Source organism: Streptomyces sp. NPDC058464, assembly GCF_042721035.1.
GTDB lineage: Bacteria > Actinomycetota > Actinomycetes > Streptomycetales > Streptomycetaceae > Streptomyces.
Genome location: NZ_JBHXMA010000013.1, coordinates 111,699 through 222,530, shown reverse-complemented (window position 1 = coordinate 222,530; position 110,832 = coordinate 111,699). Strand labels below are relative to the sequence as shown.

The window sequence follows — 110,832 nt, the reverse complement described above, 5'->3', positions numbered from 1 at the left end:
ACTGCCAGGTGCTGGTGGTGCCCTGCCCCTCCTGACCGGCCGCCTGGTGGCCGCCGAGCACGAAGGTCTCGGTGCCGGGCCCGGCACCCCGGTGCAGGAACCGCGGGTTGGTCAGCGTGAGCCGGGTGCCCACGGCCCCGTTCAGCGCGGCGAGCCGGCGCGGATAGCGCAGGTTCTTCACCACCCACCCGGAGGACGCGGCCTGCCGCAGTGACGCCGTGATGGCCTGCGGCCCGAACCGCTCCTCGATCGCCAGCCGCGGCGCGAGCCCCTCCGTCTGCAGCGCGGGATCCTCGCGGACGCCCTTGTTGCGGGCGGCGGCCCGGGACAGCAGCTGGAAGGCGAGGTCGCGGACGGCCTGGCCGTCGCCGACCGTCTCCACCAACTGCCAGTCCCGCAGCGCCTGTCCGACCGACGGCCGGGGCACGAGCGTGGCCAGGTCGCCGATGCCCTCGGCGGTGACGGCGTGCTCGGGCCGCGTGGCCTGCGCCCGCCGCCGGTCGCCCACCGCGTCCTGCCGCCGCTTGCCCTCCTCGTCGAGGGTGAACTCGGTGGGGGTGACGAGCCGTACGTCCTGCTCGTCCAGGTGCAGCCCGGCCAGCTGCCTCGGCTCGGGCGCGTCCTGGCCGGGGGAGCCGGGGGTGAGGGCGCGGCCGAGCTTGCGCTGCCGGGAGGTCATGGTGACGTCGACGTCGAGGCGCAGGGCCGCCCCGAAGGTGCTCGCCTTCTCGGAGCCGTTGGTGAGGACGTCCGTGCGGGTGGTGGGGCCGGCCTGGTTGCGGCGGGTGCCGGAGCTGTGCCGCTCGTAGCGGGCCGAGCCGGTGAGGATGCCGGGGACGATCCTGGCCTGTGCGAGCGCGAGACCGCCGATCGAGCGCGAACTGCCGCGTCCGCTCTGCGCGTTGCCGGTGACACCGGAGTGGCTGCGGACCAGCCAGTCGTCGGTGTCGCCGAGGTAGCCGGTCTCGCGGAGCTGCCCTCGGACGCGGAGCTGCACGTCGTGGGAGTGCAGGGTGGTCTTGCGGCGCAGCCGCACCCGGATGCCGGTGGTGGTCAGCTGGTCCTTGTTGACCCGCAGGTTGGTCTCGGACAGGGCGGCCATCAGCTCGCGGTGGTTGCGCCGCTGGAGTGCGGCCTCCTCCTTGCTCGGCGTCGAGGCCACCGCGTCCGTACCGAAGGCGGGCAGGTAGCCGGCCAGCCGGGGATCGGTCGCGAACAGCTCCTGTACGGCCCGCACCATGGGTTTGGTGTCGAGCTGGCTGAGGGTGACGCTGGAGCCCATGGCGCCGAAGGGGAGGTGCCGCTCGACGTCGGTCTCGTCGCCGTTCTCGTCGATCCGCTTCGGCTTCTCGATGAACCCCTTGGCGTCTTTGTCTTTCTTATCTTTCTTGTCTTTCTTGTCCCCATCCGCCTCGGTACTCGGCGGCAGCGGCAGCCCGAGCGACCGCGCCTCGTCGGCGCGCAGGCTCATCCACACCCGCATCGAGTGCCGGGCGACCCGCGTCCCGGGGCGCAGGACCATCTCGGCCGAGCGCGGCCCGGTGCCCTCCGCCGTCAACCGGACGGTCGCGAGGTAGAGCACCTTGTCGCCGCGGACCTCCGCGCCCTGGCGGCTGGTCACGGTCTGCTCGGCCACCGTGAACCGCGCCTTGCGGGCCGCCGCGACCGGCATGGCCGTGCCCCGCAGCACGGCGGCGTTGCCGACCGCGCCGACGCCGATGGCCGGGCCCAGACCGCCGGTGACGGCACGTCCTTTGCCCGCGCTCTCGGTGACCGTGTGCTGGGTCTGCTGGTGGGTGCGCAGCTGGGTGCCGCCGGTGCCCCAGGCGGGGGACATGCCGGTGATCTCGGCGTGCAGGCGGTAGCTGCCCACGGTGCTGCCGTCCTTGGCCGCCAGGTCCTCGCCGGTGACGCCGTCGCGCAGCAGCCGGGGCATGTCCTCCAGGACGGTCGCCGTGGAGGTGGCCTCGTAGAGGCGGCTGCGGCCGGGGGCTCCGGGTGCGGTGAGCGAGGGGTGCAGGACGGAGGCGACCGTGTCGAAGAGCCCGCCGCCGCCCTGGTGCGGGGCGGCGGTGTCGGTGACGGCGACCGGGGCCAGGGAGTCGGCGAGCGAGACGCGCCGGGCGGTCTCCGGCTGGACGGGCTGCGGAGCGGCGGGCGCCGCGGTCCCGGCCGGGACGAGGTGTTCGGTGGGCACGCGCTGGGTGAGGGTGCCCGAGCCGTGGAAGGTCTGCGCGTGCTGTGCCGCGTGCTGGGCACCCTGCTTCTTGACCCGTACTCCGTACCGCACCTTGCGGGGCGCCTCGACCGAGCCCTTCTCACTGCGCAGCACGCGCGGTTCGGCCACGTTGCGCTGGCTGCGGGACTCCCGTGAGGACTGCCAGGGCTGCGCGTTCAGCAGGCCGGCGCCGCCCAGCCACAGCCCCGGTACGACGGGCGCGAGCCCGAAGGCCATGCCGCCGACGCCCTTGCTCGACCCGCCGCTCGCGGTGGTCGCGACGGTGGTGGCGGTGTTGTGCTGGACGTCGACCTTGGTGTCCTTGCCCTCGGCGTCGTCCAACGCGGCGAGCGGCGCCCCGTCCGGGTCGGGCACGGTGTCGGCGAGCAGGTCCTTGGGGTGGAAGACCGGCGGCCGGTCGTCGGGGGCGCGGGAGACGGTGACGGTGACGTCGTACGACTCCTTGCCCTTCGTGCCCTGGACCGTGAAGGCGCGGCCCTGCCCGTAGAACGACTCGGGGCGGCCGGCGAGCTCGGCGGCGATGTCGGCGACCGTGCCGTCGCCGTGCCCGACGACGGCGGCCACCGCGTTCCGTACGAACTCGTGCCCGGTCAGCCCGTACGCCGTGGACAGCCCGGCGGCCTGGAAGTCCATCAGGTACGGCGGCAGCACCAGGCCGGGAGCGGTGTGTTCCTCCGTGATGGGGGCGATGGGGGCCACCGGAGCCACCGGCCGGTTCCGTACCGCCGGCGGCCGCGCGACGCCCTTCCCCTTCACGCTCTCCTTCGCGCTCCCCTTCACGTTCCCCTTCGCACCCCGCAGCGCCTGCGCGGTGGCCGCGTTCCCCGCGGCGCCCTGGAGGGCGAGCAGCGCGTGCTCCGTGGGCCCGACCGGTCTCACGGAGTCGACGGGACCGGCGGTGACCGGTGTCCGGGAGGCCTCGGAAGAGGCGTCTTTTCCGCTGTCGCCTGCCTGTCGCTGCGTCCGCACGGAATCAACGTATGAGCGGCCGGGACAGCCGGAACGCCTTCCGCCGACTCCCGCCGCACTTGTCACTTCCGCCTCGGCGTGCGGTCAACTCTCGTACACCCGTGGGTCGTTCAACCGCCAGGGAGGGCTACGACACCCTCGGGAAGCGGGCCTGGAGCGTCCAGATCGCCGGGTTGTCGGCCAGCTCCTCGTGCAGGTCGGTGAGGTCGGCGATCAGGTCGTGCAGGAAGTCCCGCGCCTCCCGGCGCAGTTCGGTGTGGGAGAAGGTGAGGGGCGGCTCCTCGGCCGGCATCCAGTCCGCCTCGATGTCCACCCAGCCGAAGCGGCGCTCGAAGAGCATGCGGTCGGTGGACTCGGTGAAGTCGAGTTCCGCGTGCTGGGGCCGGGCGGCCCGCGACCCCGCCGGATCCCGGTCCAGCCGCTCCACGATGTCGCACAGCGCCCAGGCGAAGTCGAGCACCGGCACCCATCCCCAGGCTGTGGACAGTTCCCGGTCCGCCTTGGTGTCCGCGAGGTAGACGTCCCCGCAGAACAGGTCGTGACGCAGGGTGTGGACGTCCACTCGCCGGTAGTCCGTCTGGGGAGGGTCCGGGAAGCGGTTGGAGAGGGCGTAGCCGATGTCGAGCACGTGCCGATGGTGTCACGGCGTCCTACGATCACGAGCGTGCCCCGGTCCCCGCTCCTCCTCCCGTCCGCCCTGCTCTGCCTCGCGCTGGCCGCGTGCGACGGCGGAGTCCACGGCACCCCGGGCGGCGCGGGCGTCCGCGACCCGTACTTCCCGAAGGCGGGCAACGGCGGCTACGACGTCGGCCACTACGGCCTCACCCTCGCCTACGACCCGGACGGCGGCCGCCTCACCGGCACCGCCGTCATCACCGCCCGCGCCACCCAGGACCTCACCGCCTTCGACCTCGACCTGCAGGGCCTGCACGTCGACGACGTCACCGTCGAGGGCAGGCAGGCCCGCTGGAACCGCGCCGGCCAGGAGCTGACCGTCCGCCCGCACGACGACCTGGCCGAGGGCGAGACCTTCAGCACGACCGTGCGCTACTCGGGCCGCCCGCAGCAGCTCACCGACCCCGACGGCTCCGAGGAGGGCTGGCTGCGCACCGCCGACGGCGCGCTCGGCCTCGGCGAACCCGTCGGCTCGATGGCCTGGTTCCCCGGCAACGACCACCCCTCCGACAAGGCGTCGTACGACATCACGGTCACCGTTCCGAAGGGCCTCCAGGCCGTCTCCAACGGGGAGCTGACGAGCGAGACGACGAAGAACGGCCGTACGACCTTCGCCTGGCACAGCGCCGAGCCGATGGCGAGCTATGTCGCCACGGTCGCCGTCGGCCGCTACACGATCACCCGCTCCACCCTGCCCGACGGCCTCCCGGTGTACACGGCCGTCGACCCCACCCAGGTGGAGGCGAGCCGGGCGGTGCTGGCGAAGCTCCCCGAGATCATGGACTGGGAGCAGTACAACTTCGGCCCCTACCCCTTCTCCTCCACCGGCGCGATCGTCGACCGCCCCGAGGATTTCGGGTACGCCCTGGAGACCCAGACCCGGCCCGTCTTCCCCGGCGCCCCGGACACCGACACCCTCGTCCACGAACTGGCCCACCAGTGGTACGGCGACTCCGTCACCCCGAGGACCTGGCGGGACATGTGGCTCAACGAGGGGTTCGCGACCTACGCCGAGTGGCTGTGGGCCGAGGACCACGGCGGGCGCACCGCCCAGGAGACCTTCGACAGGCTCTACGCGGGCTCCGGGGACAGCGACCTGTGGGCGTTCCCGCCCGCCGGGCCGTCGAGCGCCGCGCACATCTCCGACCGGCCGGTCTACGACCGCGGTGCGATGGTCCTCCAGAAGATCCGCCAGAAGGTCGGCGACGACACCTTCTACGACATCATCCAGGGCTGGGCGGCCGCCCACCGCCACGGCAACGCGGACACCGCCGAGTTCACGGCGTACGTCGAGAAGACGGCGCCGGGGAAGGACTTCGCCACCATCTGGAAGGACTGGCTGTACGGCGACGGCAAGCCGTCCCGGCCCTAGACGGCCGCCGTACCCAACTCCTTGCGCAGCACGGCACACGGCCGACCGCGTTCCAGATCCGGGCGATGGCCGATCACCTCATACCCGAGGGAGGTCCAGAAGGCGAGCCCCTTCGGGTTGCTCTCCAGCACGGCGAGCCGCACGGCGTCCCGCCCGGCCGTCCGGAACCGTCCCTCGACGCTCTCCGCGATCCGCCGCCCGTACCCCTTGCCGTGCGCCCCCGCGTCCACCATCAGCAGCCCGATCCATGGATCCGGGTCGGCCGGATCAGGGTGCCGGCCCAGCGTGACGACCACCCCGACCAGCTGCCCCTCGGCCCGCGCGAGCAGCACCTCCGCATCCGGATGCGCCAACTCGTCCGCCAACGCGGCAGCCACCTGCTCCGGCCGGACGTCGTCCGGGTCCGGGAAGTCGCCGCTGAGGGCGTGGAACTCCCGGTTGGAGGCGTACAGGGCGGTGAGCTCGGTGAGGACCGGGGCCGGGATGTCGTGGTCGGGGGTGAGGGGGACGGGGGCGAGGATCATGCGGGCAACCTATCCGGCCCTCGTCGGCGCAGGACTGTCACTGCCCCGAGGGCTGGTAGCGGGGCAGGCCGTCCGTCGCGATGGTCCAGTCGCCGATGGTGACGTCCTAGGCCCGGCGCCACGACGGCGAGAGCCGAACGCAGGGCTTCAGGGGTCTCTTCGGGGCGTGGGATCAGTGCGTCCCCGGGGCCGCTCTCAGCAGTCATGGTGCTTTCCGGACGCTCTGATCAGGGCTCAAGCGGAAGTGGGGGCTGCTCTGCCGCTGGTCCCAGATAGGTGTACTCGGTGGACCGCGCGATGCCCATGGAGTCCAGCTGCTGCCGGAACCGGACCCGGAAGTGGACGTTGTCGCCGAGACCGGGACGCATGCGCAGCAGTTCGTCAGGTTCCTCGAAGCGCACGTCGTAGGCGGGGGCGTTCTTGGCCGTACCCGTCTTGACCTTCACCAGGCCGCTTTCCCGTAGTTCGGTGATGCGACCGGAGATGGTGATCTCCTGGTCGCGATCCCTGGTCTCCCGCAACCGTTTCACGTAGCTCCTGCCCTGCTCGGTCAGGCGGGCGCGGCGCAGGCTGCCGTCAGCGCCGTACCAGGTCACGCCCAGATCCAGCGCGTACCTGCTCAAAGCTCGGGACACCGTTTCGACCGCGTCGAAGAGCTTCGCCCACTCGCGGATGTCGCGTTGCGACTCAAGCGCGTCGAGCAGTGTGGTGAGGGTCCCGAGGCCCGTGGAAGCAGCGGACGTGGGGGGCGTCGCGAGAGCGTCTCCAGGGGCTGACTCGGCTGGCGTGATGACGGGGCGGGCGTGTACGACAGTGCTGCCTGCCGAGATGCCCGTGAGTTCCAGCTGTACCGGCGTGCCTGCGGCGGCGGAGACCAGGTGCTCCATGGGTTCGAGCAGTGCGTCGCCCCACTGGAAGCGGAGAGCACCGCCGTCCGCGTCCGGCCCGGTCAGCCGCAGCTGGAGTTCCTCTTCGAGCAGAGCGTCCGGTGCGTACTCACGTGCTGCCGCCAGTCGGCTCGCTCTGTGTTCTGCTTCGATCTCCTCGTCGTCCCGTTCCTCAGTTCCCAACGAGTTCAGGAGGCGGGCAGCACGTTGGGCTTCGGCAGGATCGTCTCCCTGGAGCGCGCGCCTGCGCTCACGCCAGCTGTCGCCGGTCACAGTCGCACCTCCAGATAGCCGCGTGCCGGAGTGGCACTTTCCTCGGATGGCGAGCGGTCGTCCGTGCCGGGCAACCTGCAGCGCTGCCACCAGTCGTCCCACACACCTCGTTGTGTGAAGTATGTCCGTTCGTCCGGTGTGAAGCGTTCCGGCTCGAAAATGCGGGCAACGGGCTGGTACCCGATGCGAAGCGGTGAGACGCCGAACTTCTGCCGCATCCTGGATCTGCTCTGGAAAGCCGTGGTCAGCCACTTGGAGCCCGGCTTCCCGCGTACGGTGCGCTCGGCCCGTGTGTCAATCAGGACGGTCACGTCAATGTTCGCGGGATCGGCTTTGGCGCTGACGAAGCTGCCGCCCAGCCACAGGCTGTGGATAAGAGGAATGCCGTTGAGGGCAGTGGCGTAGGTGTCCTCCAGTGTGAGGAACGGGTCGAGGTACTTGTGCAGGCCGTCCCACAGTTCTGTGCGGGTCGCGGATTCCTCGAACTCGGGGGCGCTGACCAGCATGGACTCCGCCTCGTCGAAGGAGACGGAGTACCGGCCCAGAGGGAGAAATCCGTTCGCGGTGAATGAGGGCTGCACGAGAGGTCCTGTCCGAGGAATGGGTGATTCATCCTGTCTGGTCGGCTCGCGGAATGCGGTAGGGCGCCGGCCAGGCGGCCTCCGGGAGATCGGTTCGGCAGTCGCGGCAGAGTCCGGGTGCCGGGGAGCGGAAGCCTCGGTCGCAGCTGTCGCAGTTGTGGATCCGGGTGGGTGCGGCCGGTGGCGGAGCCGGTGCGCGGAAAGGCGGTGGCGCGGGCAGTCGGTCCGTCAGGCGGTGGGCCAGGAGGGCGGCGGGCCTGTGGAGCGGTTCGGTCGGCAGGTCCGCGGTCAGGGCGTGCCGTACGGCGCTGGGAGCCGCGTCGCGTTCCAGCCAGGCGGCGACTCCGGGGGCCAGATGGTCGGCCTCGGCGGCCGACAGCAGCAGCCGTGAGTCGTGGCGGCGGAGGTCCGCGAGCAGGGCCAGGGCCTTCTGGAGGAGCGCGGGGGAGGGGCAGGCCGGGCGCGGCACGGGCGGGAGCGCCTTGCGGGCGGGCTTCTCCGGTGGCTTCGGTCGTGCCGCGGCTTCGGGCCGGCGGGCGCGGCTGCTGTGGCCGGGCCGGTTGCAGAAGACCGTGCGGGTGATGATGCGGCCGTCGGGCAGGCGTACGCGTTCGCGGCGCAGGTACCCGACCGCCTCCAGCTCCCGCAGCGCGGCCGCGATACGGGTCCTGCCCTCCTTCAGGCGCTCCGCCAGCGTCTTGATGTCGACCCGGGCGCCGGTCGGAAGCGACTGGATGTGCACGCCGATCCCGACCGCGAGTCCCGACAGGTCGGGGTGCTGGGCGAGGTCGTTGCCGACGACTGTGAAGTGCGAGGTGTGGCGGGTGTTCTCGTGAATGAGCCCACCGCCGGACCCCCGGTTCGGGTGCTTCTTGGCGGCAACACGGGGCTTGGCGCACGAGGGCGCGCTAGGGTTTTCGGTATCCATCGGGAAGGGTTTTGCTTCCTTGGTGGTCAGGCCCTCGCACTGGGATTGCCGTCCCGGCGGGGGCCGAAGTCTTTCTGCGGTTGTTGCGCTGAGCGTAGGGCACGCAACCCTCCCCAAATCCAGCCCACTTGGGCATATTCACTCGCGGGAGTGACTCTGCGCGACGGGCGGGAGGGGTGGGGCTTGGTGGGGTTCTTTCTCCCCGTTTCGTTCCTTTGGTGGTGACGTCCCTCGCGACCGAAGCCCGCGCTTCCGGGCTACGGCGACACCCCGATCTCCGCCCACACCGTCTTGCGCGGCGACAGCCCCGGTGCCACGCCCCACTTGTCGGCGAGCGCCGCCACGAGGACCAGGCCCCGGCCCGACTCGGCGTCCGCTGCGAGCGGGAGGGTGTGCGGCAGGCGGTCACCGCGGGTGTCCGTGACCTCGATCCGCAACGTGTCTCCCACGACGTAGAGGAGAAGGCCGAAGTCGCGTCCCGACACCCGCCCGTGCGTCGCCGCGTTCGCCGCCAGCTCGGCCACGATCTGCCTGGCCGGATCCAACGGCAGGCCCCAGGCGCGCAGTTGTTCGGCGGCCAGCAGACGGGCCAGGCGGGCGCCACACGGCGTGGGTGAGAACCGCAGGCTCATGTTGCGGACGGGGGTGGAGATTTCATCGTTCACGTCACTCAGCGTGGCCGGGCGTGCATACCGTGAACAGTGACGAAGTCCTTGCGTACGGTGACTGTCCGGCGCTTGTCCGGTGCTGTCCTGGCTGTCGGGAGCGTTCGTACGGGTAGGGGCGGGGGCGCGGGTTCGGGCGTACGGCACGAAGGGGCGTGGGATGAGCATGGACGGCGGCGAGGTGACCGAGCCGGGCTGGGAGGTCGACCCGGACGACGACTGGGGCGTGGCGGTCATCGCGACGGTGGGGCGGCAGCTGAAGCTGCGGCGGGAGGCGGTGGGGATGCGGGCCGCCGAGTTCGGGGAGGCGGTCGGCTACGGGGAGGACATGGTCTACAAGGTGGAGGGCGGGAAGCGGATTCCTCGCCAGGAGTACCTGAATCGGGCGGACGAGATCCTCGACGCGGGTGGGCTGATCTCGGCGACCTGGGAGGACGTGAAGAGGGTCCGGTATCCGAAGAAGGTGCGGGAGCTTGCCAAGTTGGAGGGGCAGGCGGTGGAGATCGGGGTGTATGTGTGCAGCAGCATCAGTGGGCTGTTACAGACCGCAGAGCATGCGCGTGCGCTGATCGAGGCGGCACAACCGCCGTACTCGTCGGATGACGTGGAGCGCATGGTGACGGCTCGCCTGGCTCGGCGGGCGGTCTTGGAACGGCGGGACCCGTCTCCGTCGCTTCATTTCGTGCTGGAAGAGACCGTGTTGCGCCGACCGGTCGGAGGCACAATGGTCCAACGGCAGCAGCTCGAACACCTGCTGGAGGTGGGGCGGTTGCGTAACGTCACACTTCAGGTCATGCCGACAGTCACCGATGCCCACCCGGGAGTGGACGGCAAGATCGAGCTGTTGAAATTCCCGGACGGTACTGCCGTTGGGCGTTCCGACGGTGCGTTCAGCGGACGGCCCACCACCGATCCACGGCAGCTTCGCATCCTTGAGCTGCGGTATGGCGCCATCCGGGCGCAGGCGCTCTCACCACGTGAGTCGTCGGCCTTCATCGAGCAACTGCTGGGAGAAACATGATCCGCAAGGCCTCCGTCGACCTGACGTGGTTCAAGAGCAGCTACAGCGACGGTACTGACGGCGAGTCCTGCGTCGAAGTCGCCCTCGCCTGGTTCAAGAGCAGCTACAGCGGCGGCAACAGTGGCGAGTCCTGCCTCGAAATAGCCCCCACCCCCACCACCATCCACATCCGCGACTCCAAGTACACGCCCGCCACCCCCAGCCCTCAGCTCGCCCTGGCCCCCTTTGCCTGGGCGGCCTTCGTGCCGTTCGCGTCGGCGCACTGAGCGAAAACCAGGAGCCCCCGGCGTCACGCCAGGGGCTCCCGCGCAGCGCAGCGTTTGTCAGACGTTGACGCCGAAGTCCTGGGCGATGCCGACGAGGCCGGACGCGTAGCCCTGGCCCACCGCGCGGAACTTCCACTCCGCGCCGTTGCGGTACAGCTCGCCGAAGACCATCGCCGTCTCCGTCGCCGCGTCCTCGGAGAGGTCGTAGCGGGCGATCTCGGCGCCGCCGGCCTGGTTGACGATGCGGATGTAGGCGTTGCGGACCTGGCCGAAGTTCTGCGAGCGGGTCTCCGCGTCGTAGATCGAGACCGGGAAGACGATCTTGTCGATGTCGGCGGGGAGGCCCGCCAGGTTGACGTTGATCGCCTCGTCGTCGCCGGCGCCCTCGCCGGTGCGGTTGTCGCCGGTGTGGACGATGGTCTGGTCCGGCGTCTGCTTGTTGTTGAAGAAGACGAAGTGGGCGTCGGAGTAGACCTTGCCCTGGGTGTTGACCGCGATCGCCGAGGCGTCGAGGTCGAAGTCCGTGCCGGTGGTGGTGCGGACGTCCCAGCCGAGGCCCACGGTGACGGCGGTCAGGCCCGGAGCCTCCTTGGTGAGCGAGACGTTGCCACCCTTGGAGAGGCTTACAGCCATGGTCGGGAGTCCTTTCCCTCGTTTCGCGTACGACCGTGCGGTGCGTACGGGCTTGAAGCTACAGCTACCCGTATGAACGCCACGAGGGGTACCGAAGGTTCCACCACGCTTTACTTTCTTTACCAAACGGGTGATGAACGATATTCACGTGACGTGTGCCGGTCAGCCGCGCGACCATAGGGGGCATGTCCGGTCCTTACGTCATCCGCGGCTCCGTCTCGCTCCCCGAGGCCGAGCTCCACTGGCGTTTCTCGCGGTCGTCCGGGCCGGGAGGGCAGCACGTCAACACCAGTGACTCGCAGGTGGAGCTCCGCTTCGACCTCGCGAACACCGAGGCGCTGCCGCCGGTGTGGAAGGAGCGGGCGCTGGAGCGGCTGGCGGGGCGGCTCGTCGACGGCGTGATCGTCGTACGGTCGTCCGAGCACCGTTCGCAGTGGCGCAATCGCGAGACCGCCGCCGTACGCCTCGCCGCGCTTCTCGCGGAGGCCACCGCGCCGCCGCCCAAGCCGCGCCGCCCGACGCGCATCCCGCGCGGGATCAACGAACGCCGACTGCGGGAGAAGAAGCAGCGCTCGGACACCAAGCGGGGGCGGACCGGCCGCGACTGGTCGTAACGCCGTCCCTGCGGTCTTCCGGTCGGTCCTCCTGTCGGTGTACGCAGTCGAGAACGAGGATCTGTTCGTGGCACTCGGCGACGAGGCCACCGGGCTTGCCCATGGGCCGCTCGCTGGCGCAATCCGGACCTGCGACGGCGGATGAGACGCCGGATGCCTCGCCTGCACATCTGAGCTGCTGAAATCCTGCCAGCTGGCTGGTTCGTGGCGCCATCGCGACGACTGGCCGGAGAACCGGACGGGCATCAGGCGGATCACCGTCACTTCAGTCACGGCCCCGGCGATCGTCGTCGGCCGTTCGCAGTCGCGGTCGGACGAGGGTTCCGGACCGGTCGGCCGGGACTTCGCTGCGCCACCCGGCGGATCCGCGGGGTGAAGGCAAAACGCTTACGGGCTTCATTCAATGTGGCTACTATCTGCCACCAGTCGCCGGACTTTGGCGATTTTTTCCTCATGGATGCACCGAACGGTGGGGGGAGTGTCCCTAAGGTGACCGGATTTGGCAGGTTTGGGGGTAGACGGGCCGGAAGTGCGGCCGTCGAGAACCAGCCATCGGACGCTGTGCCGGCGTCAGCTGACCTTCTCTCACAGCCGGTCGGGTCGGGCGGCAGCCCCGGTCGACTGCCCCTGCGTACCGTTCTGATCATCCTCGTGGTCGTACCGAGCCTCGCGCTCGCGCCCCTGTGGGGCCTGAGCACGTACCAGCTGGCCACTCGCTGGCAGGCGGAGAAGACCCAGAGCGACCTGGCCGCCTCGTTGGGCCGGCCGTCGTCCGTCCTCTTCCAGTCCCTCGACGAGGAGCGGCGGCTCACCGCGGAGATGCAGGCCGACCCCGGCACCACCGTCCGCGGCAAGCTGGCCGCCGCGCGCGCGGCGACCGACAAGGCGGTGACCGGCTTCCGCCCGGCGGCGGACCAGAGCACCTCGCACGGGCAGCAGGGACTCGGTACGGCCCTGTCCGGCACCGTGCGCGATCTCGACCGGCTCGCCGCGCAGCGCAAGGCGGTGGACGCCGGGTCGGCCGGCCAGAAGGCGGCGTTCGACTACTACAGCGGCACCATCGACTCGCTGGTCGACGTCTTCACCGCGCTCGGCCGCCGGAGCAACGCCGGTGCGGCCCTGCTGGCGAACACCCTGGTCGACCTCTACAGCGCCATCGACCGGATCGGGCGCGAGGACGCCCTGCTCGGCCGCGACTGGCAGACCGGGCATCTGAAGGTCAATGAGTACGACGTGTTCGTCGATGCCGTCGGCACTCAGGAGTACCTGCTCCAGCGGGTCGCCCTCGGCCTCACCGGTGCCGAACTCGACGCGTACAAGAAGGCGACGTCCACCAAGTCGTGGGAAACCCAGCACAGCCTGGAGGAGCAGGTCATCGTCGCCGGCCCCCACCACTCGCAGGGTGAGCTGGAGCTCGGCCGGATCCACACCCAATGGCGCACCTCGCTGGACGCCAACCGCCCGCGGCTGCTGAATCTGGTCCAGGTCCGGGTCGCGCACCTCGACAAGGTCTCCGCCGACGACGTCAGCCGGCTCCAGTGGACCCTGGTCGTCGTCAGCGCCGTCGGCCTGCTCGCCGTGGTCCTGGTCATCCTCACCAGCTGGCGTCTCACCGTCCTCCTGCGCCGGCGCATCTACGCCCTGCGCGAGGAAGCCGTGGAACTCCAGCAGCGGCTGCCCGACGTGGTGTCCCGGCTGGAGCGCGGCGAGAACGTCGACGTGGACCGCGAGGTCGGGCTGGTCGAACCCACCCCCGACGAGCTCGGCGAGCTCGGGCGGGCCCTGAACGCGGCCAGCCGCAGCGCCGTGGCCACCGCGGTGCGCCAGGCCGAACAGCACCGCGGCTTCGAGCGGCTGCTCCAGCGGATCGCCCGGCGCACCCAGATCCTCATCGGCCTCCAGCTGCGCAAGCTGGACGAGCTGGAGCGCACGCACGAGGATCCCGAGGTGCTGGAGGGCCTGTTCGACCTGGACCACCTCACCGCCCGGCTGCGCCGCTACGAGGAGAACCTGGTCATCCTCGGCGGCGGCCAGCCGCAGCGCCGCTGGCGCAAGCCGGTCCGGCTGCTCGACGTGCTGCGTGCCGCGCAGGGCGAGGTGCAGGACTACCGCCGGATCTCGATCGACGTCGACGGCGAGCCCTGGGTGTCCGAGCGGGCGGTGGGAACGCTGGTGCACATCCTGGCGGAGCTGATGGAGAACGCCGCCGCCTTCTCCAAGCCGCCGACGCCGGTCGAGGTGCGGGCCGCGCGGGTCGGCCGGGGCGTCGCGGTCGAGATCGAGGACCGCGGCCTGGGCATGGAGCCCGAGGACTACGCCGCCGCCAACGCCCTGATGGAGGCGCCGCCGCAGCTCGACGTGATGACCCAGGCCGACGACGTACGGCTCGGCCTGTACGTGGTCGCCCGGCTGTCGGCGGGCCTGGGCCTGCGGGTGGAGCTGCGGCCGTCCGCCTTCGGCGGTACCCGGGTCGTCGTGCTGCTGCCGCACCAGGTGGTGGTGGACCAGCCCGCCACGGAGCCCCAGCCGGTCGCGCTCCCCCCGGAGGGGCTGCCGCACATGCCCGGTCCCCGGACGCACCCGCACGACGCCGGTGCCGGTCCGCGGGCGCCGTACGAGGGCGGGCGGTTGCCCACCCGCGCCAAGGGACACGCGATGGCGAACGTCACCGCCTCCGGTCTCCGGTCGGCGGACGAGGACGAGGCATCCCCGTCCGTGCCATCCGTGCCGTCCGTGCCGTCCGCGGCGCGGCCGCTGCCCCAGCGGGTCCGCCAGGCCAGCCTGGCGCCCGAACTCCAGATCCAGGCGGAACTGGCGGGGCTGGAGGAACCCGACGAGGCGGATCTCTGGGCGTTCCCCGACCGGCCCGGCCGGTCCGGGGCCACGATCGGCGCGTTCCAGCGGCAGTCCCGGCAGTCCCGGCAGTCCCGGCAGTCCCGGCAGTCCCGGCAGTCCCGGCTGGCCCGGGGCGGGGGCGACCCGGACGACTCGGACGACGGCACCGGCGACAGCGGCGGTGGCGTCACCGGCTACGGCATCGGCCGCAGCAACGGCCATGGCTACGGCTACGGCTACGGCGACGACTACAACAGCAGCGGTGACGGCAGCGGTGACGGTACCGGCTCCGGCGAAGGCAGCGGCGAAGGCAGCGGTGAAGGGCCCGCCTCGTCCGACCGGACCGGCTCTCCTAGGACGGATGATCGAGAATGACGCAGCGTACGACGGCCACCGACGTGGATCTGGACTGGCTTCTGGACGGCCTGGTCGAGCAGGTCACGGGCACTCGGCACGCCATCGTGCTGTCGGACGACGGCCTGGTGATGAGCCGTTCGCGGACCATCGACCGCTCGGACGCCGAGCGGCTCGCCGCGATCGCCACCGGCCAGCAGAGCCTCGCCCGCGGGGCCGGGCAGCTCTTCGGCGGCGGCCCGGTGCACCAGGTCATCGTCGAGATGGCCGACCTGTGGCTGTTCGTGATCTCCGCGGGCCGCGGCACCCACCTGGCGGTGACCGCCTCCCAGGAGGTCGACGCCGAGCTGATGAGCGTCGCGATGCACACCCTGGTCCAGCAGGTCGGCCAGCGGCTGGGCACCGACGCGCGTACTCCGCCGTCCGATGACGCGGGGAGAGCCGGATGAAGCACTGGACTGAGGGGTTCGACGACGATGACGCCGACGAGCAACTGGTCCGTCCCTACACGATCACCAGCGGGCGCACCACCCCCGAGCGGGCGGATCTGACGCTGATCACCCTGGTGACGACGCTGCCCGAGGTCACCACGCAGGCGGCGCTCGCGGTGCGCAGGATGCAGCCGGAGCACCGGACGATCCTCGGGCTCTGCCGGGAGTCCAAGGCCGTGGTGGAAGTCGCCGCCAAGCTGGGCCTCCCGGTGTCGTTGACCAAGATCCTCATCGGCGATCTGGTCGACGCCAGTTACCTGTGGGCCCGTTCGCCGCAGCCGTTCACCCGGGCCGGCGGCCTTCCCGACATGAACATCCTCGAGGCGGTGAGAGATGGACTACGCAAGAAGCTCTGACCACACGGCGGGCCTTACGGACACCGCTCCCCTGACGGCTCCCCTGACGGCTCCTCTGGCGGCTCCCCTGGCGGTGAAGATCCTGATCGCCGGCGGGTTCGGCGTCGGGAAGACGACCCTGGTCGGCGCGGTGAGCGAGGTCGCCCCGCTGCACACCGAGGAGTACCTGACCCGGGCCAGCGTCGGCGTGGACGACCTGGAGGGGGTGAACGGCAAGTTCACCACCACCGTCGCGCTGGACTTCGGGCGGATCACCATCAGCGACGACCTCGTGGTCTACCTGTTCGGCACCCCCGGCCAGGAGCGGTTCTGGTTCATGTGGAACGACCTGGTCAACGGGGCGATGGGCGCGGTGGTCCTGGTCGACACCCGGCGACTGGAGGTGAGCTTCGCCTCGATCGACTTCTTCGAGAGCCGCGGCATCCCCTTCGTCGTCGGCGTCAACTGCTTCCACGGGATACGCGACCGGACCGCGGAGGAGATCCGCGCGGCACTCGCCCTCGACCCCCAGGTACCGCTGGTGCTCTGCGACGCCCGTGACCGTGGGGACGGCCGCGACGTGCTGCTGGCGCTCGTCGACCACTTGATGGCCGGCCGGCCCGCCACGTCCGTGTAGGCACCTCAGCCTGTCCTCCGACCGGTTCGCCGGCCGCGTGCCGACGCCGTGACGAAAGGCCGTCAGAATGCCGGCCGCGCGGTCTCCGTCGGCGATCAGGCACGGCCGGGCGACCCCCGCCGATGGACCTACGCGAATGCGGAGTGTCGCCGTCGGATTTGCGGTGGTTATTTTTCGAGGGGGAGCGCAGAAGGCATCCGCGTGCTCCGGAACGGCCGTTCAGTAACGGCCGTTCAGTAACGCCCGCGGAATTTCCGAAACGGACCGTGCGGTTTCATCCCAGCTGTCGGTAGCGCCCCCGGAAATACATCAGCGGGCCGCCTTCCGCGCTCGGCAGTTCGGCGGTGAGGACGCGGCCGATGACGAGGGTGTGGTCGCCGGCCGGCACCCGCTGTTCGGTGCGGCACTCCAGCGTCGCGAGGGCGCCGCCGACCAGCGGGGCGCCGCTGGCCTCGCCCCGGGCGTACGGGATGTCCTCGAAGAGCAGGCGGTCGCTGATGCGGCCCTTCATCGCGAAGCGGCCGGCGATGTGGCGCTGGCTCTCGGTGAGCACGGAGACCGCCCAGCGCGGCTGCTCGTCGAGCAGGTCGTCCATCCGGGAGCCCTCACGCAGGCTGACCAGCACCAACGGCGGGTCGAGCGACACCGACATGAACGCGGTGGCGGTCATGCCGACGTCCTCGCCGGCCGGCGCCAGCGGGTCGTCCGGGTCCAGCGGCGGCTCCTGCGCGGTCACCAGGACCACGCCGGCGGCCAGCCGGGACAGCGCGGCCTTGAACGCATCGTTGCTCACCCCCACAGCATGCCCGGTGGCTTCTGCGGCGGCGGGGGAGGGAGTCTTCAGCACGCCGGAAACGCTAGTGTCGGACCCGGCGCCACCGCATCGGCCTTCGGCCCGAGCCGAGTCCTAGGACCAAGGGCGGGTGAAAGGCCGTAACGTGCATCATGTGCGCACGCCCACAAAGGCTGTGTTCAGTAAGCACACAGGTAAAACGCAGAAACTCCACTCAATTGTTCACGTTCTCCTGTGACTTGAGTCACAAGGGGGGTGAATTGTTGACCCTGTGTACCGAGTGGGCAGCGCGCTGTGATTCAGTGGCGGGGAAAAGTAGCGCCGAAGCAGACCCTTGATTCGCTGCGAGGTCTCGGGGGGAGGGCGAGCATGGAGACCGAGTCGGAGCCCTACGTCCGTCTTGCGTCCCTGCGACAGCTGCACCAGGTCATGGCCGACATGAACACGGCCCGCAGCCTGGCGGACACACTGCAGACCGTCGCCGACGGCGTGATCACCGCTCTCGGTTACGAGATGGCCTGCGTCAACCTGGTACGCCCCGCCGAGGGCGACCTGGTCGTCGCCGCCTTCTCCGGCAACTCCGCCGCCGAGGCCCTGATCACAGGCCGCGTCGGCTCCCGGGAGTCCTGGGACCGGCGGCTGAACATGGGCGAGAAGTGGGGCGACCTCGTCTTCATACCGCACACCGAGGGCTGGGTCCTCGACGACGACGACGTCCCGCAGTGGTACACCGACGGCCCCGCGCCCCGCTTCGAGGACGAGTGGCACCCCTCGGACCGGCTCTTCGCCCCGATGTACACGCCCGGCATATCGGGCAGCTCCTGCGGCGAGCTCCTCGGCGTGATCTCCGTCGACCGCCCGCGCAACGGCCGGCACCCGGGCGCCTGGGGCCGCGAGGCCCTGCAGATGTACGCCTTCCAGGCCGCGATCGCGATCAGCAACGCCCGGCTGCGCGCCAACATGCAGCGCGCCCTGGTCCGCCTGGAGCGCGAGCAGCAGGCCCTGCGCGCCAGCGAGGAGAGCTTCCGGCAGGCCTTCGAGTACGCCCCCTCCGGCATGGCGATAGCCGAGATGGGCGGCGACCAGCACGGCCGAATACTGCGCACCAACGACGCCCTCTGCCGCCTCCTGGGCCGTCCCGCCTCCGCGATGCGCCGCTACTCCTTCTCCGACCTGGTCCACCCCGAGGACATCGGCACCCTGCTCCGCACCTCGGCGGAGGGCGGCCGCGCGGAACTCCGCCTCGGCCGCCGCGACGGCACCTACGTCTGGGTCTCGCTCCGCAACTCCGTCGTCGCCGACGCCGCCGACGGCCCCCGCTTCCTCCTCACCCACGTCGAGGACATAGAGGAACGCAAGCGCCGCGAGCTCCAGCTCGCCCACCGCGCCTCCCACGACTCCCTCACCGGCCTCCCGAACTCGGCGGAGCTGCGCTCCCGCCTCTCCTCCCGGCTCTGCCGGCGCGCCGACACCGGCGCCGGCCTGGAATCCCTGGACGCGGCGTACGGCCACCCCGCCTACGACGCCAACGGCCACGGCTTCGACTTCGCGGGCGTCACGCCGTCCTACGAGGGCTACGACCACCACGTGCACACCGTCGCCCCCGAGGAGGGCCGCGACGACGGCGCCAAGGGGCTCGCGGTGCTCTTCTGCGACCTCGACGGCTTCAAGTCCATCAACGACCGGTTCGGGCACAACGCGGGCGACGCGGTCCTCATCGAGGTCGCCCGGCGCCTCGGCAGGGCCGTGCGCGACGGCGACACGGTGGCCCGCCTCGGCGGCGACGAGTTCGTGATCCTCGCCGACGGGCTCGGCAAGGCCGACGCCCAGGACCTCGCCGTACGCCTGCGCAACGAGATCATCCAGCCGATCCGCGCCGAGGGCCGGGCCGTGCGGGTGGGCGCCAGCTTCGGCATCGGATGGGCGCACTGCGGCATGACGGCGGACGAAGTCCTGAAATCCGCCGACGAGCGGATGTACGTAGAGAAACGATCTCGTCCCAAAGCACATCGCCGTGCCGGATGATCCCCAGGTCATCGCGCGGATGCGATCCGAGTCACCCGTTTGGCTCAGCCGGACCGGGTAGGCTCGACACTCAATACCTGTATTGCATCCGCCCGCACCTGTTGAGGAGTACCAAGGGATGACGCCCGGCAACAACGGCGCGAGCACGCCCGAGGACGACGACCCGTTCGGCTACCTGTACGCCGACGGTCAGGCCAGAGGGGCCCAGCCGCCGTCCGGCTCCGGTGGCTACGGCTACCCGAACTCCGTCAGCAGGGTGCGCTCGGTCGGCGAGCGCACGTACGGCGGCCCGCAGCAGGCACCGCAGACGCAGCAGTACGGCGGCCAGACCATCCCGCAGCAGCAGCCCGGCGGCGGCTACGGCCAGCAGCCGAACGCGGCCTACCAGGCCCCGGAGACCTTCCCGGGCGGCGCCCCGACCACCCGCCAGGCCCCCCAGAACCCCGGCCGCGGCCGGGGCCCGAACACCAAGGGCCTCCTCATCGGCGCCGTCGCGGTCGTCGCCGCCGTGGTCATCGGCATCAGCATCGCGATGTTGAACGGCAACGGCGACGACAACAAGGCGAGCGGCGACGCCTCCCCTTCCACGTCCGCGTCCCAGAGCGCCTCGCCGTCCCCGTCGAGCACCAGCTCGGCGTCGGCCACGGGCGACATCGATCCGATCGATGCCAAGGCCCTCCGTCTGGACGGCAGCGCGAGCCTGGCCTCGGACGTCAAGGGCGCCAAGGCCGAGGGCGGCATCTACGTCACGAACCTGAACCAGACCGGCGCCGGCGTCACCTGGACGGTCGACGGCATCCCGGCGGACGGCCTCTACACCGTCTTCGCGCACTACAGCGCGGTACAGGACGGGAGTATGACGCTCACGATCAACGGCAAGGCGTTCGGCAGCAAGTTCAGCCTGGACAACTACACGCACCAGAGCGACCCGACCAAAGCCTGGACGACCAGCTACGCGTGGCCGACCCTCACCAAGGGCACCAACACGATCTCCCTGTCCTGCCAGAGCGGCGACAGCTGCGACGTCCTGCTGGACCAGCTCTGGGTGCAGCAGGGCAAGCACACGAACAAGGGCTAGGCGGCCGTCGTCCCGCCGGTCACCGTGACCTGGCCGAGCAGCTTCTCGTAGGCCGCCCGGTCGAACTCGCCTGCCGCCGGAGCTCGTACCGTTGCCGCCGACAGGGCTGCCGCGCGGGACAGGCGGTCCGGCCAGGGGAGCTGTTCGACGAGGGCGGAGAGCAGGCCGGCCACCGCCGAGTCGCCGGCGCCCGTGGGGTTCCCGTGTTCCCGCGCAGGGAGGACCGCGCGCCAGCGGCCCTCCGGGGTGAGTGCCAGCAGGCCCTGCGCGCCGAGTGAGGCGACCACCGTACGTGCGCCGCGGCGGCGGGCGTCCTGGGTGGCGCGGAACGGGTCGTGGGAGCCGGTCAGTTCGGCCAGTTCGTCGGCGTTCGGCTTGAGCAGGTCCGGGCGGGCCGCGACCCCGCGCCGCAGCGGCTCCCCGCTGGTGTCGAGCAGGACGGGGACGCCGGCGGCCCGCGCCGTCTTTATCAGCCCCGCGTACGCGCCCACCGGCACCCCCGGCGGCAGGCTCCCGCACAGCGCCACCGCCGAGGCTCCGGGCAGCAGTTCCTCGTAGTGGTCGAGGAAGGCACCCCACTCGGCAGGGGCTATCTGCGGGCCCGGCTCGTTCAACTGGGTCGTGTCACCCGTCAGTTCGTCCACGACGGCGATGGTGCGGCGGGTCGGCCCGGCGACCGGGAGCAGCGCGTCCCGGACACCGGGGACATCCGCGAGGCGTTCCCGTACCGCCCGTCCGGTGGCCCCGCCCGCGAAACCCGTCACAGTCGCCTCGTGGCCGAGCGCGGCCAGCACCCGGGCCACGTTCACGCCCTTGCCGCCCGGCCGTTCCGTCACGTCCGAGACGCGGTGCGAGGTGTGCGGGCGCAGGGCGCCGACCCGGTAGGTGATGTCCAGGGCGGTGTTCAGCGTGACCGTGAGGATCACCGGGCGACCTCCCTCGCATGTGTCGTGCCCGTGCCGTCGGTCGGGGGGCCTCGATCATGCCAAAGAGACGGCGACCGGCCTAGGGTCGCCGTCTCTCAACAGGGGGAGGGATCAGGACAGTTCGGGTACGACCACCCAAGTGCCCCGCCGCATCACGCCCTTCAGCGTGAAGTCCGCGTCCAGGACGAGCAGGTCGGCGTCCTTGCCGGGCTCCAGGGAGCCGACGCGGTCGTAGAGGCCCAGCAGGCGGGCCGGGTTGGCGGACAGGGCGGCGACGGCGTGCTCGACGGGCAGCCCGTCGACCGTGACCGCCCGCCGCAGCGCGCGGTCCAGCGTCAGCGTGGACCCGGCGATCGCGCCGGTGTCCGCGAGCCGGGCGACTCCGTCGGTGACGTCCACTTCCAGCGGGCCCAGCAGATAGCGGCCGTCGCCGAAGCCCGCCGCGTCCATGGCGTCCGTGATGAAGGCCACCCGGTCCGGGCCGGCGTGATGGAACGCCAACTGGAGCGCGGCGGGGTGCAGATGGGTGCCGTCGTTGATGAGCTCGACCGTCACCCGCTCGTCCTCCAGGAGGGCGGCGATCGGGCCGGGGGCGCGGTGGCCGATCTGCGGCATGGCGTTGTAGAGGTGGGTGGCGACCGTGGCGCCCGCGTCGATCGCCTCGACCGTCTGCTCGTAGGTCGCGTCCGTGTGGCCGACGGCGGCGATCACGCCGTGCTCCGCGAGGAGCCGTACCGACTCGATGCCGCCGGGGAGTTCGGTGGCGAGGGTGACCATCTTCGCGTGCCCGCGCGCCGCGTCGACCAGCTTGCGGACCTCCGCCGGGTCCGGGTCCCGCAGCAGCGCCTCGGAGTGGGCGCCCTTGCGGCACGGGGAGATGAAGGGGCCCTCGAAGTGGATGCCGGCGATCTCGCCCTGCTCGGCGAGCTCGGAGAGGAGACCGGCCTGGCGGGCGAGGACGTCCATGTCGTCGGTGACGGTGGACGCGACGAGGGTGGTGGTGCCGTGCAGGCGGTGCGTGCGGACACCGGCGAGGATCTCGTCCGCCGTACCGGAGCTGAAGGAGGCTCCGCCGCCGCCGTGGTTGTGCAGGTCGACGAAGCCGGGGAGGAGCCAGTGGCCGGTGAGGTCGATGACCTGGGCGTTCTCGGCGGCTTCGGCGGCGATTTTCGTGCCGTCGACGACCAGGTGTCCCTTGTCGACCACTCCGGTCGGGAGGACTGTTCGGGCACCGGAGAGGATCAGTCCGTGGTCTGCGGGCTGCGGGTCCGTGGGGGCTGGTCGCGCCCGCGCGGCGGTAGCCGCAAATCGGACACTGCCCCGCGCCCCTGAAGGGGCGCTGTCGTGCGGCTCGGTCGCAGCCATCAGGGGGTTACCTCCGGAGTAGTGGTCGTAGTCAACAGGTCCTGGGCGAGCAGGCCCGCCCCCAAACAACCGGCCGTGTCTCCCAGCTCGGCCGGGACGATCGCCGGCAGTTTCTGGAACGTCACCCGGCGCTCCACCGCCTCCCGCAGCGGCTCGAAGAGAACGCTCCCCGCCTCCGCGAGGCCGCCGCCGATGATCAGGACCCGCGGGTCCAGCAGGGTGAGGGCCGTGACCAGGCCGTCGGCCAGTGCGGCCACCGCCTCCCCCCACACCCGGACGGCGTTCGGGTCGCCGGACGTGACCGCCTTGGCGCAGTCCGCCGCGTCCGCGTCCGGGTCGCCGCCGGCCTTCGCCCAGGCCTCGCTCACCGCGGCCGCCGACGCGTACCGCTCCAGACAGCCGCGCTGCCCGCACGGACAGGGGGCACCCTGCGGTCGTACGACGATGTGGCCGATCTCGCCCGCGAAGCCGTGCGCGCCCGATTCCACCCGGCCGTCCAGGCCGAAGCCGCCCGCGATGCCGGTGCCGAGAGCCACGAAGAAGAAGCGGTCCGCGCCCCGGCCCGCGCCGAGCCGGCCCTCTGCCAGGGCGCCGGTGCGTACGTCGTGGCCGAGGGCGGCCGGGATGCCGAGGCGGTCGGCGAGGAGGGCGCGCAGCGGGACGTCGCGCCAGCCGAGGTTGGCCGCGTAGACCGCGAGGCCGGCCTCCTCGTCCACTATCCCCGGGACGGCGAGACCGGCCGCCGACGCCGGCTCGCCGAGGTGCCGCTCGCCGTACGCCCGCAGCTCGGCGGCGAAGTCGAGGATGGCGGTGACGACTGCTTCGGGGCCGCGGTTCCTGCCGGTCGCGCGGCGGTCCTGGTGGAGCAGCTCGCCGTCCGGGCCGACCAGCGCGGCCTTCATTCCGGTGCCGCCCACGTCCAGGGCGATGACATGTCTCACGGGAACAGTGTGGCCCGCCGACCCGCAAGAGGTCTAGTCCACTTGCGTGGTGTAGACCTTATTCGTCAGACATATTGAACGGCGAGACAGTTGGACAGGGGCAGTAGACGTGCGGCGGCGTAGGGCAGGAATGATCGCGGTGGTGTCCGCAACGGGCATGACGGCGGTTCTCGGTGGGTGCGGGACGACGGGATCCTCGGACGTCACCCTCAGACTCGTCGCCGCCGACTACGGGGACTCGGCCGCCAACAGCTCCCAGAAGTACTGGGACAAGCTGGTCAAGGCCTACGAGGCCCAGCACTCCGGCGTGAAGGTCGACGTCACCGTCTACTCGTGGAAGGACGTCGACCGCAAGGTCAAGGACATGGTCGCCGCCGACAAGGCCCCCGACCTGGCGCAGATCGGCTCGTACGCCGACTACGCGGCCGCCGGCAAGCTGTACGAGGCAGGTGACCTGCTCTCCATCCCGGTCCAGGCCGACTTCCCGTCCCAGCTCGCCGAGGCGGGCCAGTGGAACCACGCGCAGTACGGCATGCCCTTTGCCGCATCTACGCGCGTCCTCTTCTACAACAAGACCCTCTTCTCCCAGGCCGGCATCACCACCCCGCCCACCACCTGGGACGAGCTCGCGGCCGACGCGAAGGCGCTCGAGGCGGACGGCGTGAAGTACCCGTACGCGCTGCCGCTCGGCCCCGAGGAGGCGCAGGCGGAGACCATGCAGTGGCTGCTCAGCGGCGGCAGCGGCTACACCGACGACACCGGCACGTACACGATCGACTCCTCGGAGAACGTCGACACCCTCACCTGGCTCAAGGACGAGCTGGTCGGCAAGGGCCTGACCGGCCCGGTGGCCCCGGCCGAGCTGAACCGCGCGACCGCGTTCGCCGCCTTCGCCGACGGCCAGGTCGGCATGCTCAACGGCCACCCCACGCTGATCAAGCAGGCCGAGAAGAAGGGCGTGAAGTTCGGCACGGTCCCGATGCCCGCCCGCGCCGGCCAGAGCACCAGCACCGCGTCCATGGGCGTGGCCGACTGGATGGCGGCGTTCAAGCAGAACGGCCACGCCGAGCAGGTCGGCGACTTCCTCGACTACGTCTACAGCGAGAAGAACGTCCTCGCCTTCTCCCGCGAGTACGGCCTGCTGCCCGTCACCACGTCCGCGTCCCAGACGATGACGGACTCCACGCAGGCCGAGGACAAGCAGTTGCGCCCCTTCCTGGAGCAGCTGCCCACGTCGGAGCTCTACCCCGCGGGCAAGACCTCCTGGGCCGCCATCAGCGCCGACATCAAGAAGCAGATCGGTACGGCGGTGAGCCCGGCCGGCAACCCGACCGGTGTCCTCACCCGGCTCCAGGCCGAGGCGGCGAAGGCGGACAGCCGTACGGCGGCGGCGACCGGCTGAGCGCTACGGTTCTCGTCATGGACCGGCACGAACTGGGCGCGCGCGAGCAGGCCGTCCTCGCCCTCGAACGCCGGGGCTTTCCGAGCCCCGGCGCGAAGGAACGAGCGATACGCGAGGAACTGGACCTGGCTCCGGTGCGCTACTACCAGCTCCTGAACGCCCTGCTGGACGACGAGCGGGCACTGGCTCACGACCCGGTGACCGTGAACAGGTTGCGGCGGGTACGGGAGGCACGCCGCTCGGAACGCTGACTCCGTCTGCGGGCCGGTGGGGGCTGGTCGCGCCCACGCGGCGGAGCCGCATATCGACTCGGCCCCGCGCCCCTGAGGGGGCGCTGCCGCTGACGGAGTGGTCGGATACTGTCGGTTGCATGGGAACCCACATCACGGAACCCCTCCCGACGCCGCGCACCCAGGCCGGGCGCGACGGCCTCGCCGCCCTCCTCGCGCACCCCGGCTCCGCCCTCGTCGGACTCGACTTCGACGGCACGCTCGCGCCGATCGTCGCCGATCCCGAGCAGGCCCGCGCCCACCCGGACGCCGTACCGGTGCTGGCCGCGCTCGCCCCGAAGGTGGCCGCCGTCGCCGTCGTCACCGGGCGCCCGGCCGAGGTGGCCGTCCGGTACGGCGGCTTCGCCGGGGTGCCCGGCCTGGAACACCTCGTCGTCCTCGGCCACTACGGCGCCGAACGCTGGGACGCGGCCACCGGCGAGATCACCGCACCGCCCCCGCACCCCGGCATCGCCGCCGTCCGCGCCGAACTCCCGGCCGTCCTCGAACGTGCCGGAGCCTCGCAGGGCACCTGGATCGAGGAGAAGGGCCGGGCGATCGCGGTCCACACCCGCCGCGCCGCCGACCCACAGGCCACCTTCGAGACCCTCCGTGCCCCCCTCACCGACCTGGCCACCCAGCACGCCCTGATCGTCGAACCGGGCCGCCTGGTCCTGGAACTCCGCCCCCCGGGCATGGACAAGGGTGTGGCGCTGAGTGAGTACGCGAGGCACATCTCCGCGGGCGCGGTCCTCTACGCGGGCGACGACCTCGGCGACATCCCCGCCTTCGCCGCCATCGAGAAACTCCGCACGGAGGGCGTCCCCGGCCTCCTGGTGTGCAGCGGCAGCACAGAGGTGACAGAACTGGCCGACCGAGCGGACGTGGTGGTGGACGGCCCGGAGGGAGTGGTCAGACTGCTGAGGAGCCTGGCTGCTCTGAGTGCTTCATGACTTGTAGCGACCCGTAACTCAAGCGCCCCGTAAGGGGCGCGGGGAACTGCGCGACAAGCCCCCACCGGCCCGCAGCCGAATCTCGACCCGGGCTACCCGCCCAACGCCTCAAGCTGCTCAAGAAACCACCGCGCAGGCGGCAACGCCGTAGCCGCCTCCGCCAACCTCTTGCAGCGCTCCGCCCGCTCCTCCACCGGCATGGCCAGCGCCTGCGCCAACGCCTCCGCCGTCCCCCCGATGTCGTACGGGTTCACGACCACCGCGTCCTCGCCCAGCTCCTCGTACGCCCCCGCCTCCCGCGACAGGACCAGGACACACCCCTCGTCCGACACCACGGGGATCTCTTTCGCCACCAGGTTCATGCCGTCCCGGATCGGGTTCACCAGGGCCACGTCGGCCAGCCGGTACGCCGCCAGCGAGCGTGCGAAGTCGTCCTTGACGTGCAGTACCACCGGCGTCCAACCGGGCGTCCCGTAGGCCGCGTTGATCTCGTCGGCGACCCGCTGCACCTCCGCCGTGTAGTCCCGGTAGACGGACAGGTCCTGCCGTGACGGGTACGCGAACGCGACATGCACCACCCGCTCCCGCCACTCGGGGTGGTCTTCGAGCAGCTGCCGGTACGCCAGCAGCCCCCGCACGATGTTCTTCGACAGCTCCGTCCGGTCGACGCGCACGATGGTCCTGCGCCGCGCGTCCCCCGTCCCCTCGCCGCCGATCTCTTCTCGCAGCGCCCGCATCCGCTCGTCCACGTCCGGCTCGTGCGACCGCTTCCGCAGGAAGTCCGCGTCGGCACCCAGCCCGTGCACCCCGATCCGGGTCCCACCCGACGACGGATCCGCGGCCGGGATCCCCGGGCCCAGCACCGCATGGCAGCAGTCGACGAACGCGTCCGCCCACCGCCGGGTCAGGAACGCCGCGTGGTCGGCGCCCAGGATGCCGGTCAGCAGTTCCGCCGCGATGTCGTCGGGGAGCAGGCGGAAGTAGTCCGGCGGTGCCCAGGGTGTGTGGGAGAAGTGGCCGATCCGCAGGTCAGGGCGGAGGCGGCGGAGCATGCGAGGGGCGAGGGCCAGGTGGTAGTCCTGGATGACCACCACCGCGCCCTCGGCCGCCTCCTGCGCCAGCGCTTCCGCGAAGGCGCGGTTGTAGGCCTGGTAGGACTCCCACCGGCGCCGGAACTCCGCGTCGAAGACCGGCTCCAGCGGGGTCTGGTAGAGCATGTGGTGGACGAACCAGAGGACCGAGTTCGCGATGCCGTTGTACGCGTCGGAGAACACGTCCGCGTCGATGTCGAGCATCCGGACCTGCTGCCCGCCGCTGTCCCCGGCCGGCAGCCGGCCGCCCCCGGCCCGCCGCACCGCCTCCCGGTCGCCGTCGCCCAGCGCGGCGCACACCCACACCGCGTTCGCGTCAGGGCCGATGGCCGACAGTCCCGAGACCAGTCCGCCGCCGCCCCGTTTGGCGTGCAGCGAACCGTCCTCGCGCAGGTCGTACGAGACCGGGCCGCGGTTCGAGGCGACCAGCACCTCGGCACCGCCGGTGGAAGCCATGGGGGAAGCCATACGCCACAACCTAGCCCGGCCCGTAAACGCTCAAACGTACGGCCGCGCCCGACGCGCCGCCGTATACGGCCGTACGGCGAAGTCGCGCCACCGGGTGCGCGGCCGGTACGAAGGCGTCACGCCACCCGGTGCGCGGCCGGTACTTAGGCGTCACGCCACCTTGCGTTCGGCGTACTCCGCGATCTCCGCCATCGGCGGCCGCTCCTCCGTGTCCACGGAGTACGTGCGCGGTTCGAAGCCGTCCTCGCCCCGTTCGAACTGGGTGAGGGAAGGGCGGATCAGGTGGCCGCGGGCCAGTCGCAGCTGGGCCGTGCGGTAGATCGCGGCGGACATCCGGCCGAGGGCCTGGCCGTCCTGGTGGCGGTGCTTGCGGACCCCCACGTCGACCTGCGCCAGCGCGTTGAGCCCCACCAGGTGCAGGGCGTCGACCAGCATGCCCAGCTCCACGCCGTAGCCGACCGGGAAGGGGAGCTGTTCGAGGAGCGAGCGGCGGGCCGCGTACTCGCCGCCGAGCGGCTGCACGAAACCGGCCAGCTGCGGCCAGTGCATGTTCAGCAGCGGGCGGGCCATCAGCTCGGTGACCCGGCCGCCCTGTCCGGCGGCGCCGCCGAGCGGGCGGTCGTACATCGCCTTGACCAGGTCCACGTCCGGGTCGGTGAGGAGCGGGCCGACGATGCCGGTGACGAAGTCGGAGGAGAAGTCCCGCAGGTCGGCGTCGATGAAGCAGACGACGTCCCCCGAGGTGACGAGCAGCGAGCGCCACAGCACCTCGCCCTTGCCGGGGACGGCCGGGATGCGGGGCAGGATCTCGTCGCGGTGCACGACACGGGCGCCGGCCGCCGCGGCGACGGCCGCCGTGCGGTCGGTGGAGCCGGAGTCGACGACCACGATCTCGTCGACGAGCGGCACCTGCTGCATGAGGTCGTGGCGGATGATCGCGACGATGTCGCCGACGGTCTCCTCCTCGTTGAGCGCGGGCAGCACGACGCTGACCGTCTGCCCGGAGGACCGTTTGGCGGCCATGATCTTGTGCAGGGGGCGGTCGGTTACGGACCAGGAGCGGGTGGCCAGCCAGCGCTCGGCTTCTTCCAGCACGGTCAGCGGCTCCTCACTGTCACGGTCACACGACGAGGTGTGATCCATCTCGCGGTTCGGACGACTCTCTCAACTGTCCTGGCCTTCGGTTACAGTCTTGAACAACGCCGATGACCATCGCATGTCCTGGGGTCACCCGGCGTTGACAACCACATACCGCTCATCCAGAGGGGCAGAGGGAAACGGCCCGTTGAAGCCCCGGCAACCCTCCAGTCGGTTCTCGTAGATCGCCGATCAGTGTCGATCGCTCGCGAGGCTCCCGGCTAGGGAAGGTGCCAAATCCGTCTCACGGCGAAATGCGTCGTGAGGAAGATGAGGAGAAAGGGCCTCGCCTCACATGGCTGTGCAGACTGTTGCAAGCACCACCGATTCCACCGTAGACCTCGGCCCCGCCGCTGCCCTGAGCTGCCGCGAGTGCGGTCACCGGGTGCCGCTCGGCCCGGTGTTCGCCTGCGAGGAGTGTTTCGGCCCGCTGGAGATCGCGTACGACTTCTCGGCCTACGAAACCGAGGAGCTCCGCAAGCAGATCGAAGCGGGTCCCGCGAACATCTGGCGCTACGCGCCGCTGCTGCCCGTCCCCGCGGACGTGGCCACCAAGCCGAACATCAACCCCGGCTGGACCAAGCTCGTCAAGGCCGACAACCTGGCCAAGGAGCTGGGCGTCACCGGCGGCCTGTACGTGAAGGACGACTCCGGCAACCCGACGCACTCCTTCAAGGACCGCGTCGTCGCCCAGGCCGTCGAGGCCGCCCGTGCCTTCGGCTACACCACCCTCTCCTGCTCCTCCACCGGCAACCTGGCCGGCGCGGTCGGTGCCGCCGCCGCCCGGGCCGGCTTCCGCTCCTGCGTGTTCATCCCGCACGACCTGGAGCAGGGCAAGGTCGTCATGGCCGCGATCTACGGCGGCGAGCTCGTCGGCATCGAGGGCAACTACGACGACGTGAACCGTTTCTGCTCCGAGCTGATCGGCGACCCGGCCGGCGAGGGCTGGGGCTTCGTCAACGTCAACCTGCGGCCCTACTACGCGGAGGGCTCCAAGACCCTGGCGTACGAGATCTGCGAGCAGCTCGGCTGGCAGATCCCGGACCAGCTGGTCATCCCGATCGCCTCCGGCTCGCAGCTCACGAAGATCGACAAGGGTCTGCAGGAGCTGATCAAGCTCGGTCTCGTCGAGGACAAGCCGTACAAGATCTTCGGTGCCCAGGCCGAGGGGTGCTCGCCGGTGTCGGTGGCCTACAAGGAGGGCCACGACGTGGTCCGCCCGCAGAAGCCGAACACCATCGCCAAGTCCCTCGCCATCGGCAACCCGGCCGACGGCCCGTACGTCCTCGACATCGCGCGCCGCACCGGCGGTGCCGTGGAGGACGTGAACGACGAGCAGGTCGTCGACGCGATCAAGCTGCTTGCGCGCACCGAGGGAATCTTCGCGGAAACCGCCGGCGGAGTGACGGTTGGAGTCACCAAGAAGCTCATTGAGAATGGGTTGATTGATCCGGCGAAGTCGGTCGTTGTACTCAACACCGGTGATGGACTGAAGACGCTGGACGCGGTGGCGGGCACCGGGCTCACGGCGACCATTCGCCCGAATCTGGAGTCTTTCCATGAGGCCGGGCTCGCCTGAGTCCCCCGAGAAATAGGGCGTTGCCCAGACCGGAGGTAAAAACGTGAGCGTCACCGTTCGCATCCCCACCATCCTGCGCGCCTACACCGGCGGTCAGGCCGAAGTCGCCGCCGAAGGCGCCACGCTCGGCGAGGTCATCTCCGACCTGGAGAAGAACCACACCGGCATCTCCGCGCGCGTTCTCGACGACCAGGGCAAGCTGCGCCGGTTCGTCAATGTGTACGTCAATGACGACGACGTGCGGTTCGAGCAGGGCCTGGAGACCGCCACCCCGGACGGGGCGGGTGTCTCCATCATCCCGGCCGTCGCCGGTGGCTGACCTGCCGGTCTGCTTGACAGGCTGATCGAATGACCGAACATTACCTTCGGTAACGCCGATCACCGACTGTTCATCTGATTGCCCCCTCCGTGAGAGAAGCGGAGGGGGCAATTCTGTGTGGTTGAGCGCGGTACAGTTGGGGAACGCGGTCCCGATCTCCAGGTCGGGGGCCCCGTATTCGATACCGCGAGCCCGACAAGAAGTAGCCAAAGTGTGCGGGTTATATGCGGCTTTTGCGGCCTTTATGGGGCCCGACTTGCCCTGAATTCGGCCGAATTCTTGCTACATTCCGGACCCCTTCCGTCCAGAATTCTCGTCCGATTGACCTGTTGCAGACGGCAGTTGGACAGATACATTCAGCCGCGGTCGACGCGTTCCGGCGCACGCCCCCAACCAATGGGGGGTGAGGTCTGACCCGGATCCGCGAAGTGTGGATCTGTGCAAGGGCCAGTAATAGGGGAGTTAGGCATGGCTCAGGGCACCGTCAAGTGGTTCAACGCGGAGAAGGGGTACGGCTTCATCGCGGTCGACGGTGGTGCGGATGTTTTCGTCCACTACAGCGCGATTCAGATGGACGGCTACCGCACCCTGGAAGAGGGTCAGCGGGTCGATTTCGAGATCTCGCAGGGCCAGAAGGGGCCGCAGGCGGACATGGTCCGGCTCGCGACCAGCTGAAGCACGCGCCGACTGACTGCAGCGACGTTCTTCCGTTCTTCTGCTGAAGGGCTCGCACCCGCCGGGTGCGAGCCCTTCAGCGTGCCCGGGGTCCCGTCCCGGCGGGCCCGGAGGCCCGGCTGCGGCGCGCCCGGAGGTCCTGCCGGAGTGCGAGAGGCGCTTGCACTCGACCATGCCGAGTGCTAATCATTGGCGTTAGCACTCTGAAGGTGAGAGTGACAACGAAGGACCGGGTCGGTGAGGCCCGCAGGCCGGGTGGGGCAAGGAACCCACGGGTCGGCGAGCCGTCCGTCGCGGGCGCGGGCGCGGTCCGAAGACTCACCCCCAGTCCTGGAGGGACCACTTCACATGGCCAAGATCATCGCGTTCGACGAGGAGGCGCGGCGCGGCCTTGAGCGCGGTATGAACCAGCTCGCCGACGCCGTCAAGGTCACCCTCGGCCCCAAGGGCCGCAACGTCGTCCTTGAGAAGAAGTGGGGCGCCCCCACGATCACCAACGATGGTGTGTCCATCGCCAAGGAGATCGAGCTGGAGGACCCGTACGAGAAGATCGGCGCCGAGCTGGTCAAGGAAGTCGCCAAGAAGACGGACGACGTCGCCGGCGACGGTACGACCACCGCGACCGTGCTCGCCCAGGCCCTGGTCAAGGAAGGCCTGCGCAACGTCGCCGCCGGTGCCAACCCGATGGCCCTGAAGCGCGGTATCGAGAAGGCCGTCGAGGCCGTCTCCGGTGCCCTGCTGGAGCAGGCGAAGGACGTCGAGACCAAGGAGCAGATCGCCTCCACGGCCTCCATCTCCGCCGCCGACACCCAGATCGGCGAGCTCATCGCCGAGGCCATGGACAAGGTCGGCAAGGAAGGCGTCATCACCGTCGAGGAGTCCCAGACCTTCGGTCTGGAGCTGGAGCTCACCGAGGGTATGCGCTTCGACAAGGGCTACATCTCGGCGTACTTCGCCACCGACATGGAGCGTATGGAGGCGTCCCTCGACGACCCGTACATCCTGATCGCCAACTCGAAGATCGGCTCCGTCAAGGACCTGCTCCCGCTCCTGGAGAAGGTCATGCAGTCGGGCAAGCCGCTGCTGATCATCGCCGAGGACGTCGAGGGCGAGGCCCTGTCGACCCTGGTCGTCAACAAGATCCGCGGCACCTTCAAGTCCGTCGCGGTCAAGGCCCCGGGCTTCGGCGACCGCCGCAAGGCGATGCTGAACGACATCGCCATCCTCACCGGCGGCGAGGTCATCTCCGAGGAGGTCGGTCTCAAGCTCGAGAACACGACCCTCGACCTGCTGGGCAAGGCCCGCAAGGTGGTCATCACCAAGGACGAGACCACCATCGTCGACGGCGCCGGCTCGTCCGACCAGGTCGCCGGCCGGGTCAACCAGATCCGCGCCGAGATCGAGCAGTCCGACTCGGACTACGACCGCGAGAAGCTCCAGGAGCGCCTGGCCAAGCTCGCCGGTGGCGTCGCCGTCATCAAGGCCGGTGCCGCGACCGAGGTCGAGCTCAAGGAGCGCAAGCACCGCATCGAGGACGCCGTGCGCAACGCCAAGGCGGCCGTCGAGGAGGGCATCGTCGCCGGTGGTGGCGTGGCCCTGCTGCAGGCCTCCCAGGTGTTCGAGAAGCTGGAGCTGGAGGGTGACGAGGCGACCGGCGCACAGGCCGTGAAGCTCGCCCTCGAGGCCCCGCTGAAGCAGATCGCCGTCAACGCCGGCCTCGAAGGCGGCGTCGTGGTGGAGAAGGTCCGCAACCTCACCCCGGGTCACGGCCTCAACGCCGCGACCGGCGAGTACGTCGACCTGATCGCCGAGGGCATCATCGACCCGGCGAAGGTGACGCGCTCTGCCCTGCAGAACGCCGCCTCCATCGCCGCGCTGTTCCTCACCACCGAGGCCGTCATCGCCGACAAGCCGGAGAAGGCCGCCGCGGCCGCTCCGGGCGGCATGCCGGGCGGTGACATGGACTTCTGAGCCTGACGGCTCGGCAGCTCCGACGCAGCACCGAGGGCGGCACTCCCTGTTCGACAGGGAGTGCCGCCCTTCGTCGTACGCGCCCCCCCCGCGTTCCCCCCGTGTCCCCCCGTGTCCCCCCGTGTCCGGGGTCACACCGCACTTGCACGGGACCGGGAATGCGCACGACCGGGCAGGTCGTTGTGCACAGACGTGCACTCGATGCGCGTGCACATACCGTCTGGTATACGACCTTCGGTATGCGATCGGCCAGTACTTCGACCGGTCGGTATACGACCTACCCACGAGGAGCCCCCCACGTGACCGTCACCACGCCCCCCGCCTCCCGCGCGGCCGAGATCCTCTCCCGTCCCATCGCCCTGAACGGGCTCACGGTCCCCAACCGGATCGTGATGGCGCCGATGACCCGCCAGTTCAGCCCCGGCGGCGTTCCCGGTGAGGACGTGGTCTCGTACTACTCCCGCCGGGCCGCCGCCGGTGTCGGTCTGATCGTCACCGAGGGGACGTACGTCGGCCACGACTCGGCCGGAGGTAGCAGCCGTGTCCCGCGGTTCCACGGCGAGGAGCAGCTGGCGGGCTGGGCGAAGGTGGCCGAGGGGGTGCACGCGGCCGGCGGCACGATCGTCCCGCAGCTCTGGCACATCGGCATGGTCCGCAAGCAGGGCCAGGCGCCGTACGCGGACGCCCCGGCCGTCGGTCCCTCCGGCATCCGCCTGGACGGCGCCGAGGGCGAGGGCAAGGCGATGACCCAGCAGGACCTGGACGACGTCATCGGCGCGTTCGCCGAGGCCGCGGCCGCCGCCGAGCGCATCGGCTTCGACGGCGTCGAGCTGCACGGCGCCCACGGCTACCTGCTCGACCAGTTCCTGTGGGCGGGCACCAACCGCCGCACCGACGCGTACGGCGGCGACCCGGTCGCCCGTACGAAGTTCGCGGCGGAGGTCGTGGCCGCCGTACGCGCGGCGGTCTCCCCGGAGTTCCCGATCATCCTCCGCTACTCGCAGTGGAAGTCCGACAACTACGACGCGCGCCTCGCGGAGACCCCCGAGGAGCTGGAGGCGATCCTCACCCCGCTGGCCGCCGCCGGCGTCGACGTCTTCCACGCCTCCACCCGCCGCTACTGGCTCCCCGAGTTCGAGGGCTCCGACCTGAACCTGGCCGGCTGGACCAAGAAGCTCACCGGCCGGCCCACCATCACCGTCGGCTCGGTCGGCCTCGACGGCGACTTCATCAGGGGCTTCGCGGGCGAGGGCTCCCCGCTCAAGAGCATCGACGACCTCCTCGACAGCCTGGAGCGCGACGAGTACGACATGGTCGCCGTCGGCCGTGCCCTGCTCCAGGACCCCGAGTGGGCGGCGAAGGTCCTCGCCGGCCGCACGGAGGAGCTGTCCGCCTACGACGCGGCGGCGCTGAAGACTCTGAGCTGACCCCACCCGTTCGCCCTCGGGTCAGCCGGCGATCCGTCCGAAGAACCCGAGGGCGGACGCGTACCCGCTCAAAGCCACCCCGCGATGCTCATGACCAGGGCGACCACGCCCTGTACCGGCAAGGACAGGACGCCGAAGATCAGGGCGCCCCAGCGCGGGGCGTCCGCCTCCGAGCCCTTGTACCTCCCCCAGCTCCAGCCGCCGACGACGGCCAGGAGCGGGACGAGGGCCAGCACGACATGACCCGTCGCGAGCAGCGGGACCACGTCGAGCGCCAGCAGCACCCCGATCCCGGCCCGGACGCCCCGCGCCTCGCGCGTCTCCGGCCGGCCGAAGTGCATCGCGCCGTAGATCACCGAGTGCACGGCGGCGACGAGGATGCAGATGACGAGCGCGCCCCAGGCCCGTTCGCCCAGGGCCGCGAGGAAGTGCCCCCGCACCAGCCCCTCCAGGAGGGCGCCCGGCGAGGTGAAGGCGGAGATCCCGAGCACGATCAGGATCGAGACGCGCAACTGCTTGAGCAGGCCGGTCATCGTCCTTCGCCTGTCGCGCAGGTGGTGTATGTCGTCACGGCTGGGCTCTCGGGTCGGCGGCTGTCCGAGGCATGGGACGCCAGGAACCTGTGAGGGCGCCTCCCGGGAACGGTCACGAGATGCCCAAGGAACGGGCTGCGGGTCTTCCTGACTCTTGACCTGGCCGGAAGCTGTCGTTCCAAGTGGTGCGCATTCTATGCGCGGGCCGTGCGTGGGCTGTCCGGCAGAGTGGCTCTGAGCTGCCATAACGACTCAAGTCGGGTGCGAGACCAGCCCGCTTGCCGCACGTACTTCGTTATTTGCTTGTGACGACCACCGAGGTCACCGGTACCGTCCCGGGCATGCGGATACTCCATCTCTCGGACACCCACCTGGACCGCACCGACGCCCCCAACAGACGGGGTGTCAACGCCACCGCGTCGCTGCGGCTGATGCTCGACGAACTCCGCCATCTCCAGGGCCTCGACGCGGTCGTCGTCACCGGTGACCTCGCCGACGACGGCTCGGCGGAGGCGTACACGGCCCTGCGCACCCTGATCGGCGCCTACGCCGAGGCCCGGAACATCCCCGTCCTGTGCACCACCGGCAACCACGACGAGCGCGAGGCGTTCGCCAAGGTGCTGGGCAGCGGGCATCTGGACGCCGACGGCACCGATCGCGCCGAGCTGGTGTTCGGGGCGGAGGAGCGGGCCGCCGTGAGTTCGGTCGGCGGCTGGCGCTTCGTCACCCTGGACTCGCTCGTGCCGGGCAAGGTCCACGGCCGGCTCGGCGCGCCCCAGCTGAAGTGGCTGCGCGAGGTGCTGCGCACCCCGGCCGAGCGCGGCACGGTCCTCGCCCTCCACCACCCGCCCCTCGCCCTGGACATCTCGCTGACCCAGCAGGCCTTCGGGCTGCGCGACCCCGGCGACCTGGCGGCGGCGATCCGGGGGAGCGACGTACGGGTGATCCTCACGGGCCACTACCACCTCCAGCTCTTCGGGCTGCTGGAGTCGGTGCCGGTGTGGGTGACGCCGGGGGTGGTCAACCGGATCGACCTGACCGTGGCGCCCGGCGGTGAGCGGGCGGTGCGCGGGGCGTCGGCGTCGCTGGTGGAGCTGGGCGGGCCCGCGAGCCCGATGTTCCACACCTTCCATGCGCGGGATCCGCGGGCCCATGAGACGGTGTACGAGATCGACGAGGCGGAGGCCAGGGCGTTCGTGGCCCGGCACGGCTGACCTGGACTGCCAGGACGGCCGGACTGCCGGGACTGCCGGGACTGCCCGGACCGGCTGGACTGCCATGGCTGCCTGGATTCACTCCAACGGGTGAGGGGTGTTCGGCACTCGTGCGAAGTGCCGGACGTTTCATCAGTGACCGGCCGTGAAACGGCGGCGAGCAGCCGGAGAGGCGGCTGCGATCGCCGTCGGGGCGCGGCAGCGGTCAGTCGTCGGAAGTGGCAGCAACCAGCCGTCGAAGTCGAAAGCGAGCGATCATGATCACGAACGAGTCCGCCGAGTCGGCGCCCGCGGCCGAGGGTCCCGTCGTGCGCACCGCCGCCGGTGCCGTGCGGGGCCTGCGGGAGGGCGGCCTGGCGGTCTTCCGGGGGATACCGTTCGCCGAACCTCCGGTGGGAGCGGCCAGGTTCGCGGCGCCCCGCCCGGCGCGGCCCTGGGAGGGGACGCGTGAGGCGTACGCCTTCGGCCCGCCGCCCCCGCAGGACCTGGGCATCCAGGGAGCCCCGGGTGTCCTGGAGGCCCCCGAGGGCGACGACTGGCTGACGGTGAACGTGTGGACACCCGCCCCGGACCCGGCCGCCCGCCGCCCGGTGATGGTGTGGATCTACGGCGGCGCCTACAAACTGGGCCACTCCGGCAGCCCCGGCTACGACGCCCAGCACATCGCCCGCGACGGCGACGTGGTCGTGGTCTCGCTCAACTACCGCGTCGGCATGGAGGGTTTCGCCCACATCGAGGGGGCGCCCGCCAACCGGGGCCTGCTGGACCAGGTGGCGGCGCTGGAGTGGGTGCGGGAGAACATCGAGGCCTTCGGCGGCGACCCCGACCGGGTCACGGTCTTCGGCGAGTCCGCGGGCGCCGGATCGGTGGCCTCCCTCCTGGCGATGCCGAGGGCGCGGGGCCTGTTCCGGCGGGCGATCGCGCAGAGCGTCCCGGGCACCTTCTTCTCCGCCGAGCTCGCCGAGGACATCGGCAGGGCCCTCGCGGCCGAGGCCGGCCTGCGCCCCACGGCGGCCGACCTGGCGGCGACCGACCCGCGCCGGCTGACGGAGGCCGGGCAGGCGCTCGGCGCCAAGATGCCCCAGCACGTGGACCGTTGGGGCCAGATCGCGCCGACGGTCACCCCGTTCTCCCCGGTGGTCGACGGCGAGGTGCTCCCCACCACCCCCTGGCAGGCGCTGGCGTCCGGCTCCGCGCGGGACGTGGACCTCCTCGTCGGTCACAACCGCGACGAGTTCCGGCTGTTCCTGGTCATGAGCGGGATGTACGGCAAGATCACGGAGGAGCAGGCGACCGGCGCCCTGCGCCTGTTCGCGCCGGGCGGCGCGGCGGGCGACCACGCCTACCGCACCGCCCACCCCGACGCCTCGCCGAGCGAGCTGTACGAACGGGTCCAGACCGACTGGCTGTTCGCCATACCGTCCCTGCGTCTGGCGGAGGCACAGACCGCGGGCGGCGGCCGGGCCCACCTCTACGAACTGACCTGGGGCGCCCCGGGCAACGGCGGGCTGCTCGGCGCCTGCCACGGCCTGGACATCCCGCTCCTGTTCGGCACGTTCGAGGCGGACCTGGCCAACCTCCTCTGGGCGGGCACCGGCGTCACCCCCGAGGCGAAGGACCTCTCCGCCCGCTTCCGCACCGCGTGGACGTCCTTCGCGGCGACCGGCGATCCGGGCTGGCCGGCCTTCGACACCGAGGCCCGCCTCACCCAGGTCCTGGACACGACACCGACGGTGACGGCGTACCCGGAGGAGGCGAGCAGGCAGCTGTGGGAGGGATACGAGTTCACTCCCTCACCACTGCTGGGCTGAGGGCGGCTCGGCCTGGCTGGGCCCGGCCCGGCTAGGCCTTGTCGGCGGGTCCGTCCAGGTCCGCCGCCTCGGGCAGGATCACCATGTCGATCTCCGGCCGCCCGAGCAGCGGACCCAGCGCCATTCCGCGCTCCGGCGGCCAGAACCGGGGCTCCTCGCCGGGTACGGGATCGTCCCCGCCCTCCAGCCACAGTCCCTCGCCCCCGCCGGGGGTGAAGAAGGACACCATGCGGACCTGCTCGTCGGTGCGGTTGCGGAACCGGTGCCGGGTGCCCCGCGGGATGAAGACGAAGTCACCGGCATGCGCCAGGAAGGTCTCCTCGCCGTTCAGGAACTCGACCTCGCCCGCTATGACGTAGAAGGACTCGTCGGCGGCCTTGTGCACATGTGCCACCGGGCCGCCGCCCGGCGGCACCCAGCAGTCGGTGAAGCCCAGGATGCCGCCGGTGGAGTCGGCCGGTGCCAGGGTCGAGTAGACGTCGCCGGACATCCACTTGACCACGCCCTTCTCGGCGGGGACATGCATGACGCGCGGACGGAGGTAGTCCGCGATCTCCGCGATCTCCGCGATCTCCACGTCATTGTTCGGCGGTGCAGAACTCATGTCTTTTCCTCTTGGAAAGTGAGGTACCTCGTGCGCCGGGCGAGGGGGCGCCGCCCGGAGGTCTGTGGTGGTGCGCGGCCGCGGATCGCGCGACGGCTCAGCGGACGCCGTACTCGCGTGCCAGCCGGGCGGCGGTTGCGGCGCCGGCGGTGAAGGGCTCGCCGTGGCCGGGCAGCAGCACGCCCGCCGCCGGCAGTTCGTCGAGGCGGTCCAGGGCGGCGAGCGCGGCCCGGCTGTCGTGGGTGAAGCAGCGGCACACCAGCGTCGGCCCGGTGTGGCCGGAGAACGCGTCGGCGGTGACCAGGGCGTCGCCGGTGAAGAGCAGGCCGCGGTCGGCGAGGAGGTACGCGGTGCTGCCGGGCGTGTGTCCGGCCAGGACGACGGCCTGCGGGGCGCCCGGCAGGTCCTTCAGCACCAGGTCGTTGTCGAAGACCCGCGCCCCCTGCACGGCGGGCGCGGTGAACGCCCCGGAGCGGGCCAGCTGGAAGGGGAGGGCGAGTGCGGAGGGCCGGCGCAGCAGGTAGGGGAGCATCGAGCGCTCCGGCTTGGCGTGGCGGTTCGCGCTCCGCGGGCCGTCGCGCAGGATGCCCGCGTCCCGCTCGTGGATCCAGATGTCGGCGCCGGCCCGCTGGAGGGTGTGGGCCAGGCCGGTGTGGTCGAGATGGCCGTGGGTCAGGAGCACGGCACGGATGTCGGCGACGGGGCGGCCGAGGTCGTCCAGCAGCGCGCCCAGCTGTTCGAGGTGCGCGGGCAGTCCCGCGTCGACGAGGACGAGGCCGTCGGGGTCCTCGATCAGGTAGAAGTTGACGCCGTGATCGCCGAGGCGATGCACGCCGGGTGCCACCTGCACGGGCGCAGGACGGGACATGGGAGCCTCCGGCAACGGGGCTGGCTATATTCGATACAGCGGACTGTAACAGATTGAGGGGGTGTGCCGATGGCAGGTGAGACGCCGCGCCGGCCCTACAACTCCGAGCGCCGGCGCGAGGCCGCGCGCCGCAACCGGACGGCGGTCCTGGAGGCCTGCCGCGAGCTGCTCTTCAAGGACGGCTTCCACGCCACGACCATCCGTGCGGTGGCCGAGCGGGCCGGTGTCTCCGCCGAAACCGTCTACAAGTCGTTCGGCGGCAAACCGGGCATGGTCAAGGCCCTGTGGGACATCACGCTGGCCGGGGACGACGAACCGGTGCCCATGGCGGACCGCCCCCAGACCCGCGAGATCCTGCGGACGGCGGACCCGGTCGCCAAGCTCCGGCTCTACGCCGCGTACGTGCGCGGCATCCATGAGCGGATGGCCGCGCTGTTCGCCCTGCTGACCCAGGCCGGGCCGGAGGTCGGGGAGATCCTGGAGACCGGCGAGCGGGAGCGGCTGACCGGTGTCACCGCGTTCGTCACGCACCTCGACGAGAGCGGTGTGCTGCGGCCGGGGGCGGACCCGGCCCACCTCGCGGACGCCGTCTGGGCCCTGGCGGGACCGCAGCTGTTCACGCAGCTCACCGCGGGACGCGGCTGGTCGGCCGGCACCTACGAGGAATGGCTGGCCGACACGCTCACCGCCACGCTCCTGTCCGGGGAGCGGTTGCCCGGGGAACGGTGAGCGCGGGAACGGTGAGCGTGGGGCCGGAGGGTGGTCACGGCAGGATCGAGTCCACGTATCCGCCGTCCACCCGCAGGGCGCCTCCGGTGGTGGCCGAGGCCTGGTCGGAGCTGAGGTAGACGACCATGTGGGCGATCTCGTCCGGTTCGATCAGGCGCTGCAGCAGCGACTGGGGCCGGTGCTCGCGCATGAAGACGCGCTGGGCCTCGTCCCAGGGCAGGTCGCGGTCGACGAGTTCGTAGACGAAGTCCTCGACGCCTCCGGTGTGGGTGGGACCCGCGATCACGGAGTTCACGGTGACGCCGGTGCCGGCGGCCTGCTTGGCGAAGCCGCGGCCCACCGCGAGCAGCGCGGTCTTCGACATGCCGTAGTGGATCATCTCCGCGGGGATGACCACCGCCGAGTCGCTGGCGATGTACTGGACGCGCCCCCACCCGCGTTCGGTCATGCCCGGCAGGAAGAGGCGGGTCAGCCGCACGGCGGCCAGGACGTTCACCTCGAAGTAGCGCCGCCACTCGTCGTCGGTGATCCGCAGCGGGTCCTCGGCGCCGAAGATCCCCAGGTTGTTGACGAGGATGTCCACCCGCGGCAGCACCTCGGCCGCTCGTCGGGCGCCCTCCTCGCCGGTCACGTCCGCCGCGACCGGGACGAAATCGGCGCCGGGCACCTGTACTGCCAGGCGGGCGATGCTCTCCTCGACGCGCCGCGCGTCCCGGCCGTTGACCCCCACCCGGGCCCCGGCACGGGCCAGACCGGCGGCGATCGCCGCCCCGATGCCCTGTGTGGAGCCGGTGACCAGTGCCGTGCGACCCGTCAGATCGATCCTCATTGCGCCGAACCCCTTCCGCGTACGTGTCAGGGCTCAGGTACCCGGGCCGGCGCCCCGGCACCGAGGGTTCGGGCGTTCAGCCCCTGGATGGCGGCACCGGCGTCGGGCGATGTGGTGTGTCACTCCGGTGGCGCTGCGGTGATCCGCTTCTCGAACCAGTGATGGGCGTACGGCTCGTCGTTGAAGGCGGCGACCTCCTGGAAGCCGAAGGAGTGGTAGAGGTTGATCGCGGCGCTCAGCGACTTGTTGGTGTCGAGGCGCAGGGTGTCGTGGCCGTGCCGGGCGGCCCGCGTCTCCAGCTCGGTCAGGAACCGGCGGGCGAGGCCGAGCCTGCGGGCCTGCGGGGCGACCCACATGCGCTTGATCTCCGCCGGAGCCCCGGGCGGCAGTTTCACCCCCGCGCAGCCGACGGGTTCGCCGTGCAGCCGGGCGATCAGGAACAGGCCGTGCGGCGCCCGGAGTTCACCGGCGTCGGGCAGCAGACTGCGCGCGGGATCGAAGCCGGTGTCGAAGCGCTCCTGCAGTTCGGCGAAGTAGGACAGCAGGCAGTGCCGGGCGTCGGGGTGGTCGGGATCGACGGCGTCCAGGGTGACAGTCCCGGCGGTCAGCAGCCGGTCGACCTCGGCCATGGCCGCGACCAGCCGGGCGCGCTGTGCGGAGTTGAGCGGCTGGAGCATGGAACCGGCCAGCTCGTCGCTGCGTTCGTCGAGCAGGGCGCGCTCCGCCCGGCCCTTCTCGGTGAGCCGCACGGTACGCACCCGCCTGTCCTGGGGCTGCGGCTCCACCGTGACCAGGCCGGCGGACTCCAGGGAGCGCAGCAGCCGGCTCACGTACCCGGAGTCGAGCCCGAGCCGTTCCCGCAGGCCGCGCACGTCCTGGCCCTGCCCGCCGATCTCCCAGAGCAGCCGGGCCTCGCCGATGGGCCGGTCGCGGCCCAGGTAGTGGTCGTGGAGCACGCCCACGCGTTCGGTGACGGTCCGGTTGAACCGTCGTACTTCCTCGATCTGTGCCGCATCCATTCTCTGACTTTAGTCAGATAACAGTGCGGGGCGCCACCGGCCGCCGACGGTTCTAGAGGTTGCCGAGGGGCTCGATGTCCACCTGCACCGGAGTGCCCCATACCCGGAGCACCTCGTAGTCGGTGAACTCGTGGACCAGCCGGTAGGCCATGGCGGGCCGGGACCCGCGCCGCTGGGCGGCGAGATACAGCTCGGCCTCCTGCCGGTCGCGCCGGGGGGTGCCGCACAGCTCCCACTCCCGGCCGTTCCACGCCTCCGGCAGCCAGCGCTGCTGCGGCTGCGGGCGGTCGCCGCGCACCCCGTACCGGGACATGGACGTGCTGACGGCCTCGCCGGGCACCGGCCGGGGCCCACCGCCGAACTCCGACCGCCGCGCGGCCCGCCGCCGCGTCTCGCAGAGCAGACACAGATCGGGGGCGCTCTCGTCCACGGGCCCCTGCGGATGCTCGGCACACCGGGTCGTGGGCGCGGCACCGCTGACGCTCTCCTCCAGCAGGTCGAGCGCACGTCGGAGGTCGTCCTTGACCTCGTGCAGCTTGGCGTCGGTCGTCTCGCCGGTCAGCGCCTCCCCGTGCTCCCCGAGCAGACGAAGGGCCCGGCCCAGGGCGGTGAGCTGGGAGTGGTTCATGGAGACCAGGGTTGCACAGGGGGCTGACAACGCGGCGATGAGATCAGTCGGCGTAGTCCTTGAGTTCCTCGGTGTCCAGGGTGAAGCCGAGAGGGTCGGGGAGCTCGACGGGGGTTCCCCAGGGGTAGGAGGCGGTCTGCTGGTAGCGGCTGTCCTCAGGCTCGCTGTAGACGACGACAGTGTTGTTGTCACGGTCGATGAGCAGGTAGACGGGGATGTCGACTGCCGCGTAGCCGACGGGTTTGTCGATGCGGTCCCGTTGATCGGTGTCGCGGTCGTGCGAGGTGATCTCGACGACCATGAGTACGCCATTGGCGGCAGACCACTCACCGTGCCCTTTGAAATGGCCTCGCGGTACGAGAGCCCCGTCGGTGCGTGCGCGGCCCTTGCGATAGGCCTCGGTCTTGACGCCGCGCTCGTGGTGGAGGCGCAGGTCGGGGCGGTGTTGCAGGCACTGCTCCAGCAGCCACATATGGATCTCGCTGTGGTTGCCGCCCGGCATCGCCTTGACCTCTAGTTTTCCGTTGATGTACTCAAGCCGGACCGTCTCCGGAGCTCGCCGATCCAGCTCTTCGAAGTCCTCGACGCTGAGGGGGTCCTTCGTGCGGACCTTCCCGTCGACGAATTCGAGCCGCACGCCCTCCGGGGCCACGCCCGCGAGTTCCTCGAAGTCCTCGACTGGCATTTGCGGTCGTTCGGCGGTGCTGGGGGTCATGGCTTCGCCTCCTCCCCTCCATCGTGCCCCGGGGTGGCGTCGGCGGACCGTAGGAGCCGTCATACGGGTGTCCTCTCTCGTCGTTCGTTCATCGCGCCACGGATCTCGGCAACGCGGGACTGGACCTCGGAAGGCGACAGGGGCGTGTTGGGGCTGCTGGGGGCGCGTTCGCCCCGGCATGCGCCGCAGATGCCGCCTGGCAGGGCCTCCGGGCGGCCCGGCGCTCTGCACTTCGCGCACTCCAGGATGCGCAGCGGCGGGCGAGCGGGGGGCCGGACCGGCTCGGGTGGGAGCTTGTCGGTGAGGCGTTTGCGGAGGAGGGCGGCCGGGTGGTGGACGGGGGAGGGGAGACCGCTGGTCAGGGCCTGAAGTGCGTACTCGTCGGTGGCGCCGCGGGCGAACCACTCCGTGAGCAGTGGGGCGAGGGCGGCGCAGTCGGCCTGGGAGAGGGAGAGGGCCGGGGCGGTACGGCCGAGGGCGGCGAGGAGGATGTGGGCGCGGCTGCGGGTGGGGCGGGCCCGGTCGGGAGGCTGCTCCGGCTCCGGCTCCGATACGGCGCCTCGCGTGAACGCAGCCCACCAGTCATCGTCGCGTGCGGTACGGGAGAACCACGATCGGGTGATCCAGCGTCGGCTCCCCGAGTCGGCCAGATGTTCCCGCCCCCGCCTCAAGTGCCCGGCCCGCTGGAGGTTGTTGAGAGCAGTCCGGAGGGCGCACTGACCGTACGGGAGCTGCTTGGCCAGCGTCTTCACGGAGATGTCGGCGCCGTCGGGGAGCCGGTCGACATACGCGGCGATGGCGGCTTCGCGGGGTGGGAGGTGGGCGAAGTCGTGGTTGGTGCGGCGGCGTTGGTCGGGAGCAGACCGTTTTCCGTAGCCGGGACTGGCCATGGGGTGCGGGGCGCCGTGCGCGGGCGAGGGGGCAGCACTAAGCTGGCAATCAGCCATGGGATCGAGCCTCGTAACCGATCTCGTTGGTCAAGCCCCCGCAGGTGTTGGTAGCGCCTGACGGGGGCTGTTTCGTTCGTTATGCGGGCACGCTAGACGATCGTGACTGTGCGTGGCAAACCGAACGCGTGCCGTCAACTCGCGGGGTGGGAGGGTGGGTTGAGGACCTCCACCCGTTCCTTGAAAAAAGGGCTCGGGGCTGAGCGCTTGAGCCTCGGGGAGGTAAGCCTCAGGACGGCCGGGGGGCTTCGGAGACGAGGGTGTACAGGTCGACGATGACGCCGTCCCTGCAGTGGGCGATGTCCATGCCGGTCGCGACGGGCGGTTCGCCGGCCGGGCCGTACACCCAACCGAGGTGGCCGAGGTCGTCGGTGACGGAGACGGGACCCTCGGGCCGGAAGACCCAGCCCGGCTGTTCCGCGAGCAGTTCCGCGGCGCGCACGGAGAGGGCCTCGCGGCCGTGGACGACACGGTCGGGCTCGTGCCACACCACGTCCTCCGCGTACGTCTCGGCGATGGCCGCGTTGCGGCGCCCGGCGTCCGGTTCGTTGAAGACGTCGAGCAGGTTACGGCGCATCAGGTCGGCGACGGTGCTGGTCATGGGCGGCCCTTCGGGTCGTGGAGGTCACTTCTTGACACTCTCCACGAAGGCCGACCAGGCAGCCGACCGGAACACGAGCTTCGGGCCGAGGGGATTTTTCGAGTCGCGGACGGGGGTGAGGGTGGGGAAGGCGTGGGTGACTTCGAGGCAGTTTTCGTCGCCGCCGCTGTAGCTCGACTTGCGCCAGCTCAGTCCGTAGTCAGGGATGTTCCTCATGGGCGTAATCCTCTGCCAACGCCTCGATGAGCACCAGGGACTTCTCCTGCGAGAGCGCAGTGGCCACGAGGAGGTCGTACAGGAACCTCAGTCGGGTGACGGTTGCCGGGTCGTCCTCCAGCCGTGCGGTGCTCAGACCTTCCATGTAGGCCAGCGGAGGTGCGTCCTCGAACTCCATCAGCTTCAGAGCGCCCTGCATCGTCGTATGCGCGCCCGAGCTGAACGGCACCACCTGCAGGATGATCCGGTTCCGGCGGGCCAGACCGGCGACATGGCGCAGGGCCTCCGCCATCACCGCCGGGCCACCGACTTCCCGGCGCAGAGCCGCCTCGTCAAGCACCGCCCACAACACAGGCCGGCCCCGCCTGAGGAGGTGCTGCGGGCACAGGTGGGGCGGGTCAACGGGACGCGGCGGCTGCCCTGTTGACGTATGGGATTCCCGGCGCGAGCGCTGTCGTGAGAGCAAGCCCGATCTGTAGTGTCGCCATCATGAGCGTTGAGGTGGCGACCGCGCGGGGGCATGGTGTCGAGGGTGCCCTGACTGAACGCGAGTTGACCCATCCCTGGGAAGGGGTTCTGATCGCTCCGGCGCACGGGAGCGAGGTCGGCGTTCTGGTTCTGGCGGGATCCAGCGGGCGCGTCGAGCGGCAGCGGGCGCGCATTCTCGCTCAGCAGGGCTTCGCGGCCCTGTCGATCCGCTGGTTCGGTGGGCCCGGGCAGCCGCCGGGGATCTGCGAGGTTCCCCTGGAGACCTTCACCACCGCCGTCGACCTGCTCCGGCTGGGCGGAGCGCACCGCATCGGAATTCTCGGCTTCTCCAAGGGGGCTGAGGCGGCTCTGCTCACGGCCGTGCGTGACACGCGTGTGGACGTGGTCATCGCACTGTCGCCCACCTCGCGAGTCTGGTGCAACGTCGGCCCGGGACGCGACGGAGCGCATCACCCGTATCGCTCGTCGTGGACCTGGCGGGACCGGCCGCTGCCGTTCGTCCCGATGGACGATTCCTGGGTTCCCGCGGAGCCGGACGGCGGTCCGGTCGCCATCCGGGGATGGTACGAACTGAGCGAGCGGACCTTCGCCCACTCGCTTCCGCCGGCGGACATCCCCGTGGACACGGCCAGGGCCGATGTCCTGTTGGTGGCAGGCGGCGATGATGCGATGTGGCCGTCGCTGCCCTTCGCCGAGCAGCTGGCGCAACGCCGACGGTCGGCCGGGGCAGCCGTGCGTCTGATCGCCCGCGACGACGCCGGCCACCGGCAACGCCTTCCTGGTGAGAGCCCCGCGCCGGCGTCCCCACGCTTCAGGTACGGAGGCACTCCCGAAGCGGACGCGCTCCTCGGCAGGGCGGCCTGGCCGCACATCCTCGACGCGCTCGGCGCCGGAGGAGCCGCTGCCGACGACTGTTGAAACTGGCCAACTTCTGTGTGCTGGCTGTCTCCTGACCAGGTGGTGTCAACAATCCTGGCGGCAACTCATCGACTTCACAGCAACTCTTCAGTAACCGCTGTTGCACTCATGCCCGCATGAGCCGCCCGGAGAAGAGACGGAAGTGAAGCGAGTGAAGCGCAGAACTGTGGTCATGGGGCTCACCGCGGCCGCTGCGGTCCCGGCCGTCGGGTTCGGATCGGGTGTCGCGCAGGCCGCGACCCGTGAGGGGAGCACGGACTCCGCCCTGGTCTTCGACCCGACCGCGTACACCGAGCTGACCACCAGCATCACCGACACCGCGGGCACCGCCCACGAGGTGACCTACCACTTCTTCAAGGTCAGCAGCTATGTGGCGAACCCGGTGGACGCCACCTACCAGGGGCTCAACGTCAGCGTTCCGGTGTCGGTCGACGGGGTCGCCGCCGACGCGACCCATGCGCCGATCCTGTTCGCCAACAACGTGGGTGGCTACATGCCCTCGTCGGTGGCGAGCGCGACCGGGATCGGGGGCGGTGGGGGTGCCGGCGGGCCGGGAGGGCCTGGTGGTCCGGGTGGGCCCGGGGGCGGGGACAGCGGGCCGAACCGTACGATGCTGGCGCTGCTCGCCGGGTACGTCGTCGTGGAGCCGGGGGCCCGTGGTCGTACTCTCGTCGACGCGAACGGCGTCTACTACGGCTGCGCGCCCGCCGCGATCGTCGATCTCAAGGCCGCCGTGCGGTACGTGAAGTTCAACCGGGGGCTGATACCGGGCGACGTGGACCGGATCGTCTCGGCCGGGACGAGCGCGGGTGGTGCGCTCTCCGCTCTGCTCGGCTCCTCCGGCGACAGCCCTCTGTACGCGGAGGAACTGGCGGCCCTCGGCGCGGCCGACACGAGTGACGCGGTGTTCGCGAGCGGCGACTGGTGCCCGATCACCGACCTCGAACACTCCGACATGTCGTACGAGTGGTGCTGGGGCGGCAACCCGCTCGCCGACGGTTCGAACGTCGACGCGACCGTCTCCGCCGATCTGAAGGCGCAGTTCACCGGCTATCTCGCCGCGCTGCGGCTGAGCGCGCCCGGCTTCGGGCGGCTGACCGACCGCAACCTCGACGCGTACCTGGTCACCACCCACCTGCAGCCGTCCGCCACCCGCTACCTGGCCGCGCTGTCGGACACCGACCGGGACACCTACCTGGCCGCGAACACCTTCATCACCTGGGACGGCACGAACGCCGGCTTCTCCTGGGCGGACTTCCTCACCCACGTCGGCGCCCGCAGGAAGAGCGCGCCCGCCTTCGACGCCTTCGACCTGTCGACCCCGGAGTGCAACGAGTTCGGCACCGACACCACCGCCACCCGCCACTTCACCGTCTACAGCCTCCGGCACGCCGAGGGCGACAGCGCGCGTCTCGACGCCGACATCCCGAAGAAGCTCGACCAGATGAACGCCATGTACCACGTGGCGCAGCAGGTCAATCCGCACCGGGCCCGGCACTGGTGGATCCGCCTCGGCACGAAGGACAGCGACACCTCGCTCACCGTCGCCGCCAACCTCGCCGCCAGGCTGAAGAACCTCGGCGACGACGTCGACATCAAGTACTACTGGGACGCCGGGCACGGCGCCGACAACGACCCCGGTGACTTCATCAGCTGGATCGCCGAGGTGACGGGTCATCCGGGGTACCGGAGCCGTTGAACCCGATGTACGTGGCCAGGAAGCCGACCGCGTAACCGGTCAGCAGGCCGCCCGCGTAGATCGCCACCGCCGCGGCCGGGCCCCTGTTCCCCGTGAGCAGCGGGAACAGGGCCCAGCCCGAGGGGCCGATGGCGGTGGCGCCCACCCGGTCGCCGAGCACCGCGAAGAAGCCGACGAAGGCGCCGCCCGCCGCCCCGCCCGCGCACGCGGTGAGGAAGGGGCGGCCGAGGGGGAGCGAGACGCCGTAGATGAGGGGCTCGCCGACGCCCAGCAGGCCCGCCGGGAGCGCCGACCTGATGGTCGTACGGAGTGCGGTGTCGTGGCGGAGGCGGACGTAGACGGCGATCGCCGCGCCCACCTGGCCCGCGCCCGCCATGGCGAGGAGGGGGAGCAGGACCGTGTAGCCCTGCTGCTGGATGAGGGTGGTGTGGATGGGGATCAGGGCCTGGTGCAGGCCCAGCATGACGAGGGGGAGGAAGAGCCCGCCGAGGACCAGGCCGGCGAGCGGGCCGGTGGTGGCGAGCAGCCAGTTCGCCGCGGTGCCGATGGCGGAGGAGACGAGACCGGCGGCGTACATGAGGCCGTAGAGGGTGGCGAGGCCCGCGACGAGCACGGTGACGGTCGGGGTGAGGAGCACGTCGAGGGCGTCGGGGGCGCGGCCCCGGCACCACCGTTCGACGTACGTCGCGAGCAGCGCCGCCGCCAGGGCCCCGAGGACCCCGCCCTGACCGGGGGCGAGCGCCACTCCGAAGGCCGTCACCTTCGCGACCCCCGGATAGACCACGATCGCCGCCACCGCACCCCCGAGGACGGGCGTCCCGCCGAACACCTTCGCCGTGTTGTAGCCGACGAAGACGCTGATCAGAGCCATGAAGCCGGAGGCGACGGCGGCGAGGGCGGGGGTCAGCCAGGGCAGCCAGCCGGCGTTGACGAGGAGCCCGCCCAGGCCGGCCAGCACCCCGCAGCCGATCAGGGCCGGGATGAGCGGCACGAAGACGTCGGCCACCCGGCGGAGGACGGTCTTGACGGGGGTCGCGTTGCGCCGGGCGCGGTCCGCCCGCAGCTCGGCCCCACGGGCGGCGAGCCGCTGCGCGGACAGCAGCTTCTCGAACTCGGCGGTCACGGTCACCACGGCCCCCGGCCCGATGACGATCTGGAGGGTGTCCCCGTCGGCCACCACCCCCAGCACCCCCGGAACGGCCCGTACCGCCTCCGCGTCCACGAGCGAGGGTTCGGCCAGACCCACCCTGAGCCGGGTCATGCAGTGGGCGACGGAGGTGACGTTCCCGGGGCCGCCGACCAGGGGCAGCAGCGCGGTGGCGGTGTCGTACGACGATCTCTGCACCCCCCGAGCGTGCGCGTCAGCCGCCCGTCGCGGTGAGCGCCGCGCGCAGATGACCCCCGGACTCCTCCAGAAGGCGGGCTGCGGTGGGCCCGTCGACACCGGCCAGGATCACCAGGACGGCGTTCTTCACCTCCCCGCCGGTGGTGGTGAGGGCCGCCTCGATCTCCTCGTCCGGGGCGCCCGTGGCGAGGGCCACGATCCGCCGCGAACGGGCCCGCAGCTTCTCGTTCGAGGCGCGGACGTCGACCATCAGGTTCCCGTAGGTCTTGCCGAGCCGGACCATCGTGATCGTCGACAGCATGTTGAGGACGAGCTTCTGGGCGGTGCCGGCCTTGAGGCGGGTGGAGCCGGTGAGCAGCTCGGGGCCGACGACGACCTCGATCCCGTGCTCGGCGGCGGCCGCGAGCGCGCTGCCCGCGTTGCAGGAGAGGCCGACGGTCAGGGCGCCCAGGGCGCGGGCGTGCTCGACGGCGCCGACGGCGTAGGGGGTGCGGCCGGAGGCCGAGATGCCGACGACGGAGTCGGATGCGGCGATTCCGAGCGCGTCGAGGTCCGCGCGGGCCAGCTCGGCGGAGTCCTCCGCCCCTTCCACGGACGTGACCATGGCCTCCGGCCCGCCCGCGATGACCCCGACGACCTGACCGGGGCGGGTGTTGAAGGTGGGCGGGCACTCGGACGCGTCCAGGATCCCGAGCCGCCCGGCGGTACCGGCCCCGGCGTAGACCAGCCGGCCGCCCTGGGCCATCCGGGCGGCGATGCCGTCGATCGCGGCCGAGATCTGCGGCAGCCGCAGCGCCACGGCGGCGGCGACCCCGCCGTCCTCACCGTTCATGAGCCGAGCGATGTCGAGGGTGGGCAGCGTGTCGATCTCGGCGAGCTCGGGCCGGAAGGCCTCGGTGGTGAGCGACTCCAGCTCGGAGCGGAGACCGCGGTGTTCGGTGGTCATTCGGATACGGCTCTTTTCAACGCGGACGAGTGCACTTACTCAGGGGCGCGGGGCTGTGTTCAATTTGCGGCTACCGCCGCGCGGGCGCGACCAGCCACATCCGGCCCGCAGCCGTCCCACAACAGTCAGCCCTACGGCCTGTCTACCTCGGCGTACTCCGATGCCGATGAGCCAACGCCTCATAAGACGCCGCCAACGCCGGCGCCGCCGCCTCGTACGTCCGCTGCGCCACCCCCACGAACAGGCAGTCCACCACCAGCAACTGCCCGGTCCGCGACGACATCGCCGCCGGCCGCAGCTCGCTCTCCCGCGAGGTGGACGTCGTCAGCACATGGTCGGCGTACTGCGTCACCGAGGACCCCGGCCGCCCGGTGATGGCGACGGTCGTGGCCCCTCGCTCGAAGGCGGCCCGCAACGGCTCTATGACATCCCCGGTCGACCCGGAGTGCGTGATCGCTATCGCCACGTCCCCGGCCCGCAACTGCACCGCGTTGGTGACCGCGAGATGCGGATCGCTGTGGGCGTGCGCTATCAGCCCTATCCGCAGCAGCTTCTGCGTGAGGTCCTGGGCGACCAGCCCGGACGCCCCGATGCCGTACACGTCGGTCCGCCGCGCCCCGGCGAGCGCGCTCACCGCGGCCCCCAGCTGCACCGTGTCGAGGCCGGCCGCCGTGTCCGCGAGGGTCTGCCGCTCGTCGTGGGCGAGTTTCGCGACGACGTCGGCGATCGGGTCGTCGACGGCGATGTCGGTGGTGATCGCGGGCGCCCGCCCCGACTGCTGCTGCGCGGCGAGCCCGGCGAGGGCGAGCCGCAGGTCGCGGTAGCCGGGGTAACCGAGCAGCCGGGCGGTGCGGACCACGGTCGCCTCGCTGGTGCCGGTGAGCTCCGCGAGGCCGGTGACCGTGAGGGCCGCGCAGCCGGCGGGGTCGCCCGCGACGGCCTCGGCGACACGCTGCATGGAACGCGTCATGGAGGGCGCGAGGGTCCGCACCTTGGCCGCGAGGGCGGCGGGGGCCGGCGGCGCGGCACCGGGTCCGCGGGTGCTGAAAGTTTCCTTCACGTCCTTGGCCACCCTTGAAAGATATTTTCGTTTCGGTCGCCGGGTCAAGACCGCGCACAATGGGACCATGGACCCCGTAAGCCCCTTGGAACAGGCGCTGCACGCAGCGCGCGCCCTGGTGCTCGCCGATCTCGTCGCCGGCGAGGTCGCCGAGGCGGACGTGGTCTCGCTGGTCGAGGACTCCGTCGTACAGCGGCGCTGGTGGGTCCAGCAGTGGCCGGACGGCGCGGAGTACGTGGCGGGGCTGGTGGCCCAGGACGTGCAGGACGCGCTCCTGGAGCGGTACGGCCGCTGGCCGCTGTGCCCGGTGTGCGGCTCCGGCGACCCGCACGCCCTGGACGTCGAACCCGAACTCGGCCCGGATCCGCACTGGGTGTGCCACAAGGCGGGCGTGAAGGTCGCCTCCGTCGGTTCCCTGAGCAGTTCCCTGGGCGGCTCTCTGGGCGGGGAGCCGTCCTCGTGACGGCGGACTCGTGACGGTGCTCTCATGACGGTGTACATCGACCCGCCCAACTGGCCGGGCCACGGCCGGATGTGGTCCCACCTGGTCAGCGATGTCTCGTACGCCGAACTGCACACCTTCGCCGAGGGCATGGGCGTGCTCCGCCGCGCCTTCGAGCGCGACCACTACGACATCCCCTCCCACCGCTACGCGGACGCGGTGCGGGCCGGTGCCGTGGAGGTCAGCAGCCGCGAGGTGGTGCGGCTGCTGCACGGGGCGGGGCTGCGGCGCCGGAAGGGGCGGCAGGCGCCTCCGGCGCCGGGATGAACCAAGTCTCGGCTTCGTGGCCGATGCCCATCTCGGTTGCTCTCAGGGCGACTTCGCGGAGGGACTTGCCAGCTCGTAGTGCCACCACTGTCAATGCGACAAGGGAGAGCGAAGGGGCGGAGTGTTCCTGGACGAGCGGCTCGGCGTCTGATTCGTCCAGTGACGAGAGCAGGTATGCTTCCCACTCTCGTTCCCTGGCCCAGGCTCCGGTTGTCGGTGTGATGTCGAAACCCAGGGCTTTGAGGGAGGCGGTGACGGCATCGGTGGTTTGACCGGTGTGTCCGACGACGGCGTGGAGAGCTGCTAGGGAGACCGGGCCGACCTCTTCCGGGCCTGGCCAGGATCCAGTGAGACTGCCGCCGAGTGAGATGGCCTCGACGTCCTGCTTCCTGAAACGTGCGAGGACGGTGGGATCGAAACCGAACTGGTAGCCCAGGGACGCGAGCCGGTTCGCCGCCTCTGACATGGAGCTCTGGGCACGGTTCGCGACGTCCACTACCTGTTCCAGGGACACCGGGTCGGCGAGGTCCGCGAGTGCGAACTCCGTGCCGAGGAGGGCGATCTCCTCTGAGGTCGGCAAGTGTTCGTCGTCCGGCACGTCTGTCACCTGGTACCCGAGTTCGCGGAGCCTCGCCGCGAGGTCGCGGGCCGGTCGGTCGAGGCGGCGGGCGGTAGCGACCACGTAACGGAGCGGGACTTTCCGGTCCAGGAGGACCTCGGAGCTGTCGATCAGGGCCCGGTCGTCGTCGGTCAGTTCCGGGAATTCCGAGGCGTTTGGGGGCAGCAAGAAACCGAGGTTCGAGAGGAGTTCCGCGACGAAACGGAGGGGAAGGTCCGTCAGATGTGTCACCTCCAGCAACTGCACTGCGGATACCCGCACCGCTTCCTCGGCGGAGGGCGGAGTGTCATATGACCTCCACAACGCCTGGACGACGCTGCGCTCCTCCTTGGTCCATTGCTCCTTGACCGGGTGGTCCATGGAGACCGTGAAGCCCAGTTCCCCGAGTCGCTGAGCCGCGTTTGCCGTTGACCAGGAGGCCTGCGCCGCGCTGACGCCGATCTGGGGGGCGCTCAGCGTCGCCCCGGGCGACAGCCAACCGGACAGATTACCGAGGGGACGCAGGAGCGGCAGATCCTCCCACCGCGCAGACGAACAGTCGGTCAGGGGCGCGACGCGGTATCCGAGGGCGGCCAGACGCTCCGCGACGTCGGCCGGAGCTCGTTCGACCGCCGAGCTGATATCGAAGAGGTCCGCGGTGCTCACAGGGACTGCGGGATCTCGCCAGGGAAACAGCAGACCGAGGCTGGTCCAGCCGGTGTCGGCGAGTGGCTGGGAAGGGGCGGAGGTGTGGAAGAAGGACGTTGACCGTGGCCCCTTCAGCCACCCTCTGTGGGTCAGGCTCCAGCTGGGGTAGGTGTGCAGCCTGCCCCGGCTGGAGAAGTGGGCCAGGTTGCACAACAGGACGAGATCCGACGGACGGGCGCACAGCGGGTCTGTGCCGTCCGACTCCGGCAGGGAGACGGGGCCGCCGAAGCCGGCCCGGTACAAGGTCCGCAGACGCCAGCGCAGCACCGGGAGCGGGAAGTTGGCGAAGAACGAGGCGGACATCGACGGGTCTGCATCTGTGTAGTCACCGGTGAGCAGCGGCAGCAGGTCGATGTCCGGTGGGAAGAACCCCAGTCGGCTGAAATGGGCGCAGCAGTCGTCCGCCAGCTGCCAGGACAGGTCCGTGTTCCGCATGTGTTCGGCGACGGCATCGGCGAAGGGCACGGACCAGTCGCCCGCGGCCTCCAGCCATGAGGGGTTGGGTAGTCCGCACTCGGACTCCGTGAGACTGGGGACGGCGGCGATCATGCGTGCCCTCACCTGTTCCGCGTTGAAGGACCGCAGCTTCTTGCGGTCCACCGTCAGCTCCAGCTCGGGTGACTTCTCGCCATGAAGGTTGACGATGGCACCGTAGACACTGACGCTGTCGCTTTCCGTGTACAGGCCGTCCGCCAGCACGTTGCCTCGACCTTCGATCCACCAGATATCAGGGTCCTGCGACGGCACGCAGGCGTTATGCCCCCTGCGGATCAACTGGTAGGAGCCGGATGTCTCCAGGGCGCTCTGCGCGAGCTTGCCCGGTGGCCACCGCAGGGTCCGTGCCCCGTGCGTGGCCACCGTCTGATACGGCGCCACCCACAGGACCTTTCCCAACGCCTCTACACAGGAGACCGACCGGTGTTCTTTTCTCAGGAGAAGCGTGACGACCGTCCCGATGTCCTTCGGCCTGCCCTCCCCCTTGTCCTCCACCCTGAAGAAGTTGCCCGGCCCCGCGATCGTCACCTGCAACAGCCGACGAGGTCGTCCGTCCGCGCGCCCCATCCGGCAGGTCCTTACGACGATCTCGTCCGCCAGCATGAAGTAGCTCAGAACTCCGATGCCGAAGCGTGAGTTGGGGAACAGGCGCAGCTTCGGTTCCGGCAGCTCCTCCCAGTCGGCCTGTTCCTCGATGTACTCGGGAAGATCGACGAAACGGGCACCGCCCTGGGAGAAGACGGTGCTCAGCTCGGTGATGCCCATGCCGATGCCGTTGTCGCGGCATTCGAGATACGGTCGGCCATCGGGACGGACCCCCTGGGTAAAGGTGATCTCGCCTCCCCAGTCGTCCGCTGGGCCCCCGGTGCGCCGCAGGTACTCCGTGCGGCGGTCACGGTAGCGGACGGCGTCCAGCGCGTTCTGGTAGAGCTCGCGGACGGCCAGGTTGCTGTCGCCGTACAGCTCCTCGCCCATGAGGAGTTCCTGGACGCGGTCCTCGGCGAGCTGGAACCGGATGCCGTCGGAGAACTCGTCGGGGGTGCCTTCTGAACGCACCCGGCTGCCGTCGGCGTAGGGCGGGAGCCCCTGGAGCTGGTCGAGGGCGGGGTCGTCGCCGCGGTCAATGTCGCGGAGCAGGGCGTCGACTCGCGCCGCGTGTTCGCGCAGAGCCACCTGGACTGCCGGGTGCGTGCACACTGCGTTGAGGGAGCGGCCCAACCCGGAGACCTGCCAGTCGGAGTGGCGCACGGTGGTCAGCAACTGGTCCAGGTCTACGCTCTCGGGGATCCCGACGTGCTCGACGACGATCTCCGGAAGGTCCATCGGGTCTACCGCCATGGCCTGTGCTGCCTTGACGAGGGCAGTGACCAGCGGAGCGCGGAGCACCTGCTCGGCTTGGGTGCTGGCGGCGATGGCCACCCGATCCTGCCGAGACGGCCGGGGGCCGCGTGTCACCGCGTCGGTGATTGAGTGGCGCATGGTGAATGGCGCGGCCCGGTGCTCCCGCACCAGCTGCATCAGGAGTTCGGGGGAGAGCGCGTCGACGACCCACTGGGGGTAGGTGCCGCCGCAGGTCAGATCACCGAGGAGGTCTTTCAGCCGCTCGGCCGTGTACAACTCCGGCTGCTGGATCAGCCAGCGGTGGAAGAGCCACCAGTGAATGCGCTCTATGGAGGCACGGGCGGCTTCCTTCTCCTCCGCTGAGCTGGTGGCGGCCTTCTGGTGCTCCAGCGCGAGCAGTCGTCGCTTGAGGCGGGGAAACCCCTGTGCGAACTTGTGGAAGCGAACCTGGTCGGGAGTGGGCGCGGCCGTGAGGACGTTGGCGCGCTGGGCCGCCTCCTGGGCCCAGAAAGTTTGGGTGACCAGCGGAAACAGATAACCGAGCGCGCTCTCGGTCGGTGACAGCGGCACCCCGTCGATGAGTCGGCCGACGAGGAAGCCGAGCCGCTTGTGGGTGCGTGCGGCCAGTTCGCCGTCGTGCCAGGGGTCGTTGGCCAGCGTCCGGACCGATTTCTCGTACGTCCGGGCCAGTCGGTCCGCCACGATCCGGCAGACCTCTCGGAGGGTCTCCCGGGCAGGTCCCTCGGTGGTCCGGTGCCATGGGTATTCGTCGACCCCACGCACCCACGGGTGGATCTCGACGCGCCGTTCCAGACCGGGCAGCAGGAGGAAGTCCTTGCCGTCGGCATCGGTCTCGCACGTCACCTTCACCTGCTGCGGGGGGCTCGTCTTGCCGTAGGCCCGGTAGTAATCGTCGACCCGCTGCTGCACCGACACAGAGAACTCCCGCAGCCCCAGGGAGTGCGGATCGGCGGTGATCACGTCGGCGACGGCGCGCGAGAAGATGCTGAACGACTCACCTTGTTGCGTTCCCATCTCGTAGCCGGGTTGGAGGACGTCCGTTTGCCTGATGAACCGGGCGAACTGGGGGGCCGCACAGGCGTGGACGTAGGCGACCTTGCGGCGCAGGGCGGTCAAGATCTCCGGGGGTTTCCAACGTCGCATCCCGGCAATCGACTTGGTGTCCCGCACCATGCCTTCGCGGCAGGTGTCGAGCAGGAACACGACGCGTTCCGCGGGGCAGCGGTCCACCTGCTGGTGCCAGCCGATCTCGATGCAGTTCTCGGCGAACGAATCCGTGTCGGGTGCATCCTCGGGTACCAGGAAGTCCTTGCCCTCGATGTGGAGCCCGTGCCCGCTCACCACAATGAGCAGCGTGTCGCCGTGCCGCGCGGCGGTGAGGAACTTGTCGACGGCACCGCGCACCGTGCCCGCCGTGGTGCCGCGCCGGTGCTCGAAGACTTCGGCTTGGAAGTCACGGCCGGTCAGGGCCTCGCGCAGCCGTTGCAGGTCGTCCCGGACGAAGGGCAGGTCCGCGAAGCTGGGGCTGTCGGAGTAGTCGCTCGCCCCGATGAGCAGCGCCTTGTACTTCTGCATGGGCGGCGCGCCCGCTCAGGCGGGCCGCTTGAACGTCAGCGTCAGGCTCCGGGTGCCTTGCATCTGCCCAGAGCCGACGAACTGGATGCCTCCGCTAGCGGTGACCTGGAAGGAGAGCTGAGCCTCGGCGAGCGGGAGCGGGCCACCGCGGTCGGCTACGTCCTGGAAGATCTGCTGCAGGGCGTCGACGGCGTCAGCCAAGTTCTTGCGGAGCGGGCCGAGAGGCACCGCGCGCAGGACTGCGTCGCCGTCGCGGCTGAACAGGCTGCCCATGGAGTCGCTGTCCTGGGCGGCCAGCGCGATGTCCTCCTCGGTGGCCGTCACCCAGAAGGGCAGTGTCCGTCCGTCGACCAAAGCGTGGACCGTGGTGTCCTCCGCGGTGTTCCCAGCTCCCCCGACCCGATCCAAGGCCTGCTCGCTCATGCCGTTCCCGTCCCCCTCAGGCGTGCGGTCGCTGCCGTAGTCGTTCCCAGTCTTCTGTTGGAGAGACAACTTTAGTTCCAGCGGGGGACTTTGTGGTCGGAGATGCGCACAACGGGTTCTGTCGTGCGCCCTATTTTCCCAGTTCGAAGGCCAGCCCCTCCTCGTCCTCGCTCACCCTGGCGAACCCGGCGCGGGTGACGACCGCCTGGGACGGGGTGTTGGCCGCCTCTATCGTCGCGAACAGGGACCGTACGTCGTCCCGGGCGAGTGCCCAGCCGGCCAGTGCGCGCAGGGCCTCCGTCGCGTAGCCGTTGCCGCGGGCGGCCTCCGTCAGGTCGTAGCCGATCTCCACCCGGCCGTCCTCGTCGGGGGCGGAGTGGAAGCCCATGCCGCCGATCGCCCGGCCGTCCTCCCGGCGGACCAGGGCGAAGACGCCGAACTCGGGCCGGAGCACGCCCCCTTCGTATGCCTTGAGGAGGAAGCCGGCGGCGTCCCGGGTGCCCTCGTACGGGCCGCCCTCGGCCCACTCGAAACCGCCGTCGCCGCCGAGGCGCAGGTCGCGGGCCTCGGCGGGGCGGATGCCGACGAGGTCGAGGCGTTCGGCGGGGATGACGAGGTTGTTGTACCAGCGCCAGCCGGTGACCGGGGCGCGGCCGGGCAGCTCGCCGCGGCCGGTGGCCCAGAGCAGGGTCCGCCAGGGCGTCGGACCGGGCTGCACGTGCGGGAAGAGGTGGGTGAGGACGGACTCGGCGAGCTCCTCGGCGGGCCGGTAGGGGAGCCCCAGACCCGTGGTCATGTCGTGCGTGTGGAGCAGTACTTCGGCGATCCCCATCCCGGCGAAGCCCACGCGGTCGGCGCTGCGGAAGGGGTACGGGTGGAAGGCGCGGACCGTGCGCGGGGTCGTGCGGACGGTGGCGGCGAGCAGGCCGCCGGTGGTCTCGATGACGTGCAGCAGGCCGGAGTTGTCGGTGCCGTCGTCGAGCTTGAGCTCGAAGGGCACGTACGCGTCCTGGGCGCGCCCGGCCAGATTGGCGGCGTACGCGACGAGGTCGTCGGCGACATGGACCGCCGTCTCGTGGACGTTCCAGTCCAGCCCGCCCGCGGTCACCTCCGTCCAGTTCCGCGCCACCGCGGGCCGCAGTGCCGCGACACAGCCGGCGACGGCCTCTTCTGTCTGATCCCCGCCCATTTCACGCATGGGCCGCACCCTAGGACGCCGGATCCTCCGCGGTCGACAGCATTTCCAGCTCCGCGGCGAGGTTGTAGCGGGCGGTCGGCTCCCACTCGGTCCGGCCGTACGGCGTTCTGAACAGCTGGGGCAGGTCGAGGAGTTGGCGCAGGATCGCGGAACGGCCCGCGCGGAAGGCGCCGCCCGGGACGAAGTGGTACTCCTCGCGCACCTCGGCGGTGTAGGCGGCGTACCCGGAGGGCGGGGCGGCGAGGATTGCGAGGTCGGCGTCGCACAGGACCTCGCCGTTGCGGTCGCCGGGGGCCGGGTCGTGGCTGACGGTGAGCCGGACCAGGCGGGCGACCTCGGCGGTTCTCGCCGCGGAGATCCCGGCCTCGGGGAGGGCGCGTTCGGCGAGGCGGGCCGAGCGCTCCTCGTTCGTCGACCGGTCCGGCAGGTACACCGCGTCGTGGAACCAGGCGGCGAGCCGGACCAGGTCCGGGTCGTCCGCGTACTCCTCCAGTACGTCGACGCGGTCCAGGACCGCGGTGAGGTGGGTGAGCGTGTGGTACCGGCGCTGGGGCTCCTGCCAGCGGCGGAGCAGTTCGTCGGCGTACCGGTACGGGTCGGGGGCGCAGGAGTCGTCGTCCCGCGACCTGAGGAAGGCGGTCAGCCAGCGGGAGCGCAGGGCGTCGAGATCGGCCATGCGCTCATTCTCCCGCCCGCCACCGGCATCGCCCTAGCTTGGGACGCATGACTACTGCTGACGTACGCGACCCCCTCCTTCCCGGACGTCTCCTCACCGTCGAGCGCGACGCGCTGATCCCGCTCCTCCGCTCCCGGCCGGACGCGGACTTCGCGCTGCCGACCGCGGCCTGTCCGGGGTGGTCGGTGCGGGACGTGCTCGCACACTGTTCGTCCGCGCTGATCCGGGTGGTGGAGGGCCGCTTCGAGAAGGGCGTGTTCTCGCCGGAGGCGAACGACCGGGACATCGCCGAGCGCGCCGACTGGACGCACGCCCGGGTGCTCGACGAGCTGGAGCGCGGGATGACCGAGGCGGGCGAGGTGATCGCGGGGCGGGCGGACGGGGCCTTCGACCGGATCGCCCTCGGTGAGTGGGTGCACGCCGGTGACGTCCGCGACACCCTCGGGGAGCCCGGCGCCTACACGGGCGCGGGCCTGCCGCACGCGCTTTCCCTGCTGGCCCGGGTGACCCGGCAGCGGGGGCACCTGCGGCTCCACGCGGACCTGGACGACGTGGACGAGCCGCTGCAGCTGGGCGGGACGAGCGGCACCCGCACCCCGGCCCGCTTCATGGGCGACGCGGCGACGCTCGTACGGCTGTACACCGGGCGGTCGGCGGACGGGGCGCCGTACGAGCTGATGGGGGCGGAGGCGGCGGAGCTGAACCTCTACGGCTGAATCCGGACGGTGTATGACCGGGGCGGTCTCGCGGCCCCCGGTGTTCCCCGCGTACCCTGGATTGGACTAGACCTCCGGACTAGACCTCTTGCGAGGGTGTGCGGGGTACACGGGGAACACCATGGAAGGGGCCCTATGAGCACGCGGGCAGTCCTGGAGGTGATCGCCCTCGACGCCGAGGACGCGGTCGCCGCCCAGGCCGGAGGCGCGGACCGCCTTGAACTGGTCACCGACATGGCGGCCGACGGACTGACCCCGTCGCCCCGGACCTTCACCGCGATCCGGGCCTCCGTCGACATCGACCTGCGTGTGATGCTGCGGCTGGCCGACGGGTTCGCGGCGGGGGACGTCGACCGCCTGGTGGGGGTGGCCGGGGAGCTGCGGGCCGCCGGGGCCGACCAGTTCGTGCTCGGGTTCCTGGACGTGGACGGCGGGGTGGACGTGGACGCGGTGGAGCGGGTCGTGGCCGCGCTGGACGGCTGCCGCTGGACCTTCCACCGGGCCATCGACCGGGCCGCGGACCGGGACGCCCTGCGCAAGCAGCTCGCCGACCTGCCGGGCCTCGACGCCTACCTCACGGCGGGAGCCGCGGAGGGCGTGGACGAGGGGCTGCCCAGGCTGCTGGCCGAGGCGCGGCGGCGCGGTGAGCCGGGGTACGGGCAGACGCTCCTGGTGGGCGGAGGGCTACGGCTGGATCACCTGCCCGAGCTGCGCACGGCGGGCATCGACGCCTTCCACATCGGCGGGGCGGCGCGGCCGGGCGGCTGGAGCGGGTCGGTGTCGGAGGAGGCGGTGCGGTCCTGGCGGCGGGAGCTGGACGGGGCGACGGCCGCGGTGCCGCGTTGACCCGCGCAGGAGTGCCGCGTTGACCGGCGCAGGCGGACCCCGGCCCTGTTGAGGGGCCGGGGTCGCACCGGTGGCGGCGGCCGGTTCAGTCGGCGGCGAGCAGGTGGGCGGGGGCGATCCGGGAGAGCCCCCGGATCGGCACCGTCAGAGCGGCCCCCACCAGGGCGGTCGCGGCGAGCGTGGCCAGCAGCGCGGCGCCGGCGACCGTGAACAGGTGTCCGTGCAGCACGCCCCGGCCGAGTGCCAGCACCCCGGCCAGACCGGCCACCGCGCCGGACAGGCCGCCCAACAGGGCCAGTCCGATCCCCTCGTAGAGGGTCAACCTCGCCAGCTCGCGGTTGGCCCAGCCGGTCGCCCGCAGCACCGCGAGATCGGCGGCGCGCTCGCGCTGTGAGATGACCAGCACGTCGATGGCGCCGGCGGCACCCAGCAGCAAGGACAGGGCGACGCTGAGGTAGTCGGCCTCGCGCGCCTGCGCCACCACGGCGTTGCCGAGCAGCGACCCGGCCACCTCGCCCCGGAAGGCCAGCGTCAGGGCGAGCAGCACCGTGAAGGCGGCGACGCCCAGCGCCAGCCCGGCCGCACCCAGCAGCGTGCGGCCCCGCACCCGCAGCAGGTTGAGCACGGCCAGTCCGGCCACCGAACGCACCGGGCGCGCGCGGCGGGCCGCCGTCACCGGGGGCCGGACGGCCTCCATCGGTCCGAGCCGGGTGGCGAGCCAGGCGGGGATCAGACCCGCCGCCGTGGCCAGGAGCAGCGCCACCGGCAGCACGAGGAGCGACTTGGCGCCGGCCCCGGGCTGCCCCAGCGCCCGGCCCAGCACGTACGCCAGCACCGTGCCCGCGGCTCCGGCGGCGAGGCCGATGACCGCAAGTTCGCCGAGGACCAGACGGAGCACTTCGCCGCCGCTCCAGCCGAGGCAGCGCAGCGTGCCGATCTCGGTGCGGCGCGAGCGCACCGAGGCCAGCGCCGCCTGGCCGAGGAAGAGCGCGCACACGACGAGGACCAGCACGAAGAGCACCGCGCTCTTGGTGTCCACCGCCCTGAGGATGCGCAGGGCCACGCCCTTGGCGACCCAGCGCTCCGTCACCCGCGCCGAGCCGCTCAGCGCCACCGTCTGCGGGGCGGGCGAGCTGCCGACGGTGACGTCGACCTGGAGCCGGGGGTAGGCGGCCCGGATCGCCCCGGCCACGGCGTTCACCCGCGCCCGGGAGGCGGTGTCGACGCCCGTCACTCCGGCCACCCGGATCCTGATCGCGCTCACCGGCGCCTTGTCCTGCAGGCCCGGGACCCGGCGGCTCTTGGTGAGCGCGGTGATGGAGTCCATCGTCGTCAGCATGGTGGGCGGCGGGCTGACGTAGCCGCCCAGGTTGCGGTCGGGCTGCAGCGGGTTGCCGTGCAGTTTCGCGCGGGTCGCGCTGTCCGCGCCGGTGACCTGCGGCGTCTGATAGGTCTCCAGCGGGGTGTCGGTCAGTGCCGAGAAGCCGCGCAGTCGGCCGGTGTCGTAGCGGCCGACCAGGTGGACGAAGGGATTGGGCAGGCGTCCGGAGTCGACGCCGTCGCAGGAACCCAGCCCGATGCAGTCGGTGGCGGCGTGGCTGGTCACCTTCCGGTACTGGGTGCCCTGGTGGTTCTCCTCGGGGACGTTGGCGAACGGCTGCTGGTTCGAGTTGGTGACCCACAGGCCGGCCTTCTGCGACGGCTGCGTCTGTGCGGCGAGGTCGCCGTCGGACGTCCGGCGGTAGGTGACCGGGCCGACGGTCCAGTAGTCGCTGGTGTCGATGGAATCCTCGGTCAGTGCCTTCCGGTAGCCCTTGCTCAGTTCGACCCGGGTCCTGCCCACCGTGGTGCCGTGCAGGCCGCGGACGAAGCTGTCGGCTGTCGGGTTGCCCAGTTTCGAGGGCAGTTCGGCCGGGTCGCCGACGTCGAGCCGCTGGACGGTGGCGTCGAGCGTTCCGGTGGTCAGCGGGTCGTCGCTGAGCAGCGCCGGTATGTAGGAGTCGTGCTGTCCGTGGACGCTCTTGGCGCTCGACACCTTCCACGGCTTGTCCTGCTCGGTGAGCATCCGGCCCGAGGTGACGGTGGAGCCGAGGCCCACCAGCTTGTCCTCGGCCGCCGGGTCGATGGCGGACAGCAGGACGGGGTAACTGACCGGAACGTCGATGGTGGCCTTGTCCCGGCCGGACTGGCAGTTCATCCGCGAACTCAGGTCCGGGTCGAACGGGGACCTGTCCCTGAGGTCCTCGGCGATGATGTTCGGCTTCAACGGCAGTTGCAGGTTGAACTCGGTCTGCTCGGTCTTGTCCCGGTTGAAGTAGAAGCAGACGTCGTACTTCCCCTTGATCCGGTACCGCTGGGTGCTCTTGTCGACCGTGCCCGCTTCCAGGGTGTCGGACTCGAAGAGGTGGTCCGACTCCGACGCCGTCGTCAGGGGGGAGCGGGTGAGGTAGACGTACTCGTCGGAGGTGCGGTAGGTGCCGAGACCGGAGGTGAGCGTCGGGCTGATGCGCAGGATCTGCCGGGACGCCTTGCCGTCCAGGAAGCGGGACACGTCCACGGTGACGGTGCTCGACACCATCAGGTAGCCGATGTTGGCGACCGGCGCGGCCACGTCGACCCCCGCCAGGTCGCGGATGCGCCGGTACTGGTCCATGGTGATGCCGCCGAACGTGCCGGACAGGAAGTTCGGCGCGACCAGACCGCTCTCTCGCTCCACGGCCGTCTGCGAGTCCGGCGGGCGGACCAGGACGTCGTACGCGGACCGCGCGTTCTTCCGCACCGTGCCCACGGTGGTCGCCCGGCTCGTGCTCACCGTCGCGGTCAGCAGGGTGAAGCTGGTCGCCGCCACCAGGATTCCGGCGGCCAGGGCCAGCGCGCGCCCGCGCCGCCGCCGGAGCTGGTCGAGGATCATCGTGATCACGGGCGCAGGCCCCCCAGCCGGTGCAGCACGTCGCCGGACGGCGTGACCCGCTGGTCCGAGGTGATCCTGCCGTCCTGCAGCCGCACCACCCGGTCGCCGTTGGCGGCGACCTCCGCGTCGTGCGTGGCGATCAGCATCGTCATCCCGTACCGCTCGCGCAGCGACATCAGCAGGTCGACGATCTCCCGCCCGATGACGCTGTCCAGGTTGCCGGTGGGTTCGTCGGCCAGCAGCAGTCCCGGCCGGTTGATCAACGCGCGGGCGACGGCGACGCGTTGCTGCTGGCCGCCCGACAACTGGGAGGGCAGGGCGTCCGCCCGGTGGTCCAGGCCGACCGCTTCGAGCAGTTCCATGCCGCGCGCACGCCGGTCGAAGTCGACTCTGCGCGGCAGGACGGGGGCGAGCACGTTGTCCAGCGCGGTCAGCGCGGGCAGCAGGTGGAAGCGCTGGAAGACGAAGCCGATCCGCCGGCGGTGCCGGTCCAGGTCCCGGCGCACCAGTTCCGTGCCGTCGATCTCGACGTGCCCCTCGTCGGGCTGGTCCATGCCACCCGTCACGTGCAGCACGGTGGACTTGCCGGCACCGGACGGCCCGGTCAGCATCACCACCTCGCCCGCCGCGACCTCCAGGTCGACCCCGTCCAGAGCGGTCAGCCCGGGATACCGGCGGCTCACCCCGCGCAACGCCACGCTCACAGCCATTGATGCAGCCTCGCCCTCGTACATCGCGGCACACGCATGGCCGCACCTACATTGTGGCAATGCAGAGGTATGTTGTCACAATGTAGAAGGGACGTATATGCCGCTCCATCACGCCGTGCTCGCGCTGCTGACCCGGCGACCGAATCACGGATACGAGCTCAAGGCCCGCTTCGAGGAGGCCATCGGCCCGCAGTGGGGTGGCCTGAACATCGGTCACCTCTACCAGATCCTCGAACGGCTGGTCCGTGACGGCTATGTCTCCCGCTCGCAGGTCACGCAGACCGACCGGCCCGACAAGAACCTCTACACGCTCACCGAGGCGGGCGAGGCCGAGCTGCGCTCGTGGGCGGCCACCCCATGGGTGCGCGTCGGCGGCTTCCGCGACGAGCTCTTCCTGAAGCTCCTCGGCGCCGTCGCCCTGGGCCCGCAGGCCCTGACCGCGCTGATCGAGGCACAGCGGCAGACGTACCTGTCCGAGCTCGCGGGCCTGGCCCGGCAGCGCCGGGCCCATGCCGACGAGCCGCTGGTCGCCGTCCTGATCGACGCCGCCGTCGCCCACACCAAGGCCGACCTCGGACTGCTGGACAGCGCCGCACAGCATCTGGGCCCGCTCGCCGCGGCGCAGAGCGCCACCGGCGCCACCGGCGCCACCGGCGAGGCCGGCGGGCACGGCGGGACGGGCGGGGCCCGCACGGAGTCCGCCTGACGTGACGTCCGTCGCCGACGCGGGGGTCGGCTGTCGTCGACGCGCGGGTCAGCCGAGTGGTTGCGACGAGTCCTCACGCACCGGCAACCGCCCTTGGCGACGACCGTCGAGAGGCGCTCCGGGGGCCGTGGTCACCGCCGCCACCCCCAGCGCCAGCACGGCGATCCCCGCCCCCGCCAGCAGGAACCACCGGTCCCCGAACAGGGACAGCGCGAGACTCCCCGTACCCCCCGCCGCGGCCATCCCCAGATAGGTCGCACTGCTGCTCAGCGACACCAGCACCGGTGCGTCGGCAGGGGCGATGGCGGTGATCCGGGTGACCTGGGCGACCGCCAGTGCCCACCCGATCACCGGTGTGACCGCCGACGCGGCGAGTGCCGTGGGCATCGTGCGCAGTGTCCAGGGCGCGGTCGCCGCCACCGCCGCGTAGGCGGTGAGGGCCGACAGCACCACCACGCGCGGTCCCCACGCGTCCACCAGCCGCCCGCCCAGCTGTGAGCCGGCCACCGCCGCGATGCCGCTGACCAGGAGCAGCAGGGTCAGCTTGTCCTGGGAGCCGCCGGTCGCGGGGTGGGTGGCCACCGTGTAGTAGATGTAGGTCGTCTGGAAGGCCACGAAGATCAGGAACGTGGTGGCCGCCGCGCCCACCACCCGCCGGTCGGCAAGCGGCGCCAGTCGCTCCCGGAGAGTCAACGCGGCGGGCGGCTGCGGAAGTTCCCGCAGGAGCCCGGCGAGCCCGGCGAAGGCCGCCGCGCCCAGTCCCGTCACCAGCCACATCGTCAGCCGCCAGTCCGTACGGCCGATCCAGGTGCCCAGCGGCACCCCGAGCGCCGTCGCGACCGTCAGCCCGCCCATCACCACCGCGATGGCCCGCCCGCGCCGCTCCGGCGGCACCAGCGAGGTCGCGACCGCGCTCGCGGTGGGGGTGTAGAGGGCGGCTCCCACCGCGGCCAGCACGCGCGTGCCGAGCAGGGCGCCGTACGACGGGGCCAGCGCCGTGAGTGCGTTGGCGGCCGTGAAGACGGCCAGCGCGGTGAGCAGGGCGTGGCGGCGGGGCCAGTGGGAGGTCGCCGTGGCCAGGACGGGGGCGAGGATGCCGTAGGCGAGGGCGAAGACGGTCACCATCTGTCCGGCGACCGAGATGGACACGTTCAGATCGCGGGCGACGAGCGGCAGGATGCCGGCGGTCACCATGCCGTCGGTGCCGACGGCGAAGGTGCCGAGAGCGAGCAGGAGCAGGCGTAGGCGCACGAGTCCCCCAGGTGCGTCGATGCGGTCGATACGGGTCGATACGAGAGCGCGCATGACGGTTTGACGTTGGTCAAACAATAGGGACTGTTGGATGATTGTCAAACGGTATGGAGGAGGGTGTGCCCGTGGGCGACGAGGACGGCGAGTGGCTGCCGCAGCCGGATGCCGCGGAGATCGAACTGGTCGGGGTGTTGCACGCGTTCGGCGACCCGGTGCGGCTGATGCTGCTGAGGAAGTACGCGAGCGGTGAGCAGTTCAGCTGTGCGCCCGACGCGCTCGGCGTCGGTCATCTGCACAAGTCGACCGTCTCGCACCACCTGAAGATCATGCGCGAGGCCGGGATCACCTCGACCCGCGCGGTCGGCCGCAACCGGTACGTCCAGCTGCGCCGAGCCGACCTGGACGCCCGCTTCCCCGGGCTGCTGGACGCCGTGCTGAAGGCGCTGCCGGAGACGTTCTAGCCGTCGGGGAAGCGGTGGTGGGGGCCGCCCGGCCGGTTCAGCCCAGCTGTGGCGGCAGCGGGGCCGCGTGGGTCACGATCAGGCCGGACACCGCCCGGGTGAGGGCCACGTACAGGCGGCGCAGGCCGGTGCGTTCGTCCGGTTCGCCGTCGACCACCGCCCCCGGCTCGTCGAGGACCACGTAGTCGTACTCCAGGCCCTTGGCCAGGGACGCCGGGACCAGGGTGAGGCGGGTCTCGGCCGTGGTCTCCTCGCCCGGGGCCAGGTAGCCGATGCCCGCCGCCGTCAGCGCCTCCGCGAGCACCGGCACGCGCGCGTCCGCCGCGATCAGGCCCGTCGAACCCTCGTTGCGGAGCAACTCCTCGCACGCGGCGACCACTTCGGCGGTGTCCGCGATGGCGCGGAGGGCGAAGAAGCCGGGGTTCTCACGGACCGAGGCGACCGGCGTGAGGCCGGGCGCGATGTGCGGGAGGAGGCGGGAGGCGTAGGTGATGACGTCGGTCGGGACGCGGAAACCGGCCGTCAGTTCCTCGATCACGCCGTCCGACTTGCCGAGGTGGGACAGGGCCTCGTCCCAACTTCCGGTCGCCCAGGGCGTGGTGCCCTGCGCCAGGTCGCCGAGGACGGTCGCCGACCCGGTGGTGCAGCGGCGGCCGACCGCCCGGTACTGCATGGGGGAGAGGTCCTGCGCCTCGTCCAGGACGACATGGCCGAGCGAGTGCGTGCGCTGGACGAGGTCGGTCGTCTCGTCGATCAGCACCGCGTCCGCGGCCGACCACTTCGCCGCCTTGACGCTGCGCACCGGCTTCGCCCAGAGGATCGTCTTCTGCTCGTCCTCGTCGAGGACCCCGGCGGCGTGCGCCGCGAGGAAGTCCGCGTCCGTGAGCAGGCGCAGCACGAGCTTCGCCGGGTCCACCGGCGGCCAGATGTGCTTGACGGCCGCCTTCACCGCCGCGTTGCGCGCCACCGAGTCCTGCACGCGGTCGTCGGGTGCCTCTCCCGAGCGTTCCATCTGGACCAGCACGGCGTGCGCGATGCGCTGCGGCAGGGCCTCGCGCGCCGCGCCGTACCGGATGCCCCGGTCCAGCAGCTCCCGGACGATGTCCTCCAGCTCGTACGCCGGGACCCGCCAGCGACGGGAGCCGCGCACCACCACGACCGGTTCGGTGGGCAGGGTGACGTGCGCGTGCACGGCCCGGCGCAGGACCTCCGCCATCCGGGCGTCGCCCTTGATGATCGCGGCGGGGGCGTCGTCGGTGCCTCGTACGTCGACGTCCTTCGCCACCAGGTCGTCCACCGTCGCCTGCTGCACGGTCAGCTCGCCCAGCGCGGGCAGCACCTGCTCGATGTAGTGCAGGAAGGAGCGGTTCGGCCCGATGACCAGGGTGCCGGTACGGGCGAGGCGCCCCCGGTGCGCGTAGAGGAGGTAGGCGACCCGGTGGAGGCCGACGGCGGTCTTCCCGGTGCCGGGGCCGCCCTGGACGCAGACGGTGCCGGAGAGGCCCGACCGCACGATCTCGTCCTGCTCGGGCTGGATGGTCGCCACGATGTCGCGCATCGGGCCGACGCGCGGGCGCTCGATCTCCTGCTGGAGCAGCTTGCTGGTGCGGGCCGCTTCGGCCGGGTCGGAGAGATGCTCGTCCTCGTACGCCGTGATGTCGCCGCGGGTGTACCCGAAGCGGCGGCGCAGCGCGATGTCCATCGGGTCCTTCTTGGACGCCCGGTAGAACGGCTGCGAGACCGGCGCCCGCCAGTCGATGACCATCGGGTCGCCGTCGTGGTCGTGCACGTGCCGGCGCCCGATGTAGAAGCGTTCGCCGTACGCGCCCTCGGCCTGCTCGGCGCCGGGGGCGTGCAGGTAGTCGAGGCGGCCGAAGAAGAGCGGTGTGTCGCTGAGGTCGGCCAGCGCCTTGATGCGCTCGTCGATCTGGCGGGCCAGGACCTCGGCGTTGACCCAGTTCGCGGTGACGTCACGGATGTCCAGCGACTCGACGTCCTCCCGCATGGCACGCAGGGCGGCGCGGGACTCGGCGAGGTGGGAGCGTTCCCGGGAGAGGGGGTCGGGGTGCGGGTCCGCTAGCGGGTCGTGGGCGGGCGTGGACAAGGGGGTGCCTCCGAAGGCCTGCGAGTCGATGGCGCTCAGGTGTGGATGGCGCACAGGTGGCGATCAGCCGACCGGTTTCCGTCCGGGCGGCGGCACTCCGGGGGGCGGAGGCGGGCAAGAGCGGAGAGTCTAGTGAGGTGGGGGCGGGAGAGGCGAATGGATTTCTCGGGGGCGGAGCGGCTTGATCGTCAGGTGCGGGTGGGTGGGGGCTGGTCGCGCAGTTCCTCCCCCAGCCTTCGGCCGGGGGTACCCCCAGCGCCCCTTTCGGGCCGCCATGGCCGCCGTCCCTGCCCCGCCGTCCCTGCGCCGCCGCGGCTGCGTCCCCTAGGGGGAGCGTCACCCGGACGGTCGGGCGGAGGTAGGGGGTGGGGTCCATCGGGGGGTGGACCGGAGAATGCCGGAAATTGGACCCGTGGACCGATGCCGTCCTTGTGCCCGAAGTTCCACCATTGAGGCATGAGCGCAGCAACCATCCACCCAGCCCCCAGCCGTCCCCCGGGCGCCACGGCCCTCGACGGAGTCCCCCAACCCCACCACCGCCTGGGCGACGCCCTGCGCGCCGTCAAGGTCTTCGTCAGCACGGCGTTCAGCGTCGCGATACTCGGTGAGTACGGCGAGGAAGCGGGCATACGCCGCAAGTGACGGCATAGGGTCGCCTCCGTGCCGAACCGGACGGTGACGTCACCCCCCGCCTCCCCCGCCTCCCGCGCCCTCCCGCCTCTCCCTCTCCTCCTGTCCCTGTCCTTACTGACGGTCTCCCTCTGCTCCTTCGCCGCCCTCTGCGTCCTGATCCACGCCCCGATGGCCGACCTGCTGGTCTACCGGGCCGAGGGCGAAGCCGTGGTCCACGGCGGTGATCTGTACGGCTTCACGGTCACCGAATGGCGGCTGCCGGCGACGTATCCGCCCTTCGCGGCGGTCCTGTTCGTCCCGACGACCTGGATCCCCGTCCCGGCCCTGAAGGTGGCGTTCCTCGCGGGCAACGCGCTCCTGCTCGCCCGGCTCGTCGCCCTCTCCGCCCGCCTGGCCGGCCGCACGGCACCCCTCCCGCTGCTGTGCGCGGCCACGGGGCTCGCCCTCTGGCTGGAGCCGGTCTTCCAGACACTCCTCTTCGGCCAGGTCAACCTGGCGATCGCCTGCCTGGTCCTGTGGGACCTGACCCGCCCGCCCGGCGCCCGCGCCAAGGGCCTGGCCCTCGGCATCGCGGCGGGCGTCAAACTCACCCCGGCGATCTTCATCGCCTACCTGTTCCTCACCGCACGCAGAAAGGAGGCGGCCACCGCGACGGCGTCCTTCGCCGGCACGGCCCTGTTCGGGGCCCTTCTCCTGCCCTCGGCGACCGTGGACTTCTGGACGCGGCGTGTGTTCGAGACCGGCCGGATCGGCAAGGCCTGGATCGTCGACAACCAGTCGCTCCAGGGCCTGATCGCCAGGGTGGCGGGCACGGAGACACCGGGCCCGGCCTGGGCCCTCCCGGCGACCGCGCTCGTGGCGACGGGCCTGTGGCTGGCGACCCGCGCCCGCGCTCACCGCAGCCCCGGCTCCGACCGCTGGGGCATCCTGCTCACCGCGTTCACGGCCCTGCTGGTCTGCCCGATCAGCTGGTCCCACCACTGGGTGTGGTGCGTCCCGCTGCTGGCGGTCCTGCTGGCCGAGGGCCGGATGCTCCTCGTGGCCGGGACGGCACTCGTCTTCACGACCCGCACGCTGTGGCTGGTGCCCCACCAGGGCGACCGCGACCTCCGCCTGCCGTGGTGGCAGCAGCCGCTCGCGTCGCCGTACCCGCTGCTGGGGCTGGCGCTGCTGGCGGGCGCCGCGGCCGTCCTGCGAAGGCGCGGCGCCGCCCCGCCGGACGACGGGCCCGGCAACCCCCTGCCGGCTGCTCGGCAGCCCTCCGCTCAGCCCTCCGCTCAGCCCTCCGCTCAGTCCTCCGCGAGGAGCTCGTCGGCGTCCATGATGCGGTAGGCGTACCCCTGCTCCGCCAGGAAGCGCTGCCGGTGGGCGGCGAAGTCCTGGTCGATGGTGTCGCGGGCGACGACCGAGTAGAAGTGGGCCTGGTGGCCGTCGGCCTTGGGGCGCAGGACGCGTCCCAGCCGCTGGGCCTCCTCCTGCCTCGACCCGAACGTCCCCGACACCTGGATGGCGACGGTCGCCTCCGGCAGGTCGATGGAGAAGTTGGCGACCTTCGAGACGACCAGCACGCTGATCTCGCCCTCGCGGAAGGCGTCGAAGAGCTTCTCGCGCTGGGCGTTGGAGGTCTCGCCCTTGATGACGGGAGCGTTCAGGTGCTCGCCCAGCTCGTCGAGCTGGTCGATGTACTGGCCGATCACGAGGATCTGCTGCCCGGCGAAGCGCTTCACGATCGCTTCCGTGACCTTCCGCTTGGTCGCGGTGGTCGCACAGAAGCGGTACTTCTCCTCGGTCTCGGCGGTGGCGTAGGCGAGCCGCTCCGAGTCCGTGAGGTTCACCCGCACCTCGACACAGTCGGCGGGCGCGATGTAGCCCTGCGCCTCGATCTCCTTCCACGGAGCGTCGAACCGCTTGGGCCCGATGAGGGAGAACACGTCCGATTCCCGGCCGTCCTCGCGCACGAGGGTGGCAGTCAGCCCCAGCCGCCGGCGCGCCTGCAGATCGGCGGTGAACTTGAAGACAGGAGCCGGCAGCAGATGGACCTCGTCGTAGACGATCAGTCCCCAGTCGCGGGAGTCGAAGAGTTCGAGGTGCGGGTAGACGCCCTTCCGCCTGGTCGTGAGGACCTGGTACGTGGCGATCGTGACGGGCCGGATCTCCTTGCGCGTCCCGCTGTACTCGCCGATCTCGTCCTCGGTGAGACTCGTCCGCTTCACCAGCTCGTGCTTCCACTGCCGGGCGGAGACGGTGTTGGTGACGAGGATGAGGGTCGTCGACTTGGCCTGGGCCATGGACCCGGCGCCGACCAGCGTCTTCCCGGCGCCACAGGGCAGGACGACGACTCCGCTGCCACCGTGCCAGAAGTTCTCCACGGCCTGCTTCTGGTACGGCCGCAGCGCCCAGCCGTCCTCGGCGAGCTCGATCGGGTGCGCCTCGCCGTCCACGTATCCGGCGAGGTCCTCGGCGGGCCAGCCCAGCTTCAGCAGGGTCTGCTTGATCTGCCCGCGCTCGGAGGGGTGCACGGCCACGGTGTCCGGGTCGATCCGGGCGCCGACCAGCGGGATGATCCGCTTGGAGCGCAGGATCTCCTCGAGGACCGGCCGGTCGGTGGTGGTGAGCACCAGCCCGTGCGCGGGGTGCTTGCTGAGCGTCAGCCGCCCGTACCGGTCCATCGTCTCGGCGATGTCGACCAGCAGCGCGTGCGGCACCGGATAGCGGCTGTACTCGACCAGGGCGTCCACGACCTGCTCGGCGTCGTGCCCGGCCGCCCGCGCGTTCCACAGCCCCAGCGGGGTCACCCGGTAGGTGTGGATGTGCTCCGGTGCCCGCTCCAGTTCGGCGAAGGGCGCGATGGCCCGACGGCAGTCGTCGGCCCGCTCGTGGTCGACTTCCAGGAGCAGGGTCTTGTCGGACTGGACGATCAACGGACCATTCACGCGCGGCACCCTTTCCCTCCGGTCCGTGCGGCCATCGCGATGGCGGCCATAGTCACGGGCCAAAGTTCCAGTGTGCCTCATCTGCGAACGATCACCTTCGCCGTTGGGCGGATCATGCCCGTCCGCGCCCGGCTTTTGTGGGTGCCTGATCGTCCGGTGCAACCTTGGGTCCGTTTCGGGTGTCATGTCCGAGGGAGCCGCGGATACGCGTGGCTCGGTGGGGAGGATCGGGTGACGTCCGTACGCATCTGGGGACCCGGCGCGGGGGCCGTGGTGGTGCTGGTGGCGGCCGGGGTGTGGGCGCGCGGGTCGAGCGCGGTCGACACCGGCCTGTGGGCCGAGGTACGTCCCGCGATCGAGGCACGGCTCGTGACGCAGTCCGCCGGGACCGGCGCCGGGGAGAGCGAGCCCGCGCTCAGGTCGCGGTGGTTCTGCCGGGCGGAGGCGCTGGACCTCCAGGAGAGCGGGGGCCGGGTGCGGGCCGGCGTCAACACCCTGTGCGAGGAGTACGGCGAGCGCGCGGGCGCCCTGGTGCTGTGCGGCGGGGCGCAGATACCGCAGGTGGTGCGGCTGGCACGGGATCCGGCGAGCGGCGGCTTCCGGGTGGTCTCCGCGGAGGAGCCGCCGGACGGCGAGGGGTACGGGGAGTGGGAGGGGAACCACTTCAGCCACTATGCGGCGTCCCGCCTCGACCGGGGGATGGCGTCCACCGGCCTGCGGACCGCGGCCCGCACCCACTTCGGCCTGCCCGCGGATGCGCCGGTGCGGTACTGCTGAGGGGGCCGGCCGAAGACCGGCCCCCTCGGGGGCGGCATCGCCTCAGCTCGGCGGTTCGACGGCGAAGGTGCCCGGTGTGGGGTTCTTCTCGACCATCGCCTCGCCGGGGGCGGCCAGCCTGGCCCGGGCGCGCAGGACGGACCCGGGCACCACGTCCGCCAGGAGCGGGCTGGGCACGGCGAGCAGCAGGCGCTGTCCGACGTTGCCCGACAACAGGTCGGCGTATCCGGTCACCGGCTCGGCGCCGAGTACGTCCACCTCCGCCAGGTCCCAGCCCGCCAGCCGCGGATGCGGCTCGGTCCTGACCAGCCGCACGGTCAGGTCAGTGCGGTTCTCGACCACCTGCACCATGGCCGGCGGTCACCGGTGGTGGGGGCCTTCGTGCGGGCGGGCGCCGTACCCGTTCCCGGCCTTGACGGACTCCGGTGTGCCCGTCTTGCTCGACCGCACGGCCTGCTCCAGGTAGGCCTCGGCGCCGGCCCAGGGGGCGACGGCCTGTTCCAGCGTGGCGAGCCGTTCCTGGAGGTCGTGGATCGTCTTGACCAGCCCGGGCACGTCCTCCGTGTCCCGCCTGAAGGCGGCGGCGGTGGGGGCGGGCGCACGCACGGGAACCCCCGCCGAGACCGACACCGACGCGGTCATCGTGGCGGCGGGCGCCGAGATGTCCGTGACGGAGACGCCGGTCGGGGTGCCGGCGTACGACCGGGAACTGGGCTTGGTCGACGGACCGAACGAGCTGTTGCCGGTGCTGCCGGGGTAGACGTCGCCGGCGTCACCGCGGTTTGCCGCGGACTCCAGGTCGCGCTGGTCGTCCGCCTGGACGAGGCCCACCATGTAGTGGTTCTCGTTGCTGTTGTCCCGTTGGCTCTCGTCGATGTGCCAGATCTGCATGCCCGAGGCGGGCAGCGACTTGTCGTAACCCGTCTGCTGGCGGTTCTCGACCAGGAAGTACTCCTTCCCGTGCATGCCGTCGGTCCACAGCCGGTACGCCTCGAAGCCGTTCTTGATGTCGGGGACGGACAGCTGTCCGTTGCTCGTGACGTTGACGGCTTTGGCCCAGCCCTGCTGGATCTTGCACCAGGCCGACGGTTGCGTCGGCCGCTCGCCGGGGACGTCGCCGCCCCATGAACCGGCGGCCATCAGACACCAGTTGCCGATGCCTTCCGACGAACCGTCGATGTCGTACAGGTCGGGGAAGCCGAACAGCAGGTGGCCCAGCTCGTGGGCGCAGACGCCGATCTTGGCGTCCTCGGGAATGGTGAGGTAGCCGAAGATCTGGGCGCCGTCGGCGTTGTACGCGTTCGGCAGGACCCATTTGTGCGACCAGAGGTCTCCCCGGTTACCGGTGGCCTCGCCGCCGGGGCCGGAGTGCACGACGATGAAGGCGTCGACGAAGCCGTTGCCGTCGTTGTCGTACGGGGCGTAGTTGATGAGCGGGTCGGCGCCGACGGCGGCGTCCCGGGCCAGGATCTGTGCGCGCGGCTCGCCGGTCGGTTTGCCGATGCCGAAGTTGTTGTTGGCGTACCAGGAGAGCTTCTGCGGCATCCGGACCGGGCCGATGACCTCGCCGACGATGTCGACCAGGCCGTGGGTCACTTCACGGTAGTAGTCCCGGACGCTGCCGTGCGGGAGCTCGCCTTCGGAGAAGAACAGCTTCTCGAAGTGCTCCTTGTCCGCCGTCATCGGCTTGTCCGTGAAGTCCGCCAGGACGACGACGACCCGGACCGTGCCGGTCAGCGGGGTCCGTGCGGCGGCCGTGGCGCGGATGGCCTCCAGCGATGTCCCCGGGGCGAAGGCCTCGGGCGGCATGTTGACGCCGTCGCCGTAGCCGAACCTGCGGGGGGTGCCGCCGAGGCGGAACAGGCTCGCCACGTCCGACTCGCTCCGGACCCGCTCCAGTTCCTGCTGCATCCTGTTGCGGAGTTCCGGGCTGGGCGCGATGGCGCAGAATTCCGACCAGACGGCGACCGTGGAGTCCCGTGAAGTGGAAAGGTCAACCATTCCAAATCCTCCCAAAAAGGGATGTGTTGGTTGTTTCTACGCCAGTGACGCATGCAGGTGCGCGGCCTGCAAGATGATCACTTACTCCTCCGCGAGTTCCGCCACCCCCGTCACCCGGTGCAGGGGATAGGTGCGGACCTCGTCGGCGGTGTGGTCGTAGGCCGTGACGAAGCCGCCCTCGACGCGGATGGGGGCGATGACGCGCTGGGTGGCGGTGCCCTCGGCGTTGACGTAGCCGATCCAGACGGTGTCGCCGGTGAGGACCGCGGCCTGCATGGTGGCGAGGGTCTCGGCGGCGGTGGTGCGGGGGAGCTCGCCGCCCCGGACGGCGCCGGTGGACTTGCGCGGGGTGGTGGCGGCGAGGTCGCCGGCGCGGATCGCGCGGATCGCTGCCGCCAGGAGGGTGGAGTCCGGTGGCGGCGGGCCGTCCGGGACCGGCTCGGGGGCCGTGCGCGGCGGGGTGCGGTGGGCGTGGGCGCGGGTGATCAGGACGTCGCCCTCGGCGGACTCGGCGGCGGGCGCGTAGCCCATCGCGCGCAGGCCTTCCAGGAGGGCGGCCGGGTCGGCCTGGGCGGCGAGCACCGTCGGGGCCAGGCGGCGCAGGTGCAGACCCGACGCCCGCTTGTCGGCCATGATCTCGTTCAGGACGGTGTCGTCGTCGCAGCGGACGTACGCCGAGGCCGCGCCCACCCGCAGATGGCCGTGCCGGCGGGCCACGTCGTCGATCAGGTAGGCGAGCGGCTGGGGGACCGGCGTGCGGGAGTGCGTGGCGAGGAAGGCGTGCAGGTCGGTGGCGGTCCGGCCGGCGTCCAGGGCGCGGCGGACGGAGGCGGGCGTGAAGCGGTAGACCGTGGCGCCGCCCTTCGACTCGACGTCGGCGAGCACGCCCAGCGCGTCCGCGAGCGGGCGGCGCAGCGGGCCCGGGGCGACCGCCGTCAGGTCGGCCTGGAGCAGCACGTGGTCGAGGGGCTCGGGGAGGAGCGGGGCGAGCAGCCGGCCGGCGGCCGCGGCGGCGACGGCCTGCTCGGGCGGCGAGAGGGGCGGGAGGGGCGCGGAGGTGGCGGAGGTGAGGGAGGAGGGGGCGGAGGGGTGGTGATGGTGCACGGGGAGCTTGTCGCCCGGGCCGGCGGGCTCCGCGGGTGCCTCCTTGGACGCGGGCGCGGCCGGTGCGCCGAGGAGGGCGCGGCCGTGTGCGGAGAGCGCCCCGCGTCCCGTCACGCCCAGCAGCTCGGCCTCCGACAGGGTCCAGCGGGCCAGCCGGCCGCGCAGGTCGTCGTCGCGCTGTTGGGGACCGCGCAGCGGGCGTTCCCAGCGCAGCCGGGCCAGCACCGAGTCGGCGGTGGGGGCGGTGCCCTCCGGGAGCGTGGCGAGGAGGGTGAGGACCCGGTGCCGTACCTCGGGTGCGGCGGAGCGGTCGAGGCCGGGGCCGAGCGCCGACAGGGCGCGGTCCTTGGCGTCCCGGCCGCCGACCAGGCCGGAGGTGCGGGTCGCGGTCAGCCAGGCCTCCGCCAGCTGGGCCCAGCGTTCGGCGGGCGGCCGGTCCAGCCACTCGTCGTAGGCGGGGGTGGCCGCGTACCGTTCGTCGGCCTCGCCGTCGGAGGCGAGCAGCCCGGCCGCGTACGCCAGCTCGACCCAGAAGGCGGCGAGCGGCTCGGGCAGGTCCAGGGCGACGGCCGTCCGCTTCAGGTCCCGGACGCTCAGGCCACCGGCCCGCAGCACCGCCGGACCGCCCTCGTCCCAGTCCTTCAGCAGCTCCTCGACGGTCGCGAGGGCGGTGTACGCCTGCCCGGCCGCGGTCGCGTCCACAACCTGTGGACGGTGGGCCGCGGCCGGCTCGACGGCGGGCGGCACGGGCTCCGGTTCGCGGTGGGCGCGGCCCTCGCGCAGGTGCAGGGCGACCTCGCGGGGGAGGACCACCGTGCCGGGCGCGGTCGGCAGCAGCAGGCCGCGGTCGAGGAGCCAGCGCAGGTGGGCGGCCGGTTCGGGGGTGATCTGGCCGTACGGCGGCCCCCAGACCAGCCGGGCGAGGACCTCGCGGGACTCGGCGGGCGCGGCGGCGAGCAGCTTCGCCATCTTCTTCCGGTGCCCGAACAGCTTGGTGAGCGCGTCCACCGCGGACACCGGGTCGTGCGTGGAGGGCAGCCCGGCGGCCGCGACGATCTCCTGGACCCGGCCCGGCGACATCCCCGAGGTGGCCTCCCGCACGGTCGGGCCGAGGCCGGTCGGCGAGGGGCGCTGCGGGGACGGGGCGAGCACCTCGCGCGCGGTCCGCACCAGCCGCAGCCGGTCGTCGTCGCCCCAGACCAGCGCCTGGTCGCGGAGCGCGGCGACGGCACGCGGCAGCTCGCCGGCGACGACCGGGTCCCCGCCGTCACCGGCCATCAGGCCCAGCAGCTCCTGGTACGACGCCGGGTCGCCGGCCACCGCCAGCGCCTCCGCGCTCTGCAGGGCGAAGCGGTCCAGGCGTTCCAGGGCGCGCAGCACCGAGGCGCGGGTGCCGGCCCGGGTGGCCAGCTGGGTGAGGTCGGTGGGGACGGGGGTGATGAGGTCGGGGCGGGCACGCAGCAGTACGGCCAGGGAGGCGTCGTCCCTGGCCCGAAGCGCCTCCGCGAGGGAACGCGGCGGGGTGGCCGGGTTGCTCATCCGACCCACGGTAGCGGGTGCGGGGCGGGCACCGGGATCACTCCTCCCCCGACCGTTCCGGTGCGGGGGACATCGTGATCCCGGTCCCGGTGTGTTCCGCGTCTGTTCCGCGTCTGTTCCACGTCCCGCGCGAGCAGGGCAGCCGTCCCTGTTCGGAGGCCCGCCGCGCGCTGGTGTGCCTGCCGACATGAGCCGTGGCCTGCGCTACCGTCGTCCCGACGGGGTATCCAACGCAACGCACCGGCCCCGGAGGGGACTTCGTGGGTATCGAGAGCGATCAGGTCGTCTACGAGTATCTGAGCCGCGTCGGGGACATCGCGCACCAGCGCCAGCTGTCGTCGGCCGAGCGGATGCGGCTGGTCTCCGGGCTGCGCAACGACATCGACCGGCAACGGGCGAAGGCGATCGTCGACAGCCCCGCCGCGGTACGGCGCATCCTGGACCGGCTGGGCACGCCCGACGAGGTCGTCGAGGCGGCCGGGGGTACGGCGGGCGGCGCGCCCCAGTCGCCGCCGGCGGCCGCGGTCCCCGCCCAGCGGGACGCGGCGCCGCCCGCGCGGCCCGAGGAGCCGCGCCGCGTCGTACCGCGCCCCCGGCCCGCAGAGCCGGACGGTTCGGCGCCGCCGCCCGACTGGTGGCGGGTGGACAGCAGCCCGTTCGGGGACGGGGACGGCGTGCCCGGGTTCGTCGGCGGGGTGGAGATCCCCGAACTGCTGAGCAGGCCGCGGTTCCGCAAGGGGGAGCCGGAGGACGAGCCGGAGGCCGAGCCGGTCGAGGCGGAAAAGGCCCCTGTGGTGGAGGAGGCGGCCGCGTCGTCCGGACGACGCCGGATCCGTATCGTCCCCCGCCCCGGGACCGGCTGGAGCAACCCCCTCCTCCTGCTCGCCGCCGCCGCGCTCGTCGTGGGCGCGGTGCTCGGCAACTGGTTCGCCCTCGTCCTCGGCTGGGCCATCGCCTACGGCTCCCGGCGGCTCACCCCGGCGGAGACGAAACTGGCGGTGATGTGGGTACCGGGCCTGTCCGTCACGGCCGGGCTGGTGTGGCTGTGGGGGCGCAGCGCCGGGCGCTGGGGCGCGCCGATCGCCCAGGGGCAGATGAGCGGCGCGGTGGGGGAGACGTGGCCGTGGGTGGTACGAGGCGCTGCGCTGGCCTCGGCCGTCTTTGTGGCGTGGCGGTCGCAGAGGGCGCGGTAGGGGGCGTGCCGACGCGGTAGGGGGGTGGGGCTGTCGGTTGTCGGGCGGCTGCCGGGCCGGTGCGGGCTGGTCGCGCAGTTCCTCCCCCAGCCTTCGGCCGGGGGTACCCCCAGCGCCCCTTGGGTGGGACCAGTCACGTTGCTTTTTGGGGCGCGGGGAACTGCGCGACCAGCCACGACGCATCCGCACCCGATTGACTGCCGCAAGCACTAGGCACAATGACCTGTATGACTCCTCGCCCCCTCACCGTCGGCTTCGACCTCGACATGACCCTCATCGACTCCCGGCCGGGCATCCACGCCGCCTACCTGGCGCTCGCCGAGCGGACCGGGACGTACATCGATGCCGATCTGGCGGTCACCCGGCTGGGGCCGCCGCTCGCCGAGGAGCTGATCCACTGGTTTCCGGCCGAGCGGATCGCGGAGATGAGTGATCTGTACCGGGCCATGTACCCGGAGATCGCCATCGCGGCGACCCCCGCCATGCCGGGCGCGCGGGAGGCGATCGCCGCCGTGCGGGAGGCCGGCGGGAAGAGCGTGGTGGTCACCGCGAAGTACGAGCCCAACGCGAAGCTGCACCTCAGCCACCTCGGCATAGTCCCGGACGCCGTCGTCGGCGACCTGTGGGCCGAGCAGAAGGCGGTGGCGCTGCGCGAGCACGGCGCGGTCGCGTACGTCGGCGACCACGTCGGAGACGTACGCGGGGCACGCAAGGCGGGAGCCCTGTCGGTGGCGGTGGCCACCGGGCCCTGCGCTGCGGAGGAGCTGCGGGCCGCCGGTGCCGACGTGGTGCTCGGCGACCTCACCGAGCTGCCCGCCTGGCTGGCCGGCTACCGGGAGGACGCCTCCCGCGCCTGACGGCGTCCGGCCGCGACCGACTGGAGCACTCCGGCGCCCGCGACCAGGAAGCCGACGCCCATGAGCATGCTCAGCAGGTACATGTACGTCGGAAAAGGCTTCGCACCGAGGAACAGCGGTATCACGGTGACGAGTGTGGCCAGCGCACCGATGAAGAAGACCACGGCACCGGTACGGACCAGTCGGTCACCGGGCCCGGCGGAATTCGCTTGGGTTTTGTCACGCACTCGACCAGGGTAGTTCCCTGCCCGAAGGAACAACCGGGCGACGTCTTGTCACGCGCCCGAAGACCATTAGCCTTGGTACCGGCGGGTCGTGGTCGACCCGCCCGAGTGCTATCAAGGCCCGTTCCAGAGCTGTTGCATTCAGAAGTTTCCCGAGCAGTTTCCGACGAGATACGAGGACGAGGACAGACGTGCCTACCGGCAAGGTCAAGTGGTTCAACAGTGAGAAGGGCTTCGGCTTTCTCTCCCGTGACGACGGCGGTGACGTCTTCGTCCATTCCTCGGTTCTCCCCGACGGGGTCGACGCACTCAAGCCGGGCCAGCGCGTGGAGTTCGGCGTCGTCGCCGGTCAACGCGGTGACCAGGCGCTGTCGGTGGTCCTGCTCGACCCCGCTCCGTCGGTCGCCGCCGCCCAGCGCAAGAAGCCGGACGAGCTGGCCTCGATCGTGCAGGACCTGACGACCCTGCTCGAAAACATCACGCCGATGCTGGAGCGCGGCCGTTACCCGGACAAGGCCGCCGGAGCGAAGATCGCCGGGCTGCTGCGCGCGGTCGCGGACCAGCTGGACGTGTAGCCGCACAAGAGGCATATGCGTCTCGGAAGCGGGTAAGTCCCGTCGGTTTTCTTACGGGAAATCGAGTGCGTGCGGGCCGAGGGGCGGGACGAGTCCCTCGGCTGCCGCGCGGGTGAGCAGTCCGCGGACCGCCGCGTAACCGTCCTCGCCGAGTTCCGAGGTGAACTCGTTGACGTAGAGCCCGATGTGCTGGTCGGCGACGGCCGGGTCCATCTCCTGGGCGTGGGCCATCACGTACGGCCGGGAGACCTCGGGGTCGTCCCAGGCCGCGTGGACGGAGGCGCGGATCGAGTCGGCGAGGCGGGTGAGCGTCTCGGCGCCCAGCGACCGCTTCGCGATGATCGCGCCCAGCGGGATCGGCAGACCCGTCGTGTCCTCCCAGTGCTCACCCATGTCCGCGAGCTTGTGCAGGCCGTAGTTCTGGTACGTGAAGCGCGCCTCGTGGATCACGAGACCCGCGTCGACCTTCCCGTCCCGCACCGCCGGCATGATCTCGTGGAAGGGCATGACGACGATCTCGCCCACTCCGTCCGGGAGGGTGTCCGCCGCCCAGAGGCGGAACAGCAGGTACGCCGTCGACCTCTCGCTCGGCACGGCGACCGTACGGCCGGTGAGGTCCGCGCCCGCCTCCCTCGTCAGCACCAGCGGCCCGCAGCCCCGCCCCAGCGCGCCCCCGCAGGGCAGCAGGGCGTACTCGTCGAGGACGTACGGCAGCACGGCGTACGACACCTTCAGCGCGTCCGACTCGCCGCGCTCGGCCATGCCGTTGGTGATGTCGATGTCCGCGAAGGTCACGTCGAGCGCGGGCGCGCCCGGGATCCGGCCGTGGGCGAGGGCGTCGAAGACGAAGGTGTCGTTCGGGCAGGGCGAGTACGCGATGCGCAGCGGGTCAGCGGTGGTCATGTGGGTTCCAACTCTCCAGGGCGGGCGCGAGCTTCCCGAAGGCCTCGGTCAGGGCGGCCAGGGCGTCGCCGATCCGCCAGGCGGCACGGTCGCGGGGGCCGACGGGGTTGGAGACCGCGCGTATCTCCAGCACGGGCACGGCGTGTGCGGCGGCCGCCTCGGCGACGCCGAAGCCCTCCATGGCCTCGGCGAGGGCACGGGGGTGCCGGGCCAGCAGTTCGGCGGCGCGGGCGGCGGTTCCGGTCACCGTGGAGACGGTGAGTACCGCTCCGAGGCGAGCTCCGACGGCCGGAGCTAGCACTCGTACGAGTGAATTTGGTGGACGGTGGCTGACGGTCCCGAAGCCCAGTTCGGTGACCGGCAGAAATCCGTCGGCTGTCTCGGCACCCAGGTCGGCCGCGATGATCTCGTCGGCGACGACCACGGAGCCGACGGGCGCCATCGGCTGGAAACCGCCGGCGATCCCGGCGGAGACGACCAGCGCGTAGGGGCGGCCTTCGAGGGCGGCGGCGGTGAGGGCGGTCGCGGTGCCGGCGGCGACCGGGGCCGGTCCGACCCCGGCGGCGAGGAGGTCGTACCCCGCGCTGGTGCGGTGCAGCAGGGCCGAGCCCGGCAGCCGCACCTCGCTCGTCCCGCCGGGGAACGCCCCGGCCACCGCGTCCCGTTCGGCCGGGACCGCGGTGGCGACGAGGACGCGTACGGCGGACGTGGTCACTCCTGCGGCCGTCAGGCGTCCTTCTTGAGCTTGAAGGACCACAGGCCCAGCACCGACTTGTCGCCCTCCTTGATGGAGACGAGGGTCGAGTTGCCGGAGGCGCCGTACTGGGCGTTGAAGAACACGCTGCCCGGGATGGTGCGGTAGGTCTTGGTGCTGGAGTCGGTGAGCGCCTGACCGTTCATCAGGATCGTCCAGCCGTTGTCCGCGATCTTCGGGTCGACGCCGAAGCGGACCGTGTCGTCCGGGTCCACCTTGATGGACTTGATCCCGGTGTCCTTCAGGCACTTCGTGAGGGAGGCCGTGTCCAGGGCCTTGCCGTCGTTGTAGCAGGTGGCCTCGGAGTTGACCGAGTTCGTGCCGACGGTGATCGTGGCGATCGGCGTCGGCTTGTCACAGGCCGACAGGACGAGCAGTCCGGCGGAAACGGCGCCGGCGGCGGCGACGACGCGGCGGCGTCGCGAGCGGGAGTGCAGCGTGGTCATGGCCGAAGGCTATCGGGCACTCTCGGCCGTCTCCCCATGTGGGGTACGGCGTGCCCGGTTCGTTACGCCACTCGCGGTCGGGGGTGGGTGCCGTGCCGGGCGGAGGCGAGCAGACCGCGCAGGGTGGTCAGCCAGCCGACCGCCACGATCGCGGCGGCCACCACCAGACCCAGGGTGCCGTTCAGCGGCATCACGATGCCCACCGCGCCGCCGAACACCCAGGCCACCTGGAGCAGTGTCTCCGAACGGGCGAACGCGGACGTGCGCACCAGCTCCGGCACGTCCCGCTGGATCAGGGCGTCCAGGGACAGCTTGGCCAGCGCCTGCCCGAAACCGGCCACCGCCGCCAGCACCGCCACCAGGAAGGCGCCGAAGAACAGGGCCGCGACGATCGCCGTGCCCAGCACCAGCGCCACCGCCGCCACGATGATGATCTCCGGCGCCCGGGAGCGCAGCCACGACCCCACCGCCGTACCGAGCGCGTTGCCGGCGCCCGCCGCGACCCCCACGATCCCCAGCGACACGGCCGCGCTCTCCCCGGTCAGCGGGTGCTCGCGGAGCAGGAACGCCAGGAAGAAGATCAGGAAGCCGGAGAGGCAGCGCAGGGCGGCGTTGGCGCCGAGGGCATGGGTGACGGCGGGCCCGACCGTCCGCAGCCCCGGCCGCCTCGCCTCCTTCCGGTGCGGGCCGTGCAGATGCTCCTCGTCGGCGGCGAGCAGCGCCACGTCCTCACCCTTGGCCGAGTCGACCTTCGGGGGGAGGGTGAAGGAGAGAAACGTCCCGGCAACGAAGATCACGAAGGCGCCGTAGAGCGGCCAGGGGTCACCGACGGCATGCAGCCCGGCCCCGACCGGGGCGGCGACGCCGGTGGCGAGCAGCCCCGCGAGGGTGACCCGCGAATTGGCCTTCACCAGCGAGAACCGCGGCGGCAGGAGCCTGGGTACGACGGCACTGCGCACCACGCCGTACGCCTTCGACGCGACCAGCACCCCGAGCGCGGCCGGATACAGCTCCAGCCCGCCGCCGGCCACTGCCCCGGAGATGACCAGCGCGAGCAGCGCCCGCGCGAGCATGGACCCGGCCATCGCGGCCCGGCGCCCGTGCGGCAGCCGGTCGAGCAGGGGGCCGATGACCGGGGCGAGGACGGTGAAGGGCGCCATGGTGATGGCGAGGTAGAGCGCGACGCGGCCGCGGGCCTCGTCGGTGGGCACGGAGAAGAACACGGTGGAGGCGAGCGCGACGGTGATCATGACATCCCCGGCGCCGTTGACCGCGTGCAGCTCGATCAGCTTCCCCAGCCCGGACTCGCCGGCGCCGTGCGCGTGGGTGGCCTTGCGGATGCCGCGGGCGGTTCCGGTCACCGGGAGGTGCAGGGCACGGCCGACGGAGCGGACGGCACCGCGCATCCGGCCCGCACCGCTACCGACCCCGACGGCGCGCTGGGGTGACCTCGCGGTTGCCACGTGCTTCATAGTGCCCTGAGAGTGCAGTTCGTAGTGCACTTTGTGGCCAAGCGAGTCGTGGGGGTGCCCTGGGGTGGGGCGGAGCAGCGCCCCGTCAGGGGCGCGGGGAACTGCGCGAGCAACCCCCACCCACCCGCACCCGAAACACGACCTGCCCCCACCCCCGTCGGCTCTCCCCCTCCCTGCTCGCACGCCGGACTGTCCCCATCCACCGGCGACGGGGTAGCGTGCCTATCTCAGCCATAGCGCAGAATGGATGGCATAGGTGCGCCCGAGCGCGATCGGACGCGGACGTCGATGCGGCCCACAGGTCCGCTCCGTCCGCCCCACCGCCGGAGGCAACCGCACTCGTGAGACGGCGTAGGAGAGAAGCGATACCTGTGAGCGCAGCGACAACGCGAAGCCGCACCCCCGACCGTCTGTGCGCCGAGGCCGTCGACCTCGCCCGTGGAGCCGCCGAGGAGGCCGCCGCACCCGGGGTGGTCGGCGAGCACGCCGGAGCGGTGGCCGAGGGCGATCGCGTGGTCACGCACTTCTTCGAGTGCAAGGAGCTGGGGTACCGCGGCTGGCGCTGGGCGGTGACGGTGGCCCGCGCCTCCCGCGCCAAGGTCGTCACGCTGGACGAGGTGGTCCTCCTCCCCGGCCCCGACGCCCTCCTCGCCCCCGAGTGGGTGCCGTGGAGCGAGCGGCTGCGCCCCGGCGACATGGGCCCCGGCGACCTGCTGCCCACCGAGGCCGAGGACCTCCGCCTGGAACCCGGCTACACCGGCGAGGACGAGCCGGAACCGAACTCCCCGATCTCGGAGGAGATGGAGGAGCTGGCGGAGGCGGAGGACGCCGAGGTCACCGCGGGCACGCCCGCGCACCTGCCGACGGTCCCCTCCCGCGGCACGATCGCCTCGATCGCCGAGGAACTCGGCATGCGCCGGGCCCGGGTCCTGTCCCGCTACGGCCTGCACATCGCCGCCGACCGCTGGGAGGAGTCGTTCGGCGCGAAGACCCCCATGGCCCAGGCGGCCCCCGCGACCTGCGTGAGCTGTGGCTTCCTCACCCCCATCGGCGGCTCCCTGGGCCAGGCCTTCGGCGTCTGCGCCAACGAGTTCTCCCCGGCCGACGGCCGGGTCGTCTCCCTCTCCTACGGCTGCGGCGGCCACTCGGAGGCCGCGGTCATGCCGAAGACCCCCCAGCCGGCCCCGCCGGTCATCGACGAGACGCGAGTCGACCCCTTCCCGCTCCGCCCCGCCTCCGACTCCGGTTCGGTACCGGCGACGGAGGACGAGACGTCGGCGGAGCTGGGCCACTCCTAGCGGGCCGGACGCCCCGTCAGCCTCCGGACCGCGTGCCGCTCTTGCCCTTACGGAGCGGCACGCCGTCCGACGGGCCCCGTCCGTGTGAGGGGACCCGTGTGCCCGGCGTGGTCGTTTCGCGTGGGCGTGGCCCCGCTTCGACCAGGGATCCGGCCCTGCTCGTCGGCCGGCTCGCCCAGTACCCGCCGCGAGGCGACCTGTACCAGCTGCAGAACCCCGTCGACCTGGTGGACCCGGAGCAGCCCGACGTCACGGTCGCCACGCTCCAGAAGCTCCCGGTCAAGGTCGGCGGCCTCTAGCCGACGCTGCCCCGGTGAGGCGGTACCTTCGTGCTCACGTCGATGAGGAGAGACAACGTGAGCAAGTTCGTGCGGCCCGCAGCCGAGGGTGCCGACCCGTTCGGGACCGCCCGTCTTGGGCGAGGTGTCCTCGACGCCTGGGCCACCAGCCCCGCCCGGTTCCGGGAAGACGCCAACGCCGAGGAGGACCTGGTCCTCGGGGGGTACCGGGACCGGCTCGTCGTGGAGCTCGCGCAGAACGCCGCCGACGCGGCCGCCCGCGCCGGCGTCCCCGGCCGCTTCCGGCTCACCCTCCGCGACGGCGTCCTGTTCGCCGCCAACACCGGCGCCCCGCTGGACGCGGTCGGTGTCGAGTCCCTCTCCACCCTGCGTGCCTCAGCCAAGAGGGGGGACAGCGACAGCGCGGTCGGGCGGTTCGGCGTCGGGTTCGCCGCCGTGCTGGCCGTGACCGACGAGCCCGCGGTCGTCGGGCGGCACGGCGGGGTCCGCTGGTCCCTTGCCGAGGCCCGGGAACTGGCCGAGGAGACCGCCCGGCACAGCCCGGGGCTGGGCGACGAGATCCGCCGGCGTGACGGTCATGTCCCCCTGCTCCGGCTCCCGTTCGCCGCCGAGGGCACCGCCCCGGACCCGTACGACACGGTCGTGATCCTGCCGCTGCGGGACACGGCCGCCACCGACCTCGCCGAGCGGCTCCTCGACGCCGTGGACGACGCCCTGCTGCTCGCCCTGCCGGGGCTGGAGGAGGTCGTCGTCGAGAAGGACGCCGACACCGTCCGCACCCTGCGCCGCCGCACCGACGGCGCGCTCACCGTCGTGGAGGACTCGCGGGAGGGCACGACCCGCTGGCGTACCGTCGCCGCGCACGGCCCGCTCACCCCCGACCTGCTCGCCGACCGCCCGGTCGAGGAGCGGCTGCGGCCGCACTGGTCGCTGACCTGGGCCGTGCCCATCGACGGCCAGGGCGCCCCCGACCGCCCGCGCACCGCCGCCGTCGTGCACGCCCCCACCCCCAGCGACGAGCCCCTCGGGGTGCCCGCCCTGCTCATCGCCTCCTTCCCCCTCGACACCACCCGCCGGCACGCCGCCCCCGGCCCGCTCACCGACTTCCTGGTGCAGCGCGCGGCCGACGCGTACGCCGAACTCCTTGCCGACTGGCGGCCGGTGGGGGAGGGGATCATCCACCTGGTGCCGGGCCCGCTCGGCAGGGGCGAGCTGGACGGCGCGCTGCGCCAGGCGATCCTGGAACGGCTGCCGCGCACCGCGTTCCTGCCGCCCGCCGTCGAGCCCGGCGACGACAGCGAACTGCCCGAGGCGCTGCGGCCGCGCGACGCCGAGATCGTGGAGGGGGCGGGGGCCGACACGGTCCGCGTGCTCGCCGAGGTGCTGCCCACGCTGCTGCCCGCCGGTCTCGAACGCCGGGTCGAGCTACGGACGTTGGGCGTCGTCCGCCTTCCGCTCGCCGACGCCGTCGACCGCCTGGCCGGTCTGGAGAAGGACCCGGACTGGTGGTGGCGGCTCTACGACAGCCTCGCGGGCGTCGACCCGGAGCGGCTCTCCGGCCTGCCGGTGCCGCTGGCCGGGGGTACCTCCCAGGCTTTCGGCTCCGGGGGAGGCAGGACCACCATCGGCCCCCGTCAGGTGCTGCTCCCCACCGCGGACGCGACGGCCATCGACCCCGGAGTGCTCGCCCGGCTCGGTCTCAAGGTCGCCCACGAGGACGCCGCCCACCCGCTCCTGGAGAAGCTCGGCGCCCTGCCCGCGTCGCCCCGCGCGGTCCTGACCACCCCGCAGGTGCGGGCGGCGGTCGCGGCCTCGCTCGACGACGACGGGGGCGCGCTCTGGGAGGAGGACGCCCCGGACGCCGAGGAACTGGCGGACACCGTGCTCGCGCTGGTGCGGGACGCCGGCCTGGAGCCCGGTGACGAGCCGTGGCTGGGCGCGCTGGCCCTCCCGGACGAGGACGGCGAGCTGGCCCCGGCCGGTGAACTGGTCTTCCCCGGCAGCGCCTTCGCCCGGCTCATCCGGGAGGACGAACTGGCGGCCGTGGACGCCGACCTGGCCGGGAAGTGGGGCGAAGGCCCGCTCGCCGCCTGCGGGGTCCTCGCGAACTTCGCGCTCGTCCGCGCCACCGACGTCGTCCTCGACCCGGACGAACTGGAGCCCCGCGAGGGCGACTTCGCCGAACCCGACGACGCGGGCCTGCTCGACGCCGTCGACGTCTGGTGCGAGGACATCCTCGACCGCTTCCCGGACACCCCTGTGCCGCCGGTCGCCACCGAGCTGATCGCCGTCCGCGACCTCGACCTCGTCGACGAGGACCACTGGCCCGAGGCCCTCGCCCTGCTCGCCCAGCCGCCGCTGCGCGACGCCCTCACCCAGCCGGTCCGCATCCTGCTGCCCGACGGCACCCACGAGGTCGTACGGCCGTACACCGCGTGGTGGCTGCGCGGGCACCCGGTGCTCGACGGCCGCCGCCCCGCCGGTCTGCTGGCCGCCGGCGGCGACCCGCTGCTGCGCGGCCTCTACGAGGAGGCCGACGCGACCGGCTTCGAGGACGAGCAGGTGCTGCGGGCGCTGGGCGTACGGACGTCGGTGGCCGCCCTCCTGGACGAGCCGGGCGGCGCCGCCGAGCTCCTCGACCGCCTCGCCGACCCGGACCGCTCCGTCACCGGCGCCCAGCTGCACGCCCTGTACGGCGCGCTGGCGGACCTGGACCCCGAGCAGGTGACGCTCCCCGAGGAGCTGCGGGCGGTGCTCGACGGCCGGGTGGAGGTCGTGGACGCGGCGGACGCGGTGGTCGTCGACTCACCCGATCTGCTGCCGTTCACGGCCGGTGTCCCGCTGCTTCCCGTCCGGCCGTCGCGGGCCGCCGAGCTGGCCGAGCTGTTCCAGGTGCGGCGGCTGAGCGAGTCGGTGACGGGGTCGGTGGACTCGGAGGGCACGGAGCACGACGTCCCCGAGTCGGTGCACGTCCTGCTCGGCCCGCGCACCCCGCGGACGTACGTCGAGCACGAGGAGCTGGTGGTCGACGGCGTCGAGATCGACTGGCGCCTGACCGGCGACGGCGTCCTGCACGCCGCGACCCTGGAGGGCGTCGCGGCCGGTCTGGCCTGGGCGGCGGGGCAGTGGCCGCGCCGCTTCGAGGTGGCGGCGCTGCTGGAGGACCCGTCCCGGACGGGGGAGCTGGCACGGGACCGCTGGTTCGACTGAGCCGTCGTCCGCAAGGGCCCGCGACAGTTTCCGCGCACAACTTTCAAAAGTCGTACAACCTTTCGTCCCCTGCAGGGATCTGAACGGGGGAGTCATCCAGACTCACCGATCACTTCCATGCAGGGGAACGCATGCGTATACGCGCCACTGTGGCCGCCGTCTCCGGCGCCCTGGCACTCTCCGCCTTCGCGATGCCGGCCGCGCACGCCGCCGGCGGCTCGTCCTTCGGCACCGACGCGACGCAGCTCTTCGCGGCCGCGCACTCGGCGTCCGGCAAGACCGCGTACACCGCGACCACCGCGGACGACGACGCTCCGTACGCCATGAACGTCACCTTCTCGAACGTCAAGATCGCCAAGGCGGTCACGGTGGGCACGAGCGCGCACGTCGCCACGTCGGTCACCTACACGCTGACCCACGGCGCCGATGTCGACATCACGGCCGCGGACTTCTTCTCGGGCGCCTACATCTACAAGGGCTCCTACGACGACCCGGCCAACTTCCTGATCGGCGACGACCCGGCGAAGTGCACGGTCACCTCGGCGACCACCGCCAGCTGCAAGGGGAACATCGACGTCTACCCCGGCGAGGGCGAGCTCTTCAACTCCGACGCCGGCCTCTGGCACGCCGGTGCCCTGGCCATCGCGTACAACGGCCAGGACCCGACCAGCAACGACTTCGACATCACCAAGGTCGGCTACGCCGACCAGGGCGCCCTCGGCAGCACCCAGGTCCAGCGCCTGTCGAAGCTGACGGTCAACGCCACCCCGGAGCCGGTGAAGAAGGGCAAGACCATCACGGTCACCGGCGCCCTGACCCGGGCCAACTGGGAGGACAACAAGTACCACGGGTACGCCACCCAGTCCGTGGTGCTGCAGTTCCGCAAGAAGGGCACCACCACGTACAAGAACGTCAAGGGCATCAAGTCGTCCTCGACCGGCACCCTGAAGACGACGACGAAGGCGACGGTGGACGGCTACTACCGCTTCTCCTTCGCCGGCACCGCCACGACCCCGGCGGTCAACGCGACGGGTGACTACGTCGACGTGAAGTAGCGGCACCGAGCAGGACCGAGCAGGACCGGGAGTAATCCCAAGGAGACGTAATCCGGTTGCAAAAGAAACAAAATCTGACCGGATTACGTCTCACTCGTACAACCCCGCCCACCCCTCGTGGATCTGATCACCTGAGTCAACAGACTCCCTAGATCACTTGGGCCTCGCGCCCACTGTTCCCACTGGGGAATCCATGCGCATTCGTGCCACTGTGGCCGCCGTCTCCGGCGCCCTGGCCCTCTCCGCGTTCGTCGCCCCGGCCGCGCACGCCGCCGGCAGCGCGCCGGACGTCACCTTCTCGAACATGAAGGTCAACAAGGGCAGCAGCATGGTCGTCGGCACGACCAAGGCCTCCTTCTCGGTCACGTACACCGTGACGCACGCGGCGAGCCTGCCCGCGACCGACTTCGCCACCGGCCCGGTCATCTACCGCGGCAGCTCCGTGACGTCGCCGACCGACCTCTTCGCCACCGACGACGAGGGCACCTGCACCGCCGCTTCCTCGACCGTGCTCAACTGCAAGGCCACCCTCGTCTTCACGGTCGGCGGGGACTGGGACCTGGACAACTCCGAGGCGGGCTCCTGGACCCTCGGCGGCATCGCCGCCGACAAGGACAGCAACATCAAGTGGGTCGGCGGCCTGGGCACCACCAAGGTCCTGCGCGCCACGAAGCTGACCGTCAACGCCACCCCCGAGCCGGTCAAGAAGGGCAAGACCGTCACGGTCACCGGCTCCCTGACCCGCGCCAACTGGGACACCCACAAGTACGGCGCCTACGGCAGCCAGTCGGTGAAGCTCCAGTTCCGCAAGAAGAGCTCCACCGCCTACACCACGCTGAAGACCATCAAGTCGTCCTCCACGGGCGCCCTGAAGACCACGACCACGGCGTCGGTCGACGGTTACTACCGCTACTCCTTCGCCGGCACCTCGACCAGCCCGGCGGTCAACGCCACGGGCGACTACGTCGACGTGCAGTAGTAGGTAACGCCCCTAGGGTCAGCGCCCCGTAAGGGGCGCGGGGCTGTATTTGATTTGCGGCTACCGCCGCGCGGGCGCGACCAGCCCCCACCGGGCCCGCGCGGTTCCCCACCACCGCATCACACCGGATACTTCCGCTCCACCCACTTCCACAGAAGCTCCAGCACCGCCGACGCCACCACGGCCACGCCGACGGCAGTCCACGGCATCGCCACCCCCACCAGCTTCAACGCGAAGAAGCTCTGCAGCGCGGGTACGGCGAGTACGAACACGAAGGCCACGCCCATCGAGGCCACCAGGGCCACCCGCCACCACGTGTACGGCCGGGCGATGATCGCCAGCACCCACATCGAGATCAGGAACAGGGTCAGGGTCGCGGCGCTGGTCTCGGCGTCCAGGGACCCGGTTCCCGTGTAGTAGTGGCGGGCGACCAGATACGTCACGAAGGTCGCGACGCCGGCCACCACGCCCCCCGGGATCGAGTACCGCATCACCCGGCGGACGAAGTGCGGCCGCGCCCGTTCCTTGTTCGGTGCCAGGGCGAGGAAGAAGGCCGGGATGCCGATGGTCAGGGTGGAGAGCAGGGTCAGGTGCCGAGGCAGGAAGGGGTACTCGACCTGCCAGCAGACCACGAGGACCGCGAGCAGCACCGAGTAGACCGTCTTGACCAGGAACAGGGTGGCGACCCGGGTGATGTTGCCGATCACCCGGCGGCCCTCGGCCACGACCGAGGGCAGCGTGGCGAAGCTGTTGTTGAGCAGGACGATCTGGGCGACCGCCCGCGTCGCCTCCGAGCCCGAGCCCATCGAGACCCCGATGTCGGCGTCCTTGAGGGCGAGTACGTCGTTCACGCCGTCGCCGGTCATCGCGACCGTGTGTCCGCGCGACTGCAACGCCCCCACCATGTCCCGCTTCTGCTGCGGGGTGACCCGTCCGAAGACGGTGCCCGAGTCGAGGGCCGCGGCCATCTCGCCGGGCTCGGCGGGCAGGCGGCGCGCGTCCACCGTCGTACCGGTGAGACCGAGCTTGGCCGCCACCGCGCCCACCGACACCGCGTTGTCGCCGGAGATGACCTTGGCCCGGACGTCCTGGTCGGCGAAGTAGCGGAGGGTGTCGGCGGCGTCCGGGCGGAGCCGCTGCTCCAGGACCACCAGTGCGGTGGCGCCGGCCCCCTGTGCCACCTTCGGGTCGTCGAGGTCCCGGCCGGCGCGGGCGAGCAGCAGCACCCGCAGCCCTTCCTCGTTGAGGCGTACGGTTTCGGCCAGTGCCGGGTCGTCGGCGCCCAGGAGCACGTCCGGCGCCCCCAGCAGCCAGGTGCTCAGCTCACCGTCGCCCTCGCTGAAGGTCGCCCCGCTGTACTTGCGGGCTGAGGAGAAGGGCAGCGACTCCACGCACCGCCAGTCCTCGCTGTCCGGGTAGGCGTCGATGATCGCCTGGAGGGAGGCGTTGGGGCGCGGGTCGGACTCGCCGAGCGAGCCCAGCACCTTGCGTATGTACGTCTCGTCGACCCCGTCCAGCGCCCGCAGCTCGGTGACGTCCATGCCGCCCTCGGTGAGGGTGCCGGTCTTGTCGAGGCAGACGGTGTCGATCCGGGCGAGGCCCTCGATCGCGGGGAGCTCCTGGACCAGGCACTGCTGGCGGCCCAGCCGGATCACGCCGATCGCGAAGGCTACGGAGGTGAGCAGGACCAGGCCCTCGGGGACCATCGGGACGATGCCGCCGACCGTGCGGGCGACGGCGTCCTTGAGGCCGTTGTTCTTCACGACCAGCTGGGTGGCGACCAGGCCGATCGCGGCCGGGACCATCATCCAGGTCACGTACTTGAGGATGGTCGAGATACCGGAGCGCAGCTCGGAGTGGACGAGCGTGAAGCGGGACGCCTCCTCGGCGAGCTGGGCCGCGTACGCCTCCCGGCCGACCTTGGTCGCGGCGAACGCGCCACCGCCGGCCACCACGAACGAACCCGACATCACCTGGTCGCCGGGGCGTTTGACGACCGGGTCGGCCTCACCCGTGAGCAGCGACTCGTCGATCTCCAGGCCGTCGGCCTCGGCGCACACCCCGTCCACGACGATCTTGTCGCCGGGGCCGATCTCGATCAGGTCACCGAGCACGATCTCACTCGTGCTCACTTCGACGGCGGCTCCGTCCCGGCGCACGGTCGGCCGCGCCTCGCCGATCACCGCGAGCGAGTCCAGGGTCTGCTTCGCCCGCCACTCCTGCACGATGCCGATGCCCGTGTTGGCGAGGATCACGAAGCCGAACAGGCTGTCCTGGATCGGCGCCACGACCAGCATGATCAGCCACAGCACACCGATGATCGCGTTGAAGCGGGTGAAGACGTTGGCGCGCACGATCTCGCCGAACGAGCGGCTGCTGCGCACCGGTACGTCGTTCACCTGGCCGCGCGCGACGCGCTCCGCGACCTCGGCGGATGTCAGGCCGGTCGCCCTGATCGGCACCGGCAGCGGTACGGGATGCACAGGGTCGAGCTCGGCGCCCGCGTCGATGTGCTGCATGCCTTCGACGGTACGTGCGGATTTGCGCGTTCACCTGCCGAGTGCCCGGAAGATCCGACCAGGGGAGGACCGAACTCGTGCGCAGGTTGTAGACGCCGACATCTTTTGCCCACCCACCCGCCCGACTCGGTTACCTGAAAAGCGGGCCCACCCTCCAGCCCGCCCGGCGCCCCGTAGGGGCGCTGGGGGTACCCCCGGCCGAAGGCTGGGGGAGGAACTGCGCGACCAGCCACGATGGCGCCGCAGTCGGCAGATCGCGGCACCTCCGGCGGAGCGCCCAGCCCGTCCGGCGTTTGCGGACGAGGCCGTTCAGGCCGATGCGGCCCGCGGGGTGAGGAGGGGCCCGGTCCGGTCGGCCTCGCGGTGATTCCCTACTCGGCCGCCGCGAGATGCGCCTTGATCGCCGCGTCCCGCCGCTTCACGTAGTACACGCCGATCAGGCCGAGGCCCCCGCCGGCCAGGCAGGTCCAGATCCACCAGGTGTGGCCGTGGTCGGAGTACCAGCCGTAGAAGGGGAGCTGGGCCAGGAAGAGGACGAACCAGATGATCGTGCCGCCGATGATCGTCGGGACGACAGGGCCCTCAAGGGGCTCCGGTGCCTCGTGCTGGGGGATCCACTTCGCCATGGCGCTCAGCTTACGCACCTGCCGGGTCTACGCGCGGAGATAGCGATCTGGACATCATACGTTCATACTGAAACCGTTTGTGTTTGACCACTTCTGATCGTAGGAATCTCCAATGTCGACCCCGGCTTCCACTCAGGCCCCCGCCCCCGAACAGCCGGGTGCGACCCCCGCGTACGGCGCGCTGGATCGTTACTTCAAGATCTCCGAGCGGGGCAGCACCCTCGCCCGCGAGGTGCGCGGCGGCTTCGCCACCTTCTTCGCGATGGCGTACATCATCGTGCTGAACCCGATCATCCTCGGCAGCGCGAAGGACATGTACGGTCACCAGCTCGACCACGGTCAGCTGGTCACCGCCACGGTGATCACGGCCGCCTTCACGACGCTGCTGATGGGCGTCATCGGCAACGTCCCGATCGCCCTCGCCGCCGGTCTCGGCGTGAACTCCGTCGTCGCGCTCCAGCTGGCGCCCCGGATGTCGTGGCCGGACGCCATGGGCATGGTGGTGCTGGCCGGCGTCATCGTGATGCTGCTGGTCGCCAGCGGACTGCGCGAGCGCGTCATGAACGCGGTGCCCTACAGCCTGCGCAAGGCGATCTCGATCGGTATCGGCCTGTTCATCATGCTGATCGGCCTGGTGGACTCCGGCTTCGTCACCCGTATCCCGGACGCCGCCCAGACCACCGTCCCGCTCCAGCTCGGCGCCGACGGTCACCTCAACGGCTGGCCGGTGCTGGTCTTCGTGCTCGGCGCGCTGCTCACCCTCGCGCTGATCGTCCGCAAGGTCTCCGGCGCGATCCTGATCTCGATCGTCGCGATGACCGTGCTGGCGCTGATCATCAATGCCGTCGCCCATGTGACGAACTGGGGTCTGACCGTCCCGAAGTGGCCCGGCAACCCGGTCGCCACCCCGGACTTCGGCCTGCTCGGCAAGGTCAGCCTGTTCGGCGGCTTCGGCAAGGTCGGCGTGCTGACCGGCATCCTCTTCGTCTTCACGGTCCTGCTGTCCTGCTTCTTCGACGCCATGGGCACGATCATGGGCGTCAGCGACGAGGCCAAGCTGACCGACGCCCAGGGCTACATGCCGGGCATCAACAAGGTCCTGTTCATCGACGGTGTCGCGGTCGCCGTCGGCGGTGCCAGCTCCTCCTCCGCCACCACCTGCTTCGTGGAGTCGACGGCCGGCGTCGGCGAGGGCGCCCGCACCGGCTTCGCCAACGTCGTCACCGGCGGGCTCTTCACCCTCGCGCTGTTCCTGACCCCCGTCGCCACGATGGTCCCCTCCCAGGCGGCCACCCCGGCGCTGCTCGCGGTCGGCTTCCTGATCCTGGCCGGTTCCGTCAAGGAGATCGACTGGGCCGACTACACCCTGGCGATCCCGGCCTTCGTGACCATGGTGATGATGCCGTTCACCTACTCGATCACGAACGGCATCGGCATGGGCTTCATCACCTTCGTGGTGATGCGCCTGGCCGTCGGCCGGGGCAGGGAGATCCCGGTCGCGATGTACGTGGTCGCGGCGGTGTTCGCCTTCTACTACCTGATGCCGGCCCTCGGCCTCACGTGACCCGCGCGGGGCGCGCCGGTCGCGTGAGGCCGGCGGGCCCCGTTCAGGAGACGAAGTCGCTCTTGTAGAAGACGCTCGCGTCCAGGGTGTCCGGATCGGTGCTCGTGGTCTTCGACGAGAAGCCGAAGGCCAGCCGCGGTGCCCCGGAGACCATCCAGATCGCCGTGCCCTGGGGCTCACGCCCCGGCAGGGAGGCCCCGGCGGTCGTCTGGAACTTGTCGTAGTACGAGCCGCCCGTGTCGTTCAGGTCGAGCGTGACCAGGTACGAGGGGCCGCCGGGGCCGCCGTACAGGAGATAGGCGTACTGGCCGCACAGGGTGATTCCCTGGAACAGGTCGTCGTCGGTGAGGCCGAGCTCGTCGTTGTTGGGGATGGCCCGTTCCACGAGCCGGTAGCCGTCGCTGAGGCGCCCCGCGACCGCGTCCGCCATGTCGAAGACGGCCAGACGCCACACCCGGGAGGCGGAGTCGCTGGTCGCGTAGCGGATCAGCAGCCGGTTGGTGTACGGGTCGATCGCCGGCCGGGGCAGCTTGACGAAGCTGGAGATGGTCGGGGTGCGGTCGTAGATCGTGATGCTGGGGTTGAAGTACTCGAGGGTCAGTCCGTCCGTGAACCGGAAGCGGGACAGCTTCTCGCCGGCTCCGTTGTCGTCGGAGTCGCTGCCCTCGATCCACAGGTACGGCGTCGAGCCCGAACCCACCGGCTCCACGCCCATCGAGGAGCCGTGGCCGAACCCCTGGATGGCCATCGTGCCGAGGACGTTGCCCGAGAGGTCGGTCTGGGAGATCCACAGGTCGCCGTTGTGCCCGGCGCTGTCGCCGATGCGGTGCTGGGCGAAGTAGATACGGCCGTTGACGTTGTCGTACGCGAAGGACTGCATCGCCCAGTACGGCTGGTGGAGGGTGGCGCGCCAGACCGGGTTGCCGCCGTCGCCGGACAGGACGAAGTGCTTCGAGGCCGCGACGGAGGCCTGGGCGGTGCCCGCCGCCACCAGTGGCGCCGCCGCGCCGACCGTGGCCGCGCCGACGAGCCCGGCGCCGGTGCGCAGCAACTGGCGTCTGCTCGGGTTCCGCTGTTGCCTGACGGACGTTCCGTCATCCATGGGTGGTAGCCCCCCTGTTGTTGCCGGACGGGCGCCCGGCACGAGGGGTTAACGCTAGACGAACGGGAGTTGACATCGCACCCGTGTTCGTCGAAAACCTGTCGGGTCCGGGCCGGCCCGGGTCCGTCAGGTCTGTCGGGTCTCTCAGGTGACCCCGTAGAACCTCTCCGTCTCCTCGACGGCGGCCGAGAACCGCTCGTCGAAGTCGTCCCGGACGAGCGTCCGGATCACGTAGTCCTGGACGCTCATCCCCCTCTTCGCCGCATGGCACCGGAGCCGGTCGAGCAGCTCCTTGTCTATCCGCAGGCTGAGCACACTGGTCCCCATGGATACGAGGGCGCCACATCCGCGCGCCCGATGCGTCACTTTCCGGATCCAGCTCACTCGTAAGGGTGACTAGGTGGTTCAGTGGCCGAGGTCACGGGCATGTCGGCGTGTCCGGGTGGTCTTTAGGTAGAGTAATGAGTTACTCTAAAGAACATGCCGGACCTTACCCATGGCGACGACGCGGCCGCCGTGAACTCCCTCCGCTCCGCCGTGATGCGACTCTCGCGACGGCTCAAGCACCAGCGGGTCGACGAGTCACTGAGCCCCACCGAGATGTCGGTGCTGGGCACCCTCTCCAACTGCGGCCAGGCCACCCCCGGTGAGCTGGCCCGCAAGGAGCACGTCCAGCCGCCCTCGATGACCCGCATCGTGGCGCTGCTGGAGGCCAAGGGACTGGTCCGACTGGAGCCGCACCCCGAGGACCGGCGCCAGAAGGTCGTCACCAGGACCGAACAGGCCGAGGCGATGCTCGAGGAGAGCCGCGCCAAGCGCAACGCGTTCCTGGCCGGCCTGGTCGACGGCCTCGACGAGGACGAGTGGGCGAAGCTCCGCGCCGCCGCCCCCGTGCTGGAGAAGCTCGCACACCTCTGAGACCCCGAGAGAAGGAGGAGGCGAATCCGTTTGAGTACGGGACCCGGAACACCTTCCGCCCCCGCACCGACCGCCCCTACTACCCCCGCAGCCCGCGGCTCCTCGATGTTCAGCTCGCTGAAGGTCAGGAACTACCGGCTGTTCTTCGCCGGCCAGGTCGTCTCGAACATCGGCACCTGGATGCAGCGCATCGCGCAGGACTGGCTGGTCCTCAGCCTCACGGGCTCGGCGACCGCCGTCGGCGTCACCACCGCCCTCCAGTTCCTGCCGATGCTGCTCTTCGGCCTCTACGGCGGGGTCCTGGTCGACCGCCTCAACAAGCGGCGGGCCCTCCTCGTCACCCAGACCTCCATGGCCCTCACCGGCATCGCGCTCGCGCTGCTGACCCTCTCCGGCCATGTCCAGGTCTGGCACGTCTACCTCGCCGCCTTCGTGGTCGGCCTCGCCACGGTCGTCGACAACCCGGCCCGCCAGTCCTTCGTCTCCGAGATGGTCGGCCCGGACCAGCTGCAGAACGCGGTCAGCCTGAACTCCGCGAACTTCCAGTCCGCCCGCCTGGTCGGCCCGGCCGTCGCCGGCGTCATGATCACCGGGGTGGGCACCGGCTGGGCGTTCCTCTTCAACGGCCTGTCCTTCGTCGCCCCCCTGATCGGACTGCTGCTGATGCGCGGGCGTGACCTGCACGCCGTCCAGCGCACCCCGAAGGGGAAGGGCCAGCTGCGGGAGGGCCTGCGCTATGTCGCCGGACGCCCGGACCTGACCTGGACCATCATCCTGATCGGGTTCATCGGCACCTTCGGCTTCAACTTCCCCGTCTACCTCTCCGCCTTCGCGGACGACGTCTTCCACGCGGGCGCCGGCTCCTACAGCCTCTTCAACACCCTGATGGCGGTCGGCTCGCTGGCCGGCGCCCTGCTCGCGGCCAGACGCGGCACGGCCAAGCTGCGGGTGATGCTCGCGGCGGCGGTGGCCTTCGGCGGGGTGGAGCTGGTGGCCGCGACAGCCCCCTCCCTCTGGCTCTTCTCCCTGCTCATGGTCCCGATCGGCATGTTCGGCATGACCGTCAACGTCACCGCCAACACCACCGTCCAGATGGGCACCGACCCGGCCATGCGGGGGCGGGTGATGGCCCTCTACATGATGGTGTTCATGGGCGGCTCGCCCATCGGCGCGCCCATCGCCGGCTGGATCACGGACGCGTACGGCGTCCGGGCGGGCCTGGCGGTGGGCGGCGCCATCGCGGCCGCGGCCGCCGTGGTGATCGGCCTGGTCCTGGCCCGGGTCGGCAACCTCCGCCTGTCGGTCGGCTGGCACGGCGGCCACCCGCGGGTGCGGTTCGTGCCGAGAAAGCCGGCCGAGCAGCAGGAACAGCTGGCACCGGTGGCGTGAGAGCTGCCTGAGACACGTACGGACGGCCACTGGCCCGGAGGCGGACGCGGACGCGGACTACAGCCTCCGGGCCAGTACCTGTCCGGGCCAGCTGTCGTCGCCCGCGACGGCGACGGTGAAGGACTCGGTCGGGGTGAAGCCGTTGCTCTCGTAGAAGGCGACCAGCTTGCGGTCGTCGCCCGCGTAGCAGTCGACGCGGAGCAGCGAGATCCCGGCCCGGCGGGTCTCCGCGGCCGCGTGGGCGAGCAGCGCGGCGCCGACGCCGGTGCCCTTGAACCGGCGGTCCGAGGCCAGGATGTGGATGTACCGCTCGGGCTCGTCGGCGGGCGCGAGGTAGGAGCCGGGCGCGTCGGTGAGGGTGAGGGTGGCGGCCGGGACCCCGTCGTACTCGGCGACGTAGGGGCTGCCCTCGGTGACGTAGCGGGTGATCATCTCCACGGCCCTCGGGTTCTCCGACCAAGGCGTGGCCCCCCACTGCCGGGTCCGGCCCTGGGACGCCAGCCATGCCACGGCGCTGTCGAACATTCCGAGGATCACCGGGATGTCGTCGGCGCGGCCGTCCCGGATTCTGATCTTCCCGTTGCTCCCCGTGCTTTCCATGTTCCCCATGTTCCCCATGCAGCGATTCATGCCGTCCCGCGTTCCGCGCGCAACCGCATTTTTGGCAGGGTTGCCCCATGAGACTCTTCGCAGCCGTGCTGCCCCCGCCGGAGGCGGTCGCCGAACTCGCCGCCGAGGTCGACAGGTTGAAGCGGCTGCCGGGCGCGGCGGCGCTGCGCTGGACCGGCCGCCCCGGCTGGCACTACACGCTCGCGTTCTACGGCGAGGTCGACGACGACGTCGTACCGGCCCTGTCGGAGCGCCTCGCCCGCGCGGCCCACCGCACCCCGCCCTTCGTGCTGGCCGTCGCGGGCGGCGGGCAGTTCGGACACGGCAGGGCCCTGTGGGCGGGCGCCGACGGCGACCTGGACACCCTCCGCCTGCTGGCCGACCGCGCGGAGGCGGCGGCCCGGAAGGCGGGCCTGCCGATGGGGGAGCACCGCCGCTACAAGGCCCACCTGACGGTGGCCCGCAGCCGGGACGCGGTGGCGGCAGGGCCGTACGTCGCGCTGCTCGCGGAGTTCGCCGGCCGGAGCTGGACGGTCGGGGAGCTGGCGCTGGTGCGGAGCAATCTGCCGGCGTCCGGGGTGCCGGGGGAGCAGCCGCGGTACGAGGTGGTCGACCGCTGGGGGCTCGGGGCGGCCGGTTAGGCTCGTTGCCGTGGACCCGAAGACCCGGAACCGGATCATGGCCGGTGCGCTTGTGTTGTTGTTCGTGGTGGTTGCTGTGGCCTCTGCGGTGAGGTGAGGGGCGGCCGGGGAACTGCGGCCGGTTCTCGACCGCGGGCGGTCGGTGGCTGGTCGCGCAGTTCCCCGCGCCCCTGACGGGGCGCTGAGCCCGGGGTCGGTTACCAGGCGAAGGCCTCCGGGGACGGGCCCGGGCCCGGGAAGATCTCGTCGAGGCCGGCCAGGAGCTCCTCGCTCAGTTCCAGCTCCACGGCTCGCAGCGCCGACTCCAGCTGGTCGCCGGTGCGCGGACCCACGATCGGGCCGGTCACTCCCGGACGCGTGAGCAGCCAGGCCAGGGCGGCCTCGCCGGGCTCCACGCCGTGCTTGTCCAGGAGGTCCTCGTAGGCCTGGATCTGGGCGCGGATCGTGGTGTTGGCGAGGGCGTCGGCGGCGCGGCCACTGGCCCGGCGGCCGCCCTCGACCTCCTTCTTGATCACGCCGCCGAGCAGCCCGCCGTGCAGCGGCGACCAGGGGATGACCCCGAGGCCGTACTCCTGCGCGGCCGGGATGACCTCCATCTCGGCGCGGCGCTCGGCGAGGTTGTAGAGGCACTGCTCGCTGACCAGCCCGATGGTCCCGCCGCGCCGGGCGGCGATCTCGTTGGCCTGGGCGATCTTGTAGCCGGGGAAGTTCGAGGAACCGACGTAGAGGATCTTGCCCTGCGTGACGAGGGTGTCGATCGCCTGCCAGATCTCCTCGAAGGGGGTCCGCCGGTCGACGTGGTGGAACTGGTAGACGTCGATGTAGTCGGTCTGCAGCCGCTTGAGGCTGGCGTCGACCGCGCGCCGGATGTTCAGCGCGGAGAGCTTGTCGTGGTTGGGCCAGGCGTCGCCGTCGGCGGCCATGTTGCCGTACACCTTGGTGGCGAGCACGACCTTGTCGCGGTGGACGGGGCTCTTGGCGAACCAGGTGCCGATGATCTCCTCGGTCCGCCCCTTGTTCTCACCCCACCCGTACACGTTGGCGGTGTCGAAGAAGTTGATGCCTGCGCCGAGGGCCGCGTCCATGATCGCGTGGCTGTCGGCCTCGTCGGTCTGGGGGCCGAAGTTCATGGTGCCGAGGACGAGTCGGCTGACCTTGAGTCCGGTACGTCCGAGCTGCGTGTACTTCATGGTCACCCAGCCAACGGCGTGGAGTGCGCTCTAGGCAAGGACTTCGGGGCGGTCGGCCGCGGGGAGCTAGTCGGTCGGGAACTCGTCGGTCTTGAGGACGAGGTCGACGACCGTGCCGGTCAGATCGATGTCGGTGCCGAAGTCGACCCGCGTGGGCTCGTCGTAGTCGCCGTCCTTGGGGTCGGTGTAGACGAGGCAGCGCCCCTGGTAGGGGTCGGCGACCACGTAGACGGGGACCTCGGCCTCCGCGTACGCGGTTCGCTTCGGGCCGTAGTCGTTGGCGGCCGTGCCCTTGGAGATCACCTCGGCGACGAACTGGACGTCCTGGTAGCGCCAGTGGCCCGTGTCGTCGGGCTTCGCCGAGTCCTTGAGCATGGCCACGTCCGGGCAGAAGCCGTTCTCGTGGCCGGGGAAGTCGATACGGACGTCCGAGAAGACCTTGGTCTTCCGGCCGAACCTGTCTTCGACGGCCCACAGGATCTCGCGGATGATCAGCCAATGAGTGCTCCGCTGCGGCACCATGAATACGTTGCCCCCGACGATCTCGACCCTGAATCCTTCGGGGACGGGCATCCGCTCAAGGCGCTCGAACCACTCGTCCAGGCGCTTGGTGTTGGCGTCGGCGTCGGCCATCTCGATCCTGTCCTCCAGGACGGTCATCGTGGCGCTCCTCCCCGGCCGCCCCACGGACGGGTGCGGCCGCGCGGTTCAACGATACGCACGGTGACCGGGCAGCGGCGGAATCCGGTCAATCCGATCCCGGCTCGTACTCCTGGCCGATTCCCCACCCCTGCCACATCGCCTCCGCGAACGCCTCCGCGATCCGGTGCTCGCCGTTCGCGTTCGGGTGGGTGCCGTCGTAGGTGTCCGTGTGGATGTCGTACGACTCCGGTGGCGAGGCCATGAGGATCGGGGAGCGGGGCTCGTCCAGGTCGGCCGCGGCCTTCGCCAGCAGTTCGTTGAAGAGGTTCACCTGCTCCGCGAACGGCCCGTCCGAGGTGGCGCGGATGTTCGGGATCACCGGCAGGAGCACCATGCGGACGCCGGCCCTGGCCGCCCGCGCGTTCGCGACGAAGGCGCGCATGTTCGCCGCCGTCTGCTCCGCGTTCGTGTAGAAGCCCAGGTCGATCAGGCCGAGGGAGACGAGGAGGACGTCGGCGCGGCAGGAGCGCACCGCCTCCCCGATCAACGGCGCCATGTGCAGCCAGCCCTCGCCCCAGCCGGCCAGGTGGGCGCGGGGGAAGTCGGGATCGGCGTAGGTGTACGAGACGGGCGCGTCGGCCAGCTTGTCGTACAGCGTCTCGCGGGGCCCGACCAGGGTGAACGGGCCGCCGTACGTTTCGCACAGGTGCTGCCACATGCGGTACCGCCATGTGTGTTCGCCCGTGCTGCCGATGGTCATCGAGTCCCCGACGGGCATGAACCTGAGCATCCGCTCATGATGGACGATCAGAGGGAGAGGTGGGGTGTGAGGACCGACACGTCCCCCCGCGGCCGGACACAGTGCGGGATGGCAGGCTTGGGCCATGCGTCCACGATCGCTCGCCCTGCTCGCCGGTGTCCTGCTCACGGGTGCCCTCGCCGCCGCACCCGCCTCCGCCGCCGACGGCAGCGGCGACAAGGGGTTCACGATCACGGATCCGCGGATCAAGGAGTCCAGCGGTCTCGCCGCCTCGCACCTGCACCCCGGCATCTACTGGACCCACAACGACAGCGGCGACGGGCCGTACATCTACGCCGTCGACAGCGCGACCGGCAAGACCGTCGCGAGGATCACGCTCAGCGGTGTCGGCACGCCCCGCGACGTCGAGGCCATCTCCATCGGACCCGACAACCAGATCTACGTCGGTGACATCGGCGACAACCTCGACGGCAGCTGGCCCTACGTCTGGATCTACCGGCTGCCCGAGCCGAAGAAGCTCGTCGACCAGACCGTCCGGGCCACGCAGTACGTCGTCAAGTACTCCGACGGCGCCCGGAACGCCGAGTCGCTGATCGTCCACCCCAAGACCGGGCGGGTGTACATCATCGACAAGAAGGAGGACGGCGGGCACCTGTACGAGGGCCCGGCGACCCTCTCCCCGACGGGTACGAACATCTTCAAGCCCGTCGCCGCCGTCGACCTCTGGGCCACCGACGCCGCCTTCTCGCCCGACGGCGAGCAGCTCGCCGTACGCGGCTACTTCGGCGGCATCTACTACGACTGGAACGGCGGCGCGATCAAGCGCGAGGGACGGCTCGACGTGCCGCTCCAGAAGCAGGGCGAGTCGCTCAGCTACTCCGCCGACGGGACGAAGCTGATGTACGGGAGCGAGGGGGCCGACAGCCCGGTGCAGGCCGAGGACGTGCCCGGGGGATCGGGCAAGGCGTCGCCGTCGGGCGGCGGGAGTTCGGCGGCCGCGGGCAAGGACGACAGCGGGTCCGTGGGGGGCGGGGCCAAGGTCGGTGCCGTCGTCCTCGGGGTCGCCGCGCTCGCCCTCTTCGGGCTGCGCCGACTGCGCCGGCCGACCACACGCCGTCACTGACACCTCTCCGTGCGTCACCCGTCCGGCCCACCGGCGCGGCGGCGGCACGCCGGTCCGTGCACGCTGGGAGACGTCCCGCGGGACGGGGGCGGCAACAGGCGATCGGGTCCCGCTTCACGGAAATTGGGAGTACCCATGCGCCGCAACGTCCTGCGCCTGGCCGGGAACCTCTGCCTGCTCACGGCAGCCCTGGGCCTGACCGTCCCGGTGACCGCCGGCACCGCAACCGCCACCACCGCAACCGCCGCCACCACCGCCGAGCCCACCCGGACGGTCCGGGCCGCCGCCGCCCTTCCGCAGTTCCGCTCGATGAGCGTGCCGGTCGAAGGCGACTTCGCCCGCCCGAGCCCGAGCGAGGCGGTTCACATAAAGGGCACCGTCGACGTCACCGTCATCACCCTCCCCAATGCGGCCGGCGGCGGCACCGCCCAGATCATCAGCAGCCTGAGCAACACCACCGCCACCGGCCTGACCAGCAACGGGAAGTACTACCTCGTCGGCGCCCAGCGGATCAACGCCCCCTTCTCGGCGGCGGGGACCACGACGCTCAACGTCAAGCCGACCTTCGTACTGGTCCCGCCCACGGGAGCGCCCAGCCGGGTCCAGCCCATCACGGTGACGGTCGTCGTCACCTCGACCGGCGTGATCAACTCCATCGCCGCGGCGGTCGGCTGATCCCCCACCCCGCCCCGGGGCGGGGCGCCGACTCCTTCCATTGACATCCTCCCCGTCTTAAGAGAAGGGGATTCCAACCCGGGTGGGTTGAGGTTCACGGGCGCTCGAACGGCTGGTCGCCGCTGTCACCCCTCCGGCACCGGCGGCTCGCCGGGGGCGCGGGATTCCGCCCTGTCCTGCCGCGACGTTGATGCTCGCGTTCTCATCGGCGTTGCAGGTAAACCCGCAGGACACGCAGACGAAGTCGGCTTGGCTCTTGCGCGACTTCTTCTCGATCCACCCGCAGGCACTGCACCGCAGACTCGTGTAAGGCGCGGGAACGTCCTCTACCCGGCCGGGGGCCTTGTGCCCGGTGCGTTGCCGCAGCAGGCCCCAGCCCTGGGCGAGGATGCCCCGGTTCAGCCCGGCCTTCTGCCTGACCTTCTTGCCAGGCTGCTCCGCGGTTCCCTTCGCGGAGCGGGTCATGTTCTTGATGTCCAGCTTCTCGAACCGCACCAGGTCGTAGCTGCGGGCGAGCATGGTGCTGGTCTTCTCGCACCAGTCCTTGCGCCGGTTCACCTCACGGGTCTTGAGCCCGGCGACCTTCGCGTACGCGGCGGCCTTGCGAGCACTTCCCTTCGGGGCCCGGGCCGCGCGCCGCTCGTGCTTGCGGACCTGCGCGCGCTCCTTGACCGTGAGCTGCGGACAGTTCAGCTTCCGTCCGTCCGACAGGGCCGCCGTGATCCTCACGCCCCGGTCGATACCGATGACCTCGCCCGTACCGGGCTTCTCGACCGGCTCGGGGATGACCGCGAACGCGATATGCCACTGATCGTTGCGGCAGGTGACGCGAAACGTCTTCGCAGCGGGAAGCCCCGCGCCCTTGCCCTTGATACTGAGGCGGAAACGGACCCAGCCACAGCCGGGCACCTTGACCTGCGCCCACCGTCGGCTTAGCTTCCGTACGCACACGGAGCGGCCCATGACCTGCTTACCGGTCTTCTGGTTCAGCTTCGGGCTGCCGTCCGGCTCGTACTCGGGTACGCGGTCGGTGCCGATGACGCGGAAGCCCTCGTGCTCGTGCTTCCTGCGCCAGGTCGGCTCACCGAAGCCGGAGGTGAAACGGGCGTTCTTGGCTGTGGCGAAGTCCTTCAGGGCCTGCTGCTGCACGTCCGCGTTCCCGGCCGCCAGCCACTCGTTGTCCCGCCGGGCCTCGGTGAGCTGGCGGCACTGCTCTGCGAAACCGGGCGCGGACCTGCGGCCCGGCCTCCAGTGCCCGTGCTGCTCGACGGCCAGATTCCAGACGTACCGTGCGTGCGCGCAGTGCAGGATCATCTGCTCCGCCTGCGCGGGCGTCGGGTACATCCGGAACCGTGACATGCCGCGAACCTAGCCCGCACGTTCCCCATCCGCGCACGCCAACGACCAACATCACCCGAGTGAGTGACAGCTCGCGCCAGCCGCCCGGACAAGCCACCAGCCACCCGATCTCACCCCCCCATTACCACCGCCTGTGCATGGCCACCCTCGGCGTCATGGGCGTTGATGCTGAATCACCCTGACGGTGGTTCGGTTTCTTCTGCCCCGCTTGGCGGGAGCGGGCATCCACCCCGACCCCTAGGATCAGGCATCCTGCCCGAGAGCAAGGTGGAGCGGGGCGCAGCAGGTCACGAGCATGTGGAACGCGTCGTACACGCAGAGCGGGGCGACCGTGACGGCGGTGCCCGCCACGTACAACGGTGCGATCCCGGTCGCGGGCTCGGCGAGCTTCGGTTTCGGGGGCGCTCCCGGGGGCGGAGGCGTGCCGGCGGTGACGTGTACGGCGGCGTGAGGCAGGGGGCGTCACCCGGGTGGCGGACCGGGATGCCCGAAATACACCGCTCCGGGCGGCGGTGCCGCAGGCTGTTCCCGCCGGTCGTCGAAAGGGGCGGCCGGACACCGCACCGCGACGGCTGATGGAGCTGACATGTCCCACGTGCCCGCCGACCTCCGCTACACCGACGACCACGAGTGGATCCGCACCGAGGCCGACGGCAGCCTGACCGTCGGCATCACCGACCACGCCCAGAAGAACCTCGGCGACATCGTCTTCTTCGAGCTGCCCCAAGTCGGCAGGAAGGTGCAGACGGGTGACGCCGTCGGCGTGGTGGAGTCGGTCAAGGCGGCGTCCGACATCTTCAGTCCGTGCGACGGCGAGATCGTCGCGATCAACGAGGAGGCGGTCGAGGACCCTGAGTACGTCAACTCCGATCCCTACGAGACGTGGCTGTTCAAGATCAAGACCAAGGGCGGGGCGTCGTCCAACGGACTGCTCGACGCCAAGGCCTACCAGAAGCTCGTCGACGGCGGGTGAAAGTCCGAGGGGCGCCCGGTGTTCCCGTGCCGGGCGCCCCTCGTCGTGGCCGGCGCTCAGCTCCGCACCGGCATGATGCCGTGCAGGCGGCGCGGTTTGGGGGCGTCCAGCAGGCTGACGCCGTTGTGGACGCGGCTCCGGATGAAGAGCACGGGAGCGGCGACGAACGTGACGAAGATCGAGACGACGCTGATCGGGAACAGGGTCGGCAGCGACTGGCCCTCGGGCAGGGTCTTGCCGCCCTCGTGGACGGCGTAGGCGAAGGCCGCGAAGAAGACGATCGCGCAGAGGGCGGCCAGGACCCGGAGGACGGCCCTGGTCCGGCGGGTGCGGGCCTCGGTGCGGACCTCGGCCAGCAGGGACGCGTCACAGACGGGGCAGGTGAGCTCCACGGTCTGCTTGCCGGACTGCGGCCGGCGTACCTGGAAGACGTTGTCCTTCCAGGTGATACGGCGGGTGCGGACGAGGAAGCCCGTGACCTTGTCGCTCAGGATGTGGCGCACCGCTACCTCGACGGTGCCCGGTATCGGTCTGTTCATGTACGCGTGGATCTCCTTCGTCGCATGGGGCACACAGTGTCCGGTGTGCGACGAAGGAGACTCAACGGCCCGCGGAAGGCTTTGCCTTGATCATGCCTTCCCGGTAAACCAGCAGCTTGTTACGGGAGTTGCCGGGCTCTTACAGCTTCTCGATCACGTAGTCGACGCACTTCGTCAGCGCCTCGACGTCCGCCGGGTCGATCGCCGGGAACATCGCGACGCGCAGCTGGTTCCGGCCGAGCTTGCGGTAGGGCTCGGTGTCGACGATGCCGTTGGCGCGCAGCACCTTGGCGACGGCGGCCGCGTCGATCTCGTCGGCGAAGTCGATCGTGCCGATGACCTGCGAGCGCTTGGCCGGGTCGGCGACGAACGGGGTGGCGTACTTGCTCTCCTCCGCCCAGGTGTAGAGGCGGGTCGAGGAGTCCTTCGTACGGGCCGTGGAGAAGGCGAGGCCGCCCTGGCCGTTCAGCCACTCCAGCTGCTGGTTCAGGAGGAAGAGGGTGGCCAGGGCGGGGGTGTTGTACGTCTGGTTCTTGCGGGAGTTGTCGATCGCGGTGGGGAGCGAGAAGAACTCCGGGACGTGGCGGCCGGACGCGTGGATGCGCTCGGCGCGCTCGATCGCGGCCGGGGAGAAGACGCCGATCCACAGGCCGCCGTCGGAGGCGAAGGACTTCTGCGGGGCGAAGTAGTAGACGTCGGTCTCGGCGATGTCGACCGGGAGGCCGCCGGCGCCGGAGGTGGCGTCCACGAGGACCAGCGCGCCCTCGTCGGCGCCCGCGACCCGCCTGATCGGCATGGCGACACCGGTCGAGGTCTCGTTGTGCGTGAACGCGTACACGTCGACGCCGGCCTCGGCCTGCGGCTCCGGGTGGGTGCCCGGGTCGGAGGCGATGACGGTGGGCTCGGCCAGCCAGGGGGCGAGCTTGGCGGCCTTGGCGAACTTGGAGGAGAACTCGCCGAAGTTCAGGTGCTGCGACTTGTCGTCGATCAGGCCGTGGGTGGCGACGTCCCAGAAGGCGGTGGAGCCGCCGTTGCCGAGGACGACCTCGTAGCCCTCCGGGAGGGAGAACAGGGCGCTGATGCCCTCGCGGACCTGACCGACCAGGTTCTTCACCGGGGCCTGGCGGTGGGAGGTGCCCAGCAGGGAGGTACCGGTGGCGGCCAGCGCGTCCAGCGCTTCCGTCCGCACCTTGGAGGGGCCCGCGCCGAAGCGTCCGTCGGCGGGCTTGATGTCAGCGGGGATCTGGATGTCAGCCACGGGGTGAGGTTAGCCGGTGGAGGAAACCTGGGCGAAACCTCGTCCGTCGGGTGAGACGCGTGGGCGACCGCCGGAGCGGGTGCTACCGCGGGACGGGCTGGTTGAGTGGACGCATGTCGGAATTCTCGGAGCTCGAGGCGGAACTGCGGAACGCGGTCCGGGGTGAGGTCGGCTTCGACGTCACGTCCCGGGCGCTGGTCACCATGGACGCGTCCAACTACCGGCGGGTTCCGGTGGGGGTGGTGGCCCCCCGGGACGCGGACGACGTGGCGGCGGTACTGGAGGTGTGCCGGACCCGTGGCGTCCCGGTGGTCGCCCGGGGCGGCGGTACCTCGATCGCGGGGCAGGCGACCGGCACGGGCGTGGTCCTGGACCTCACCCGGCACATGAACCGGCTCGTCGGCCTCGACCCGGCCACCCGTACGGCCGTCGTCCAGCCGGGCCTGGTCCTGGACCGTCTCCAGGAGGCCGCGGCCCCGCACGGCCTGCGCTTCGGCCCGGACCCCGCCACGCACGGCCGCTGCACGCTCGGCGGGATGATCGGCAACAACTCCTGCGGGTCGCACAGCGTGGCCTGGGGGACGACGGCGGACAGTGTGCACGAACTGGACGTGCTCACCGCGCGCGGTCGGCGGCTGCGCCTCGGGCAGGACTGGGCGGGCGCGCCCGACGGCCTGCGGGAACTGGTGGCGGGCGACCTGGCCCTGCTGCGCACCGGCTTCCCGGAGCTGCCCCGCCGTATCTCCGGCTACGCCCTGGACGTTCTGCTCCCCGAGAAGGGCGCGGACGTCGCCCGCTCCTTCTGCGGTTCGGAGGGCACGCTCGGGATCCTCACCGAGGCGACCGTACGGCTCGTGGAGTCGCCGCGCGCGCGTGCGCTGGCCGTGCTGGGGTACGCCGACGAGAGCGCGGCGGCGGAGGCGGCGGCGGGGCTGCTGCCGCACGGACCCCTCACTGTGGAGGGCATGGCGGCCGACCTGGTGCCGTCCGCCACCGGCCTTCCCCGGGGCGGTGCGTGGCTGTTCGTGGAGACCGGCGGGGAGTCGGCGGCGCAGGCACGCGCGCGTGCGGAGGAGGTCGTGGCGGCGGCGGACGCCCTGGACGCGCTGGTCGTCACCGACACGGCCGGGCAACGCGCGCTCTGGCGCATCCGCGAGGACGCGGCCGGTACGGCGACGCGGATGCCGGACGGCAGGGAGGCCTGGCCGGGGTGGGAGGACTGCGCGGTACCGCCGGCCCGCCTGGGCGCGTACCTGCGTGACTTCCGTGCCCTGCTGACCGCGCACGGCCTGCGC

At 71.3% G+C, this 110,832-nt stretch carries 104 protein-coding genes, 1 pseudogene and 1 riboswitch (2 of these 106 running past the window's edge); of the genes and pseudogenes, 49 read left to right on the top strand and 56 right to left on the bottom strand.

The window, feature by feature from the left end; all coding sequences use genetic code 11:
* Both ACFWPQ_RS19720 and ACFWPQ_RS19715 read right to left on the bottom strand, forming a co-directional pair.
* Nucleotides 1-3,118, bottom strand: the 5' portion of a protein-coding gene (locus ACFWPQ_RS19720) for a hypothetical protein (protein WP_384035891.1). Its footprint begins 2,114 nt before the window's first position; the window shows 3,118 of its 5,232 coding nt (coding positions 1-3,118); the start codon lies at nt 3,116-3,118; its stop codon lies off the left edge, out of view.
* A gap of 217 nt (nt 3,119-3,335) precedes the next feature.
* A complete protein-coding gene (locus tag ACFWPQ_RS19715; RefSeq protein ID WP_384035888.1) occupies nt 3,336-3,836 on the bottom strand; it encodes a hypothetical protein in 501 nt (166 codons plus the stop codon).
* Nucleotides 3,837-3,842: 6 nt separating this feature from the next.
* Between ACFWPQ_RS19715 and ACFWPQ_RS19710 the strand changes: the two genes are divergently transcribed.
* A complete protein-coding gene (locus tag ACFWPQ_RS19710) occupies nt 3,843-5,255 on the top strand; it encodes a M1 family metallopeptidase (protein WP_384035885.1) in 1,413 nt (470 codons plus the stop codon).
* On the opposite strand, the gene ACFWPQ_RS19705 is transcribed toward ACFWPQ_RS19710, so the two are convergent.
* The 5 genes from ACFWPQ_RS19705 to ACFWPQ_RS19685 form a co-directional block, all read right to left on the bottom strand.
* Nucleotides 5,252-5,779: a GNAT family N-acetyltransferase gene (locus ACFWPQ_RS19705; RefSeq protein WP_384035882.1), complete on the bottom strand. Its 528-nt coding sequence runs from the start codon at nt 5,777-5,779 to the stop codon at nt 5,252-5,254. The two genes, ACFWPQ_RS19710 and ACFWPQ_RS19705, sit on opposite strands and share 4 nt — an antisense overlap.
* A 227-nt stretch (nt 5,780-6,006) precedes the next feature.
* Nucleotides 6,007-6,849: a hypothetical protein gene (locus ACFWPQ_RS19700; protein WP_361295510.1), complete on the bottom strand. Its 843-nt coding sequence runs from the start codon at nt 6,847-6,849 to the stop codon at nt 6,007-6,009.
* Between the two features lie 86 nt (nt 6,850-6,935).
* Entirely contained in the window at nt 6,936-7,520 is a 585-nt protein-coding gene (locus tag ACFWPQ_RS19695; RefSeq protein ID WP_384035879.1) for a DUF6932 family protein, read from the bottom strand.
* 28 nt (nt 7,521-7,548) lie between these two features.
* Entirely contained in the window at nt 7,549-8,448 is a 900-nt protein-coding gene (locus ACFWPQ_RS19690) for a helix-turn-helix domain-containing protein (RefSeq protein ID WP_384035877.1), read from the bottom strand.
* Nucleotides 8,449-8,705: 257 nt separating this feature from the next.
* Nucleotides 8,706-9,080 carry an ATP-binding protein gene (locus tag ACFWPQ_RS19685; RefSeq protein ID WP_384035950.1) on the bottom strand — a complete coding sequence of 125 codons (375 nt, stop codon included), beginning with the start codon at nt 9,078-9,080 and terminating at the stop codon, nt 8,706-8,708.
* A gap of 193 nt (nt 9,081-9,273) precedes the next feature.
* Between ACFWPQ_RS19685 and ACFWPQ_RS19680 the strand changes: the two genes are divergently transcribed.
* Complete coding sequence (locus ACFWPQ_RS19680) at nt 9,274-10,134, top strand: helix-turn-helix domain-containing protein (protein WP_384035874.1); 861 nt, start codon at nt 9,274-9,276, stop codon at nt 10,132-10,134.
* Entirely contained in the window at nt 10,131-10,400 is a 270-nt protein-coding gene (locus ACFWPQ_RS19675) for a DUF397 domain-containing protein (RefSeq protein ID WP_384035871.1), read from the top strand. Before ACFWPQ_RS19680 ends, ACFWPQ_RS19675 begins: the two co-directional genes overlap by 4 nt.
* A 57-nt stretch (nt 10,401-10,457) precedes the next feature.
* Here the strand turns inward: ACFWPQ_RS19675 and ACFWPQ_RS19670 are convergent, their stop codons facing one another.
* Nucleotides 10,458-11,033 carry a TerD family protein gene (locus tag ACFWPQ_RS19670; protein ID WP_355709085.1) on the bottom strand — a complete coding sequence of 192 codons (576 nt, stop codon included), beginning with the start codon at nt 11,031-11,033 and terminating at the stop codon, nt 10,458-10,460.
* Between the two features lie 185 nt (nt 11,034-11,218).
* Here ACFWPQ_RS19670 and arfB point away from each other — a divergent pair, with 185 nt between their 5' ends.
* The 5 genes from arfB to ACFWPQ_RS19645 all read left to right on the top strand — a co-directional run bounded on the left by arfB (nt 11,219) and on the right by ACFWPQ_RS19645 (nt 16,299).
* The gene (arfB, locus tag ACFWPQ_RS19665; protein WP_361295526.1) at nt 11,219-11,647 is read left to right on the top strand and encodes an alternative ribosome rescue aminoacyl-tRNA hydrolase ArfB; all 429 of its coding nucleotides are present in this window, start codon (nt 11,219-11,221) and stop codon (nt 11,645-11,647) included.
* A 651-nt stretch (nt 11,648-12,298) separates the two neighbouring features.
* Nucleotides 12,299-14,857 carry a nitrate- and nitrite sensing domain-containing protein gene (locus tag ACFWPQ_RS19660; RefSeq protein WP_384035868.1) on the top strand — a complete coding sequence of 853 codons (2,559 nt, stop codon included), beginning with the start codon at nt 12,299-12,301 and terminating at the stop codon, nt 14,855-14,857.
* A complete protein-coding gene (locus ACFWPQ_RS19655; RefSeq protein ID WP_384035865.1) occupies nt 14,854-15,285 on the top strand; it encodes a roadblock/LC7 domain-containing protein in 432 nt (143 codons plus the stop codon). The genes ACFWPQ_RS19660 and ACFWPQ_RS19655 overlap by 4 nt, the downstream gene beginning before the upstream one ends.
* A complete protein-coding gene (locus ACFWPQ_RS19650; protein ID WP_384035862.1) occupies nt 15,282-15,683 on the top strand; it encodes a DUF742 domain-containing protein in 402 nt (133 codons plus the stop codon). Before ACFWPQ_RS19655 ends, ACFWPQ_RS19650 begins: the two co-directional genes overlap by 4 nt.
* Before the next feature lie 43 nt (nt 15,684-15,726).
* The gene (locus ACFWPQ_RS19645; RefSeq protein WP_384035947.1) at nt 15,727-16,299 is read left to right on the top strand and encodes an ATP/GTP-binding protein; all 573 of its coding nucleotides are present in this window, start codon (nt 15,727-15,729) and stop codon (nt 16,297-16,299) included.
* Between the two features lie 274 nt (nt 16,300-16,573).
* Here ACFWPQ_RS19645 and ACFWPQ_RS19640 read toward each other — a convergent pair whose 3' ends face one another.
* The gene (locus tag ACFWPQ_RS19640; protein ID WP_384035859.1) at nt 16,574-17,092 is read right to left on the bottom strand and encodes a flavin reductase family protein; all 519 of its coding nucleotides are present in this window, start codon (nt 17,090-17,092) and stop codon (nt 16,574-16,576) included.
* Nucleotides 17,093-17,461: 369 nt separating this feature from the next.
* Between ACFWPQ_RS19640 and cdgB the strand changes: the two genes are divergently transcribed.
* Complete coding sequence (cdgB, locus tag ACFWPQ_RS19635; RefSeq protein WP_384035856.1) at nt 17,462-19,117, top strand: diguanylate cyclase CdgB; 1,656 nt, start codon at nt 17,462-17,464, stop codon at nt 19,115-19,117.
* A 118-nt stretch (nt 19,118-19,235) separates the two neighbouring features.
* Entirely contained in the window at nt 19,236-20,195 is a 960-nt protein-coding gene (locus ACFWPQ_RS19630) for a carbohydrate-binding protein (protein WP_384035853.1), read from the top strand.
* On the opposite strand, the gene ACFWPQ_RS19625 is transcribed toward ACFWPQ_RS19630, so the two are convergent.
* From ACFWPQ_RS19625 to ACFWPQ_RS19615, 3 genes are all read right to left on the bottom strand, one after another.
* Nucleotides 20,192-21,121 carry a 1-phosphofructokinase family hexose kinase gene (locus ACFWPQ_RS19625; RefSeq protein ID WP_384035850.1) on the bottom strand — a complete coding sequence of 310 codons (930 nt, stop codon included), beginning with the start codon at nt 21,119-21,121 and terminating at the stop codon, nt 20,192-20,194. The genes ACFWPQ_RS19630 and ACFWPQ_RS19625 overlap by 4 nt on opposite strands.
* A 111-nt stretch (nt 21,122-21,232) precedes the next feature.
* On the bottom strand, nt 21,233-22,486 hold the full coding sequence (nagA, locus tag ACFWPQ_RS19620) for an N-acetylglucosamine-6-phosphate deacetylase (RefSeq protein ID WP_384035847.1): 1,254 nt from the start codon (nt 22,484-22,486) through the stop codon (nt 21,233-21,235).
* The gene (locus ACFWPQ_RS19615; RefSeq protein ID WP_384035845.1) at nt 22,486-23,427 is read right to left on the bottom strand and encodes an ROK family protein; all 942 of its coding nucleotides are present in this window, start codon (nt 23,425-23,427) and stop codon (nt 22,486-22,488) included. Before ACFWPQ_RS19615 ends, nagA begins: the two co-directional genes overlap by 1 nt.
* Before the next feature lie 130 nt (nt 23,428-23,557).
* On the opposite strand from ACFWPQ_RS19615, the gene ACFWPQ_RS19610 reads away from it, so the two are divergent.
* The 3 genes from ACFWPQ_RS19610 to otsB all read left to right on the top strand — a co-directional run bounded on the left by ACFWPQ_RS19610 (nt 23,558) and on the right by otsB (nt 26,051).
* The gene (locus ACFWPQ_RS19610) at nt 23,558-24,829 is read left to right on the top strand and encodes an extracellular solute-binding protein (protein ID WP_384035944.1); all 1,272 of its coding nucleotides are present in this window, start codon (nt 23,558-23,560) and stop codon (nt 24,827-24,829) included.
* A gap of 17 nt (nt 24,830-24,846) precedes the next feature.
* Nucleotides 24,847-25,080 carry a DUF3263 domain-containing protein gene (locus ACFWPQ_RS19605; protein ID WP_384035842.1) on the top strand — a complete coding sequence of 78 codons (234 nt, stop codon included), beginning with the start codon at nt 24,847-24,849 and terminating at the stop codon, nt 25,078-25,080.
* Nucleotides 25,081-25,199: 119 nt separating this feature from the next.
* Nucleotides 25,200-26,051, top strand: a complete 852-nt coding sequence (gene otsB, locus ACFWPQ_RS19600) for a trehalose-phosphatase (RefSeq protein WP_384035839.1) — start codon at nt 25,200-25,202, stop codon at nt 26,049-26,051.
* Nucleotides 26,052-26,143: 92 nt separating this feature from the next.
* Here otsB and ACFWPQ_RS19595 read toward each other — a convergent pair whose 3' ends face one another.
* Together ACFWPQ_RS19595 and ACFWPQ_RS19590 are read right to left on the bottom strand one after the other, a co-directional pair.
* Nucleotides 26,144-27,598, bottom strand: a complete 1,455-nt coding sequence (locus ACFWPQ_RS19595) for a trehalose-6-phosphate synthase (RefSeq protein ID WP_384035941.1) — start codon at nt 27,596-27,598, stop codon at nt 26,144-26,146.
* 162 nt (nt 27,599-27,760) lie between these two features.
* Nucleotides 27,761-28,705, bottom strand: coding sequence for a glucosyl-3-phosphoglycerate synthase (locus tag ACFWPQ_RS19590; protein ID WP_384035836.1), 945 nt, complete (start codon nt 28,703-28,705; stop codon nt 27,761-27,763).
* A 157-nt stretch (nt 28,706-28,862) separates the two neighbouring features.
* Nucleotides 28,863-29,024, top strand: a riboswitch (SAM riboswitch).
* 18 nt (nt 29,025-29,042) lie between these two features.
* Between ACFWPQ_RS19590 and thrC the strand changes: the two genes are divergently transcribed.
* From thrC to ACFWPQ_RS19565, 5 genes are all read left to right on the top strand, one after another.
* Nucleotides 29,043-30,326, top strand: a complete 1,284-nt coding sequence (thrC, locus tag ACFWPQ_RS19585) for a threonine synthase (RefSeq protein WP_384035833.1) — start codon at nt 29,043-29,045, stop codon at nt 30,324-30,326.
* Nucleotides 30,327-30,369: 43 nt separating this feature from the next.
* Nucleotides 30,370-30,645: a ubiquitin-like small modifier protein 1 gene (locus tag ACFWPQ_RS19580; RefSeq protein ID WP_384035830.1), complete on the top strand. Its 276-nt coding sequence runs from the start codon at nt 30,370-30,372 to the stop codon at nt 30,643-30,645.
* A 468-nt stretch (nt 30,646-31,113) separates the two neighbouring features.
* Nucleotides 31,114-31,320 (top strand): cold-shock protein, encoded by a 207-nt coding sequence (locus ACFWPQ_RS19575; RefSeq protein WP_019057200.1) that lies wholly within the window; start codon nt 31,114-31,116, stop codon nt 31,318-31,320.
* Between the two features lie 348 nt (nt 31,321-31,668).
* Entirely contained in the window at nt 31,669-33,291 is a 1,623-nt protein-coding gene (gene groL / locus ACFWPQ_RS19570; RefSeq protein WP_189266088.1) for a chaperonin GroEL, read from the top strand.
* A gap of 299 nt (nt 33,292-33,590) precedes the next feature.
* Entirely contained in the window at nt 33,591-34,718 is a 1,128-nt protein-coding gene (locus ACFWPQ_RS19565) for an NADH:flavin oxidoreductase (RefSeq protein WP_384035827.1), read from the top strand.
* 68 nt (nt 34,719-34,786) lie between these two features.
* Here the strand turns inward: ACFWPQ_RS19565 and ACFWPQ_RS19560 are convergent, their stop codons facing one another.
* Nucleotides 34,787-35,251, bottom strand: coding sequence for a hypothetical protein (locus tag ACFWPQ_RS19560; RefSeq protein WP_384035824.1), 465 nt, complete (start codon nt 35,249-35,251; stop codon nt 34,787-34,789).
* Between the two features lie 341 nt (nt 35,252-35,592).
* Between ACFWPQ_RS19560 and ACFWPQ_RS19555 the strand changes: the two genes are divergently transcribed.
* Both ACFWPQ_RS19555 and ACFWPQ_RS19550 read left to right on the top strand, forming a co-directional pair.
* Complete coding sequence (locus ACFWPQ_RS19555) at nt 35,593-36,465, top strand: metallophosphoesterase (protein WP_384035821.1); 873 nt, start codon at nt 35,593-35,595, stop codon at nt 36,463-36,465.
* Nucleotides 36,466-36,722: 257 nt separating this feature from the next.
* The gene (locus ACFWPQ_RS19550; RefSeq protein ID WP_384035818.1) at nt 36,723-38,276 is read left to right on the top strand and encodes a carboxylesterase/lipase family protein; all 1,554 of its coding nucleotides are present in this window, start codon (nt 36,723-36,725) and stop codon (nt 38,274-38,276) included.
* 31 nt (nt 38,277-38,307) lie between these two features.
* Here the strand turns inward: ACFWPQ_RS19550 and ACFWPQ_RS19545 are convergent, their stop codons facing one another.
* Together ACFWPQ_RS19545 and ACFWPQ_RS19540 are read right to left on the bottom strand one after the other, a co-directional pair.
* The gene (locus ACFWPQ_RS19545; protein ID WP_384035815.1) at nt 38,308-38,880 is read right to left on the bottom strand and encodes a cupin domain-containing protein; all 573 of its coding nucleotides are present in this window, start codon (nt 38,878-38,880) and stop codon (nt 38,308-38,310) included.
* Nucleotides 38,881-38,977: 97 nt separating this feature from the next.
* Nucleotides 38,978-39,748: an MBL fold metallo-hydrolase gene (locus ACFWPQ_RS19540; RefSeq protein WP_384035812.1), complete on the bottom strand. Its 771-nt coding sequence runs from the start codon at nt 39,746-39,748 to the stop codon at nt 38,978-38,980.
* Nucleotides 39,749-39,817: 69 nt separating this feature from the next.
* Between ACFWPQ_RS19540 and ACFWPQ_RS19535 the strand changes: the two genes are divergently transcribed.
* The gene (locus tag ACFWPQ_RS19535; protein ID WP_384035810.1) at nt 39,818-40,477 is read left to right on the top strand and encodes a TetR/AcrR family transcriptional regulator; all 660 of its coding nucleotides are present in this window, start codon (nt 39,818-39,820) and stop codon (nt 40,475-40,477) included.
* A 34-nt stretch (nt 40,478-40,511) separates the two neighbouring features.
* Here the strand turns inward: ACFWPQ_RS19535 and ACFWPQ_RS19530 are convergent, their stop codons facing one another.
* The 8 genes from ACFWPQ_RS19530 to ACFWPQ_RS19495 form a co-directional block, all read right to left on the bottom strand.
* On the bottom strand, nt 40,512-41,306 hold the full coding sequence (locus tag ACFWPQ_RS19530; protein ID WP_384035807.1) for an SDR family NAD(P)-dependent oxidoreductase: 795 nt from the start codon (nt 41,304-41,306) through the stop codon (nt 40,512-40,514).
* A 119-nt stretch (nt 41,307-41,425) separates the two neighbouring features.
* Nucleotides 41,426-42,325, bottom strand: coding sequence for a GNAT family N-acetyltransferase (locus ACFWPQ_RS19525; protein WP_384035804.1), 900 nt, complete (start codon nt 42,323-42,325; stop codon nt 41,426-41,428).
* 52 nt (nt 42,326-42,377) lie between these two features.
* Nucleotides 42,378-42,953, bottom strand: coding sequence for a hypothetical protein (locus ACFWPQ_RS19520; protein WP_384035802.1), 576 nt, complete (start codon nt 42,951-42,953; stop codon nt 42,378-42,380).
* Between the two features lie 43 nt (nt 42,954-42,996).
* A complete protein-coding gene (locus ACFWPQ_RS19515) occupies nt 42,997-43,668 on the bottom strand; it encodes a Uma2 family endonuclease (protein WP_384035799.1) in 672 nt (223 codons plus the stop codon).
* Nucleotides 43,669-43,727: 59 nt separating this feature from the next.
* A complete protein-coding gene (locus ACFWPQ_RS19510; protein ID WP_384035796.1) occupies nt 43,728-44,558 on the bottom strand; it encodes a hypothetical protein in 831 nt (276 codons plus the stop codon).
* A 286-nt stretch (nt 44,559-44,844) separates the two neighbouring features.
* Nucleotides 44,845-45,216: a nuclear transport factor 2 family protein gene (locus ACFWPQ_RS19505; RefSeq protein ID WP_384035793.1), complete on the bottom strand. Its 372-nt coding sequence runs from the start codon at nt 45,214-45,216 to the stop codon at nt 44,845-44,847.
* A 24-nt stretch (nt 45,217-45,240) separates the two neighbouring features.
* Nucleotides 45,241-45,432 (bottom strand): DUF397 domain-containing protein, encoded by a 192-nt coding sequence (locus tag ACFWPQ_RS19500; protein WP_384035790.1) that lies wholly within the window; start codon nt 45,430-45,432, stop codon nt 45,241-45,243.
* Nucleotides 45,416-45,820 carry a DUF5753 domain-containing protein gene (locus ACFWPQ_RS19495; RefSeq protein WP_384035938.1) on the bottom strand — a complete coding sequence of 135 codons (405 nt, stop codon included), beginning with the start codon at nt 45,818-45,820 and terminating at the stop codon, nt 45,416-45,418. The genes ACFWPQ_RS19500 and ACFWPQ_RS19495 overlap by 17 nt, the downstream gene beginning before the upstream one ends.
* Nucleotides 45,821-45,933: 113 nt before the next feature.
* On the opposite strand from ACFWPQ_RS19495, the gene ACFWPQ_RS19490 reads away from it, so the two are divergent.
* Together ACFWPQ_RS19490 and ACFWPQ_RS19485 are read left to right on the top strand one after the other, a co-directional pair.
* On the top strand, nt 45,934-46,839 hold the full coding sequence (locus tag ACFWPQ_RS19490) for an acyl-CoA thioester hydrolase/BAAT C-terminal domain-containing protein (RefSeq protein ID WP_384035787.1): 906 nt from the start codon (nt 45,934-45,936) through the stop codon (nt 46,837-46,839).
* Nucleotides 46,840-47,011: 172 nt separating this feature from the next.
* A complete protein-coding gene (locus tag ACFWPQ_RS19485) occupies nt 47,012-48,538 on the top strand; it encodes a subtype B tannase (protein ID WP_384035936.1) in 1,527 nt (508 codons plus the stop codon).
* Here ACFWPQ_RS19485 and ACFWPQ_RS19480 read toward each other — a convergent pair.
* The 3 genes from ACFWPQ_RS19480 to ACFWPQ_RS19470 form a co-directional block, all read right to left on the bottom strand.
* The gene (locus tag ACFWPQ_RS19480; protein ID WP_384035784.1) at nt 48,489-49,883 is read right to left on the bottom strand and encodes a PTS transporter subunit EIIC; all 1,395 of its coding nucleotides are present in this window, start codon (nt 49,881-49,883) and stop codon (nt 48,489-48,491) included. The genes ACFWPQ_RS19485 and ACFWPQ_RS19480 overlap by 50 nt on opposite strands.
* Before the next feature lie 16 nt (nt 49,884-49,899).
* Nucleotides 49,900-50,829 carry an N-acetylmuramic acid 6-phosphate etherase gene (gene murQ, locus ACFWPQ_RS19475; protein WP_384035781.1) on the bottom strand — a complete coding sequence of 310 codons (930 nt, stop codon included), beginning with the start codon at nt 50,827-50,829 and terminating at the stop codon, nt 49,900-49,902.
* Between the two features lie 142 nt (nt 50,830-50,971).
* Nucleotides 50,972-51,901 (bottom strand): MurR/RpiR family transcriptional regulator, encoded by a 930-nt coding sequence (locus ACFWPQ_RS19470; RefSeq protein ID WP_384035778.1) that lies wholly within the window; start codon nt 51,899-51,901, stop codon nt 50,972-50,974.
* 55 nt (nt 51,902-51,956) lie between these two features.
* Here ACFWPQ_RS19470 and ACFWPQ_RS19465 point away from each other — a divergent pair, with 55 nt between their 5' ends.
* The gene (locus tag ACFWPQ_RS19465; protein ID WP_384035776.1) at nt 51,957-52,352 is read left to right on the top strand and encodes a hypothetical protein; all 396 of its coding nucleotides are present in this window, start codon (nt 51,957-51,959) and stop codon (nt 52,350-52,352) included.
* A 24-nt stretch (nt 52,353-52,376) separates the two neighbouring features.
* Entirely contained in the window at nt 52,377-52,658 is a 282-nt protein-coding gene (locus tag ACFWPQ_RS19460) for a DUF4031 domain-containing protein (RefSeq protein WP_384035773.1), read from the top strand.
* Here ACFWPQ_RS19460 and ACFWPQ_RS19455 read toward each other — a convergent pair.
* From ACFWPQ_RS19455 to ACFWPQ_RS19440, 4 genes are all read right to left on the bottom strand, one after another.
* Nucleotides 52,573-57,396 (bottom strand): caspase family protein, encoded by a 4,824-nt coding sequence (locus ACFWPQ_RS19455; protein WP_384035770.1) that lies wholly within the window; start codon nt 57,394-57,396, stop codon nt 52,573-52,575. The two genes, ACFWPQ_RS19460 and ACFWPQ_RS19455, sit on opposite strands and share 86 nt — an antisense overlap.
* A 15-nt stretch (nt 57,397-57,411) precedes the next feature.
* Complete coding sequence (locus ACFWPQ_RS19450) at nt 57,412-57,819, bottom strand: hypothetical protein (RefSeq protein WP_384035767.1); 408 nt, start codon at nt 57,817-57,819, stop codon at nt 57,412-57,414.
* Between the two features lie 130 nt (nt 57,820-57,949).
* On the bottom strand, nt 57,950-59,017 hold the full coding sequence (locus ACFWPQ_RS19445) for a GNAT family N-acetyltransferase (RefSeq protein ID WP_384035764.1): 1,068 nt from the start codon (nt 59,015-59,017) through the stop codon (nt 57,950-57,952).
* 10 nt (nt 59,018-59,027) lie between these two features.
* The gene (locus ACFWPQ_RS19440) at nt 59,028-59,693 is read right to left on the bottom strand and encodes a hypothetical protein (RefSeq protein ID WP_384035761.1); all 666 of its coding nucleotides are present in this window, start codon (nt 59,691-59,693) and stop codon (nt 59,028-59,030) included.
* Nucleotides 59,694-59,740: 47 nt separating this feature from the next.
* On the opposite strand from ACFWPQ_RS19440, the gene ACFWPQ_RS19435 reads away from it, so the two are divergent.
* Both ACFWPQ_RS19435 and ACFWPQ_RS19430 read left to right on the top strand, forming a co-directional pair.
* Nucleotides 59,741-60,409, top strand: coding sequence for a maleylpyruvate isomerase family mycothiol-dependent enzyme (locus ACFWPQ_RS19435; RefSeq protein WP_384035758.1), 669 nt, complete (start codon nt 59,741-59,743; stop codon nt 60,407-60,409).
* Nucleotides 60,410-60,544: 135 nt separating this feature from the next.
* On the top strand, nt 60,545-61,255 hold the full coding sequence (locus ACFWPQ_RS19430; RefSeq protein ID WP_384035755.1) for a copper homeostasis protein CutC: 711 nt from the start codon (nt 60,545-60,547) through the stop codon (nt 61,253-61,255).
* 85 nt (nt 61,256-61,340) lie between these two features.
* Here the strand turns inward: ACFWPQ_RS19430 and ACFWPQ_RS19425 are convergent, their stop codons facing one another.
* Both ACFWPQ_RS19425 and ACFWPQ_RS19420 read right to left on the bottom strand, forming a co-directional pair.
* The gene (locus tag ACFWPQ_RS19425; protein WP_384035933.1) at nt 61,341-64,166 is read right to left on the bottom strand and encodes an FtsX-like permease family protein; all 2,826 of its coding nucleotides are present in this window, start codon (nt 64,164-64,166) and stop codon (nt 61,341-61,343) included.
* 5 nt (nt 64,167-64,171) lie between these two features.
* The gene (locus ACFWPQ_RS19420; RefSeq protein WP_384035752.1) at nt 64,172-64,876 is read right to left on the bottom strand and encodes an ABC transporter ATP-binding protein; all 705 of its coding nucleotides are present in this window, start codon (nt 64,874-64,876) and stop codon (nt 64,172-64,174) included.
* A 97-nt stretch (nt 64,877-64,973) separates the two neighbouring features.
* Between ACFWPQ_RS19420 and ACFWPQ_RS19415 the strand changes: the two genes are divergently transcribed.
* Nucleotides 64,974-65,582 carry a helix-turn-helix transcriptional regulator gene (locus tag ACFWPQ_RS19415; RefSeq protein WP_384035750.1) on the top strand — a complete coding sequence of 203 codons (609 nt, stop codon included), beginning with the start codon at nt 64,974-64,976 and terminating at the stop codon, nt 65,580-65,582.
* Between the two features lie 48 nt (nt 65,583-65,630).
* On the opposite strand, the gene ACFWPQ_RS19410 is transcribed toward ACFWPQ_RS19415, so the two are convergent.
* Entirely contained in the window at nt 65,631-66,887 is a 1,257-nt protein-coding gene (locus tag ACFWPQ_RS19410; protein ID WP_384035747.1) for an MFS transporter, read from the bottom strand.
* A gap of 71 nt (nt 66,888-66,958) precedes the next feature.
* Here ACFWPQ_RS19410 and ACFWPQ_RS19405 point away from each other — a divergent pair, with 71 nt between their 5' ends.
* On the top strand, nt 66,959-67,294 hold the full coding sequence (locus tag ACFWPQ_RS19405; RefSeq protein ID WP_384035744.1) for an ArsR/SmtB family transcription factor: 336 nt from the start codon (nt 66,959-66,961) through the stop codon (nt 67,292-67,294).
* 37 nt (nt 67,295-67,331) lie between these two features.
* Here ACFWPQ_RS19405 and ACFWPQ_RS19400 read toward each other — a convergent pair whose 3' ends face one another.
* Complete coding sequence (locus tag ACFWPQ_RS19400; RefSeq protein ID WP_384035741.1) at nt 67,332-69,398, bottom strand: HelD family protein; 2,067 nt, start codon at nt 69,396-69,398, stop codon at nt 67,332-67,334.
* Nucleotides 69,399-69,854: 456 nt separating this feature from the next.
* Between ACFWPQ_RS19400 and ACFWPQ_RS19395 the strand changes: the two genes are divergently transcribed.
* Both ACFWPQ_RS19395 and ACFWPQ_RS19390 read left to right on the top strand, forming a co-directional pair.
* The gene (locus ACFWPQ_RS19395; protein WP_361295654.1) at nt 69,855-70,040 is read left to right on the top strand and encodes a hypothetical protein; all 186 of its coding nucleotides are present in this window, start codon (nt 69,855-69,857) and stop codon (nt 70,038-70,040) included.
* Nucleotides 70,041-70,058: 18 nt separating this feature from the next.
* Entirely contained in the window at nt 70,059-71,363 is a 1,305-nt protein-coding gene (locus ACFWPQ_RS19390; RefSeq protein WP_384035738.1) for a glycosyltransferase 87 family protein, read from the top strand.
* On the opposite strand, the gene ACFWPQ_RS19385 is transcribed toward ACFWPQ_RS19390, so the two are convergent.
* Nucleotides 71,321-72,964, bottom strand: a complete 1,644-nt coding sequence (locus ACFWPQ_RS19385; RefSeq protein WP_384035735.1) for a DNA repair helicase XPB — start codon at nt 72,962-72,964, stop codon at nt 71,321-71,323. The genes ACFWPQ_RS19390 and ACFWPQ_RS19385 overlap by 43 nt on opposite strands.
* Before the next feature lie 231 nt (nt 72,965-73,195).
* Between ACFWPQ_RS19385 and ACFWPQ_RS19380 the strand changes: the two genes are divergently transcribed.
* The gene (locus ACFWPQ_RS19380; RefSeq protein WP_384035733.1) at nt 73,196-73,741 is read left to right on the top strand and encodes a hypothetical protein; all 546 of its coding nucleotides are present in this window, start codon (nt 73,196-73,198) and stop codon (nt 73,739-73,741) included.
* A 42-nt stretch (nt 73,742-73,783) separates the two neighbouring features.
* On the opposite strand, the gene ACFWPQ_RS19375 is transcribed toward ACFWPQ_RS19380, so the two are convergent.
* The 3 genes from ACFWPQ_RS19375 to ACFWPQ_RS19365 all read right to left on the bottom strand — a co-directional run bounded on the left by ACFWPQ_RS19375 (nt 73,784) and on the right by ACFWPQ_RS19365 (nt 78,385).
* Nucleotides 73,784-74,092, bottom strand: coding sequence for a hypothetical protein (locus tag ACFWPQ_RS19375; RefSeq protein WP_361295663.1), 309 nt, complete (start codon nt 74,090-74,092; stop codon nt 73,784-73,786).
* A 9-nt stretch (nt 74,093-74,101) separates the two neighbouring features.
* Nucleotides 74,102-75,742 (bottom strand): M6 family metalloprotease domain-containing protein, encoded by a 1,641-nt coding sequence (locus tag ACFWPQ_RS19370; RefSeq protein ID WP_384035730.1) that lies wholly within the window; start codon nt 75,740-75,742, stop codon nt 74,102-74,104.
* Nucleotides 75,743-75,823: 81 nt separating this feature from the next.
* Complete coding sequence (locus tag ACFWPQ_RS19365; RefSeq protein ID WP_384035727.1) at nt 75,824-78,385, bottom strand: helicase-associated domain-containing protein; 2,562 nt, start codon at nt 78,383-78,385, stop codon at nt 75,824-75,826.
* 260 nt (nt 78,386-78,645) lie between these two features.
* Here ACFWPQ_RS19365 and ACFWPQ_RS19360 point away from each other — a divergent pair, with 260 nt between their 5' ends.
* Complete coding sequence (locus tag ACFWPQ_RS19360) at nt 78,646-79,578, top strand: hypothetical protein (RefSeq protein WP_384035724.1); 933 nt, start codon at nt 78,646-78,648, stop codon at nt 79,576-79,578.
* Nucleotides 79,579-79,805: 227 nt separating this feature from the next.
* Complete coding sequence (locus ACFWPQ_RS19355; protein WP_361295675.1) at nt 79,806-80,435, top strand: HAD family hydrolase; 630 nt, start codon at nt 79,806-79,808, stop codon at nt 80,433-80,435.
* On the opposite strand, the gene ACFWPQ_RS19350 is transcribed toward ACFWPQ_RS19355, so the two are convergent.
* Nucleotides 80,408-80,662: a hypothetical protein gene (locus tag ACFWPQ_RS19350; RefSeq protein WP_384035721.1), complete on the bottom strand. Its 255-nt coding sequence runs from the start codon at nt 80,660-80,662 to the stop codon at nt 80,408-80,410. The genes ACFWPQ_RS19355 and ACFWPQ_RS19350 overlap by 28 nt on opposite strands.
* A gap of 188 nt (nt 80,663-80,850) precedes the next feature.
* On the opposite strand from ACFWPQ_RS19350, the gene ACFWPQ_RS19345 reads away from it, so the two are divergent.
* On the top strand, nt 80,851-81,234 hold the full coding sequence (locus ACFWPQ_RS19345; RefSeq protein ID WP_361295681.1) for a cold-shock protein: 384 nt from the start codon (nt 80,851-80,853) through the stop codon (nt 81,232-81,234).
* Nucleotides 81,235-81,285: 51 nt separating this feature from the next.
* On the opposite strand, the gene ACFWPQ_RS19340 is transcribed toward ACFWPQ_RS19345, so the two are convergent.
* The 4 genes from ACFWPQ_RS19340 to ACFWPQ_RS19325 form a co-directional block, all read right to left on the bottom strand.
* Complete coding sequence (locus tag ACFWPQ_RS19340) at nt 81,286-82,137, bottom strand: 1,4-dihydroxy-6-naphthoate synthase (protein ID WP_361295684.1); 852 nt, start codon at nt 82,135-82,137, stop codon at nt 81,286-81,288.
* The gene (locus ACFWPQ_RS19335; RefSeq protein WP_384035717.1) at nt 82,124-82,894 is read right to left on the bottom strand and encodes a futalosine hydrolase; all 771 of its coding nucleotides are present in this window, start codon (nt 82,892-82,894) and stop codon (nt 82,124-82,126) included. Before ACFWPQ_RS19335 ends, ACFWPQ_RS19340 begins: the two co-directional genes overlap by 14 nt.
* The gene (locus ACFWPQ_RS19330) at nt 82,864-83,337 is read right to left on the bottom strand and encodes a DUF2771 domain-containing protein (protein WP_350789254.1); all 474 of its coding nucleotides are present in this window, start codon (nt 83,335-83,337) and stop codon (nt 82,864-82,866) included. The genes ACFWPQ_RS19335 and ACFWPQ_RS19330 overlap by 31 nt, the downstream gene beginning before the upstream one ends.
* 62 nt (nt 83,338-83,399) lie before the next feature.
* The gene (locus ACFWPQ_RS19325) at nt 83,400-84,743 is read right to left on the bottom strand and encodes an MFS transporter (RefSeq protein WP_384035930.1); all 1,344 of its coding nucleotides are present in this window, start codon (nt 84,741-84,743) and stop codon (nt 83,400-83,402) included.
* A gap of 437 nt (nt 84,744-85,180) precedes the next feature.
* Between ACFWPQ_RS19325 and ACFWPQ_RS19320 the strand changes: the two genes are divergently transcribed.
* The 5 genes from ACFWPQ_RS19320 (at nt 85,181) to ACFWPQ_RS19300 (ending at nt 91,650) form a co-directional block, all read left to right on the top strand.
* On the top strand, nt 85,181-86,107 hold the full coding sequence (locus ACFWPQ_RS19320) for a DUF3027 domain-containing protein (RefSeq protein ID WP_089101879.1): 927 nt from the start codon (nt 85,181-85,183) through the stop codon (nt 86,105-86,107).
* A 107-nt stretch (nt 86,108-86,214) separates the two neighbouring features.
* Nucleotides 86,215-86,406: a hypothetical protein gene (locus tag ACFWPQ_RS19315; protein WP_384035713.1), complete on the top strand. Its 192-nt coding sequence runs from the start codon at nt 86,215-86,217 to the stop codon at nt 86,404-86,406.
* Nucleotides 86,407-86,463: 57 nt separating this feature from the next.
* Complete coding sequence (locus ACFWPQ_RS19310) at nt 86,464-89,616, top strand: sacsin N-terminal ATP-binding-like domain-containing protein (protein ID WP_384035710.1); 3,153 nt, start codon at nt 86,464-86,466, stop codon at nt 89,614-89,616.
* Nucleotides 89,617-89,747: 131 nt separating this feature from the next.
* Nucleotides 89,748-90,671, top strand: coding sequence for a hypothetical protein (locus tag ACFWPQ_RS19305; RefSeq protein WP_384035708.1), 924 nt, complete (start codon nt 89,748-89,750; stop codon nt 90,669-90,671).
* Nucleotides 90,672-90,864: 193 nt separating this feature from the next.
* Entirely contained in the window at nt 90,865-91,650 is a 786-nt protein-coding gene (locus tag ACFWPQ_RS19300) for a hypothetical protein (RefSeq protein WP_384035706.1), read from the top strand.
* A 119-nt stretch (nt 91,651-91,769) separates the two neighbouring features.
* On the opposite strand, the gene ACFWPQ_RS19295 is transcribed toward ACFWPQ_RS19300, so the two are convergent.
* On the bottom strand, nt 91,770-94,169 hold the full coding sequence (locus ACFWPQ_RS19295) for an HAD-IC family P-type ATPase (RefSeq protein WP_384035703.1): 2,400 nt from the start codon (nt 94,167-94,169) through the stop codon (nt 91,770-91,772).
* A gap of 371 nt (nt 94,170-94,540) precedes the next feature.
* Nucleotides 94,541-94,795, bottom strand: coding sequence for a DUF2530 domain-containing protein (locus ACFWPQ_RS19290; protein WP_384035700.1), 255 nt, complete (start codon nt 94,793-94,795; stop codon nt 94,541-94,543).
* 112 nt (nt 94,796-94,907) lie between these two features.
* On the opposite strand from ACFWPQ_RS19290, the gene ACFWPQ_RS19285 reads away from it, so the two are divergent.
* Nucleotides 94,908-96,359 (top strand): NCS2 family permease, encoded by a 1,452-nt coding sequence (locus ACFWPQ_RS19285; RefSeq protein WP_384035698.1) that lies wholly within the window; start codon nt 94,908-94,910, stop codon nt 96,357-96,359.
* 43 nt (nt 96,360-96,402) lie between these two features.
* Here the strand turns inward: ACFWPQ_RS19285 and ACFWPQ_RS19280 are convergent, their stop codons facing one another.
* Both ACFWPQ_RS19280 and ACFWPQ_RS19275 read right to left on the bottom strand, forming a co-directional pair.
* The gene (locus ACFWPQ_RS19280; protein ID WP_384035695.1) at nt 96,403-97,461 is read right to left on the bottom strand and encodes a hypothetical protein; all 1,059 of its coding nucleotides are present in this window, start codon (nt 97,459-97,461) and stop codon (nt 96,403-96,405) included.
* A gap of 144 nt (nt 97,462-97,605) precedes the next feature.
* Nucleotides 97,606-97,788, bottom strand: a complete 183-nt coding sequence (locus ACFWPQ_RS19275) for a ribbon-helix-helix protein, CopG family (RefSeq protein ID WP_089101887.1) — start codon at nt 97,786-97,788, stop codon at nt 97,606-97,608.
* A gap of 153 nt (nt 97,789-97,941) precedes the next feature.
* On the opposite strand from ACFWPQ_RS19275, the gene ACFWPQ_RS19270 reads away from it, so the two are divergent.
* Entirely contained in the window at nt 97,942-98,379 is a 438-nt protein-coding gene (locus ACFWPQ_RS19270) for a MarR family winged helix-turn-helix transcriptional regulator (protein WP_189264283.1), read from the top strand.
* A gap of 30 nt (nt 98,380-98,409) precedes the next feature.
* The gene (locus tag ACFWPQ_RS19265; protein ID WP_384035691.1) at nt 98,410-99,768 is read left to right on the top strand and encodes an MFS transporter; all 1,359 of its coding nucleotides are present in this window, start codon (nt 98,410-98,412) and stop codon (nt 99,766-99,768) included.
* Between the two features lie 57 nt (nt 99,769-99,825).
* Here the strand turns inward: ACFWPQ_RS19265 and ACFWPQ_RS19260 are convergent, their stop codons facing one another.
* The gene (locus tag ACFWPQ_RS19260) at nt 99,826-100,368 is read right to left on the bottom strand and encodes a GNAT family N-acetyltransferase (protein WP_384035689.1); all 543 of its coding nucleotides are present in this window, start codon (nt 100,366-100,368) and stop codon (nt 99,826-99,828) included.
* Nucleotides 100,369-100,445: 77 nt separating this feature from the next.
* Here ACFWPQ_RS19260 and thpR point away from each other — a divergent pair, with 77 nt between their 5' ends.
* On the top strand, nt 100,446-101,018 hold the full coding sequence (gene thpR, locus ACFWPQ_RS19255; RefSeq protein ID WP_384035687.1) for an RNA 2',3'-cyclic phosphodiesterase: 573 nt from the start codon (nt 100,446-100,448) through the stop codon (nt 101,016-101,018).
* A gap of 197 nt (nt 101,019-101,215) precedes the next feature.
* On the opposite strand, the gene ACFWPQ_RS19250 is transcribed toward thpR, so the two are convergent.
* From ACFWPQ_RS19250 to ACFWPQ_RS19240, 3 genes are all read right to left on the bottom strand, one after another.
* Nucleotides 101,216-102,208, bottom strand: a complete 993-nt coding sequence (locus ACFWPQ_RS19250) for an aldo/keto reductase (protein WP_384035685.1) — start codon at nt 102,206-102,208, stop codon at nt 101,216-101,218.
* A gap of 66 nt (nt 102,209-102,274) precedes the next feature.
* Nucleotides 102,275-102,868, bottom strand: a complete 594-nt coding sequence (locus ACFWPQ_RS19245; protein WP_384035682.1) for a Uma2 family endonuclease — start codon at nt 102,866-102,868, stop codon at nt 102,275-102,277.
* Nucleotides 102,869-102,956: 88 nt separating this feature from the next.
* Nucleotides 102,957-103,640: an SGNH/GDSL hydrolase family protein gene (locus ACFWPQ_RS19240; RefSeq protein ID WP_384035679.1), complete on the bottom strand. Its 684-nt coding sequence runs from the start codon at nt 103,638-103,640 to the stop codon at nt 102,957-102,959.
* A gap of 94 nt (nt 103,641-103,734) precedes the next feature.
* On the opposite strand from ACFWPQ_RS19240, the gene ACFWPQ_RS19235 reads away from it, so the two are divergent.
* Nucleotides 103,735-104,733, top strand: coding sequence for a WD40 repeat domain-containing protein (locus ACFWPQ_RS19235; RefSeq protein ID WP_384035677.1), 999 nt, complete (start codon nt 103,735-103,737; stop codon nt 104,731-104,733).
* Nucleotides 104,734-104,868: 135 nt separating this feature from the next.
* A complete protein-coding gene (locus tag ACFWPQ_RS19230) occupies nt 104,869-105,408 on the top strand; it encodes a hypothetical protein (RefSeq protein WP_384035674.1) in 540 nt (179 codons plus the stop codon).
* A 57-nt stretch (nt 105,409-105,465) separates the two neighbouring features.
* Here the strand turns inward: ACFWPQ_RS19230 and ACFWPQ_RS19225 are convergent, their stop codons facing one another.
* Nucleotides 105,466-106,767 carry an RNA-guided endonuclease InsQ/TnpB family protein gene (locus ACFWPQ_RS19225; protein ID WP_384035672.1) on the bottom strand — a complete coding sequence of 434 codons (1,302 nt, stop codon included), beginning with the start codon at nt 106,765-106,767 and terminating at the stop codon, nt 105,466-105,468.
* A gap of 268 nt (nt 106,768-107,035) precedes the next feature.
* Here ACFWPQ_RS19225 and ACFWPQ_RS19220 point away from each other — a divergent pair.
* Together ACFWPQ_RS19220 and gcvH are read left to right on the top strand one after the other, a co-directional pair.
* Nucleotides 107,036-107,218 (top strand): annotated as a pseudogene (locus ACFWPQ_RS19220) (cellulose binding domain-containing protein); the annotation flags it as partial.
* A gap of 135 nt (nt 107,219-107,353) precedes the next feature.
* Nucleotides 107,354-107,740 (top strand): glycine cleavage system protein GcvH, encoded by a 387-nt coding sequence (gene gcvH, locus ACFWPQ_RS19215; RefSeq protein ID WP_384035669.1) that lies wholly within the window; start codon nt 107,354-107,356, stop codon nt 107,738-107,740.
* Nucleotides 107,741-107,796: 56 nt separating this feature from the next.
* Here gcvH and ACFWPQ_RS19210 read toward each other — a convergent pair whose 3' ends face one another.
* Both ACFWPQ_RS19210 and serC read right to left on the bottom strand, forming a co-directional pair.
* Entirely contained in the window at nt 107,797-108,279 is a 483-nt protein-coding gene (locus ACFWPQ_RS19210; RefSeq protein ID WP_384035666.1) for a hypothetical protein, read from the bottom strand.
* Nucleotides 108,280-108,418: 139 nt separating this feature from the next.
* Nucleotides 108,419-109,537, bottom strand: coding sequence for a phosphoserine transaminase (serC, locus tag ACFWPQ_RS19205; RefSeq protein WP_361295763.1), 1,119 nt, complete (start codon nt 109,535-109,537; stop codon nt 108,419-108,421).
* A 113-nt stretch (nt 109,538-109,650) separates the two neighbouring features.
* Here serC and ACFWPQ_RS19200 point away from each other — a divergent pair, with 113 nt between their 5' ends.
* On the top strand, nt 109,651-110,832 hold the 5' end (the start) of the coding sequence (locus ACFWPQ_RS19200) for an FAD-binding and (Fe-S)-binding domain-containing protein (RefSeq protein ID WP_384035663.1). The gene runs 1,989 nt beyond the window's last position; 1,182 of the gene's 3,171 nt are visible here — the first part of the coding sequence; the start codon lies at nt 109,651-109,653; the stop codon falls past the right edge of the window.

Excerpts from the sequence above, each read along its gene's own strand:
- ACFWPQ_RS19445 (WP_384035764.1), bottom strand. The coding sequence starts at position 59,017 with ATGCGTGAAATGGGCGGGGATCAGACAGAAGAGGCCGTCGCCGGCTGT.
- ACFWPQ_RS19560 (WP_384035824.1), bottom strand. The coding sequence starts at position 35,251 with ATGACCGGCCTGCTCAAGCAGTTGCGCGTCTCGATCCTGATCGTGCTC.
- ACFWPQ_RS19260 (WP_384035689.1), bottom strand. The coding sequence starts at position 100,368 with ATGGAAAGCACGGGGAGCAACGGGAAGATCAGAATCCGGGACGGCCGC.
- ACFWPQ_RS19290 (WP_384035700.1), bottom strand. The coding sequence starts at position 94,795 with ATGGCGAAGTGGATCCCCCAGCACGAGGCACCGGAGCCCCTTGAGGGC.
- ACFWPQ_RS19420 (WP_384035752.1), bottom strand. The coding sequence starts at position 64,876 with ATGGCTGTGAGCGTGGCGTTGCGCGGGGTGAGCCGCCGGTATCCCGGG.
- ACFWPQ_RS19415 (WP_384035750.1), top strand. The coding sequence starts at position 64,974 with ATGCCGCTCCATCACGCCGTGCTCGCGCTGCTGACCCGGCGACCGAAT.
- ACFWPQ_RS19680 (WP_384035874.1), top strand. The coding sequence starts at position 9,274 with ATGAGCATGGACGGCGGCGAGGTGACCGAGCCGGGCTGGGAGGTCGAC.
- otsB (WP_384035839.1), top strand. The coding sequence starts at position 25,200 with ATGGGAACCCACATCACGGAACCCCTCCCGACGCCGCGCACCCAGGCC.
- ACFWPQ_RS19595 (WP_384035941.1), bottom strand. The coding sequence starts at position 27,598 with ATGGCTTCCACCGGCGGTGCCGAGGTGCTGGTCGCCTCGAACCGCGGC.
- ACFWPQ_RS19285 (WP_384035698.1), top strand. The coding sequence starts at position 94,908 with ATGTCGACCCCGGCTTCCACTCAGGCCCCCGCCCCCGAACAGCCGGGT.
- ACFWPQ_RS19440 (WP_384035761.1), bottom strand. The coding sequence starts at position 59,693 with ATGGCCGATCTCGACGCCCTGCGCTCCCGCTGGCTGACCGCCTTCCTC.
- ACFWPQ_RS19545 (WP_384035815.1), bottom strand. The coding sequence starts at position 38,880 with ATGAGTTCTGCACCGCCGAACAATGACGTGGAGATCGCGGAGATCGCG.
- ACFWPQ_RS19500 (WP_384035790.1), bottom strand. The coding sequence starts at position 45,432 with ATGAGGAACATCCCTGACTACGGACTGAGCTGGCGCAAGTCGAGCTAC.
- thrC (WP_384035833.1), top strand. The coding sequence starts at position 29,043 with ATGGCTGTGCAGACTGTTGCAAGCACCACCGATTCCACCGTAGACCTC.
- ACFWPQ_RS19455 (WP_384035770.1), bottom strand. The coding sequence starts at position 57,396 with ATGCAGAAGTACAAGGCGCTGCTCATCGGGGCGAGCGACTACTCCGAC.
- arfB (WP_361295526.1), top strand. The coding sequence starts at position 11,219 with ATGTCCGGTCCTTACGTCATCCGCGGCTCCGTCTCGCTCCCCGAGGCC.
- ACFWPQ_RS19435 (WP_384035758.1), top strand. The coding sequence starts at position 59,741 with ATGACTACTGCTGACGTACGCGACCCCCTCCTTCCCGGACGTCTCCTC.
- ACFWPQ_RS19450 (WP_384035767.1), bottom strand. The coding sequence starts at position 57,819 with ATGAGCGAGCAGGCCTTGGATCGGGTCGGGGGAGCTGGGAACACCGCG.
- ACFWPQ_RS19250 (WP_384035685.1), bottom strand. The coding sequence starts at position 102,208 with ATGAAGTACACGCAGCTCGGACGTACCGGACTCAAGGTCAGCCGACTC.
- ACFWPQ_RS19370 (WP_384035730.1), bottom strand. The coding sequence starts at position 75,742 with ATGGTTGACCTTTCCACTTCACGGGACTCCACGGTCGCCGTCTGGTCG.
- ACFWPQ_RS19630 (WP_384035853.1), top strand. The coding sequence starts at position 19,236 with ATGACGCCCGGCAACAACGGCGCGAGCACGCCCGAGGACGACGACCCG.
- ACFWPQ_RS19325 (WP_384035930.1), bottom strand. The coding sequence starts at position 84,743 with ATGCGCGGTGCCGTCCGCTCCGTCGGCCGTGCCCTGCACCTCCCGGTG.
- ACFWPQ_RS19410 (WP_384035747.1), bottom strand. The coding sequence starts at position 66,887 with ATGCGCGCTCTCGTATCGACCCGTATCGACCGCATCGACGCACCTGGG.
- ACFWPQ_RS19395 (WP_361295654.1), top strand. The coding sequence starts at position 69,855 with ATGAGCGCAGCAACCATCCACCCAGCCCCCAGCCGTCCCCCGGGCGCC.
- ACFWPQ_RS19535 (WP_384035810.1), top strand. The coding sequence starts at position 39,818 with ATGGCAGGTGAGACGCCGCGCCGGCCCTACAACTCCGAGCGCCGGCGC.
- ACFWPQ_RS19675 (WP_384035871.1), top strand. The coding sequence starts at position 10,131 with ATGATCCGCAAGGCCTCCGTCGACCTGACGTGGTTCAAGAGCAGCTAC.
- murQ (WP_384035781.1), bottom strand. The coding sequence starts at position 50,829 with ATGACCACCGAACACCGCGGTCTCCGCTCCGAGCTGGAGTCGCTCACC.
- ACFWPQ_RS19460 (WP_384035773.1), top strand. The coding sequence starts at position 52,377 with ATGACGGTGTACATCGACCCGCCCAACTGGCCGGGCCACGGCCGGATG.
- ACFWPQ_RS19605 (WP_384035842.1), top strand. The coding sequence starts at position 24,847 with ATGGACCGGCACGAACTGGGCGCGCGCGAGCAGGCCGTCCTCGCCCTC.
- ACFWPQ_RS19540 (WP_384035812.1), bottom strand. The coding sequence starts at position 39,748 with ATGTCCCGTCCTGCGCCCGTGCAGGTGGCACCCGGCGTGCATCGCCTC.
- ACFWPQ_RS19270 (WP_189264283.1), top strand. The coding sequence starts at position 97,942 with ATGCCGGACCTTACCCATGGCGACGACGCGGCCGCCGTGAACTCCCTC.
- ACFWPQ_RS19555 (WP_384035821.1), top strand. The coding sequence starts at position 35,593 with ATGCGGATACTCCATCTCTCGGACACCCACCTGGACCGCACCGACGCC.
- nagA (WP_384035847.1), bottom strand. The coding sequence starts at position 22,486 with ATGGCTGCGACCGAGCCGCACGACAGCGCCCCTTCAGGGGCGCGGGGC.
- ACFWPQ_RS19465 (WP_384035776.1), top strand. The coding sequence starts at position 51,957 with ATGGACCCCGTAAGCCCCTTGGAACAGGCGCTGCACGCAGCGCGCGCC.
- ACFWPQ_RS19670 (WP_355709085.1), bottom strand. The coding sequence starts at position 11,033 with ATGGCTGTAAGCCTCTCCAAGGGTGGCAACGTCTCGCTCACCAAGGAG.
- ACFWPQ_RS19685 (WP_384035950.1), bottom strand. The coding sequence starts at position 9,080 with ATGAGCCTGCGGTTCTCACCCACGCCGTGTGGCGCCCGCCTGGCCCGT.
- ACFWPQ_RS19425 (WP_384035933.1), bottom strand. The coding sequence starts at position 64,166 with ATGATCCTCGACCAGCTCCGGCGGCGGCGCGGGCGCGCGCTGGCCCTG.
- ACFWPQ_RS19650 (WP_384035862.1), top strand. The coding sequence starts at position 15,282 with ATGAAGCACTGGACTGAGGGGTTCGACGACGATGACGCCGACGAGCAA.
- ACFWPQ_RS19520 (WP_384035802.1), bottom strand. The coding sequence starts at position 42,953 with ATGAACCACTCCCAGCTCACCGCCCTGGGCCGGGCCCTTCGTCTGCTC.
- ACFWPQ_RS19430 (WP_384035755.1), top strand. The coding sequence starts at position 60,545 with ATGAGCACGCGGGCAGTCCTGGAGGTGATCGCCCTCGACGCCGAGGAC.
- ACFWPQ_RS19210 (WP_384035666.1), bottom strand. The coding sequence starts at position 108,279 with ATGAACAGACCGATACCGGGCACCGTCGAGGTAGCGGTGCGCCACATC.
- ACFWPQ_RS19225 (WP_384035672.1), bottom strand. The coding sequence starts at position 106,767 with ATGTCACGGTTCCGGATGTACCCGACGCCCGCGCAGGCGGAGCAGATG.
- ACFWPQ_RS19510 (WP_384035796.1), bottom strand. The coding sequence starts at position 44,558 with ATGGCCAGTCCCGGCTACGGAAAACGGTCTGCTCCCGACCAACGCCGC.
- ACFWPQ_RS19485 (WP_384035936.1), top strand. The coding sequence starts at position 47,012 with ATGGGGCTCACCGCGGCCGCTGCGGTCCCGGCCGTCGGGTTCGGATCG.
- ACFWPQ_RS19280 (WP_384035695.1), bottom strand. The coding sequence starts at position 97,461 with ATGGATGACGGAACGTCCGTCAGGCAACAGCGGAACCCGAGCAGACGC.
- ACFWPQ_RS19525 (WP_384035804.1), bottom strand. The coding sequence starts at position 42,325 with ATGGATGCGGCACAGATCGAGGAAGTACGACGGTTCAACCGGACCGTC.
- ACFWPQ_RS19300 (WP_384035706.1), top strand. The coding sequence starts at position 90,865 with ATGCGCATTCGTGCCACTGTGGCCGCCGTCTCCGGCGCCCTGGCCCTC.
- ACFWPQ_RS19610 (WP_384035944.1), top strand. The coding sequence starts at position 23,558 with ATGATCGCGGTGGTGTCCGCAACGGGCATGACGGCGGTTCTCGGTGGG.
- ACFWPQ_RS19530 (WP_384035807.1), bottom strand. The coding sequence starts at position 41,306 with ATGAGGATCGATCTGACGGGTCGCACGGCACTGGTCACCGGCTCCACA.
- ACFWPQ_RS19705 (WP_384035882.1), bottom strand. The coding sequence starts at position 5,779 with ATGATCCTCGCCCCCGTCCCCCTCACCCCCGACCACGACATCCCGGCC.
- ACFWPQ_RS19550 (WP_384035818.1), top strand. The coding sequence starts at position 36,723 with ATGATCACGAACGAGTCCGCCGAGTCGGCGCCCGCGGCCGAGGGTCCC.
- ACFWPQ_RS19655 (WP_384035865.1), top strand. The coding sequence starts at position 14,854 with ATGACGCAGCGTACGACGGCCACCGACGTGGATCTGGACTGGCTTCTG.
- cdgB (WP_384035856.1), top strand. The coding sequence starts at position 17,462 with ATGGAGACCGAGTCGGAGCCCTACGTCCGTCTTGCGTCCCTGCGACAG.
- ACFWPQ_RS19375 (WP_361295663.1), bottom strand. The coding sequence starts at position 74,092 with ATGGTGCAGGTGGTCGAGAACCGCACTGACCTGACCGTGCGGCTGGTC.
- ACFWPQ_RS19245 (WP_384035682.1), bottom strand. The coding sequence starts at position 102,868 with ATGACCGTCCTGGAGGACAGGATCGAGATGGCCGACGCCGACGCCAAC.
- ACFWPQ_RS19240 (WP_384035679.1), bottom strand. The coding sequence starts at position 103,640 with ATGCTCAGGTTCATGCCCGTCGGGGACTCGATGACCATCGGCAGCACG.
- ACFWPQ_RS19330 (WP_350789254.1), bottom strand. The coding sequence starts at position 83,337 with ATGACCACGCTGCACTCCCGCTCGCGACGCCGCCGCGTCGTCGCCGCC.
- ACFWPQ_RS19305 (WP_384035708.1), top strand. The coding sequence starts at position 89,748 with ATGCGTATACGCGCCACTGTGGCCGCCGTCTCCGGCGCCCTGGCACTC.
- gcvH (WP_384035669.1), top strand. The coding sequence starts at position 107,354 with ATGTCCCACGTGCCCGCCGACCTCCGCTACACCGACGACCACGAGTGG.
- ACFWPQ_RS19505 (WP_384035793.1), bottom strand. The coding sequence starts at position 45,216 with ATGACCAGCACCGTCGCCGACCTGATGCGCCGTAACCTGCTCGACGTC.
- ACFWPQ_RS19690 (WP_384035877.1), bottom strand. The coding sequence starts at position 8,448 with ATGGATACCGAAAACCCTAGCGCGCCCTCGTGCGCCAAGCCCCGTGTT.
- ACFWPQ_RS19365 (WP_384035727.1), bottom strand. The coding sequence starts at position 78,385 with ATGAGCAACCCGGCCACCCCGCCGCGTTCCCTCGCGGAGGCGCTTCGG.
- ACFWPQ_RS19515 (WP_384035799.1), bottom strand. The coding sequence starts at position 43,668 with ATGACCCCCAGCACCGCCGAACGACCGCAAATGCCAGTCGAGGACTTC.
- ACFWPQ_RS19355 (WP_361295675.1), top strand. The coding sequence starts at position 79,806 with ATGACTCCTCGCCCCCTCACCGTCGGCTTCGACCTCGACATGACCCTC.
- ACFWPQ_RS19340 (WP_361295684.1), bottom strand. The coding sequence starts at position 82,137 with ATGACCACCGCTGACCCGCTGCGCATCGCGTACTCGCCCTGCCCGAAC.
- ACFWPQ_RS19575 (WP_019057200.1), top strand. The coding sequence starts at position 31,114 with ATGGCTCAGGGCACCGTCAAGTGGTTCAACGCGGAGAAGGGGTACGGC.
- thpR (WP_384035687.1), top strand. The coding sequence starts at position 100,446 with ATGAGACTCTTCGCAGCCGTGCTGCCCCCGCCGGAGGCGGTCGCCGAA.
- ACFWPQ_RS19275 (WP_089101887.1), bottom strand. The coding sequence starts at position 97,788 with ATGGGGACCAGTGTGCTCAGCCTGCGGATAGACAAGGAGCTGCTCGAC.
- groL (WP_189266088.1), top strand. The coding sequence starts at position 31,669 with ATGGCCAAGATCATCGCGTTCGACGAGGAGGCGCGGCGCGGCCTTGAG.
- ACFWPQ_RS19230 (WP_384035674.1), top strand. The coding sequence starts at position 104,869 with ATGCGCCGCAACGTCCTGCGCCTGGCCGGGAACCTCTGCCTGCTCACG.
- ACFWPQ_RS19295 (WP_384035703.1), bottom strand. The coding sequence starts at position 94,169 with ATGCAGCACATCGACGCGGGCGCCGAGCTCGACCCTGTGCATCCCGTA.
- ACFWPQ_RS19710 (WP_384035885.1), top strand. The coding sequence starts at position 3,843 with ATGGTGTCACGGCGTCCTACGATCACGAGCGTGCCCCGGTCCCCGCTC.
- ACFWPQ_RS19235 (WP_384035677.1), top strand. The coding sequence starts at position 103,735 with ATGCGTCCACGATCGCTCGCCCTGCTCGCCGGTGTCCTGCTCACGGGT.